Origin of the sequence: Haemophilus sp. HMSC71H05, assembly GCF_001838635.1 — a bacterium.
Classification (GTDB): Bacteria; Pseudomonadota; Gammaproteobacteria; order Enterobacterales; family Pasteurellaceae; genus Haemophilus_D; species Haemophilus_D parainfluenzae_R.
Genome location: NZ_KV838026.1, coordinates 1 through 115,343, shown reverse-complemented (window position 1 = coordinate 115,343; position 115,343 = coordinate 1). Strand labels below are relative to the sequence as shown.

General features: G+C 38.3%; 104 protein-coding genes, 1 tRNA gene, 1 pseudogene and 1 riboswitch (1 of these 107 running past the window's edge). Of the genes and pseudogenes, 47 read left to right on the top strand and 59 right to left on the bottom strand.

Going from position 1 to position 115,343, the window contains the following annotated elements; all coding sequences use genetic code 11:
• The 7 genes from rsxG to HMPREF3279_RS01875 form a co-directional block, all read right to left on the bottom strand.
• Positions 1-457, bottom strand: partial view of an electron transport complex subunit RsxG gene (rsxG, locus tag HMPREF3279_RS01905; RefSeq protein ID WP_049384776.1) — the 5' portion only. Its footprint begins 170 nt before the window's first position; the window shows 457 of its 627 coding nt (coding positions 1-457); its start codon is at positions 455-457; its stop codon lies off the left edge, out of view.
• Positions 457-1,539, bottom strand: coding sequence for an electron transport complex subunit RsxD (gene rsxD, locus HMPREF3279_RS01900; RefSeq protein ID WP_070867891.1), 1,083 nt, complete (start codon positions 1,537-1,539; stop codon positions 457-459). Before rsxD ends, rsxG begins: the two co-directional genes overlap by 1 nt.
• A 14-nt stretch (positions 1,540-1,553) precedes the next feature.
• Complete coding sequence (gene rsxC, locus HMPREF3279_RS01895; protein ID WP_070867890.1) at positions 1,554-3,620, bottom strand: electron transport complex subunit RsxC; 2,067 nt, start codon at positions 3,618-3,620, stop codon at positions 1,554-1,556.
• 1 nt (position 3,621) lies between these two features.
• Positions 3,622-4,206, bottom strand: coding sequence for an electron transport complex subunit RsxB (rsxB, locus tag HMPREF3279_RS01890; RefSeq protein WP_049365523.1), 585 nt, complete (start codon positions 4,204-4,206; stop codon positions 3,622-3,624).
• 70 nt (positions 4,207-4,276) lie between these two features.
• The gene (gene rsxA, locus HMPREF3279_RS01885; RefSeq protein ID WP_032804147.1) at positions 4,277-4,855 is read right to left on the bottom strand and encodes an electron transport complex subunit RsxA; all 579 of its coding nucleotides are present in this window, start codon (positions 4,853-4,855) and stop codon (positions 4,277-4,279) included.
• Positions 4,856-4,957: 102 nt separating this feature from the next.
• Positions 4,958-7,111, bottom strand: a complete 2,154-nt coding sequence (yccS, locus tag HMPREF3279_RS01880; protein WP_070867889.1) for a YccS family putative transporter — start codon at positions 7,109-7,111, stop codon at positions 4,958-4,960.
• Positions 7,112-7,209: 98 nt separating this feature from the next.
• Positions 7,210-7,866 carry a curli polymerization inhibitor CsgI-related protein gene (locus HMPREF3279_RS01875; protein ID WP_049373465.1) on the bottom strand — a complete coding sequence of 219 codons (657 nt, stop codon included), beginning with the start codon at positions 7,864-7,866 and terminating at the stop codon, positions 7,210-7,212.
• A gap of 121 nt (positions 7,867-7,987) precedes the next feature.
• Between HMPREF3279_RS01875 and HMPREF3279_RS01870 the strand changes: the two genes are divergently transcribed.
• The 5 genes from HMPREF3279_RS01870 to cspD all read left to right on the top strand — a co-directional run bounded on the left by HMPREF3279_RS01870 (position 7,988) and on the right by cspD (position 9,899).
• Entirely contained in the window at positions 7,988-8,257 is a 270-nt protein-coding gene (locus HMPREF3279_RS01870; protein WP_083327146.1) for an acylphosphatase, read from the top strand.
• 70 nt (positions 8,258-8,327) lie between these two features.
• Positions 8,328-8,648, top strand: coding sequence for a YqcC family protein (locus HMPREF3279_RS10210; protein ID WP_005696046.1), 321 nt, complete (start codon positions 8,328-8,330; stop codon positions 8,646-8,648).
• Positions 8,649-9,365 carry a tRNA pseudouridine(65) synthase TruC gene (gene truC / locus HMPREF3279_RS10140; protein WP_070867887.1) on the top strand — a complete coding sequence of 239 codons (717 nt, stop codon included), beginning with the start codon at positions 8,649-8,651 and terminating at the stop codon, positions 9,363-9,365. It abuts the gene before it with no gap.
• A gap of 12 nt (positions 9,366-9,377) precedes the next feature.
• Positions 9,378-9,542, top strand: coding sequence for a YoaH family protein (locus HMPREF3279_RS10135; RefSeq protein WP_070867886.1), 165 nt, complete (start codon positions 9,378-9,380; stop codon positions 9,540-9,542).
• 147 nt (positions 9,543-9,689) lie between these two features.
• Positions 9,690-9,899, top strand: coding sequence for a cold shock domain-containing protein CspD (gene cspD / locus HMPREF3279_RS01850; protein WP_005696050.1), 210 nt, complete (start codon positions 9,690-9,692; stop codon positions 9,897-9,899).
• An 80-nt stretch (positions 9,900-9,979) separates the two neighbouring features.
• Here the strand turns inward: cspD and matP are convergent, their stop codons facing one another.
• On the bottom strand, positions 9,980-10,429 hold the full coding sequence (gene matP, locus HMPREF3279_RS01845; RefSeq protein WP_005696051.1) for a macrodomain Ter protein MatP: 450 nt from the start codon (positions 10,427-10,429) through the stop codon (positions 9,980-9,982).
• Between the two features lie 102 nt (positions 10,430-10,531).
• Between matP and HMPREF3279_RS01840 the strand changes: the two genes are divergently transcribed.
• Positions 10,532-12,334, top strand: coding sequence for an AAA family ATPase (locus HMPREF3279_RS01840; protein WP_070867885.1), 1,803 nt, complete (start codon positions 10,532-10,534; stop codon positions 12,332-12,334).
• A 168-nt stretch (positions 12,335-12,502) separates the two neighbouring features.
• Entirely contained in the window at positions 12,503-13,036 is a 534-nt protein-coding gene (fabA, locus tag HMPREF3279_RS01835; protein ID WP_005698958.1) for a bifunctional 3-hydroxydecanoyl-ACP dehydratase/trans-2-decenoyl-ACP isomerase, read from the top strand.
• 57 nt (positions 13,037-13,093) lie between these two features.
• Here fabA and ybaK read toward each other — a convergent pair whose 3' ends face one another.
• On the bottom strand, positions 13,094-13,573 hold the full coding sequence (gene ybaK / locus HMPREF3279_RS01830) for a Cys-tRNA(Pro) deacylase (RefSeq protein WP_070775366.1): 480 nt from the start codon (positions 13,571-13,573) through the stop codon (positions 13,094-13,096).
• A 76-nt stretch (positions 13,574-13,649) separates the two neighbouring features.
• Between ybaK and HMPREF3279_RS01825 the strand changes: the two genes are divergently transcribed.
• The 3 genes from HMPREF3279_RS01825 (at position 13,650) to HMPREF3279_RS01815 (ending at position 16,349) form a co-directional block, all read left to right on the top strand.
• Entirely contained in the window at positions 13,650-14,603 is a 954-nt protein-coding gene (locus HMPREF3279_RS01825) for an oxidoreductase (RefSeq protein WP_070867884.1), read from the top strand.
• 20 nt (positions 14,604-14,623) lie between these two features.
• Positions 14,624-15,931 (top strand): NCS2 family permease, encoded by a 1,308-nt coding sequence (locus HMPREF3279_RS01820; RefSeq protein WP_070867883.1) that lies wholly within the window; start codon positions 14,624-14,626, stop codon positions 15,929-15,931.
• Positions 15,932-15,992: 61 nt separating this feature from the next.
• Positions 15,993-16,349, top strand: a complete 357-nt coding sequence (locus HMPREF3279_RS01815) for a DsrE/DsrF/TusD sulfur relay family protein (RefSeq protein ID WP_005696059.1) — start codon at positions 15,993-15,995, stop codon at positions 16,347-16,349.
• A 79-nt stretch (positions 16,350-16,428) separates the two neighbouring features.
• On the opposite strand, the gene HMPREF3279_RS01810 is transcribed toward HMPREF3279_RS01815, so the two are convergent.
• The 3 genes from HMPREF3279_RS01810 to HMPREF3279_RS01800 form a co-directional block, all read right to left on the bottom strand.
• The gene (locus HMPREF3279_RS01810; protein ID WP_070867882.1) at positions 16,429-19,524 is read right to left on the bottom strand and encodes a type I restriction endonuclease subunit R; all 3,096 of its coding nucleotides are present in this window, start codon (positions 19,522-19,524) and stop codon (positions 16,429-16,431) included.
• A 104-nt stretch (positions 19,525-19,628) separates the two neighbouring features.
• Positions 19,629-20,768, bottom strand: a complete 1,140-nt coding sequence (locus HMPREF3279_RS01805) for a restriction endonuclease subunit S (protein ID WP_070867881.1) — start codon at positions 20,766-20,768, stop codon at positions 19,629-19,631.
• A gap of 7 nt (positions 20,769-20,775) precedes the next feature.
• A complete protein-coding gene (locus HMPREF3279_RS01800) occupies positions 20,776-22,323 on the bottom strand; it encodes a type I restriction-modification system subunit M (RefSeq protein WP_070867880.1) in 1,548 nt (515 codons plus the stop codon).
• Between the two features lie 138 nt (positions 22,324-22,461).
• Here HMPREF3279_RS01800 and recB point away from each other — a divergent pair, with 138 nt between their 5' ends.
• The 5 genes from recB to HMPREF3279_RS01775 all read left to right on the top strand — a co-directional run bounded on the left by recB (position 22,462) and on the right by HMPREF3279_RS01775 (position 30,093).
• A complete protein-coding gene (gene recB, locus HMPREF3279_RS01795; protein WP_070867879.1) occupies positions 22,462-26,142 on the top strand; it encodes an exodeoxyribonuclease V subunit beta in 3,681 nt (1,226 codons plus the stop codon).
• Positions 26,142-28,076: an exodeoxyribonuclease V subunit alpha gene (gene recD / locus HMPREF3279_RS01790; protein WP_049368773.1), complete on the top strand. Its 1,935-nt coding sequence runs from the start codon at positions 26,142-26,144 to the stop codon at positions 28,074-28,076. The genes recB and recD overlap by 1 nt, the downstream gene beginning before the upstream one ends.
• Before the next feature lie 3 nt (positions 28,077-28,079).
• On the top strand, positions 28,080-28,727 hold the full coding sequence (grxB, locus tag HMPREF3279_RS01785; RefSeq protein ID WP_049368772.1) for a glutaredoxin 2: 648 nt from the start codon (positions 28,080-28,082) through the stop codon (positions 28,725-28,727).
• Between the two features lie 129 nt (positions 28,728-28,856).
• Positions 28,857-29,627: a threonine/serine exporter family protein gene (locus HMPREF3279_RS01780; RefSeq protein WP_049368771.1), complete on the top strand. Its 771-nt coding sequence runs from the start codon at positions 28,857-28,859 to the stop codon at positions 29,625-29,627.
• A gap of 4 nt (positions 29,628-29,631) precedes the next feature.
• Positions 29,632-30,093 carry a threonine/serine exporter family protein gene (locus tag HMPREF3279_RS01775; RefSeq protein WP_049365508.1) on the top strand — a complete coding sequence of 154 codons (462 nt, stop codon included), beginning with the start codon at positions 29,632-29,634 and terminating at the stop codon, positions 30,091-30,093.
• A 49-nt stretch (positions 30,094-30,142) separates the two neighbouring features.
• Here the strand turns inward: HMPREF3279_RS01775 and HMPREF3279_RS01770 are convergent, their stop codons facing one another.
• On the bottom strand, positions 30,143-30,625 hold the full coding sequence (locus tag HMPREF3279_RS01770; RefSeq protein ID WP_049368770.1) for a Dps family protein: 483 nt from the start codon (positions 30,623-30,625) through the stop codon (positions 30,143-30,145).
• A 353-nt stretch (positions 30,626-30,978) separates the two neighbouring features.
• On the opposite strand from HMPREF3279_RS01770, the gene HMPREF3279_RS01765 reads away from it, so the two are divergent.
• From HMPREF3279_RS01765 to cdd, 7 genes are all read left to right on the top strand, one after another.
• A complete protein-coding gene (locus tag HMPREF3279_RS01765) occupies positions 30,979-32,577 on the top strand; it encodes an ABC transporter substrate-binding protein (protein WP_049368769.1) in 1,599 nt (532 codons plus the stop codon).
• Positions 32,578-32,869: 292 nt separating this feature from the next.
• Entirely contained in the window at positions 32,870-33,823 is a 954-nt protein-coding gene (locus HMPREF3279_RS01760) for an ABC transporter permease (RefSeq protein ID WP_014065363.1), read from the top strand.
• Positions 33,823-35,799: a dipeptide/oligopeptide/nickel ABC transporter permease/ATP-binding protein gene (locus HMPREF3279_RS01755; protein WP_070867878.1), complete on the top strand. Its 1,977-nt coding sequence runs from the start codon at positions 33,823-33,825 to the stop codon at positions 35,797-35,799. Before HMPREF3279_RS01760 ends, HMPREF3279_RS01755 begins: the two co-directional genes overlap by 1 nt.
• A gap of 1 nt (position 35,800) precedes the next feature.
• On the top strand, positions 35,801-36,613 hold the full coding sequence (locus tag HMPREF3279_RS01750; protein WP_049358059.1) for an ABC transporter ATP-binding protein: 813 nt from the start codon (positions 35,801-35,803) through the stop codon (positions 36,611-36,613).
• A gap of 139 nt (positions 36,614-36,752) precedes the next feature.
• Positions 36,753-37,139: an SMI1/KNR4 family protein gene (locus tag HMPREF3279_RS01745; protein WP_070867877.1), complete on the top strand. Its 387-nt coding sequence runs from the start codon at positions 36,753-36,755 to the stop codon at positions 37,137-37,139.
• Position 37,140: 1 nt separating this feature from the next.
• Positions 37,141-37,689, top strand: coding sequence for an RNA 2'-phosphotransferase (locus tag HMPREF3279_RS01740; protein WP_070867876.1), 549 nt, complete (start codon positions 37,141-37,143; stop codon positions 37,687-37,689).
• Positions 37,690-37,773: 84 nt separating this feature from the next.
• Entirely contained in the window at positions 37,774-38,649 is an 876-nt protein-coding gene (gene cdd, locus HMPREF3279_RS01735) for a cytidine deaminase (protein ID WP_070867875.1), read from the top strand.
• An 86-nt stretch (positions 38,650-38,735) separates the two neighbouring features.
• Here the strand turns inward: cdd and metE are convergent, their stop codons facing one another.
• The 13 genes from metE to mukF form a co-directional block, all read right to left on the bottom strand.
• A complete protein-coding gene (metE, locus tag HMPREF3279_RS01730; protein WP_070867874.1) occupies positions 38,736-41,009 on the bottom strand; it encodes a 5-methyltetrahydropteroyltriglutamate--homocysteine S-methyltransferase in 2,274 nt (757 codons plus the stop codon).
• 187 nt (positions 41,010-41,196) lie between these two features.
• Positions 41,197-41,457 carry a SemiSWEET family transporter gene (locus HMPREF3279_RS01725; RefSeq protein WP_005699501.1) on the bottom strand — a complete coding sequence of 87 codons (261 nt, stop codon included), beginning with the start codon at positions 41,455-41,457 and terminating at the stop codon, positions 41,197-41,199.
• A 250-nt stretch (positions 41,458-41,707) separates the two neighbouring features.
• Positions 41,708-41,917 carry a TOBE domain-containing protein gene (locus HMPREF3279_RS01720; protein ID WP_005696093.1) on the bottom strand — a complete coding sequence of 70 codons (210 nt, stop codon included), beginning with the start codon at positions 41,915-41,917 and terminating at the stop codon, positions 41,708-41,710.
• Between the two features lie 200 nt (positions 41,918-42,117).
• Positions 42,118-42,447 (bottom strand): TusE/DsrC/DsvC family sulfur relay protein, encoded by a 330-nt coding sequence (locus tag HMPREF3279_RS01715; RefSeq protein WP_070867873.1) that lies wholly within the window; start codon positions 42,445-42,447, stop codon positions 42,118-42,120.
• Between the two features lies 1 nt (position 42,448).
• Positions 42,449-43,378 (bottom strand): tRNA 2-thiocytidine(32) synthetase TtcA, encoded by a 930-nt coding sequence (gene ttcA / locus HMPREF3279_RS01710; RefSeq protein WP_070867872.1) that lies wholly within the window; start codon positions 43,376-43,378, stop codon positions 42,449-42,451.
• A 60-nt stretch (positions 43,379-43,438) separates the two neighbouring features.
• Positions 43,439-43,524, bottom strand: a tRNA-Leu gene (locus HMPREF3279_RS01705).
• A gap of 194 nt (positions 43,525-43,718) precedes the next feature.
• Complete coding sequence (ftnA, locus tag HMPREF3279_RS01700) at positions 43,719-44,219, bottom strand: non-heme ferritin (RefSeq protein WP_005696114.1); 501 nt, start codon at positions 44,217-44,219, stop codon at positions 43,719-43,721.
• A gap of 20 nt (positions 44,220-44,239) precedes the next feature.
• On the bottom strand, positions 44,240-44,725 hold the full coding sequence (gene ftnA / locus HMPREF3279_RS01695; protein ID WP_005696115.1) for a non-heme ferritin: 486 nt from the start codon (positions 44,723-44,725) through the stop codon (positions 44,240-44,242).
• A 771-nt stretch (positions 44,726-45,496) separates the two neighbouring features.
• Positions 45,497-46,918: an exodeoxyribonuclease I gene (gene sbcB, locus HMPREF3279_RS01690; protein ID WP_070867871.1), complete on the bottom strand. Its 1,422-nt coding sequence runs from the start codon at positions 46,916-46,918 to the stop codon at positions 45,497-45,499.
• A 2-nt stretch (positions 46,919-46,920) separates the two neighbouring features.
• Entirely contained in the window at positions 46,921-47,793 is an 873-nt protein-coding gene (locus HMPREF3279_RS01685; protein ID WP_070867870.1) for a DMT family transporter, read from the bottom strand.
• 69 nt (positions 47,794-47,862) lie between these two features.
• Entirely contained in the window at positions 47,863-52,380 is a 4,518-nt protein-coding gene (gene mukB, locus HMPREF3279_RS01680; RefSeq protein WP_070867869.1) for a chromosome partition protein MukB, read from the bottom strand.
• Positions 52,380-53,132 (bottom strand): chromosome partition protein MukE, encoded by a 753-nt coding sequence (gene mukE / locus HMPREF3279_RS01675; RefSeq protein ID WP_070867868.1) that lies wholly within the window; start codon positions 53,130-53,132, stop codon positions 52,380-52,382. Before mukE ends, mukB begins: the two co-directional genes overlap by 1 nt.
• A gap of 46 nt (positions 53,133-53,178) precedes the next feature.
• Positions 53,179-54,513 carry a chromosome partition protein MukF gene (gene mukF / locus HMPREF3279_RS01670; protein ID WP_070867867.1) on the bottom strand — a complete coding sequence of 445 codons (1,335 nt, stop codon included), beginning with the start codon at positions 54,511-54,513 and terminating at the stop codon, positions 53,179-53,181.
• 426 nt (positions 54,514-54,939) lie between these two features.
• Between mukF and HMPREF3279_RS01665 the strand changes: the two genes are divergently transcribed.
• The 4 genes from HMPREF3279_RS01665 to HMPREF3279_RS01650 all read left to right on the top strand — a co-directional run bounded on the left by HMPREF3279_RS01665 (position 54,940) and on the right by HMPREF3279_RS01650 (position 59,919).
• Positions 54,940-56,775: a YadA-like family protein gene (locus HMPREF3279_RS01665; protein WP_070867866.1), complete on the top strand. Its 1,836-nt coding sequence runs from the start codon at positions 54,940-54,942 to the stop codon at positions 56,773-56,775.
• Positions 56,776-57,053: 278 nt separating this feature from the next.
• The gene (locus HMPREF3279_RS01660) at positions 57,054-57,827 is read left to right on the top strand and encodes an FNR family transcription factor (protein WP_049365484.1); all 774 of its coding nucleotides are present in this window, start codon (positions 57,054-57,056) and stop codon (positions 57,825-57,827) included.
• A gap of 136 nt (positions 57,828-57,963) precedes the next feature.
• Complete coding sequence (gene uspE / locus HMPREF3279_RS01655; protein ID WP_005697484.1) at positions 57,964-58,887, top strand: universal stress protein UspE; 924 nt, start codon at positions 57,964-57,966, stop codon at positions 58,885-58,887.
• Between the two features lie 198 nt (positions 58,888-59,085).
• Positions 59,086-59,919 (top strand): DUF4198 domain-containing protein, encoded by an 834-nt coding sequence (locus tag HMPREF3279_RS01650; protein WP_054419576.1) that lies wholly within the window; start codon positions 59,086-59,088, stop codon positions 59,917-59,919.
• A 36-nt stretch (positions 59,920-59,955) separates the two neighbouring features.
• Here the strand turns inward: HMPREF3279_RS01650 and HMPREF3279_RS01645 are convergent, their stop codons facing one another.
• Complete coding sequence (locus tag HMPREF3279_RS01645) at positions 59,956-60,516, bottom strand: LOG family protein (RefSeq protein WP_070867865.1); 561 nt, start codon at positions 60,514-60,516, stop codon at positions 59,956-59,958.
• A 1-nt stretch (position 60,517) separates the two neighbouring features.
• Complete coding sequence (topA, locus tag HMPREF3279_RS01640; RefSeq protein WP_070867864.1) at positions 60,518-63,124, bottom strand: type I DNA topoisomerase; 2,607 nt, start codon at positions 63,122-63,124, stop codon at positions 60,518-60,520.
• Positions 63,125-63,221: 97 nt separating this feature from the next.
• On the opposite strand from topA, the gene HMPREF3279_RS01635 reads away from it, so the two are divergent.
• Entirely contained in the window at positions 63,222-64,121 is a 900-nt protein-coding gene (locus HMPREF3279_RS01635; protein WP_070867863.1) for a LysR family transcriptional regulator, read from the top strand.
• Positions 64,122-64,149: 28 nt separating this feature from the next.
• Here the strand turns inward: HMPREF3279_RS01635 and HMPREF3279_RS01630 are convergent, their stop codons facing one another.
• The 5 genes from HMPREF3279_RS01630 to pepN all read right to left on the bottom strand — a co-directional run bounded on the left by HMPREF3279_RS01630 (position 64,150) and on the right by pepN (position 71,137).
• Complete coding sequence (locus tag HMPREF3279_RS01630; RefSeq protein ID WP_070867862.1) at positions 64,150-64,974, bottom strand: RNase RNM; 825 nt, start codon at positions 64,972-64,974, stop codon at positions 64,150-64,152.
• Positions 64,975-64,982: 8 nt separating this feature from the next.
• Positions 64,983-65,603, bottom strand: a complete 621-nt coding sequence (locus HMPREF3279_RS01625) for a Type 1 glutamine amidotransferase-like domain-containing protein (RefSeq protein ID WP_070867861.1) — start codon at positions 65,601-65,603, stop codon at positions 64,983-64,985.
• A gap of 12 nt (positions 65,604-65,615) precedes the next feature.
• Entirely contained in the window at positions 65,616-66,635 is a 1,020-nt protein-coding gene (pyrD, locus tag HMPREF3279_RS01620) for a quinone-dependent dihydroorotate dehydrogenase (RefSeq protein WP_070867860.1), read from the bottom strand.
• A gap of 131 nt (positions 66,636-66,766) precedes the next feature.
• Positions 66,767-68,377 carry an ABC transporter substrate-binding protein gene (locus HMPREF3279_RS01615; RefSeq protein WP_070867859.1) on the bottom strand — a complete coding sequence of 537 codons (1,611 nt, stop codon included), beginning with the start codon at positions 68,375-68,377 and terminating at the stop codon, positions 66,767-66,769.
• Positions 68,378-68,527: 150 nt separating this feature from the next.
• Positions 68,528-71,137 carry an aminopeptidase N gene (gene pepN / locus HMPREF3279_RS01610; protein ID WP_070867858.1) on the bottom strand — a complete coding sequence of 870 codons (2,610 nt, stop codon included), beginning with the start codon at positions 71,135-71,137 and terminating at the stop codon, positions 68,528-68,530.
• Between the two features lie 161 nt (positions 71,138-71,298).
• On the opposite strand from pepN, the gene purE reads away from it, so the two are divergent.
• The 3 genes from purE to HMPREF3279_RS01595 all read left to right on the top strand — a co-directional run bounded on the left by purE (position 71,299) and on the right by HMPREF3279_RS01595 (position 74,281).
• Positions 71,299-71,793: a 5-(carboxyamino)imidazole ribonucleotide mutase gene (gene purE, locus HMPREF3279_RS01605; RefSeq protein WP_070867857.1), complete on the top strand. Its 495-nt coding sequence runs from the start codon at positions 71,299-71,301 to the stop codon at positions 71,791-71,793.
• Between the two features lie 70 nt (positions 71,794-71,863).
• Positions 71,864-72,952 carry a 5-(carboxyamino)imidazole ribonucleotide synthase gene (gene purK, locus HMPREF3279_RS01600; protein ID WP_070867856.1) on the top strand — a complete coding sequence of 363 codons (1,089 nt, stop codon included), beginning with the start codon at positions 71,864-71,866 and terminating at the stop codon, positions 72,950-72,952.
• 138 nt (positions 72,953-73,090) lie between these two features.
• A complete protein-coding gene (locus HMPREF3279_RS01595) occupies positions 73,091-74,281 on the top strand; it encodes an amino acid aminotransferase (protein WP_070867855.1) in 1,191 nt (396 codons plus the stop codon).
• Between the two features lie 98 nt (positions 74,282-74,379).
• On the opposite strand, the gene HMPREF3279_RS01590 is transcribed toward HMPREF3279_RS01595, so the two are convergent.
• The 5 genes from HMPREF3279_RS01590 to moaA form a co-directional block, all read right to left on the bottom strand.
• Positions 74,380-76,671, bottom strand: a complete 2,292-nt coding sequence (locus HMPREF3279_RS01590; RefSeq protein ID WP_070867854.1) for a YadA family autotransporter adhesin — start codon at positions 76,669-76,671, stop codon at positions 74,380-74,382.
• Positions 76,672-76,921: 250 nt separating this feature from the next.
• Entirely contained in the window at positions 76,922-77,374 is a 453-nt protein-coding gene (gene moaE, locus HMPREF3279_RS01585) for a molybdopterin synthase catalytic subunit MoaE (protein WP_005631888.1), read from the bottom strand.
• Positions 77,375-77,620, bottom strand: a complete 246-nt coding sequence (gene moaD / locus HMPREF3279_RS01580) for a molybdopterin synthase sulfur carrier subunit (protein ID WP_005625813.1) — start codon at positions 77,618-77,620, stop codon at positions 77,375-77,377. It lies immediately after the preceding gene.
• A gap of 1 nt (position 77,621) precedes the next feature.
• Positions 77,622-78,104 (bottom strand): cyclic pyranopterin monophosphate synthase MoaC, encoded by a 483-nt coding sequence (moaC, locus tag HMPREF3279_RS01575; RefSeq protein ID WP_070592470.1) that lies wholly within the window; start codon positions 78,102-78,104, stop codon positions 77,622-77,624.
• Between the two features lie 88 nt (positions 78,105-78,192).
• The gene (gene moaA / locus HMPREF3279_RS01570; protein WP_049355725.1) at positions 78,193-79,206 is read right to left on the bottom strand and encodes a GTP 3',8-cyclase MoaA; all 1,014 of its coding nucleotides are present in this window, start codon (positions 79,204-79,206) and stop codon (positions 78,193-78,195) included.
• Positions 79,195-79,336: riboswitch (molybdenum cofactor riboswitch) on the bottom strand. It overlaps the preceding gene by 12 nt.
• A 157-nt stretch (positions 79,337-79,493) precedes the next feature.
• Between moaA and yvcK the strand changes: the two genes are divergently transcribed.
• Positions 79,494-80,438 carry a gluconeogenesis factor YvcK family protein gene (gene yvcK, locus HMPREF3279_RS01565; RefSeq protein WP_070867853.1) on the top strand — a complete coding sequence of 315 codons (945 nt, stop codon included), beginning with the start codon at positions 79,494-79,496 and terminating at the stop codon, positions 80,436-80,438.
• Between the two features lie 34 nt (positions 80,439-80,472).
• Here yvcK and thiI read toward each other — a convergent pair whose 3' ends face one another.
• Complete coding sequence (gene thiI / locus HMPREF3279_RS01560) at positions 80,473-81,924, bottom strand: tRNA uracil 4-sulfurtransferase ThiI (RefSeq protein WP_070867852.1); 1,452 nt, start codon at positions 81,922-81,924, stop codon at positions 80,473-80,475.
• Between the two features lie 167 nt (positions 81,925-82,091).
• Here thiI and xseB point away from each other — a divergent pair, with 167 nt between their 5' ends.
• The 3 genes from xseB to dxs all read left to right on the top strand — a co-directional run bounded on the left by xseB (position 82,092) and on the right by dxs (position 85,154).
• Entirely contained in the window at positions 82,092-82,334 is a 243-nt protein-coding gene (xseB, locus tag HMPREF3279_RS01555) for an exodeoxyribonuclease VII small subunit (protein WP_005696153.1), read from the top strand.
• A 3-nt stretch (positions 82,335-82,337) separates the two neighbouring features.
• Positions 82,338-83,231 carry a (2E,6E)-farnesyl diphosphate synthase gene (gene ispA / locus HMPREF3279_RS01550; RefSeq protein WP_070867851.1) on the top strand — a complete coding sequence of 298 codons (894 nt, stop codon included), beginning with the start codon at positions 82,338-82,340 and terminating at the stop codon, positions 83,229-83,231.
• A 69-nt stretch (positions 83,232-83,300) separates the two neighbouring features.
• Positions 83,301-85,154: a 1-deoxy-D-xylulose-5-phosphate synthase gene (gene dxs / locus HMPREF3279_RS01545; RefSeq protein WP_070867850.1), complete on the top strand. Its 1,854-nt coding sequence runs from the start codon at positions 83,301-83,303 to the stop codon at positions 85,152-85,154.
• A gap of 242 nt (positions 85,155-85,396) precedes the next feature.
• On the opposite strand, the gene rplT is transcribed toward dxs, so the two are convergent.
• From rplT to thrS, 6 genes are all read right to left on the bottom strand, one after another.
• The gene (gene rplT / locus HMPREF3279_RS01540) at positions 85,397-85,750 is read right to left on the bottom strand and encodes a 50S ribosomal protein L20 (protein WP_005596075.1); all 354 of its coding nucleotides are present in this window, start codon (positions 85,748-85,750) and stop codon (positions 85,397-85,399) included.
• A gap of 66 nt (positions 85,751-85,816) precedes the next feature.
• The gene (gene rpmI / locus HMPREF3279_RS01535) at positions 85,817-86,014 is read right to left on the bottom strand and encodes a 50S ribosomal protein L35 (RefSeq protein ID WP_005596065.1); all 198 of its coding nucleotides are present in this window, start codon (positions 86,012-86,014) and stop codon (positions 85,817-85,819) included.
• Between the two features lie 197 nt (positions 86,015-86,211).
• The gene (gene infC, locus HMPREF3279_RS01530; protein WP_080351268.1) at positions 86,212-86,754 is read right to left on the bottom strand and encodes a translation initiation factor IF-3; all 543 of its coding nucleotides are present in this window, start codon (positions 86,752-86,754) and stop codon (positions 86,212-86,214) included.
• A gap of 145 nt (positions 86,755-86,899) precedes the next feature.
• Positions 86,900-87,718, bottom strand: coding sequence for a D-hexose-6-phosphate mutarotase (locus HMPREF3279_RS01525; RefSeq protein WP_070867849.1), 819 nt, complete (start codon positions 87,716-87,718; stop codon positions 86,900-86,902).
• Positions 87,719-87,789: 71 nt separating this feature from the next.
• Positions 87,790-88,665, bottom strand: a complete 876-nt coding sequence (locus tag HMPREF3279_RS01520) for a hypothetical protein (protein ID WP_070867848.1) — start codon at positions 88,663-88,665, stop codon at positions 87,790-87,792.
• 97 nt (positions 88,666-88,762) lie between these two features.
• Positions 88,763-90,694, bottom strand: a complete 1,932-nt coding sequence (thrS, locus tag HMPREF3279_RS01515; protein WP_049373418.1) for a threonine--tRNA ligase — start codon at positions 90,692-90,694, stop codon at positions 88,763-88,765.
• A gap of 260 nt (positions 90,695-90,954) precedes the next feature.
• Here thrS and HMPREF3279_RS01510 point away from each other — a divergent pair, with 260 nt between their 5' ends.
• From HMPREF3279_RS01510 to trpA, 9 genes are all read left to right on the top strand, one after another.
• On the top strand, positions 90,955-91,536 hold the full coding sequence (locus HMPREF3279_RS01510) for an FMN-dependent NADH-azoreductase (protein WP_070867847.1): 582 nt from the start codon (positions 90,955-90,957) through the stop codon (positions 91,534-91,536).
• Between the two features lie 202 nt (positions 91,537-91,738).
• Positions 91,739-93,289 (top strand): anthranilate synthase component I, encoded by a 1,551-nt coding sequence (trpE, locus tag HMPREF3279_RS01505; protein ID WP_070867846.1) that lies wholly within the window; start codon positions 91,739-91,741, stop codon positions 93,287-93,289.
• Between the two features lie 12 nt (positions 93,290-93,301).
• Entirely contained in the window at positions 93,302-93,886 is a 585-nt protein-coding gene (locus HMPREF3279_RS01500) for an aminodeoxychorismate/anthranilate synthase component II (RefSeq protein ID WP_070775849.1), read from the top strand.
• Between the two features lie 9 nt (positions 93,887-93,895).
• Entirely contained in the window at positions 93,896-94,282 is a 387-nt protein-coding gene (locus HMPREF3279_RS01495; protein WP_005629316.1) for a tautomerase family protein, read from the top strand.
• 11 nt (positions 94,283-94,293) lie between these two features.
• A complete protein-coding gene (gene trpD, locus HMPREF3279_RS01490; protein WP_070867845.1) occupies positions 94,294-95,295 on the top strand; it encodes an anthranilate phosphoribosyltransferase in 1,002 nt (333 codons plus the stop codon).
• A 41-nt stretch (positions 95,296-95,336) separates the two neighbouring features.
• Positions 95,337-96,773: a bifunctional indole-3-glycerol-phosphate synthase TrpC/phosphoribosylanthranilate isomerase TrpF gene (gene trpCF, locus HMPREF3279_RS01485; protein ID WP_070867844.1), complete on the top strand. Its 1,437-nt coding sequence runs from the start codon at positions 95,337-95,339 to the stop codon at positions 96,771-96,773.
• Positions 96,774-96,796: 23 nt separating this feature from the next.
• On the top strand, positions 96,797-97,555 hold the full coding sequence (locus tag HMPREF3279_RS01480) for an SDR family oxidoreductase (protein ID WP_070867843.1): 759 nt from the start codon (positions 96,797-96,799) through the stop codon (positions 97,553-97,555).
• Between the two features lie 12 nt (positions 97,556-97,567).
• Positions 97,568-98,764 (top strand): tryptophan synthase subunit beta, encoded by a 1,197-nt coding sequence (gene trpB / locus HMPREF3279_RS01475; protein WP_070867842.1) that lies wholly within the window; start codon positions 97,568-97,570, stop codon positions 98,762-98,764.
• A complete protein-coding gene (trpA, locus tag HMPREF3279_RS01470) occupies positions 98,764-99,570 on the top strand; it encodes a tryptophan synthase subunit alpha (protein WP_070867841.1) in 807 nt (268 codons plus the stop codon). The genes trpB and trpA overlap by 1 nt, the downstream gene beginning before the upstream one ends.
• A gap of 49 nt (positions 99,571-99,619) precedes the next feature.
• On the opposite strand, the gene HMPREF3279_RS01465 is transcribed toward trpA, so the two are convergent.
• The 4 genes from HMPREF3279_RS01465 to rplM all read right to left on the bottom strand — a co-directional run bounded on the left by HMPREF3279_RS01465 (position 99,620) and on the right by rplM (position 101,772).
• On the bottom strand, positions 99,620-100,066 hold the full coding sequence (locus HMPREF3279_RS01465) for a ClpXP protease specificity-enhancing factor (protein WP_070867840.1): 447 nt from the start codon (positions 100,064-100,066) through the stop codon (positions 99,620-99,622).
• Positions 100,066-100,704, bottom strand: coding sequence for a stringent starvation protein SspA (sspA, locus tag HMPREF3279_RS01460; protein WP_005696172.1), 639 nt, complete (start codon positions 100,702-100,704; stop codon positions 100,066-100,068). Before sspA ends, HMPREF3279_RS01465 begins: the two co-directional genes overlap by 1 nt.
• Before the next feature lie 230 nt (positions 100,705-100,934).
• A complete protein-coding gene (gene rpsI, locus HMPREF3279_RS01455; protein ID WP_005696173.1) occupies positions 100,935-101,327 on the bottom strand; it encodes a 30S ribosomal protein S9 in 393 nt (130 codons plus the stop codon).
• A gap of 16 nt (positions 101,328-101,343) precedes the next feature.
• Positions 101,344-101,772: a 50S ribosomal protein L13 gene (gene rplM, locus HMPREF3279_RS01450; protein ID WP_005628896.1), complete on the bottom strand. Its 429-nt coding sequence runs from the start codon at positions 101,770-101,772 to the stop codon at positions 101,344-101,346.
• A 329-nt stretch (positions 101,773-102,101) separates the two neighbouring features.
• On the opposite strand from rplM, the gene metF reads away from it, so the two are divergent.
• Positions 102,102-102,992: a methylenetetrahydrofolate reductase gene (metF, locus tag HMPREF3279_RS01445; RefSeq protein WP_005697527.1), complete on the top strand. Its 891-nt coding sequence runs from the start codon at positions 102,102-102,104 to the stop codon at positions 102,990-102,992.
• A 42-nt stretch (positions 102,993-103,034) separates the two neighbouring features.
• Here the strand turns inward: metF and HMPREF3279_RS01440 are convergent, their stop codons facing one another.
• The 4 genes from HMPREF3279_RS01440 to pheS all read right to left on the bottom strand — a co-directional run bounded on the left by HMPREF3279_RS01440 (position 103,035) and on the right by pheS (position 107,336).
• Entirely contained in the window at positions 103,035-103,520 is a 486-nt protein-coding gene (locus tag HMPREF3279_RS01440; RefSeq protein ID WP_005696176.1) for a C40 family peptidase, read from the bottom strand.
• Between the two features lie 47 nt (positions 103,521-103,567).
• On the bottom strand, positions 103,568-103,867 hold the full coding sequence (locus HMPREF3279_RS01435; protein ID WP_005697518.1) for an integration host factor subunit alpha: 300 nt from the start codon (positions 103,865-103,867) through the stop codon (positions 103,568-103,570).
• 13 nt (positions 103,868-103,880) lie between these two features.
• Complete coding sequence (gene pheT, locus HMPREF3279_RS01430) at positions 103,881-106,271, bottom strand: phenylalanine--tRNA ligase subunit beta (RefSeq protein ID WP_070867839.1); 2,391 nt, start codon at positions 106,269-106,271, stop codon at positions 103,881-103,883.
• Between the two features lie 75 nt (positions 106,272-106,346).
• On the bottom strand, positions 106,347-107,336 hold the full coding sequence (gene pheS / locus HMPREF3279_RS01425; protein WP_070867838.1) for a phenylalanine--tRNA ligase subunit alpha: 990 nt from the start codon (positions 107,334-107,336) through the stop codon (positions 106,347-106,349).
• Positions 107,337-107,535: 199 nt separating this feature from the next.
• Here pheS and HMPREF3279_RS01420 point away from each other — a divergent pair, with 199 nt between their 5' ends.
• Entirely contained in the window at positions 107,536-108,399 is an 864-nt protein-coding gene (locus tag HMPREF3279_RS01420) for a fructosamine kinase family protein (RefSeq protein ID WP_070867837.1), read from the top strand.
• A 65-nt stretch (positions 108,400-108,464) separates the two neighbouring features.
• On the opposite strand, the gene HMPREF3279_RS01415 is transcribed toward HMPREF3279_RS01420, so the two are convergent.
• Positions 108,465-109,322 (bottom strand): OmpA family protein, encoded by an 858-nt coding sequence (locus HMPREF3279_RS01415; RefSeq protein ID WP_049373406.1) that lies wholly within the window; start codon positions 109,320-109,322, stop codon positions 108,465-108,467.
• 213 nt (positions 109,323-109,535) lie between these two features.
• Positions 109,536-110,591, bottom strand: coding sequence for a protease SohB (sohB, locus tag HMPREF3279_RS01410; RefSeq protein WP_070867836.1), 1,056 nt, complete (start codon positions 110,589-110,591; stop codon positions 109,536-109,538).
• A gap of 140 nt (positions 110,592-110,731) precedes the next feature.
• Between sohB and asnS the strand changes: the two genes are divergently transcribed.
• Positions 110,732-112,135: an asparagine--tRNA ligase gene (gene asnS / locus HMPREF3279_RS01405; RefSeq protein WP_049373404.1), complete on the top strand. Its 1,404-nt coding sequence runs from the start codon at positions 110,732-110,734 to the stop codon at positions 112,133-112,135.
• A gap of 128 nt (positions 112,136-112,263) precedes the next feature.
• The gene (gene can, locus HMPREF3279_RS01400; RefSeq protein WP_049366615.1) at positions 112,264-112,956 is read left to right on the top strand and encodes a carbonate dehydratase; all 693 of its coding nucleotides are present in this window, start codon (positions 112,264-112,266) and stop codon (positions 112,954-112,956) included.
• 54 nt (positions 112,957-113,010) lie between these two features.
• Here can and bioD read toward each other — a convergent pair whose 3' ends face one another.
• From bioD to HMPREF3279_RS10130, 4 genes and pseudogenes are all read right to left on the bottom strand, one after another.
• Positions 113,011-113,745 carry a dethiobiotin synthase gene (gene bioD, locus HMPREF3279_RS01395; RefSeq protein ID WP_049373403.1) on the bottom strand — a complete coding sequence of 245 codons (735 nt, stop codon included), beginning with the start codon at positions 113,743-113,745 and terminating at the stop codon, positions 113,011-113,013.
• 102 nt (positions 113,746-113,847) lie between these two features.
• Positions 113,848-114,114, bottom strand: a complete 267-nt coding sequence (locus HMPREF3279_RS01390) for a YcgL domain-containing protein (RefSeq protein WP_049371326.1) — start codon at positions 114,112-114,114, stop codon at positions 113,848-113,850.
• A 69-nt stretch (positions 114,115-114,183) separates the two neighbouring features.
• Complete coding sequence (locus HMPREF3279_RS01385) at positions 114,184-114,729, bottom strand: histone (protein ID WP_070867835.1); 546 nt, start codon at positions 114,727-114,729, stop codon at positions 114,184-114,186.
• A 300-nt stretch (positions 114,730-115,029) separates the two neighbouring features.
• A pseudogene (locus tag HMPREF3279_RS10130) lies at positions 115,030-115,343 on the bottom strand (histone); the annotation flags it as partial.

Below are 115,343 nucleotides of genomic sequence, written 5' to 3'. Positions count from 1 at the left end.
GTACGATAACTTGGTTTGTAAAACTTAAAATCCAGTCAGAAATGCGAAGTTCGATTTTATCGCCTAATCCAGGGGTTTCATGATGTTCGATGACACGCACACCTAAAACTTCACCTTTTGGAGTGATACCTACTAATAAACGGATATTCCCTGAATAACCATCTGGTGCCGTTGTTTCATAAGCATAGGCAGTTGGTACATGATCTTTAATAGCAAAATAGAGTTTTTGAATGCCTTTGAGTTTATCTTGCTCAGGTGTTTCTACGCTTTCAAGCAAGTTATTATTAAAATAATCTTGAGGGATCACTTGGAGTAATAACGCTTTTTGTTGTTCAGCCATGGCTTCATCAATTTTATCTTTTGTCAGCATATAAATGCCTGCAGAAACAGCGGTACATACAAGCGCAATAAAACCTAATAACAAACCAAAACGGGAGGTGACTTTAAAAATACCCATTATTTACTCCCTTTTGCAAAGTGTCCCGCTACGCGAGGACGGGTGTAGTAGTCGATAAGTGGCACACAAATATTACTTAATAAAATCGCAAATGCCACGCCGTCAGGGTAGTTTCCAAAGTAACGAATGAGGTAAACCAATAATCCGACCAAGGAACCAAATACAAGCTTGCCGCGAGGTGTGATAGACGCTGTGACAGGGTCAGTCGCAATAAAGAACGCGCCAAACATCATCGCGCCGCTAAAGAGTTGGCTAATCATACTTAAATGATGATGGCCTGACATCGCAGTGATTGTTGCTAAGGTCACAAAGGTCACGAGCATTGAAACGGGAATTTGCCAGTGAATTTTTTTCTTTAAGATTAATATAATTCCACCAAGCATGAATGCCAGATTAACTTGCCACCAACCTTCAGCAAAGTCAGTCCCGTTTTGTAATAAAATCGGTAATTTTACAAAATCATGAAATACGCTTTCATCGCCTTGATGGAGCTTATAAAAGATCTTCGCACTGTCTAATGGTGTCGCTTGTGTAATGCCATCAATGGAATGGACAAGTTGACTTAAGCTAAAACCGTCAGTGGTTAAGCCAGTGAAAACTAAAGAAATGGAGTCTGCAAATGTTGGAGGTTCATTCAATAATGAAATAGGCGGCATCCAACTTGTCATTTGTAGTGGGAAAGAAATTAATAGCACCACATAACCCACCATAGCTGGATTAAATGGGTTTTGCCCCAAACCACCATAAACATGTTTACCTAGAATAACAGCGGAAAGCGTACCAATTAAAATCACCCAATAAGGCGCATAAGGTGGAATCGCCATCGCTAAAATTAAGGCAGTAAGCACCACACTAAAATCTGAAATATAGACTAGGTTTGGCTTATTGCGTAATTTGGTCACAATAAACTCAAGCAATAATGCGAAAGAAATAGCCAAAGCAGATTGCACCAAAACACCCATTCCAAAATAATAAATCTGTGTGAGCAGGGCAGGCAGCATGGCTGCTATCACCCACAACATAATGCGGGCGGTTAATTTGCCTGAATGGGTATGAGGCGAACTCACCATTTTCTTAAACATAATCTTTTCCTGCGTTATTCTGTTTCTTTGGCTGCTTCAGCGGCGGCTTTTTTTGCTTTAGCTTTTGCTATAGCTGCTGCGATAGCAGCTTTTTTCGGATCAAGTGCGGTTGAATTTTCATCTGTTTTTTCGACCGCACTTTCAGTTGCATTTGTTGCAACTGTTTCACCTTGAGAGGCAGCTTTCTTCGCTTTAGCTCTTGCAATGGCTGCAGCTACAGCAGATTTTTTCGGATCAAGTGCGGTTGAGTTTTCATCCGTTTTTTCGCCCGTGCTTTCAGTTACATTTGTCGTAACCGTTTCACCTTGAGCGGCGGCTTTCTTCGCTTTCGCTCTTGCTAGAGCTGCAGCAACAGCTGCTTTCTTCGCATCTTTTTCATCAGTTTGTGACGATGTTGCATCCGACGCAGTGCTTGTATCTGCTTGTGCTTGTTGTCTAGCAAGACGGCGGGCTTTACGTTGCTCCATGAGTTCATGGTTATCCGGTAAGATTTCCCCTTTCTCAGATACGATAGTTTTCGTTTCTTTATTTGCTGCTGAACCCGCTTGTTTTGCTTTCAAGCGTTCTAACGCTGCTTTAACTGGGTCTTCACCTTTTTGTTTTGCAAGTTCTTCTCGACGAGCTTCTGCCGCACGTTGTGAACGCGCTTTACGTTCTTGCTCTTCACGTTCCATTCGAGCTTGTTTTGCTTCAAAACGGATTTTAGCCTCTTCGGCTTTTTTCGCTTTTTCTTTAATTTCCCAAATTTTGGCTTTTTCTTGTCGGAAATATTGAATAAGCGGAATATGGCTTGGGCAAACATAAGCACACACGCCACATTCAATACAATCTTTTAAGCAATATTCTTCTGATTTTTGGTGATCCTCACTGCGAGCATACCAATAAAGTTGCTGTGGCATTAAATTGACAGGGCAAGCATCAGAACAAGCAGAACAGCGGATACAAGATTGTTCCGGTTCAGGTTCAGGTTCACCATATTCAAAATGATCGGGTGCTAATAAACAGTTAATCAATTTTGTGACGGGTGCGTTGAGATCAGAAAGTTGTAATCCCATCATTGGTCCGCCTGCAAAAACAGGGAAACGTTCGTCATATTGGTAGCCAACTTGCGCTAATAAGTGGTCAACTGGTGTACCTAAGCGAACCCAGTAGTTGCCTTTCTCTGAAATTTTATCACCCGTAAGCGTAACGACACGCTCAATTAAAGGCTCATCATTAATGACTGCTCTTTTCACCGCAAAAGCCGTGCCGACATTATGCATTAATACGCCAATATCGTAAGAACGCCCGCCACTTGGCACTTCCATGCCGGTAAGCAAATAAATCAGTTGTTTGGCTGCACCAGATGGATATTTAGTCGGAATAACGCGCAATTCAATGTCATTTGCACCATGCAGCGATTGTTGAATAGCTTGAATCGCTTCAGGTTTATTGTCTTCAACCGCAATCACCACTTTTTCAGGCCGTAAGATATAACGTAAGATGCGAATCCCTTCGATCATTTCATCCGTGTAATCACGCATTAAGCGGTCATCACAGGTAATATAAGGTTCGCATTCTGCGCCGTTAATAATTAAGAGTTTAACCTTCTTTTCAGCCGATTGGATTTTCGCTGCAGTTGGGAATACCGCACCACCTAAGCCTGCAACCCCTGCTTGATAAATACGATCAATGAGTTGTTCGACAGGTTGTGTAAAAAATTCTTCAAGTGGAAATTGCTCACGCCATTTATCCAAGCCATCCGCTTGAATATGAATCATGTCCTCGGTTAAACCAGAAGGATGGGGTGCAACATGTTTTCCGATAAATTTTACGGTACCAGAAGTTGGCGCGTGAACAGGCAGGGTTCTTAAGCCATCACCTTGTGTTAAAGGTTGGCCTTTAAGCACATAATCGCCTTCTTTAACTAATACATTTCCCGCTGTGCCGGCATGTTGTTTAATCGGCACGTAAAAATTATGAGCAAGTTCTGATTGCTGAATAGGGGATTGGTTTGATTGAGATTTCATTTCAGGAGGATGAATACCACCTTTAAAATCCCAAATTTTGCCGGATTTAAATCTTGTTAATACATCAGCCATATTATTCCGACTCCCCAACCACTAATTTTTTCTCGATTTCTGTGGTGTTTACAACCGGAATGACTAATTTAGGATCAAATTTCCAGTTCCAATTATCAATATCTTTTTTCACTTTAATCATGGAAATACAATCTGTCGGACAAGGTGCCACGCAAAGTTCACAGCCAGTACAGAGATCAGGAATAATAGTATGCATAGCTTTATTTGTACCAATAATGGCATCAACAGGGCAGGCTTGAATGCATTTGGTACAGCCAATACACATATTTTCATCAATAAAGGCAACCATTTCTTCTGGTTCAGCGACATCATCCATTGCAGGCACATCAACGCCCATGATTTCGGCAATTTTTACGACTGTTGGACGACCACCTGGCACGCATTTTGTGATAACGTCACCATTAGCAATTGCTTCAGCATAAGGCTTACAGCCAGGATAGCCGCATTGCCCACATTGGCTTTGCGGTAAGATGGCATCAATTTTTTCGACGATAGGATCAGCTTCAACTTTTAATTTAATCGAAGCAAAGCCTAAAATCGCGCCAAAAATTAAAGCGAGAACGGTTACTGAAATTAAGATAAACATTATTTTTTAGTGTTATTCCAAAATAATCCGAGAAAAATCACTGTCACAGTAATAAACATTAGGAGATAAATCATTTTACTAATCCGGCGAAGCCCATAAAGGCGAGAGACATCAAACCGGCCGTAATTAATGCGATAGACGAGCCACGAAACGTAATAGGGACATCTGCAGCAACAAGGCGTTCACGCAACGCGGCAAATAAAACTAAAACCAGCGCAAAACCTAAAGAGGCGCCAAAACCATAAATGACGGATTCGGTTAAATTGTGTGCCAAATTGACGTTTAATAATGCCACTCCGAGTACGGCACAGTTTGTGGTAATCAGTGGTAAGAAAATCCCTAATAAGCGATAAAGTGATGGACTCGTTTTATTGATTACCATTTCGGTAAATTGAACCACGACGGCAATCACTAAAATGAACACTAATGTGCGCAAGAAGGTGGCATTTAGTGGCATTAAAATATAATTATCGACTAAATAAGAACACAATGAAGCTACGGTTAATACGAACGTCGTAGCAAGCCCCATACCAATTGCTGTTTCAATTTTTTTGGACACACCCATAAATGGACAAAGTCCTAAGAATTTGACCAAAACGAAGTTATTGATTAATGCAGTGCTGATAATAAGTAGAATGTAATGTGTCATTGCGTCTAAATTTATTTTATATAAGTGGCGTATTATCCCTGTTTATCGCCTTGAGAACAATAAAAAATTCGGGGTAGTGCGGTCAGTTTTTCCTTTGTTTTTTTATTTTGCAATCAGTTCTTTCTGACTATGTTGGAAATAGCGATATAACTGAGGTAGCAATTGAGAAATCAAGTTAAGTTGCTGGTATGGCAACGCAAAGACCGCATTGTTTTTGGTTTGCGTTTCATCCCATTGAATTTTTTTTAGGCTTTGTTCAATACTATTTTGGAGCTTTTCAAAGATTTCTGGACGAAGCTTTTCAATATTTTCCAGTGCATATAAAACCTTTTTCGCTACAGGATAAAAGTCTGACAAAAACTCGGTAGTTTGTTGTAATTGCGCCATTTTATTGCGATATGCCCCTAAAGCAGAAATATAGCTCAATAGGGAATAATTCATTTTTAATAAATCAAAACCTTCTTGCAAATAAGCCTGATATTTCTTCGGTTCATTGTTCATATTGGAAAGCGTTGTGCTTAATGCTGCCGCATATTGATGGGCATTACGGCGTGCAATACGGTATTTTAAATTATCGCTTTTACCAAATTGCAGTTGGCTAATAATGTGTAAGAAATATTGTGCATCACTTTGAATCGCTTGACGGCTCACTTTATCGAGCTGTAAATATTTCCAATCCGGCCATAAATAAGAAACGGCAAACCATGCAATAGCTGAACCTAATACGGTATCAATGAGACGAGGGAAGAGCGCTGATTGTGTGTCAAATCCCATTACATCGAAACTGATCAATACTTGCAAGGTAATAAAGAACGTGGAGAAACTGTAATTATTACTACGGAAAAAGAAAAAGAGCGTACTGGTCACCACCATTAAACCAAGCTTCATCTCTAATGTTGGGTTGAGATATGGCAATAAGGAGCCAATAATTACCCCTAAAATCGTGCCAATAATACGCTGGCGTAACCGTACTTTGGTTGCAGAATAGTTCGGCTGACACACAAAGACCGCAGTAAGCAAAATCCAGTAACCCAAATTAAATTGGAAAAATTCAACAATTGCGCAACACAAAAACACCACGATAGACAAACGTACAGCATGGCGGAAAAGTGGTGACTCAAAAGTGAAATTACTTCCAATAACTGAAAGAATATTTTTTAAGCCCGTAATTTGTTCAGTATGGATCTGTGCAGTTTGCTCATTTTCAGTAGTTTCTTGCTCAAGCTGACGTAACTGCCAGTTAATGCTTTGCAGGTTATCAATAAGTGTTTGAAGGGCAAGCAACACATTGTTTTGATTGGTATGTTCTTTACTATAAAGCTCAAGGGATTGAATTGTCCCCATTAATGCTTTTTCTACGCGAATATTATAGTGATAAGGCGTATTTTGACGCAGGCAAGCCGTAATATCGTGACAGGCTTGCGCTTGTAATTCGAGCAAGCGCTGAATACGGAAAATTAAATCGGTATTTTTGAGTTGTTCCGCAATTTGTCGATAATCAAAATGTGTTGAATTTGCACGCTCATGAATGTCTTGCGCAGCAAAATAATAGCGGATCATGCGTTGTGTGCGAGCATGGCGATGTTGCCCACGAATACGATAGAAAAGTGCTGTTCTCGCTTGATTGAAGGCATCCACCACATTGGTGTTTTTCATCGCAAAATTAAGGTGTTTTTTCTCGATTTCATCAATCTCATCAGGATCAAAAAATTCTGATTTTGCATCTAGATAATTGCCTAAGGCACAAAACGCTTTTGCCACACTTTCTTGTACAGGACGATTTGGGAAAAAGAGATAAACAATGATAGTCACAATACTGTAGAGCAAGGTGCCTAATAAAATCATTACAGGATTGATAAACCAACTCGCAGAATTATCTGGTGTATAAGTGAGAGTGGTATAAATGGCTACCACCAGCGTACCAAACGCAATGGTGCGATAACGTTCACCTACGGCGCCAACCATCGTAAATAAAAAGGTGATGATGGTCATCAGCAATACGTATTGAATGGGTTTACCAATATTGAGTTGAACGATGAAGGTTGAAATAGAAAAGGCAATTAATGTGTAAAAAATATTTTTTAATCGTCCGGTAAGACGATTATCTAAATCCACTAAACCGCCTGCAATAATCCCTAAAATCAAGGGCATAGATTGCGTAGAAATATCAAAAAACCAGACGCCGAACGCTGCGATATTCACTGCAATAAAAATAGGTATTGAAGCGATTACTTTTGCATTAAGCCATTGATTCATGTTGATATCCTTGCTTATTATTTTATGACTAAAAAATGGATGATAAAAAAGTGAGCGGGAAGGCTCACTTCTTTATCAAAGTGCGGTTAAAAAAACGATTATTTTTGTTTTTTTGCCCAGTTTAAGAAACGAGTTTGAGTTTCTTTATCGGCTTGTTGGAACCAGTATTGTAATTGTTGTTCAGCAACGTTTTCACCTTGCACTACGACTTTGCCTTTCGCTGCTTTTCCTGATGCTGCAGGCATCATACCTACTGCCGGTGCCGCTAAAGCTGAAACTGCTGCTGGTGCATTAGATGCATTATACTCAGCAAGGTCGTTAACAATATTCGCTGATGGGAATAAACCTTCTTGTTTTAAGGTATCCACTTTAGCATCAATCACATTACCTGATTTAGTTTTAACGGTAATTTGTGGTTGTGCATTAAATTTTTCGCCATCTTCTTGAGAACGAATTTTTTCTGCAGATACGACAACATCATCAGCCGTACCTTTAAAAGTCACAATAACAGGGTTAGACTCAAAAAGTCCTTGGCTAGAACCTGTACCGACGATCTCACCTAAACGTACCACAACCTGTTGTGTTTGGTCAGCTTCAGCATTGAATGATTTTTTTTCTTTTAGAAGGGATTTGCTGGCTTTTTGGCCGTTGATAGCAAGAAACTCAAGGTTTGATGAGGTGGTGACCATGCCGGCTAAGCTGCTCGCACTGACTGCAAGGGCAACAACACCTAAAGCAAACTTACATAATTTCATAATTACTCCTTTTATTTTTTGAATGAAATTAGATGGTTGTAATGCTATGCTAATTTTTAAAAAATGGGAATAGGAAAGTGCGGTTAATTTTTAAAAAGTTTTTGTAACAAAGGAGCAAATCATGGCAAAACGATTTGTCGTATATGGTCGAGTTCAAGGTGTCGGGTTTCGCTATTTTACGTGGAAAGAAGCAGAGAAAATTGGTATTAAAGGCACGGTAAGAAATTGTACAGACGGAAGTGTCGAAATCATTGCGGAAGGCAACAATGACCAACTACAACACTTTTATGATTGGTTAAAAGTCGGGCCAAGAACCGCAACTGTTGAACGGGTCTTAGTCTATAATGTTGAAGATAAACGGTATTCTGACTTTTCGATTATTCACCGCTAAAATTGACCGCACTTTACAGTGTGAATTGATGCTCGTAGAATACGCCGCTTGTTTATAAATAGGAAAAATCATGCGTAATCAAACAAAACTTCATCTTCAACAATTACAACTTGCTATGCAAAAACTTGATTTATGGCAAGCCGTTCCTCCTTCACAAGACGCCTTTTTAAGTGAAGAGCCTTTTGCTATTGATACCATGTCACCAGAAGAATGGTTGCAATGGATTTTTATTCCAAGAATGTTTGCCTTACTTGAAAGTGGCGCTGAGTTACCCTCAAAAATTGCGGTGTCACCTTATTTAGAGGAAGCATTTAAAGAAGCGGAAGAAGATTTCTTAGTTGAATTATTAACGCCGTTACGTGAATTAGAAGCCTTATTACAAAATCAATAAATGTTAGAGATCTTATATCAAGACGAATATCTTGTCGCCGTTAATAAGCCTGCAGGCATGTTGGTACATCGTAGCTGGCTTGATACTCATGAAACGCAATTTGTGATGCAAACCTTGCGCGATCAAATCGGGCAGCATGTTTTTCCTATTCATCGATTAGATCGCCCCACATCAGGTGTTTTGCTGTTTGCTTTAAATAGTGAAATAGCGAATTTAATGTGTCAGCAATTTGAAGAGAAAACGGTGCAAAAATCTTACTTAGCGATTGTGCGAGGGTATTTGCAAGGCGAAGGACAGATTGATTATCCTCTTAAAATCCAATTAGATAAGATTGCAGATAAGTTTGCCCAGGAAGATAAAGCCCCTCAAGAGGCTGTGACGGATTATGAGGGCTTAAACATTGTGGAAATGCCTTATGCAGTAGGACGTTATCAAACAACAAGATACTCTTTAGTGAAGTTAATTCCCAAAACAGGTAGAAAACATCAGTTACGACGTCACATGAAACATATCTTTCATCCTATTTTAGGGGATACGCAATATGGGGATTTGCATCAAAATCGTGTATTGACGGAACATTCAGGCTGTCAGCGTTTATTTTTACATGCAGATACACTTATTTTTGTGCATCCTGTTGATTCAAAAAAAATAGAAATTAAAGCTAATTTAGATGAACAATGGATGAAAGTGATGGAATTATTTAATTGGTCTATTTAACGAGAAGAAATCATGTTAGATATTAATTTAACCCATGAACAACAACAAAAAGCAGTAGAACAAATTCAGGAATTAATGGCACAAGGAATTAGCAGTGGTGAAGCGATTCAAATTGTGGCAAAAGCATTGCGTGAAATTCATCAAAAAGGTGAGAAAGAAGCTCCTGACAGTAAATAAATAAAAATTTTTGTGATCAATGTATCATTTTTAAAGTTTCCTTGTTGCATAAAAAAATAAAATGTTTGAATATATTTCCAATTGAGGTGATAAGGCATGAGTCTTATTGTTTTTAAGTATTAAGGGCGAAGCCTATAGAGGTCTACTATGGAAATTGGTGTAGTAAAATGGTTTAATAACGCAAAAGGATTTGGATTTATTTCTGCAGAAGGCGTGGATACAGACATCTTTGCACATTATTCAGCAATTGAAATGGATGGTTACCGTTCATTGAAAGCGGGACAACGCGTGCAATTTGAAGTGATTCACGGCGACAAAGGATCTCACGCCACAAAAATAATTCCGATTGCGGAATAAGTGAAACGCTAAAACGTTTCAAAATCTTCTCTATTTAGCATAATCAAAGGCCAAGGTTTCTACCTTGGCTTTTTTTCATCTTATTTATTGAGCAAATTTTTCAAACCGGCTTTCATCGCTGTCATTTGGCTTTCATATAATGCTTTGCTTTCACGTTCATCAATCATATAAGTGATGGTTTCAGAAAGTGTCATTTTCATTTTTCTTGAATATTTAGACAAACGAAGCCAAACACCATATTCTAAATCAATAGATTTTTTCTTCGTTGATTGTTTTTCTGCATTAAAAAAGCGTTTACGTCTTGCACGAATCGCCTGATCAAGCTTAATAGGTAAATCAAGAGAAAGGTGATTTTTAATCCATTCCTCAATTTTTTCAGGATAATTCTGACATTCTATTAATTCTTGAACTTTGCTTTCTTCTAAGCTTTTTTCTTCGTAACGGGTAATTTTTTCCCCTTCGCGATGTTTGCGAATAAGATAAATCCATTTCCAGTTTGCTTCTTGGTTTTCTAATTTTTGGTATTTCATCGTTTTATTATGCTTTTTAGTGACGTGGTAACCTCATAAATATACGCGCTTTAAACAAAATTTTCCAGTAGATTTTTATAACGGATTTTCACTCAGTGTGAAGTGTGCGATAATACCGCTAATTTAATTAAAGCGAGATATGTCGTGACTTCAACATCTTCGGAACAAGCCTTAAATTGGCAAGCCTTACAACCAGAATTATCGATTACTGAACTTTCAGCTGAAAAGGCTGATTTTTGGTCATTACAAAAACATGCCACAAAAGCGATTTCGTTATTCTTAAAACAACCTCGTCGTTCTTTGTTAGTTTTAAAAGCCGATGATCAAGCAGAATATGCCGATTTATTAGCAGAACTTATTCGCCAAGAACAGCCAAAAGAGCGGTCAATTTTTGGGGTAAATTATGTGGTTGAGCAGGGAGATTCTTTTTCTTTCCCTCGTATTTATACAGAGCCTGCTCAATCACTTGCGGATAATTTTGCCGCACAAGGTGATGTGCTGAAGGCATTACATGCCGATCAATTTAGCCTTTTTGGTAGTGTGCGTGTTCATCCAAGTTCACAAGATATTTTGCTTACACCAGGTCTAGTCCATCAAGCCAATGGTGGTGTTTTGATTTTAAGTGCAGCAACGATGCTAAGCCAGTTTGATTTATGGCAACGCTTAAAACATATTTTACAAACACAAACTTTTGATTGGTATTCAGCCCATCCATTTAAAACCTTGCCTTGTGATATTCCAAGTTATCCACTTAATTTAAAAGTAGTGATTTTAGGCAACCGCACTGAAATTGCGACCTTAGGTGAGTTAGAAGAAGATCTTTACAGCTTGGCTGATTACGCAGAAATTGAAAGCTATTATTCTGTTGCACAACCGAAAGCACAAGAAAATTGGGCCAATTATGTGTTGGCATTAGCCTCAAAATATGAGCTTGATTTAGATTTAACCGCATTAAATAAACTCTATCAGTTACTGGTGCGTGAGAGTGAAGATCGCTTTTTAATTAACATTTCCCCGTTAAAAACAACAGAAATGCTACTCAATGCTGCGACGTTGTCACAAAAGCAAACCTTAAGTGCGGTTGATTTTGAGCAAGCGTTTAAACAAAAGAACGAACAGCACGGTTTTTTACGTGAACGTACTTATGCGGATATTCTTAACGAGCAAATTTATGTGGAAACCAATGGTGAAATTGTCGGGCAAATTAATGGCTTGTCTGTGATTGAATATCCAGGCACCCCGGTTTGTTTCGGTGAACCTTCTCGTATTAGTTGCTTAGTGCAATTTGGTGATGGTGAAGTTGTGGATGTGGAGCGTAAAAACGAATTAGCGGGCAACCTTCACGGAAAAGGTATGATGATTTCTGAAGCGTGCTTGGCTAGTATCTTAGAGTTGCCATCACAGTTACCATTTTCTGCGTCTTTAGTGTTTGAGCAATCTTATGGTGAAATTGATGGTGACAGTGCATCTCTAGCTATTTTCTCCGTATTAGTCAGCGCGTTATCTGATTTGCCGTTGCCACAAAATATTGCGATTACTGGTACCATCGACCAATTTGGTTTGGTGCATGCAGTAGGTGGAGTGAATGACAAAATTGAAGGCTTTTTCACCATTTGCCAACGTCGTGGTTTAACGGGTAAACAAGGTGTGATTATTCCCGCGACGACAATTCAACAACTAAGCTTATCTGATGAAGTGGTTGAAGCCGTGAAAAATGAGCAGTTCTTTATCTATCAAGTCGAGGATATTTATCAAACAGCCAAGATTCTATTTGACCGCGATTTATTAGAAGAGAAAGAAGAATATGCCAAAGGCAAAGAACCTATTGCACGTTTAATTCAAAATCGAATTGCTTTCCGTTCGGAAACGCCGAAAAAAAACTGGTTAGATTTCTTTAAATCTTAATTTCTTTAAAGCGAACCTTGGGTTCGCTTTTCTTTTATGTGAATTTTACTGACTGATCCGACAAGTTGAGCTAACAAGTGTTCGCTGTTTACATTTCTTATAAATCCCCATAGAATCTGCACTTATTGTTTGTAACCAAGCAAAACTATATATACAAGGAAATAAAAAATGGAAAACACCTGTACACCCAACATCAAAAGCAGCTACACTTATGAAGATTTATTAGCTTCTGGTCGTGGTGAATTATTTGGTAAAGAAGGCCCGCAACTTCCAGCACCAACCATGTTGATGATGGATCGCATTGTAAAAATGACCGAAGACGGCGGTGCGTTTGGTAAAGGGTATATTGAAGCGGAATTAGATATTCATCCGGATTTACCGTTTTTTGGTTGTCACTTTATTGGTGACCCAGTCATGCCAGGCTGCTTAGGTTTAGATGCGATGTGGCAATTAGTGGGTTTCTTCCTTGGCTGGGTAGGCGGTAAAGGTAAAGGTCGTGCATTAGGCGTAGGTGAAGTGAAATTTACTGGACAAATCTTACCAACCGCGAAAAAAGTGGTTTATCGCATCAATATGAAACGCGTAATTAATCGCAAATTAGTAATGGGAATGGCTGACGGTGAAGTGGAAGTAGATGGTCGCGTTATCTACACCGCAACTGATTTAAAAGTTGGTTTATTCCAAGATACATCAAGCTTCTAATTCAAATAAACACAACATCATATAAAAATAGCCCGAGTTAATCGGGCTTTTCTTTTTCTATTCTTCGTCAATAATATCGACAAATTCAGCATTCAGTAATTTGGCTAAATCCTGTGGGGATAATTCAACGCTTAATCCACGTTTCCCGCCTGAAACAAAAATCGTATCAAACTCAAGTGCGGTCGAGTTTATCACTGTTTTTACCCGTTTTTTTTGACCTAATGGGCTAATGCCACCGACTAAATATCCCGTACTTTTTTGTGCGGCATCTTTATCGGCCATTTCAACTTTTTTCACACCAATTGATTTTGCGGCTTTCTTTAAACTCAACATATTTGCCGTGGAAAGCACAAAACACGCCAATTTTTTCTGATCACCATTTTCGGCGACTAAAAGTGTTTTAAAGGATTGGTGCGGATCAAGTCCAAGTTTTTCAGCAGCTTCATCGCCAAAATGCGTATTGTTAGGGTCATGATCGTAAGTATGGAGAGTAAAAGGAATTTTATTTTTCTTTAGTAAATCAATTGCTGGTGTCATCTGATTTCCTTATGTATTTATGCGTCTTTTTTCTGTAGAATGAATCGGTTCAGAACATTTTACAGCGGAGAGAAAAATGGACGCAAGCCTAAATATTGCTATTGCAGCAGAATTTGATCTATGTGAAAAAATTGCCGAAGCACTTGAACAAAGTGAGCTAGATGTAGGCAAAATTTCTATCGTAGAAATTTATCCTTTTGAAGAAGAGCAAGCGGTGCGTTTTCGCAATAAAGCCGTTGCTCAATTAGCCACTGATGAGATTGAGTGGGACAGCGTTAATTATCTTTTCTTCGCAGGCCAAATTGACCAAGCGCCTCTATTAGCTCAAGCTGCAGAAAGTGGCTGTTTGGTGATTGATTTAAAAGGGATTTGCTCTGCATTGTCTGATGTACCCGTCGTAGTTCCTACAATCAATGAAGAAAATCTGACTGAATTAAGACAACGTAACATTGTGAGTCTGCCCGATCCGCAAGTGAGTCAATTAGCCTTATCTCTATTACCAATTATTCAACAAACAAATTTAACTCAAGTCTTTGCAACGTCACTTTTACCGGCTTCTTATACAGATGGTGAGACCGTGAATAAACTTGTTGGACAAACCGCTCGTTTACTGAATGGTATGCCATTAGAAGAAGGTGAACCCCGTTTTGCCTTTGATGTGTTTCCACAACAAGCGGCTAATTTAAATCTGCAATTACAAAAAATCTTCCCGCAGTTAGACAATGTGATTTTCCATCAAATTCAAGTGCCTGTCTTCTACGGCATGGCACAAAAAGTGACCGCACTTTCAGATTATGAATTTGATTTCCAACCACAACAAAGCGAATTGATTGAATTACATGATAGCCTTATTACACCCGTGATTAACGGTGAAAATGAAAATGGTGAAGACAGCGTAAAATTGCATATCAGCCAACAAAGTGCGGTTGAAAATGGCATTGAATTTTGGACGGTTGCTGATGAGCAACGTTTCAATATTGCCTTGTTAGGTGTGAAATTACTTGAGTCGATTTATCAGCAAGGTTATTAATTTAAGTTAAGGGGAAGACAATGCAACAATCTTTACTTGAACGCCTTTTTTCGATTAAAGAAAAGGGCAGTACCACTAAAACCGAAATTATTGCCGGTATCACCACTTTCTTTACCATGGTGTATATCGTGTTTGTAAACCCATCCGTATTAGGTGATGCGGGAATGGATAAACAAGTTGTTTTCGTGACCACTTGTTTAATTGCTGCACTGGGTACCATTGCGATGGGATTATTCAGTAATTTACCTATCGCCCTTGCACCTGCTATGGGGTTAAATGCATTTTTCGCCTACGTGGTAGTCGGCAAGCTCGGTTATTCTTGGGAAGTGGGCATGGGCACCATTTTCTGGGGCTCGATTGGTTTATTTGTTCTCACCCTATTCCAAATCCGTTATTGGTTAATGGCGTCTATTCCGCTTTCACTTCGCGTGGGAATCGGTGCAGGTATCGGCTTTTTTATTGCCTTAATTGGCTTTAAAAATATGGGATTGGTTGTAGCGAATCCCGCGACTTTAGTAGCATTAGGCAATTTGCATGATCCGAAAATTCTTCTTGGCGTATTGGGCTTTTTCATTATTGTGGTGCTAGCGGCACGTAATATTTTCTCTGGTGTTTTGATTTCTATCGCGGTAGTGACTGGTTTAGCGCTTTTAATTGATGACCAAGTTACCTTCCACGGCATTGTTTCTATGCCACCAAGCTTAGGTGCGGTTATTGGGAAAGTAGATATTGCGGGTGCTTTAGACACGGCTTTGCTCGGCATCATTTTCTCATTCTTATTAGTAAACCTATTCGACTCATCAGGCACCTTGTTAGGCGTGACCGATAAAGCAGGTTTCAGCGATGAAAAAGGTCGTTTCCCGAAAATGAAACAAGCCCTTTATGTAGATAGCGTGAGTGCGGTAGTCGGTTCTTATATCGGAACATCCGCTATCAGTACTTATATTGAAAGTGGTGCAGGGGTTTCTGTTGGCGGGAGAACAGGTTTAACAGCAGTAACAGTCGGTGTTTTATTCTTACTTACCATTTTCTTTTCGCCACTGGCTAGTGTCGTACCAGCTTATGCAACCGCAGGGGCATTAGTCTATGTAGGGATTTTAATGGCATCCAGTCTTATTCGTGTACACTGGGATGATTTAACTGAAGCAACGCCTGCTTTTATCACTGCAGCGATGATGCCATTTACTTATTCAATTACTGAAGGTATCGCATTTGGTTTTATTAGCTATTGCGTCATGAAGGCTTGTACAGGTAGAATACTCGAGGTCAATGCCCCAGTGTGGGTGGTGTCTTTATTATTTGTGGCCAAGTTCGTTTGGGTTGGCTGATTTCATAAAGGCGTAATTTATTACGCCTTCATTTTTATAGCATTGCAACAAGGAGTGCGTCATGCAAAATATTCTTTTTATCGTCAATGATTCCACATATAGTGGAGAAAAAACGTTCAACGCTGTTCGTTTCGCCATCAATATGAAGGAAGAGCATAGCAAGGATGTGAATATTAAATTATTCTGCTTTTCTGATGCGATTTTATGCGGTATTGCTGGGCAAAACCCAAATGAAGGTTTCAATATCCAACAACTTATCGATATTTTAGCGGCACAAGGTGCTGAAATTAAATTATGTACCAGCTGCGTAAAAGCACGTGGTTTATTAGATGCTAAATTAATTGACGGTGTGACCCTTGGTACTTTAGATGATGTTTCTGAATGGACATTATGGGCGGATAAAGTTTTAACGTTCTAATTTCTGATAAAACTGACAAAATAAAAAGGTGTAATCAATAGATTGCACCTTTTTAATTCTATATAGTCGGTTTAAGTTTTTAAACCTCGCCACCAATCCCAACAAATTTCTCAACAAAGGCAACAATCTTTTGGAAAATACTTTGTTTTTTCGTGAGATATTGCGGATTAAGCGGACTCATTTTCGGTAGGGCATCATTTAAATCCGTACCTTGTTCACTAGCATATCCGCGTTTTAAGGATACGTTAATATAACGCTTCGCGGCATCAATATTCAGCCCTTCACTGCTAATTAATTCGTCAGCTTCTTTCTGTTGCTCTTTTTGGGCAAATTGGAAGAAAGATTCAATAATACCGGCTTTATCGACAATGCTATCTAAGTCAGTTTGATTGATAAAATCTACGATCAAACTTTCTTTGGCTCGATTACCTAGGCTCGCTCGGATAGTGGTTCGAATTTCATCAATCAGCTCAGCTTTATTTTTCATTTTTTTGTTGTGTTCAAAAATCAATTCCAAGATGTAATCCAGATTGATTTCTTGGGATTTTAATAAATCCACTTCAAACACCACATCGTCCCAATCAATGGTCGATTTTGCTTTTTCCTCGCCATCTTTATGACGACGGAGCCAATCCCGAATATCGTTGTAAGTCGAACGGTAATTCTGAATGCTACGTTCGCTTGGCATATCAATAGGTTGCATTTCAGCAAAAGCCTCATCCGTTAAATAATATTTTTCTTTAAAGGCTTCAACGGCTTTTGCATCGCTGGTATCGAGCGATTGAAATGCTTGTAAAGCAGCGAACTCATCGTAGTTTTGCAGAATATTTTCAACTCGCAAATATTCACCAAATAATTTTACAAAGTCTTTCTTGTCTTTTTCAGTTTGTATTTCATCTGGATCAGGGAAGCGTTCTTGCAATTCAGCAATAACCTCTAAATACCCTCGGCGGGCGACACCTGCATCGGTAAAGCCTTCCATATATTCTTGGTAACTTTTTTCTAATACGATATTGCGCGTATTAGATTTACCGAAAAGGGTAATCGCATCAATGGTATCTTGTTCCAAATCGCGGAAAGTGACGATATTGCCAAAACTTTTTGTGCTGTTGTAAATGCGGTTTGTACGAGAATAAGCTTGAATCAAACCATGGTAACGTAAGTTTTTATCTACAAATAATGTGTTTAAGGTTGGTGCATCAAAACCGGTTAAAAACATCCCAACGACAATCAGTAAATCCACTTCTTTGTTTTTGACGCGTTTGGCGAGATCACGATAGTAGTTTTGGAACGATTTCGCATCCACATCATAATTGGTGGCAAAATAGCCGTTGTAATCATCAATGGCAGATTTTAAAAATTCCTTAGCCGAGGAGGTCATCGCCTCCACTTCAAAACTTTCATCAACAATATCGCCAATCGCATCTTGCTCTTCATTCGCGGCAAACGAAAAGATTGTTGCAATTTTAAGTGGATTTTTGACCGCACTTTGTAACTGTTTAAAAGTTTGATAATAAGCTTTGGCCGCATCCACGCCACTTACTGCAAACATGGCATTAAAGCCATTATTACCGGCATTAAAGCGATGGGTCTTTTGTTTGAAATTATCTAAAATATATTGGGCAATTTGCTCAATACGTTTAGGTTGTAAAAAGGCTTGTTTTTTCTCGAGTTTTGTTAGCTCTTCAAGATTCTTTTCAGTTTCAATGTTTTTAAATTGTGGCCGTACATCATTGTAATCCACTTTAAATTTCAGTACTTTTTCGTCACGAATCGCATCGGTAATAATGTAAGAGTGGAGTTCAACGCCAAAAACACTCGCTGTAGTTTCAGCACCTAATGCATTAGTTGGAAAAATAGGCGTGCCAGTAAAACCAAATTGATAGTATTTTTTAAATTTTCTCGTTAGATTTTTTTGCGCTTCACCAAATTGAGAACGATGGCATTCATCAAAGATAAACACGACCTGTTTATCGTAAATCGGTAATTTATCTTCCGATTTCATCAGGTTGTTGAGTTTTTGAATGGTGGTAACAATGATCTTATTGTCGTCTTTGTCGATATTGCGTTTTAATCCTGCCGTACTTTCCGAACCATTCACGCTATCCGGTGAAAAGCGTTGGTATTCTTTCATGGTTTGATAGTCCAAATCCTTTCTATCTACTACGAAGAATACTTTTTCAATAAAGTCTAATTCCGTTGCAAGGCGTGCGGCTTTAAAGCTGGTGAGCGTTTTGCCTGAGCCTGTAGTGTGCCAAATGTAGCCGCCACTGTCTTTATTGCTCCAATTTTTCGCCTGATATGAACTTTTAATTTTCCATAAAATACGCTCAGTGGCAGCAATTTGATACGGGCGCATAATCAATAGGGTATCGGAAACATCAAACACGCAGTAATTTACCAACACATTGAGCAGGGTATGTTTTTGCAAGAAGGTCGCTGTAAAATCTTTTAAATCTTTAATTAAGGTATTTTTTGCCGTTGCCCAATTCATTGTGAAGTCATAGCTGTTTTTATCGCGTTTGGTGGTGTTGGCAAAATAGCGAGTATCTGTACCATTAGAAATGACAAAAATTTGAATATATTTAAAGAGCGAATTTTCTTTATTGAAACTTTCTTTGCTGTAGCGATGAATTTGATTAAAGGCTTCACGAATGGCCACGCCGCGTTTTTTCAGTTCGATATGCACAAGCGGTAAACCATTGACCAAAATCGTCACATCATAACGATTGTCATAGCTGCCGGTTTGTTCAAATTGATTGATAACTTGTACGGCATTATTGGCAAGATTTTTCTTATCTAGCAGATAAATATTCTGAATTCGCCCATTATCAAACACAAAATCATAAATATAGTCATCATGAATTTTACGGGTTTTCTCAATCAGACTATCGCTCGGTTTATCCAAATATTCCTCTAAAAAACGTCGCCATTCCGCATTAGAGAAAACCACATTGTTCAAGCGCTGTAATTGCGCCCGTAAGTTTTTAACCAACGCATCATGACCATTGAGTCCTTGCAAATACTCATAACCTTGCGCCTGTAAATCACGAATAAATTCACGCTCAAGGCTCCCTTCCGTTTGATAACCGGCATTGGGTTCTTCCACAAATTTATTATATTGATCTAAAACGATAAAATTATTGGATTCAGCGATAGTTTTGTATTTGGTCATGAGTGGTTCCTTAATTCTTTTACTTTTTTAGTTTTTGTAGGGTGAGCTTTAGCCCACGGTTTTATTTATGGTTGTTAATTGGTGGGCTAAAGCCCCCCTACGGGTTACGAGAAATCTAGTAACAATTCTCTGTAATACTCATACCGCTTTTGGCTTTGCTCAATCGCTAAAGGCAAGCCTTCGGTGATGGAATTGGTGAGCGTTTCAAATTTATCTAGGATTGAAACGATGCGTTGTTGTTCCTTTAGTTGAGGAATAGAAATTTTTACTTTTTTCAAATTGTCGTTATATAAACGTTGAATGGTGCCTCCTTCGGCAATTCCCCATTTAGCAATCTTATAGAAATGATATAAATATTTATTAAGAACGAGAGTTTCATCATTATCAATCCAGACTATATTGCTATCTTGAAAATAAGAATTTTCTCCATCAAATATAACTGTTCTACCAATAGTTCCGCTAGCAGATATAAGAATATCTCCTTTTTTAGGATAGCTATATTTTTGTTTATATTCTTGGAAAAGCTCATTTGAAATATAGGCATCAGGCTTTTTCCCAAAAGTTCCAATTTTATAAAAAGGAATATCTCCAGAGCTTGCTGTTTGGTTTTTAAGAATTCTTTTACACATACGAACAGGCCCTACATCACCAAGTTCAATAACCTTGTTCATTCCATCAATATTTAACAATTTCTCCCGATAGTATTCATACTGCTTCTGGCGTAGTGTAAGCTCGCTGGTAAGCTCGCTGGTAAGCGCTGTCAATGCGTCCAAAATTTTTACGATTTTGGTTTGGATGGGGAGTGGGGGGATAGGGATTTCTAATTTTTTTAGCTCGCTAGCGTTTAGCGCTGGAATTCCTGTAAAAGAGCATAAATTATGAATCTCTTTTTGAAAATGGAGCAGCACATGGTAAAGAAAGCGGACATTTAATTCATATTCTGATTTTATTGTTACAGAATAATTAAGATTTCCTCGGAAATATTTACCTTCTTGCCAAGTAATTGAGCCAACGCCAGCACCTCTTGTTGTAATACCAATAGGATCATTTTCAGTGTTCCACACATTAATAAATCCTAAGGGTTCACGTCCACTGTTGATGACAGGGTATATTCCAGGGTTTTGTGCAATAATATTTTTGCTAACTGACTGACCTGTTTTTATATCTGTGACTTTTCCTAAGGGCTTCCACTTCACCTCAGCCCCATCCAATAATTTTTCTAAAAAAGTGCGGTTGTTTTTCATGGTGTTTTTATCCCTCAATCTCCGCCACAATCTTGTCAATTTCTGCACGCAAGCGGTCGATATTAGCAACAGTTTGTTTAATTTCAGCGTTGAGTTTATCGATATCGATCACTTCTCGGGTGTCTTCTTGTTCTACGTAAGAACTCACCGCAAGGTTGTATTCATTGTTAACGATGTCTTCAAAGGACACGGATTTGGCTAAATGCGGTACATCTTCTTTATTGGCAAACAGTTTGAGAATTTGCTCAATATGTTCCGGTTCTAAACTGTTGTTATTGGTGGCGGGTTTAAATAAACCGCTGGCATCAATAAATTGGGTTTGGGTATCAGGTTTATGTTTGGAAAGCACCAAAATATTCACTGCGATACTGGTGCCAAAAAAGAGATTGGGCGCTAAGGCGATCACCGTTTCTACATAGTTATTATCCACCAAATATTGACGAATTTTTTGCTCCGCACCACCGCGATAAAAAATGCCGGGGAAGGACACAATCGCTGCGCGGCCTTTTGCTGAAAGATAACTTAACGCATGCAAAATAAAGGCAAAGTCTGCTTTGGATTTTGGTGCAAGTACGCCGGCTGGGGCAAAGCGTTCATCGTTAATTAGCGTTGGATCGTCAGAGCCAATCCATTTCACGGAGTAAGGCGGGTTAGAAACAATGGCATCAAAGGGTTTATCATCACCAAATTGCGGGCTCATTAAAGTGTTGCCAAGGGCGATATCAAACTTGTCGTAGTTGATGTTATGCAAAAACATATTCATACGGGCAAGGTTGTAAGTGGTGTGATTAATTTCCTGCCCGAAGAATCCCTCTTCAATGATGTGTTCATCAAATTGTTTTTTTGCTTGCAATAATAAAGAACCAGAACCCGCCGCTGGGTCGTAAATTTTATTGACCTTATCTTGTCCATATAAAGCCAGTCGAGCAATCAGCTTGGAAACGCATTGTGGCGTAAAGAACTCACCACCCGATTTACCGGCATTAGCAGCATAGTTGGAAATTAAAAATTCGTAAGCATCACCGAATAAATCAATATGATTATCTTCAAAGTCACCAAAATCTAACTCAGCAACGCCTTTTAATACATCGGCTAGACGGCTATTTTTATCGGCAACGGTATTACCCAAGCGGCTGCTAGTAGTATCAAAATCGGCAAATAAGCCTTTGATATCCTGTTCGGAAGGGTAGCCAGTAGCGGAGTTTTCGATAGCTGTAAAAATGCTTTTTAGGTCTGTATTTAAATTCGGATTAGTATTGGCTGTCGCCACGACATTTTTAAATAGCTGGCTTGGGTAAATAAAATAGCCTTTTGCTTTAATGGTGTCTTCTTTGATCGCTGCAATAATAGGGTCGTCATCATTAAAAGCAGAATAATCAACGCTATCATCTCCACCTTCAATGTAGTTGGCAAAGTTTTCGCTGATAAAACGATAGAAAAGTGTACCCAAAACATACTGTTTAAAATCCCAACCATCGACGGAACCGCGTACATCATTAGCGATTTGCCAAATGCGGCGTTGAAGTTCTGCGCGTTGTTGAATTGCTGCTGCCATAAAATCCTCAGAATATTTTGTATAATTATTAAGTTATAAATGTTCAAAATTATACAGGAAACAAATAATAACTAAATGAATTTCTATGGAAATTCCTCTACAATAAGCACATACTAATGTTTCCAAAAAAAATAAAAAATGAGCCAAAAATCAACCGCACTTAATGCCATTTCGTTACCTTTAAATCAAGTCAATTTAATTGAAGCCTCTGCAGGTACTGGGAAAACCTATACTATCGGCTCGATCTATCTTCGTTTACTTTTACAAGCAGGTGAGAATTGTTTTTCTCGACCGCTAAATGTGGACGAAATTTTGGTGGTAACCTTTACTGAAATGGCGACGGAAGATTTAAAACGTAAAATTCGGGAACGTTTAACGGCGGCGATTTCGATTTTTTCTGAATATTATGAGACAAAAGATAAGGCGATTTTTACAGGGGAACATCAATTTTTAGCGGAATTGTTGCCTTATTTAGAAGATATCCCAACTGCACTTCGTCGCTTAAAGCTAGCTGAACAAAATTTAGATTTAGCCTCCATTTATACCATTCACGGTTTTTGTCGCCGAATGTTAATGCAACATGCTTTTAATTCAGGTGTGCATTTCAATTTAAAACTTCTCAAAGATCAGTCTGATTTACTCAAACAATTTGCAAATGAATTTTGGCGAGAGCATTTTTATTCCCAACCTTTCGAGATTGCTAATTTTATCTCGAAAGAGTTAGGTTCGCCTGATGATGTGCTAAGCATTTTAGAATCTGATTTAAACAAAGATGTATCGGTAGCGACGGACAATCAACAAAGCTTGTCGTTGTCAATTGATGAATTTTTACAGAAAAGTGTGGGAGAGCGATTAAAAGCTGTTGAAGATCTAAAAGTTTTTTGGTTAAAAAATGTAGATGAAATTTCCTCCATTATCATGGAGGAAATAACAAAAGATTATCCAGAAGATCAGCTCAAATCTCTCAGTCGTAGCAGCTACCAAAAAGAACGTCTTAAAACATGGATTGAACAGATTAATGAATGGGCAAATAATCCACTAGACTATGAAATTCATGAAACATTAAGGAAGTATTTTCTACAATCTTCGATTGAGCAAAAATACGAAAAGCCGGCAAAAAATACGAAAAATAAAAAAGCGGCTATACCGTTTTATGCACCGATTTTTGAAGAACTCGAAGAACTGGTTGCAAAACATCAATCAAGTGATTTATTAAAAAAAATCATTCTTTATCACTATCGTCAAGGTATTCAAAAGAAACTTCTTGAATACAAAGCGAATCATCCTGAAAAATCCTTTGATGATTTATTACGCTTATTGAAAGAAGCATTATATGGTGAGGGCGGAGAACAGTTAGCAGAATTAATTCGTTTTCAATATCCTTTTGCCATGATTGACGAGTTCCAAGATACGGATGCGTTGCAGTATCAAATTTTCTCGAAAATTTATCACAATAAAACCGCGTCTGGTAATGTTGGCTTTATGATGATCGGGGACCCAAAACAGGCAATTTATCGCTTCCGTGGTGCCGATATTTTCACTTATCTAAAAGCAGCGGATGAAGCGAGTGAGCGTTTTAACTTAGGTACAAACTACCGTTCTTCTCAACCTTTAGTAGAAGGGGTAAATCGATTATTTGATTTTAAAAATGATCCCTTTATTTATGAAAATATTGAATTTTTAAACGTCGGCGCAGCCAAGAAAAATCTTATTTTTCAGTTAAATAATCAGCCTGAGCCAGCCTTCCGTTTTTACATTAATGATAAAGACGAATCCACCCAGCAAGATTATGCGAAAGCTTGCGCAATATCGATTCAGCAATGGTTAAAAAGTGCGGCTGAAAATCCACTTGTTTTTCCAAATGAAAGCAAAGCGGAAAATCAAACATTGCGAGCAGAAAATATTGCTGTTTTAGTGCGTGGTTATACGGAAGCCGAATTGGTGAAAAAAGAATTGCAAGCACTTGGTATTGCGTCGGTTTACCTTTCTGATAGAGGAAATGTCTTTGAGAGTAACACAGCAAAAGAACTGGCCTTGATTTTGCAAGCCTGTTTGAGTGTGACTGAGCGTCCAATTTTGAATGCGATTGCGACCGCACTTTTCGGCTTAAATGCAGCTGAAATTCACCAAATTCACCATGATGAAATTCAGTGGCAACGTTGGGCTGAAAAATTCGCAGAGTATCAACAAATTTGGCAACGCCAAGGCGTATTGCCGATGTTGCACCATTTACTTTTAGCTGAAAATATCACAGAAAAACTCTTATCTCGGCCTGATGGTGAACGTAAACTGACAGATTTATTACATTTAGCTGAAATTTTACAACAAGCAGCTGCATTAAATGAAAGTGAAGCGGCATTATTGCGTTGGTTTGAAAAGCAAATTCAAGATGAAGGTCGTCAAGAAGCACAAATTCGTTTAGAAAGCGAACGTCAGTTAGTGAAGATTGTGACTATCCATAAATCGAAAGGGTTGGAATATGATTTAGTTTGGTTGCCATTTTTAGGTAATGAAGCAAAAGACCCAACAAAATCAGGCAAGCAGAAGAAACTGTTTAATTTATATTACGACAGTGATGAAGAGAAAACCTTGTGGGACATGCAAGATCAACACTTGGATGATTTGACCCAAGAAGTTTTTGCGGAAGAATTGCGGTTGCTTTATGTGGCATTAACCCGAGCAAAATACCAAATGGCCTTTGTGTTACCAAAAGCCTTTGATAAAAAATGGAATGCTTTATTGTATGTGTTAACACAGGGTGAAATTGGTCGAAAACTCGATTTGCCAGCTAATTGGGATACCCAACCGTTATTAGAAAAGTTTAAACAGCTTTTACCTAATGATGTAGCGATTGAATTAACTGATGTGTTACAAGCCAGTGAAGCACTTACTTTAAATGTTTCTCAAGAAAATTTAAGCGCAGAAATTTTCCAAGGTGAAATTGAACAAGATTGGCGAGTGACGAGCTTTAGTGGCATAGAACAAACACATCAACGCAAAGCTTATTTAAATGAAAGTGCGGTGAAAAAATCGCTCATTTTTGATGATGCGAAAGATTATGATGCATCGATTTTAATAGAAAATATCACTGAAAATCTGACCGCACTTGCTCATGATAACGATGAAATGGTTCTAGATTTCCCAAGGGGAACACAAATCGGTACGTTATTGCATCGTTATTTTGAAAAGGTGCCTTTTGCTCAACTGGCTGAGAAAGAAAACATTGAAAAATTATGTCAGGATTTGAATCTTGCGGAAGAGCAATTTGTAGCAGTTCAACAGTGGTTTGCACAAATACTCAGCACGCCAATTTTGCCAAAGGATGATCTCACCCTTGCTCAGATTAACGAAAAACAATGCTTAAAAGAGTTGGCATTTTATCTCAATATCACAAGCCATTTTGATGTCGCTGGTTTTAATCGAGCGTTAGCAACCTTACATCATTTGCCATCAGAACCGTTACAGTTTGATGATATTCAAGGCATGGTGCGAGGCACAATGGACTTAGTTTTCTGTCATCAAGATAAATATTATTTGCTTGATTACAAATCGAATTTCTTAGGTGAAACATTAAAGGATTACGATCAAACTGCATTGAAAAAAGCCATGTTAGAACATCATTATGATTGGCAATATTTGTTGTATGTTGTGGCATTACACCGCTATTTAAAAACACGTTTACCTCACTACGATTACAACCGAGATTTTGGTGGTGTGGTCTATGCATTTTTACGAGGAATGAATGGTTCGCCACAATCGGGCATCTTTTTTGATAAACCAGATTGGCAATTAATCCAACAATTAGAGGAATTATTTTAATGTTAAGCCTATTAAAATCCTTGCAAGAACAGGGTGTGATTACCCAAGGCGATTATTATTTTGCTCAATTAATTGCGGATAAACAAAAAGATAAAGGCTATACCGAACCCGTCCAAAATTTAGCGATTTTATTAGCCGCACTTTGCAACTGGAGCTATACGCAAGGCAATACTTGTTGTGTGTTAGATCGTTTCTTAGAACGTAATTTATTCGGTTTGGCTTATCGTCATACTGAAACGGATTTTTTGTCGCTTATCAATGAAAAAATCGGTTCGCTTCCGGTATCAAAATGGCAATCAGCCTTAGCGGGGCATATTGCTTTTACACAAGATCCTGAAAATCAGATTGCGCCTCTCGCATTTCAATTTGGGGCGATTTATTTCTACCGAGCTTGGCAAGATGAGTTCCGCGTTGCGCAATATATTAAAAACGCCTTGAAAAATGACCGCATTTTATCGGTAGAGCCGCAACAAATTCGGGCATTATTAGATCGTTATTTCTCTCAACAACAAGCACAAATTGATTGGCAAAAAGTAGCTGTCGCAACGGCGGTAAAAAGTCCATTCTCAGTGATTACGGGCGGACCAGGAACAGGGAAAACCACGACAGTTACTCGATTATTATGTGTATTACAGGAATTATTTGGTGGCAAACTTCACATTAAATTGGTTGCGCCAACGGGGAAAGCGGCGGCTCGTTTAACGGAATCCATCGAAAACGCTTTGGCAAAAATGCCGATTTCAAATGAGTTACGTGCATCGATTCCGAAAACCGCAGAAACGTTGCATCGTTTACTAGGCGTTCGACCTTTTACCGATAGCGTGAAATATCATGCACATAATCCACTGCAAATTGATGTGCTAGTGGTGGATGAAACTTCGATGATTGATTTGCCGATGATGGCGAAACTGGTGCAAGCGTTGAAACCCGAAACGCGTTTGATTTTATTAGGTGACCAAGCCCAATTAGCTTCAGTAGAAGCGGGGGCGGTATTAGGCGAAATTGCACAATTTTTAACGCAAGATTATAGCCCTGCTCAAGCCGATTATATCCATGCAACAACAGGCTATACCGTTCCAACTTCAGATGAACATAGTCCGTTGCGTGATGCCATTTGCCATTTAACCTTTAGTCGTCGTTTCCGAGATGATTCGGGTATTAAACAACTTGCTGAGCAAATTCAACAAGGAAAGGGCGAGGGCAGTGTGGCAACCTTTGCGGAATATCCACAAGAGTTGCATTTCCATCATTTTGATGAAGAGCAAGACGTTAAAGAATCTGTTCGCCAAGTGGTGAAAAGTGCGGTTGAAAATTACCGTGTTTATTTAACCCAACTTCAAACTTATTTTGCTCAGAAGAAAGATCTCAATGCAAAATTTATAGATGAAAAGGGCAATGAGAAAACTTATGCAGAAGCGATTTTAGACCGTTTTAATTCCGTTCAATTTTTGACCGCACTTCGTGCTTCAGCATTAGGTGTAGAAGAGTTAAATCGTGAAATTGCTTTAGCATTACGAGCAGAGAAATTACTTTGGTTCCGCCAAGAGGACGATTGGTATATTGGTAAACCAATTATGATTACGGAAAATGATCATAATGTGAAACTGTATAACGGTGATATTGGCTTGTGTTTAGCTAAAGGCAAAGTGTGGTTTGGTAATCGAGAAGTTTCTACCAGTCGTATTCCCGCTCACGAACCTGCATTTATGATGACGATTCATAAATCCCAAGGTTCGGAGTTTGAACATACCGTCATAGTGTTACCAACAGAACCTAATCCAGTGCTTTCACGAGAGCTGGTATTTACCGGTGTTACCCGTGCGAAAAATCAACTTTCCGTATTTGCCAATGAAAAAATCTGGCAAAGTGCGGTCAGAAATACGGTAAAAAGACAAAGTGGATTAGGAAAGTTATTACAGGAAAAAGAGGAGTAAAAAATGAAATTATATGTTTACGATCATTGCCCGTTTTGTGTACGTGCCCGCATGATTTTCGGTTTAAAAAATCTGCCGGTAGAACTTGTGGTGCTCGCGAATGATGATGAAGCAACACCGATTGGTTTAGTGGGCAAAAAGGTTGTGCCAATTCTTGTTAAAGAAGATGGTACTGCGATGCCAGAAAGTTTGGATATCGTGCATTATGTTGATAAACATTTTGGTGAAAAAATCTTATCTGAAGACGTTCGTCCTGAAATTGAAGCATGGTTAAAAGAAGTTGGCAGTTATTATGGTCATCTTACGACCGCACGCTTTACGCAAATCGGTTTAGCTGAATTTGAAACCCAAAGTGCGGTCGATTATTTCACTAAAAAGAAAACGGAATTTATTGGGGGTTTTGCTGAAAATATCGCGAAGACCGAAACCTATCTTGCTCGCTTAAAAGGTGATTTAGAGAAATTAGCGGTATTAATTCAATCTGAAAATGCATTAAACGGAAAACTTTCTCTTGAAGATATTATCGTCTTCCCGGTATTACGAAATCTGACTTGTGTGAAAGGAATCGAATTTCCACCAGCGGTTTTAGCTTATGTTAAGAATATGGCTAAGTTAAGTCATGTGCCGTTGTATTTTGGTAAAGCTATTTAATCTCTGTTAAGTCATAGGCCCTGGAAATACTGAAGTTTTGACTTGGATCATAGGTGCGGTCATTTTTTCAGTATTTTTTATTCATCGATCTATAATCTCTAACGTTTACTTTAATAAGAGCGCAGAGATATGGATCAGGAATACCAACGAGCGGTTACCCGTATTTGTGTGGAAACCGCTTTGTTATTGTTACAGCATGGCGCAGAAAGTGCTGTCGTCGTACAAATGGCACAGCGATTAGGTGTAGCTTTAGGCATTGAAAGCGTGGAGTGTGCGTTAACGGCAAATGCCGTCTTGTTGACCACGCTTTCTAAGCAGCATTGTATTACCACCGTGCGGAAAAATGTCGATAAAGGCATTAATATGCAAATCGTTACGGATGTTCAGCACATTGTGGTTGCCGTAGAGCATCACTTGTATGATTTGTCCATGGCTCAAAAGAAACTGGATAAATTAAAACCACTAAAATATAACCGTTATTTGGTGGTGTTTATGATTGGTTTATCTTGTGCCTCTTTTGCTCATCTTTCTGGCGGAGATATGACAATTTGTGCAATCACCTTTATTGCCTCTGCCATTGCCATGTTTGTTCGACAAGAAATTTCTAAACGTCATTACAATCCACTCATCGTCTTTGCCATTACCGCATTTGTTGCCTCACTGATTTCCGGTGTCAGTTTAAAATATAGTTTAGGCAATGATCCTCATATCGCATTAGCTTCTAGCGTTTTATTACTTGTCCCAGGATTCCCATTAATTAATTCTCTTGCAGATATTTTAAAAGGGTATGTCAATATGGGAATAGGACGATGGACCATCGCTACGGTTCTCACCTTTGGTGCTTGTTTAGGTATCGTTTTTGCATTAGATCTTTTAAATATTGTTTCGTGGGTGGGGTAATAGGATGTTTTTACTGAATTTACTCGACGATATGCTTTTTGCAGCCATTCCTGCAGTAGGATTTGCCCTAGTATTTAATGTTCCGCCTAAAGCCTTAAAGTATTGTGCTATTTTAGGCGCGCTTGGGCATGTCACGAGAACGTTATTATTACACTTTGGAGTACCGATTGTTTTTGCCACTTTTTTTGCCACTTGTGTGATTGGTTTTATTGGTGTGCATTTATCTCATCGCTATTTAGCCCATCCAAAAGTCTTTACCGTTGCGGCAATTATTCCAATGATTCCGGGTGTTCATGCTTATAAAGCGATGATTGCTATCGTACAAATTCATCATTATGGCTTTTCCGATACATTATTTGAGCAAATGATCAGCTCTTTTATCAACACCAGCTTTATTTTGGGTGCCCTTGTTTTGGGCCTCGCCTTACCTGGATTATTGTTCTATCGACAAAAGCCTGTAGTATAGAAAATAAAAAGCCGACATCAGTCGGCTTTCGTATTTAATCAATATTTAATTAAGCATAGCAAGTTTGGCAAGCGGCTTGGAACATCCAAACAAGTTTTTCTTGCTCTTTGATGTAGTCGCTCATTTGAGACGCTGTACCTTCATCATCAGACTCGCCCGCTAATTCAAGAATTTCACGTTGTTGCTCAAGTAATACTTTTAATCCTTCTAATGTGCCTTTTAAGCAAGATTGTGCATCACTTACTCCTAACTCTTCTTTAATACGTGAGTCTTTGAAGTATTGTGAATAACCGTTATGTGGTGTGTAACCTAAAGTTAAGATACGTTCTGCGACCTCATCAACTTTTTCTACTAAATCTGTGTAGATTTCTTCAAATTTTGCGTGTAATTCAAAAAAGTTTACGCCTTTGATGTTCCAGTGGTAACCACGCACGTTAGTATAGAAGACTTGATAGGTTGCTAATAATTCGTTTAATTTTGCTGCTAATTTTTCAGATGCTTTTTTATCTAAACCGATTGATGTTTTTGACATAGTATTTTCCTCTTTATTGTTGATTAAAATGTTGTTCCCTTGCTTGGGAAGTGCGGTCATTATAAGCATCGTTTTTTCTGATGGCTATTTCATATTATCTAGTGATTCAATAGTTAAAATCTATTTATAATAAATTATACATAGTTAAAAACTTTTAATTCAAGTTACAAAAAACTCTGTGAAGTAGATCACACATTCAATATTTCCCCTTTGACAGAATGAATCGAAGATGATTATGATTGATGCAAATCATTTTATTCTAAGATTTGATTGCTTTACTTCATTTTCGAATGAAATGTTTGGCTAGGTTTAAAAAACCAAAATATGATTTTATTACTCATCAGGAGTTTAGTATGACAAAGCATTTTTCCTTTGAAACAAATGAATCTCGTCGTCATTTTATGAAGCTTATGGCTGGCGTGGGGGCAGGTATTGCATTTAGTGGCACATTAGGCACATTTGCACCAAAAGCCTTTGCTGCAGACATTAAAGGTAAAACCATTGAAGCTGGGATTGCTTATCCACTTTCTACTGGTTTTGACCCAATGACATCAAGCGGTGCTTCACCTTATGCCGCAAACTTGCATATTTTTGAAGGTTTGGTGGATTTGCATCCTGCAACTCGTGAACCTTATCTTGCCTTAGCAGGAAAAGAGCCAGAACAAGTTGATGAAAAAACATGGCGTATAACCTTACGTGAAGGCGCAACTTTCCATGACGGCGCACCTGTTACCACTGAAGACGTTGTGTATTCCTTCAATCGTATTATGGATCCAGCCAATAAATCACTATTTGTGATGTTTATTGATTTCGTTGAAAGTGTGAAAGCGGTAGACGATAAAGTCGTGGAATTTAAATTGAAATATCCATTTGCTTTATTCGCTAACCGCTTAACTTGTGTGAAAATTGTACCGAAACATGTGATCGACAAAGTCGGTCAATCTGCATTTGATGCGCACCCAGTTGGTTCTGGTCCATTCAAATTTGTTTCAGCTGTGAAAGATGACAAAATCGTCTTTGAAGCTTATGAACCTTACAATGGTAAATATCCAGCACAAGTTGAAAAAATGTCTTGGTTATTGCTTTCTGATGCCGCAGCTCGTGTAACTGCACAAGAGTCCAAACGTACTCAAGCAATGGAAAGCGTGCCTTATTTAGACATTAGTCGCTTGAAAAACAAAAAACAACAAGTGCAATCCGTTCAATCTTTCGGCTTGCTATTCTTAATGTTTAACTGCGAAAAAGCGCCGTTTAACAATCCAAAAGTACGTCAAGCATTACACTATGGTTTGAACACTGAAAAACTTGTTGATATTGTATTTGATGGTAATGCGGAAGCTGCAACATCATACTTACAAACCACTCACCCAGATTATATTAAGGCATCAACTCAATATCCTTATGATCCGGAAAAAGCCGCGGCATTATTGAAAGAAGCTGGTGTGACAGAGCTTAAATTTGAATTGCTCGCAACCGACCACGATTGGGTGAAAGAATCTGCACCATTAATTTTAGAGTCTTGGAACAAGATTCCTGGTGTGAAAGTGACTTTACAACATTTACAATCAGGTGCGTTATACAGTAACAACGTAGACCCAGGTGTGTATGAAGTAGCAATCGCGCCGGGTGACCCATCTGTGTTTGGTAACGACTTAGACTTGCTTTTAAGCTGGTGGTATCGTGGTGATGTATGGCCGAAACGTCGTTTCCGTTGGAGCAACACCCCTGAGTTTGCGAAAGTGACTGAATTACTCAATGCAGCAGTGAGAGCAAAAGATCACGCTGAAGCGAAAAAATCATGGGAAGAAGCGATTAACATTATTGCGGCTGAAGTACCACTTTATCCGATTGTTCATCGTAAACTCCCTTCCGCATGGGATGATAGCAGTCTTGAAGGTTATCAACCATTGGCAACAACTGGTTTATCCTTCCTCGGTGTGGGCCGCAAATAAAAGCACTTTTTAATGTTTGGGCTGTTGAGCAATCAACAGCCTTTTTTCTTTCCTTTTTAACATAAAAGTGAGGTCATTTTTTCCTCTGTTTTTCAATCATTTTTTCTCTCTATTTCATTTCAAAAAAATCTTTGTGAAGCCGATCACAGATTTGAACTTTGCCCTAGGCACTTGGATTGACAGGGTATAGTGCGGACATTATGATTTGTATAAATCATTTTGTTTTTTAATTTGATTATTTCACTTCATTTTTAATTTAATGAATTTCTCAAAATAGAATAGGAGAGGTCAGATGGAAATGATACTTCGATTATTGTTACGCCGATTGATGGCTTTGCCAGTCATGATACTAGGTGTAACAGCACTCGTCTTTGTGGTGCTTCAATTCACACCAGGTGATCCTGCAACGGTAGCATTAGGCGAAAGTGCTAGTGAAGCGGCAAAACAACTTTACCGCGAATCACATGGCTTAAATGATCCACTCTTTGTTCAATATTTTCGCTTCTTAGGTAATTTACTTGTATTGGATTTTGGTGTGACGATGCCACCAGAATTACCCATCAGTAGCATGCTAGCGAAATCTTTCCCAATCACGTTACAGCTTACTCTAATTGGTGTGGTGTTTGCGGCGGTAGTGTCTTTCTCATTAGGTGTGCTTGCAGCGCTTTATCGTGATAGCTGGGTAGACCAAGTGATTCGTTTAATCTCTGTTGCAGCGGTTGCGACACCATCATTCTGGTTAGGTATCTTACTTATTCAATGGTTCTCTTTGGAATTAGATTGGTTACCTTCTGGTGGTTTTGTGCCATTCAGCGAAAGCCCAATGGGGTATATCAATTCCATGATTTTGCCATCTCTTGCACTTGCGGTGCCGGTATGTGCGTCATTAATTCGTGTTGTGCGTACAACCATGGTAGAAGAAATGGATAAAGATTATGTGAGAACGGCGATTGGTAACGGTGTGCCTTATGCAACTGTTATTCGTCACAACGTATTACGTAATGCCTTAATTACACCTGTGACTGTATTAGGCTTACGTGTAGGTTACTTACTTGGTGGTGCGGTAGTTATCGAACAAATCTTTGACTTACCAGGCATGGGTAAATTGATCTTTAACGGCATCGTCAACCATGACTTGCACTTAGTACAAGGTGTGGTACTAACAATCGCCTTTACCTTCGTTTTAGTGAATATTATCGTTGATATTCTCTATGTGTTGATTAACCCTAAAATTCGGAGTCTATAATGTTTCGTCAAGGTTTAGCAGATCGATTAGCTGCAAGCGGTGCGAGATTCCGAGCACTTTCCACCGCATCAAAAATTTCATTATTATTCTTAGTTTTCGTTGCTTTAGTGGCGGTGTTTGCCCCTTGGGTCGCAACACATGATCCATTAGAAGTGATCGCACGTATGCGTGCTCCAAGTGCGGAATATTGGTTTGGGACTGATCGACTTGGTCGTGATATTTTCTCTCGTATTGTTTACGGTGCGCAAACATCCTTATTTATCGGTTTAGGTGCGGTAGCTTGTGCCATTATTTTCGGTAGTATTTTAGGTGCAACGGCAGCGACATCTGAGAAATGGGGCAATGAAATTATCATGCGCTTAATGGATATTTTAATGGCCTTCCCAGGTATCGCATTAGCGGCAGTGTTATTAGCAACCTTTGGTAACTCTGTACCGGTCATTATCATCACCATTGCCGTGGTTTATACTCCGCAACTTGCTCGAGTGGTTCGTGCGAACGTGGTATCACAATGGGATGAAGACTATGTGCGTGCTGAACGCGTTATTGGTGGTAGCCGTACTTATATTCTTCTTAAACACGTTGTACGCAATACCGCTGCACCGGTTTTAGTCTTCGCAACCGTAATGGTGGCAGATGCTATCGTATTCGAAGCCTCACTTTCTTTCTTAGGCGCAGGTGTACAACCACCACATCCTTCATGGGGTAACATCCTTTCTGAAGGTCGTAACATCGTATTAAATGGTGCATGGTGGGCGACAACCTTTGCGGGTGTGATGATTCTTTTAACTGTATTAGCCTTAAATATTTTGGCAGAAGGACTTACCGATGCCTTGGTTAACCCACGCTTGAAAGGCGGTAAAAAACCAGAAGGTAAATCGGATGAACGTCTCTCTACCGACGTACAAGAAGCACTTGCTGAAGGTCTTGCATTAAAACGTTACTTACTCAAATTACATGAAAAAGAAATCACCCGTACGAATCGTATGCAATTAAATCCAAATGCAAAACCGATTTTACAAGTGAAAAACTTATCTATTCGTTTCCCAAATCGTTATGGTGAAATTCCATTGGTTGATAACATCAGCTTCACCGTAAATGAAGGGGAAACCATGGGGTTAGTAGGTGAGTCTGGTTGTGGTAAATCCATTACGGCATTCTCCATCATGGGCTTGTTACCAAAAACAGCCAAAATCACTGGGGAAGTGCTTTTCACCGACCGCAGTGGCAAACAACACAGTTTACTTAACGCTAACAATCTAAGTGAATTGCGTGGTTCTGAAATTGCGATGATTTACCAAGACTCTTTAAGTGCATTAAACCCTTCAATGCGTATCAAAGATCAAATGGCACAGCTCATCAAACGTGGCAGCCACCATACCGCAGAAAAATTGCTGGAATGGGTACATCTTGATCCTGAAAAAGTGTTGAATCGTTATCCTCACGAACTTTCTGGTGGCCAACGTCAACGTGTGGTGATTGCAATGGCATTAACTCGTGAACCGAAATTATTAATCGCCGATGAACCAACAACCGCATTAGACGTCACCGTTCAAGCTGAAGTAGTGAAGTTATTGAATGAATTACGTGAAAAACTAGGGTTTGCAATGGTGTTTGTCAGCCACGATTTAGCATTAGTTGCTCAATTAGCTCACCACATTACGGTAATGTATGCGGGACAAGTGGTCGAAATGGCACCAACATCCTTATTGCTTGCTAATCCAACTCATGAATATACACGTGGCTTATTGGGCTCTGTACTTTCAACCGAAGTGCGTGCGAAACGTTTATATCAAATTCCGGGCAGCGTACCATCACCTTACGATTTTGCTACAGGTGACCGTTTTGCAAGTCGTTCATTGCGACCAGATGCAAATCCGGAACAAAAATTGGTATTAACCGCTGTAGAAGGCGAGCCGTCTCACTTGTGGGCTTCTCATTTAGCTAAGCCTGTAACGGAAGCGAAAGGAGCATAATATGAGCAGTAGCATTAGAGTTATTAAAGAACAAAACATCATCGATTTAGAAAATATCGTGGTGCAATTTCCTTCTCGCGACGGTTCCTTGTTTGGACGTAAAAAATTCACTGCGGTGAACAATGTGAGTCTTGGCATCAAAGCAGGGGAAACCATTGGTTTAGTTGGGGAATCTGGCTGCGGAAAATCTACCTTAGCCAACGTAATCATTGGACTGCTTAAACCGACATCTGGTTTAGTGAAATTCAACGGTTTACAAATGCAATATGGCAGCTCAGAAGCAAGAAAACAATTCGGTCGCCAAGTGTCGGTGATTTTCCAAGACCCAGCAACCGCACTGAATCCTCGTATGAAAGTGTTGGATATTTTGCGTGACCCAATGGATATTCACAATGTGTTACAACCCCATGAACGGGAGAAACGCGTGTATGACTTACTTTCTCGCGTCGGCTTACCACGTTCTGCGGCACAAGTTGAACCAACTCGTTTATCGGGCGGGCAAAAACAACGTGTGGCAATTGCACGTGCTTTAGCGCTGAATCCAAAACTGATTGTGGCAGATGAGCCGACTTCTGCATTAGACGTATCCGTTCGTGCTCAAGTGTTAAACTTATTGGCGGATTTGAAAAAAGAACTCAATCTTGCCATGGTGTTTATCTCTCACGATATCCAAACCGTACGCCAAGTATCTGATCGCATTGTCGTGATGTACGGCGGTCAAATTTTGGAAACGGGTAGCACTGAAGATATTTTCAACCACCCAACAGTGGATTACACAAGAAAATTACTTGGAGTGGCTCCATCATTATTATAAAACGAGTAAATAAAATATCTTAATTTATGACCGCACTTTTAAAGTGCGGTTATTTTTTTATGATTTTTCTTGCATAGACTTGAAAACTTAGATAAAAGATTACTTATCTTTACAGATGAATTGTAATTGTGGAGCCATTATGCAAACTAAATTTAATTTATATCCCAAAGAACAATTACCTGAAAACTTTAAGTTTCCTCAGTCTTATATTGATTTATCGAGTAATATGGAAAAGATAAATGAATTGGAATATTTTCCTTGGTGGTTTGAAGATCCTGATTATGAGAATTCAGAGATAGAGGACAGTGTTTATCTTTATAGCAAAGCAATAGAAAAACTGACAGGTGTAGCTGATTTAATATCATTCGCTAGAGACGGTGATTGGGCAGCTTGTTTCAAATTGACGGATTACTCTGGAAATCCGAGAGTTTATGTTCATGATCTTGGTAATAAAGACAATAAATATGAATGTAAGGATTTTGATGAGTGGTTAGCGGAAGAAATCAAAAGTGCAAAAGAGTATTAAAATGGACTATTTAAATTTAAGTAAAGAGGTTTCCTATGCACTTCGTCATGCCCCATGGGAATATGAACTAGAATTGGATTCTGAAGGTTGGGTTTCTGTCGAACAATTAATTTCATCATTTAGAAATAGTGATGAAAAATGGAATACGTTAACCGAAGACGATTTAGTTAAAATGATCGACTTATCGGAAAAGAAAAGGCATGAGATTAAAAATGGAAAAATAAGAGCTTTCTACGGGCATTCAATTCCAATGAAAATTTCTAAAGAAATTGGTTATCCACCAAAGTATTTATACCATGGGACAAGTATAAATTATTTAGATGATATTAAATTAAATGGATTGAAGCCGATGTCTCGTCAATATGTACATTTATCTGAGGATGTTGAGACCGCAACATTGGTTGGAAATAGAAAAAAAGGGGAGACAATTCTTCTAAAAATTGATACAGAATTAGCTCAATCTAAGGGTATCAAATTTTATATTGGTAATGAAAAAGTCTGGTTATCAGATTACATTTCGCCTGAGTTTATAAAAATAATTAATGATTAAGCATATTTGCATTATGTGATCATTTTTGCGGTGAAGTTTCACCAAATAGCGTAGAATGGGCATATAAAAATAAGGAGATTTAACATGCAACAAAAAATTCAACAAGCATTAGCCGATTCACCACTTTCAAATGCAATTCTTTCTGCATTAGAAGAACAAGAATGGAAAGGTTTTTTACCGGCTGAAAAAGTGCGGTCAATTTGTGATGAATTTAAGCTTACGCCTGTTCAATTAGGCTTGGCACTTTTGCCTGTAGCAGCTTGTTATAGCCATACACCCATTTCAGCATTTCATGTTGGCGCGATTGCGATTGGTGAAAGTGGTAATTTTTACTTCGGGGCGAATCAAGAATTTCAGGGGAGTAGCATGGCTCAAACCATCCATGCTGAACAAAGTGCGATTAGCCATGCATGGTTACGCAATGAACCTCGCATCACGGATATCGTGGTGAATTACACGCCTTGCGGTCACTGCCGTCAATTTATGAATGAGCTTTATCAAGCGGATGATTTGAAAATCCATTTGCCACATAGCCAAAATAATCCACTTCCTCAATATTTACCTGATAGCTTTGGCCCGAAAGATTTAGGTGTTGATTTGCTTCTATTAAACAAAGAAGAACAAGGTTTCACATTAACGACGGAAGATGAAGTGGCAAATAAAGCGATTTTAGGGGCAAACCGAGCACATTCACCTTATTCTAAAAGCCCTCACGGTGTCGGCATTTTATTTAAAAATGGTGAAATGATTTGTGGTCGATATGCAGAAAATGCGGCATTTAATCCAAGCTTACCCGCTATGCAAACAGCGATTAATTTTGCTTATTTAAATCAACTGGATGTATCGAAAATTGAGCGTGTAGTATTTGCAGAGAAACCATTGCGTTTAAGTCATCGTAAGATGGCAGAGCAGTTATTAAAGAGTCTCTGCAAGGTGAAATTGGAATATATTAGCCTGTAAGTGCGGTCAAAAATGAATTAGTTTTTGAACTAAAAGAAAAGGCGAACAGAGATAATTTCTCATGTTCGCCTTTCTTTTTACTGATTTTATGCTAATTCAGCACGTAATTTTTTCGTGACATCAACCATCACTTTTAATGCTGCAATCGTTTCTGGCCAACCGCGCGTTTTTAAACCACAGTCTGGATTTACCCATAAACGTTCTTTCGGTACCACTTGTAATGCTTTGCGAAGAAGATGTTCAATTTCTTCTGCTGCAGGTACTCGAGGGCTATGAATATCATATACACCCGGGCCAATATCATTCGGGTATTTGAAATCACCAAATGCGGTGAGTAATTCCATGTCAGAACGCGAGGTTTCGATAGTAATGACATCCGCATCTAAGGCCGCAATAGCCGGTAGAATATCGTTAAATTCGGAATAACACATGTGCGTATGAATTTGGGTATCATCTTGGCAACCCATTGAGCTTAAACGGAAGGCTTCGCCCGCCCATTTCAAATAAGCATCCCAATCTGCACGTTTTAACGGTAAACCTTCACGAATAGCCGGCTCATCAATTTGAATCACTTTGATGCCTGCTTTTTCTAAATCTAATACTTCATCAGAAAGCGCTACTGCAATTTGTTTACAGACCGTTTCACGAGAAATATCGTTACGCACGAAAGACCATTGTAAGATCGTGACCGGACCAGTCAGCATGCCTTTCATCACTTTATTTGTTAGGCTTTGGGCATATTCTGACCAACGTACCGTCATTGGTTCTGGACGAGTAACATCACCGTAAATCACAGGCGGTTTCACACAACGTGAACCATAACTTTGTACCCAACCGAATTTTGTGAAAGCAAAACCATCGAGTAATTCGCCGAAATATTCCACCATGTCGTTACGTTCTGCTTCGCCATGTACCAATACATCCAAGTCTAATTTTTCTTGCTCACGTACAACAAATTCAATTTCTTTTTTCATTGCAGCTTCGTAATCCGCTAAGCTAAGTTCGCCTTTTTTGAAGGCGGCACGTGCATGACGAATGGCTGTTGTTTGTGGGAAAGAACCAATATTCGTCGTTGGCAGAAGTGGTAAATTTAACCACGCATTTTGTAATTTAATGCGTTCCGCAAATGGCGATTTACGTTGGTCAGCATTTTTTGGTAGATTTGCTAATCGTTCTGCGACACAAGTGCGGTGAATTTCACCCGAGTTTTTACGTGTGTCCGCAGCAGTTTGAGAAGCATTTAATTCTGCTTGAACCGCTTCACGGCCTTGCTCTAGTGCAGTCTTAATAACACGTAATTCTTGAATTTTTTGTAGCGTGAAAGCCAACCATTGATAAAGCTCAGGCTTATTGGCTTGTAGTTGCGTTTCAACTTCTAAATCATAAGGTGTATGAAGGAGAGAGCAGCTTGGCGCAATCCATAAACGATCACCCAATTTTGCTTTTAATGGTTCAACCACATCTAACACTTGATTTAAGTTTGCACGCCAAATATTACGAGCATCAATGATACCCACAGATAAGATTTTGTCGTAATCTGCAAAGGCTGCAAGTTGTTCTGGTGCACGTACTAAATCAATATGTAAACCGGCTACTGGTAAGGCTTTTAACAAATCAACATGTTCTGCCACAGAACCAAAATAAGTCGCAAGCAATAATTTCGCTTTCACTTGTTCAGCAAACGTAGCGTAAACCGCTTTATAAGCGGCAATCCATTCTGTCGGTAAATCTAAGGTGAGAGCGGGTTCATCAATTTGAATATATTCTACGCCTTCTGCAGCTAACGCATTTAAAATTTCAACATAAACTGGTACGAGTTTTGCTAATAAATCAAAGCGATTAAATGCCGCACCTTTTTCTTTACCTAACCAAAGGAAAGTGAGTGGCCCAACAATTGTTGGTTTAACTTGATACCCAAGTGCTTTAGCTTCACGGATTTGTGTCACATAATGTTCGGGATTGGCTTTAAATTGTGTCTCTTTATGGAATTCTGGTACAAGATAGTGATAGTTGGTATCGAACCATTTTGTCATTTCAATCGCAAATTGTGTTTTGTTACCACGCGCCAATTGGAAATATTGATCGAGCGTTAAGTTTTGGCTATTGAAACCAAAGCGTGCAGGAATCGCACCTGTTGCCACTTGTAAATCTAAAATATGATCGTAAAGTGTGAAATCAGACACCGCGACAAAATCAGCATTTGCCTTGGCTTGGTGTTGCCAGTTTAGTTCACGTAATCTTTTTGCGATATCTAATAAATCCGCTTCTGCAATTTCGCCACGCCAATAACGCTCTTGAGCAAATTTAAGTTCACGTTTTGCGCCTACACGCGGAAATCCTGCTAAATGAAATGTTGTCATAATGAATCCTTCTATTGTTTTGTTTGGTTTAGACGTCTAAACGTCTGTTCATTTATAGAATGCAATAGAATTTAGAATTAGACAATCTCATAATTTTCAGGTTTTAAATGAATTAAATTAATAAATAAAAAAGCCGCACTTTAAAATTTCTAAAAGTGCGGTCTTTTTTGTATGAGGTTTTATAGTGTTATAAGGCAGTGACGAAAGTAATTAAGCCTAAAATCACACCTGGTGCATTGGCTAATGAAATAGGTAGATCTCGTTTTTCTTTTAGTAAGCCGTAAGCCACCCATAAACTACAGTTAATCATCGTGGCAAAAGGTTGTAACCAACCACCTTTTTGACCAGATAAATTTAGACCAATTTGTTGCAAGTAAGACACATACATACAAACTGAAGTAAATGTTGCGACATAGCCTAAAATAGTAATAAAACGTTGGTTTGTCATTTGCTCTCCTAAGTTTAACAGAATAATCCGAAATTAGATTATTAACTAAAAATTGATAATATTTGAATATTATGCAAAATAATTAATTAAAAGTCAACAAAAAGCAAAATAGAGCAAAGATCGTTTCATTTTAGTTAAGGATAAAATTCATTTTATCAGGAGAGGAATAAAGAGATTAGAGAGAAAAAAGACAAAAAATAACCGCACTTTAAAGCGCGGTTATATAGAATTCTGAACAGTTCAGTTGAGATTATTCAACACCAACCATTACAGAAGTTGCTTTGATAATCGCATATGCTTCTTTACCAACAGCTAAACCTAATTCTTTTACTGCATCGATAGAGATGGTAGAAGAAATAATGTTACCGTTACCGATATCAATGTGTACGATAGCATTCACAGAACCAGTTTCGATTGATTTTACAGTACCTTTAAGTTGGTTTCTTGCACTAATTTTCATTTAGCATTTCCTTATGTTTAAGTTAAAAAAGAGTGGGTATTATATAGATAAATATATAAATTGAAAATACTACTTAATAGGTGATAACCCTTTTAAGATTTGCTCAGCATTTTCTTTGCTTAACGCATAATCGTAATTAATCCATTTAGCTAGAATTTAAGTAAAAAAATAACCGCACTTTATCGCGCGGTTACATTATTCTATAAGCATTTAGCTGGTTTTGGCAGACCAGCCAATTTAGTTGCTTGCTTAGCTGGTCCGTCAGGGAAGAGTCGTTGCAAATAGCGGCTATTACCTTTATCGGCACCTAACTTTTCTGACATGGCTTTTACCAGCATGCGAATCGCAGGGGAGGTGTTATATTCTTGATAGAAACCACGCACAAAATGAATCACTTCCCAGTGAGCGTCGGTCAGTTCCACACCTTCTAGCTGAGCGATGTGTTTTGCCACCTCTTCATTCCAATCAGCAATATTAAGTAAATAGCCAGAGGCATCGGTTTCGATTTGTTTTCCTTGTACGGTAATCATATTAATTCACTTCTTTAAAGCTGATCATTTCATTATCGGAATAGTCAGACGCATCTTCATCATCAAATTTCATTGGTTCGATACGCTCTTCATCAAATGCGGTATCTCCTTCAATACCATAAAGTGCTTGACCGTGCTTAATACCTTTGAAATCGAAGAGTTTTGGGTCACATAAGTGTGACAACGTAATGTTTTGCATCGCACTAAACATGGTTTCTAAACGTCCAGGATATTGACGGTCCCAAGTATTCAGCATTTCTTTCACTACTTGACGTTGTAAATTAGGTTGAGAACCACATAAATTACAAGGGATAATTGGGAATTCTTTGGCTACGGCATACTTTTCAATATCTTTTTCTTTACAATAAGCCAATGGACGAATCACAATTTGCTTGCCGTCATCTGAAATTAATTTTGGTGGCATCGATTTTAATTTTCCACCGTAGAACATATTCAGAAACAGAGTAGCCAACATATCATCACGATGGTGTCCAAGTGCAATTTTTGTTGCGCCAAGTTCGGTTGCTGTTCGATATAAAATACCACGGCGTAGGCGAGAGCAGAGAGAGCACGTTGTTTTGCCTTCTGGGATTTTCTCTTTTACGATGCTATAAGTATTTTCTTCAACAATTTTATAATCCACACCAATACTTTGCAGATATTCAGGTAAAACATGCTCAGGAAAACCAGGCTGTTTTTGGTCTAAATTAACGGCAACGATATCAAATTTAATCGGTGCACTTTGTTGTAAATTCAACAAAATATCGAGAAGCGTATAGCTGTCTTTGCCACCAGAAAGACAAACCATCACTTTATCACCATCTTCAATCATGCCAAAATCAGTAATTGCATTGCCAACATTACGGCGAAGACGTTTTTGCAATTTATTGAAATTATAAGTCTGTTTTTTATCTTGGTTTTGTTCTGTCATATTGATTAACTTATAGCTAATAAAAAAGCCCTGAATCAACTTCAGAGCTTATAAATTCTGTGGTGCCTAGGGTCGGACTCGAACCGACACGGTTATTCACCGGCGGATTTTGAATCCGCTGCGTCTACCAATTTCGCCACCCAGGCATTTGGGTTGTTCTGAATTATACGTTTATCTTACTTTGTTGCAAGTAAAATTTCATTAAAAACGTGTGGTTGTTTTAAATTTCATCAACTTGTATTCAAAGATAAAAGGGAAGTTTAAAATAATTTGATACGTTGTCACAAATCATAGATAAAATAAAAGCTTAGTATTTCTACTAAGCTTTATGATTATCTAATTAAGCGGTTTGACCTGCAAGATTACCTAAATCTTTATCAATTAAGAATAAACCTTTGCCATCTTCGCCAAGAAGATTTAATTTGTCTAAAATACCGCTGAATAATTTCTCTTCTTCGTGTTGTTCTGCAACATACCATTGTAAGAAATTGAACGCAGAGTAATCTTTTTCTTCAAAAGTTTTACCCACTAATTCATTGATTTTACTTGTGATCAATTTTTCGTGTTCATAAGTTAATTCAATGATTTCTTTTAATGATTTGTACTCATGCGCAGGTGCTTCAATTGCAGTGATTACCGCTAATGCACCAGTTTCATTTAAATAAGTGAATAATTTACGCATGTGTTGCATTTCTTCTGCAGCGTGAGCTGATAAGAATTTAGCCGCACCTTCAAAACCGTTTTGTTCGCACCATGCGCTCATTTGTAAGTAAAGGTTTGAAGAGTAGAACTCAAGGTTCATTTGATCATTTAATAATTTGATTACGTTTGATGATAACATTTTGTATTCTCCTTTTAAAATTATAATGTTGCTAAGTCACGATCGATAAAGTAAAGCGAACGACCGTCTTCACCCACCAAGTTAAATTTATCAATAATGCTATTGAATAATTTTTCTTCTTCGTGTTGTTCTGCAACGTACCATTGTAAGAAGTTAAAAGTAGAATAGTCTTTGTTTGCAAATGTTACTTCAACTAATTCATTAATTTTAGAAGTAATGAATTTTTCGTGTTCAAGTGTGGTTTCAAACACTTCTTTAAGTGATTTGTAGTCATTTTTAGGTGCATCAATTTTACCTAAAAGTGGCATACCACTTGTTTCACTTACATATTGGAATAATTTTTGCATATGTTCTAATTCTTCATCAGCATGACGAAGTAAAAATGCTGCAGCACCTTCGTAACCGTGTTTGCTACACCAAGAACTCATTTGTAAATAAACATTAGAAGAGTAGAACTCTAAATTGATTTGTTCATTTAACTTATCTGCGATTGCTTTATTAAGCATAACCAACTCCTTTCCTTATTAAGTAGAGATTAAAAATAAAAACAAGACTGCTTAACTTGTTATCGGTGTGCATTCTAATCTCACAAATGAGAATAGTCAAGTATTTTTTTAAAATTATTTCCATAAGTAACTAATAACAAAAGAGAAATCAATGTTAATTATTCTCATTTAGGTGGTATATGTAAAATAAATTCTCATTATCAGATCAAGAATAATGAAATCTGCAGAATTGATGTACGCAATTGTATTCAGAATTCACATAGCGTTATCTACAAATTTCATACTAATTCTAATTATTCCATTTCAAAGACATCCATTTATTTCTTTTATATCCACAACCCAAAATCACCTTATGTTGAACCAATGCATGAAAGTAGGATAGTTATCCATTTTTATTTGTGACATATTTATATATGTTATTTAACATAATATACATTATGCGAAATTAATTACAAGGTTAGTGAAAGCTACGTATTAATAAAATCACAAAGTTATGCACAGGTCACGAATACTGCTCAAGCAATGTGGAATCTGGATTAGCAATACCTTGTAACAAGGTTAAATAATGATTTATACACTCTAAAATTGTTATGTAAGGAAAAAATAAAGATGTTTATATGTGTCAAAATAATGACAACGCTACGTGAATTCTGCGTTATTTTATGAGGTGAATATCATTAGATTTAAAAAAGAAAAACGTAAATCTCAGAGATTAAGATTTACGTTTTTAATGAATGGCATTTGTGTGACTATGTCACGATATGTATAAGGTTAAGATAACAGTTTTGCACCATATTCATAAACCTGTTGTAGTAAATTCAGTTTGGTTGGATTATCCGAATATTCCTCTGCTAATCGTTGTAAACTTTCTTCAAATTTAACCGCACTTTGTTCTAATTTACGTTGGCGATATTTTTGCCATTTGATTTGTTCTGCACGATTTAGAGTTTTGTAGAAATGTCTTGCTCGATAATGGAACAACAGTTCAGGAATTCGTTTATCTTCAAATGCTAAACCATGTCCAGCTAATTTTTCAGCTGGTAAATCACGTAAAATAGCCATATTGTTTTTATCGGCATTGCTAAAGAAGCCGTTATAAAGCTCCGTTTCTACATTATCACTCGGCTCAAATTCGCGCTCTTCTGAGAAAATTTCAATAACTTTCTCGCGTATATCTAAGGATTGACGCAATTTTGCTAAATTATCTAAGCATTGTTGTCTGTCTATCCCTAAACGAGCCGCATTTTCCGGCAGTAACGTTTTTGCAGGCGCCAAAATTGGGCATTTATTTATATGAACCAATTTCAATGGAACTGATGAAACTCCCCTTTCTTCTAGCTCGCTTTTCTTGGTATATAAATCTTGTCGCAAATCAACCGCACTTTTACTGAGCAAATTATCAATATCACCTGATAAATCACAGACGATTACGGCATTTTGATTAGTTGGATGCCATGCTAATGGTGCTACCCAAGCACAATTACCACGATAATTCCCTAGCATGCCCGAAACGTGCACTAATGGTGTCATTTCAGCGGTGTCGATCAGTTTCTCAATTTCCTTTTTACCTCTATGCTCAAAGAAGAATTGAAATAATTTAGGCTGCTTTTCTTTGATTAATTTAGCCATGGCGATGGTTGCATAAACATCCGCCATCGCATCATGGGCATTTTCATGCTCAATGCCATTTGCTTTGGTTAGCTTTTCTAAGCGAAAGCTTGGCATGCCATCATCGTCATAGGCCCAATTAATTCCCTCAGGACGCAAAGCATAACAGGCGCGCACTAAATCCAGTAAATCCCAACGAGAATTGCCATTTTTCCAGCTATATTCATAGGGATCAATGAAATTGCGGTAAAAGGTATAACGAGTCATTTCATCGTCATAGCGAATGTTGTTGTACCCCATCACACAGGTATTGGGTTGTGAAAACTCAGCTAGAATTTTTGCAGCAAATTCAGGTTCCGGAATCCCCTTTTCATTACATTCTTGTGGCGTGATTCTTGTAACCATTACAGCTTCTGGGGCGGGCAAATAATCATTGGTTTGCTTGCAATACAACATAATAGGCTCACCAATGATATTGAAATTTGCATCGGTACGAATACCGGCAAATTGAGCAGGACGATCACTTGCTGGATTGATACCAAAGCTTTCGTAATCGTAGATAAAAAAACTAAAATCTGTTGCCATAATTAAGCCAAAATTTTATCTAAATAATATAAACAGAAAATTGCTGAAAGGCTGACAAGAACACCAAACCAGTTCATTTTGCTGATTTTTTCTTTAAAGAAAAATGCGCCGGTGATGGTGCCTAAACAAATAACACCAATATTCATTCCCGCAAAAACTAAGGTCGGATTTTGTCCAAAACTTTGGTGCGCTTTAATGTAAAACAGGATATTGAAGAAATTCAGCACACCTAAAATGATTCCTCCAATAAAGCTTGGTACAGTCCATTGAGTGCGTTTTAGGAATAAATATAGGAACATGACACAAGCGGCTAATGAGAAAGCGATGAATAATGTGGTTGGGAATGCTCCCCCGCTTTTGGCTACTTGTTTGAATAAAATATCAATGGTGCCATAACCAAACCAGACACCAATTAAGCCTAAAATCCCTTTAAAAGGGACCGCACTTTTTTCATTCGATTTGTTCAAAATACAGAATAAGCCGATGAATGCCAAAATAATGCCAACAATTTTGGGCTGACTTAATGTTTCATGGAAGATAATAAAAGAGGCAACAATCGGTAGAAATAACGATAAGCGTTGTGCTGCATCTGAACGCACGATGCCCGCAAATTCAACCGCTTTAGACATAATGATAAATACGGTTGGTAATAAAATACCTAACGCTAGGAAAATAGGTGTGCTATCACTTTGTGCTAGATATTCAGTAAATTCTAATCCTTTGAAATCAGGTTTGAGTAAGAAATAGCTTAATGAAATGGCGACAATATAGTTAAACGCAATGGCTTGTTCAATAATGATGTTTTTCTTGCGCGCAACTTTGAGTAATACCGATACGGCAACACTACATAGAATGGCTAAAATAAGGTTATGCATAATTCGTCCTAAATTCTCATAAAAATAACAATGAAAAAAGCGGCCAATTACTTTGACCGCTTTAAAAAATTACTCTATTGCGCCAAAGCCACGCAAACCAACCACATGAACTTGTTCTTGGTTGCCGGCGATTTTACGCACCAGTTTATAGGTTGTCCCTTTTTCAGGGCTGATATTCTCTGGCGCAGCAATGAGTAATTGCATATCCAAACGTTCGCAAAGTTCGAACAAGGTGGAAATGGATTTACCATCCAAACGCGCTGCTTCATCCAAGAATAGTAAGCGGCACGGTACGATGTCTTTGCCGCGAATACGGCGGCTTTCCTCTTCCCAGCTTTGTACAACCATTAATAAGATAGACATACCTGTACCGATCGCTTCACCGGTCGATAATGCACCACTTTCAGCACGTAACCAACCATCAGCCCCACGGAAAACTTCAACCTCTAGTTCGAGGTAATTACGGTAATCCAATAATTCTTCACCGATAGTTTGTGCTGTGCGTTGCCCCATATCAATATGCGGGTTAATGCGTTGATAAAGTTTCGCAATGGCTTCAGAGAAGGTAATACGATTATCACTGAATAAATCTTGATATTCTTCCTGTTTACCTGATAGCGCATCAAGTAACATCGCATGTGTATCGCGAATATTGACCACTAAACGTACCGATTTTACCTGACCGAAGGCAATGTTTTGTAGACCTTGGTTCAACATACGAATACGGTTTTGCTCACGTTGAATGGTTTTACGCATAATATTCGCCACACTTTCAGAACTGATCGCCAATTTTTTCTCACGGCCAGTCAATTCTTCTGTTAAGCGATTAAGCTCAATTTCCATTTGCTCAATTGCATCAATCGGATCATCCGTTTTAATAATATCCTGACGAATACGTTCACGAAGATGTTGATACACAGCAATGAAGAAACGAACTTTATTTTCCGGTTTACGGCTGTCTTCAGAAATACGCAATGCATCGCGGAGATATTCATTATCAGCCACCGCTGTACGTAATGCACCTAAGGCTTTATCCGACATTGAACGTAAATCATCAGCAGATAAATAAGCTAACTCACGACGATTGAGTCGTTTTTCCACATCGGAATTACGAGATAAACGGAGAACCACGCACCAGCTGACTTTCGCAGCCACAACTAATTCACGTTGCGTTTTGTAATCACGTTCTGCTTTGCGAATACGTTTATTTAAGTTCTCCGCTTCACTTTCAATAAGTGTTAATTGTTTTTCGACATAAGAACGACGTTGACGGCTGGTTGAAAGTTGTTGATACAACTCATCACGGCGATTTCTTGCACGTTCCTCTGCCCCTTCATCAGCACGCACGCCCAATTCACCAATCTCAGCAATTAATTCTTTTAACAATTGATTTTTACTGTCATAAGAACTTTGCAATTGAATAAATACTTGGTTGTATTGTGCAAATTGACTTTGTTTTTGACGCAATTGTTCACGTTGAGTATCACGCTGTGTTTGTAATTGTTCCAAGCGTTGACGAAGTTGCTCATTAAGCTCTGATGTTTCTGCTTGACCTGCATCTTCATAACTAAAGTGATTTTTACGTTGCACCACATCCGCTAAAGCAAATACACGTTGTTGTACTTGTTTTTGACGTTCAACGGCTTGAGTTAAATCAGCTTTTAAGCGCTCATAGTTTTCTGGGTCACTTTGTAAGGTATTGGCAATCGGCTCTAATTGTGACAACGCAACGCCATGTTGACGAATAAAGCTTTCATCTTGTTCTGCAATGTCTAATTGTTCACGGCATTCTTCAATGCGATCAAGTAATTCTTCATCAGCAAGTAAGTTAAGCTGTGGCATTAACTTATTCAACAATTGCATTTTTTCTTTGGCATTATCCAATTTAATGCGAATTTGTTGTTCACTGCTTGAGAATTGATTGAGCTCACGATCAATTTCATTGCGTTCTTGATTAATTTCCGCCATCACCTCTTCTGGGTTTGGTTGGAACGCAAGCGCTAGATGTAAGCCAACAAATTGACTAAAGTGTTCGTGTAAACGTTGACATTTTTGTACATCAAAGGCAATTTGTGCGTATTCTTCCGCAATTTCATCACGTTTAGCTTGTAATTCTTCTAAATGTTTTTCACGTGCAGCACGGCCGAATAATGGAATTTGCGGGAATTTTGAATAACGCAATTCACGATCAGACACTTGCACCACAACGCCCATTTCAAGCTCTTGAGCTGAAAGTACGCTGTCATCAAAGGCATTTGGATCACCTTCGATTAAATATAAATCGTCTGGACAGTCTTCTAAATTGGCTAATTGTTCACGTACCGTGTTGAGATCACGCACAACAATAGCATGACGAGCAGGGCCATAAAGAGCCGAGAAATAAGGTGCATCTTCAATTGGAACATCATCATATAATTCAGAAAGCAACACACCGCCAAAACGTTCTGCAAGCACATTTAAGCGAGCGTCTTCAGAACCATCTGGTTGGCTTAGACGAGAAATTTGCTCGTCTAATTGTTGACGTTGTTTTTCTAAATTGTCACGTTGAATAGTCAGTTCACGTTCTTTCACCAATTGTGATTGCATAAAATGCATCACATCTTGGCTATGTTCAAAGGTTTCACCACTTTGCTCTTGTAAGCGTTCTAAAGCGGCTTGAGCAGTTAACCAAGCCGGTGCTTTACGAGCATTTTCTTCGTAAAGTGCGGTCAAACTTTCACGTTTTTGACGCAAGGTTGAACGGTTTTCTACTTGCTCTGAAAGTTCTTCATTCAAACTTTCAATGAGTTCTTCTTGTTCTGCGTGGTATGCTTCAAGTTCATCAGCGGTTTCTAAAGATAAATCAGCACGTTGATTAAAATCAGACAATAATTTAACCGCACTTTGTTGTTGAGCATAGCGCTGCTCTAATTCATGTAATTTTGCGCGTAATTGAGGAGTTTGTTGTGCCTGAATTTTTTGTGTTGGATATTCACGCAATAATTCTTTAGCACTTTCCCAAGCACTTGAACGTGGCATATCGCCAGCAATTTTGCATACCAACTGATAGGCTTTATCAAATTGTGATTTAGCCGCTTCAGAAATTGACATCTTATGCTCTAACTCAAGCACTTGCTCGGTAAGACTTTCTGCATGGGCCGCAAATTCCGCATGGTAATCTTCCGCATTTTTCACGCTTAAATCCGCTAAACCACATAAGGTTTTCGCTTTTTCAAGCGCGGCAATCGCTTGTTGATATTGCAATGCACGGGTTTGTTGAGCATCTAATGCTTGTTGATAATCCGCAAGTTGCGCACGTACTTGGTCAATTTCAAGTTCAGTTTGCTCAAATTGTGCTTGGCTTTCTTCAAGCTGTTCGGTTGCAGTTTCCACAACCATTTTTTGTTCTTCTAATTTTTCTGTAAGCTCAGCTACGTCTTCTTGATAGCGCGATACTTTTTCTTGATGGCGTAATGCATTTAACACCAAGTTCAAGTGGTCAACCGCACTTTGGTGATCTACCTCTAAAGTCCGTTCATTTTCTGCTAATTCTGCCGCTTCACGGCTTAAATCAATTAGGCGATGTTGTGATAACTCTTGCTCAGCTTTTGCTTTATACCAATCACGACGGAAACCTAGAGCCGCTTCGATATTGCCACGGCGTTCATTGGCATTACGCATATAATCTGATGCCACATAATTCGTAGTTTCAGTGATTAAATGTTTAAATAAATCACGGTCAGATTGGGTAACTTTGATTGCCTCAAGGGTCATGCGGTTTTCACGTAATGCGCTTTCCATATCTTGGAAGGCTTTACGGACACCAAGGTTTTCCGGCAATAAATAATCACGTAAAGAACGGGTAATGGCGCTGGAAATACCACCGTATAAAGAAGCTTCGATTAATTTATAGAATTTGCTACGGTCTGAGGCACTACGTAAGCGTTTTGGAATAATACCTAAATCAAACATCATGCCGTGATAATCGGTGATGGAATGATATTGTTTAAATTGCGCACCAAGATTTTCAATTTTGTCTTTTAATTCATTTAAATTGAGTACGCGCGCTTGACGTTCTCCAACTGTTTCAGTGAAAAGTGCGGTCGGATTTAAGGATAATTCTACCCCTTGAATCGAGAAGGTTTTTAAATCCACTTTTTTATCTCGACCAGCAATTTGTTGCAGACGCACCCCCACGAGAATTCGTTGATGACGGGAATTGATGGTATCTAATACTGCATAACACACACCTGGACGTAATTTACCGTGCAAACCTTTATCACGAGAGCCACCTGTTGAGCCTGCTTCTGTGGTATTACGGAAATGCAACAAGGTTAAGTCTGGAATTAATGCTGTGACAAAACCCGCCATAGTTGTAGATTTACCGGCACCATTACCACCTGAAAGTGTGGTCACCAATTCATCTAAATCAAAGGTACGGGCAAAGAAACCATTCCAGTTAATTAAGGTGAGTGAACGGAATTTACCCCGTTCTACCCCATTGTGTTTGTTTAATACAGGAGCAATAAATTCTTCTTCAACCTGTTCGGTTGATTGCTCAGGTTCGTCTTGATAGATTTCGTTTTCAAGTTCTAATACATCAGACATTATTCTTGTTCTCCTGCATCATCAAATTCTTCATCAATTTCGACCGCACTTTCTTCATCATCAAGGTCATCAGCATTGCTTGCTACCTTGGCTTGTTTTTCCAATTCGAGAGATTGCGGTGTTGCGGCTTCCCCATCACGAATTAAGCGAGCTTGCGCTTCTAGTGGATCATCACCAGAACGCACTTCGGCCCCAAAACGGAAGACTGATTCAGAAATAGTAAATTTACCGCTATGCTGTTCACCCACGGTATGAATCATGCCTAAACGGCGTAAACGACCGATCGCTGCACGCACTTTTTCAGCTAATTTTTGTTTATCCAAATCCGAGCCGCTGGAACGTTGATTGACGGCTTTCAGCAACTTGCCTTCATCCGCTAAGTTGAGTAATTCGTCATAGACTTCTTGTGTACTGAAGATACCTTGCTGCGCCAAACGTTCTGGGCTTAAATACAAATAGCAAAGCACTTTTCCTACCAACATTTCTAATTCGGAAAGCACTGAACGGGCAATTAAGGTCGTCGCTTTCGGACGTAAATAGAAAAAGCCTTCTGGTGCACGAATTAATTCCACGTTGTAACGACGATAAAAACCATCCAACTCATTTTGGAAATCCATTAAAAAAGCATGATTATCTAATTGATCCGTGCTGATATGGCGACCTGAACGCAATAAGCTGTCCACTGTCGGGAAAATAGGGTTAGCAATGGCATTTGCCAATTTTGGGGAAATTACATCTTGAATATCTGTCATGGTTAATTTCTCATTTTATGAATTCGTTTTTAGGTAAGCCACGAAATTAATACTTATCAATCACATGCGCTTGTACTTCTGCGCCGTAATCATTAATTTCCTGCCATTGTGGATAAATACCGGCTAAATCATCATTTGCCATACCTAAACGCACTGCTTGATCCACAATAATACGTGCTACATCAAAATGACGTGAAAGCGGATAAGCTTCTAATTGTTCTTTTAAGACCAAACTTAAATCAATTGGACGATTATTTTCACGATATTGAATTAATAAGCCTTGCATATGCTCTACGATTTGATCATGTAAATCGGCCAAAGATTCATATTGCAATTCTTCAGGTAATTCACCCAATGCATCATCTTCACGTAATACCATTTCTTCATCACGCAAATCGACTAAACGTTCCGCTTGAGCAGTCCACAAGAACCAAGGATGATCGAAATAACTGTGAATAGAGTTACGTAAGCGTTGTGAGAATACGCGGTTTTTATCCATATCAATGGCGGTACGGATAAATTTATGCACGTGACGGTCATAACCAATCCATAAATCAATGGCTTGTTGTCCCCAGCTAATAATGCGGTCGAGCTTGGATTGCAAATCAGTAATTAATTGTTCAATAAAGTAGAGCTCATCATGGCCTATCACACAATCTTGAATACGTAATAATTGTGCCTGTAACTTATCACCTGCTGCATTTAAGGTGTCTTGTAACTCACGTAAATTGCCTGAGGTTTCATCTAATAAACGTTCACAGCTAGAAATTGCTGCCTGCCAATCTTTGGTAAGTAAATTCGCAATTTCTTCCTTAATGCTTTGCTGATTTTCATCCATCACACGTTGTGATAAATCAATGCTATCGAAAATCTCTGCTACTGAGTATTTTAATGGTGCAAATACATTACGACGCCAAAAGTGCTCATTCTCCCCTTTTGCTACACCTTCTTCTGCCGCATCGGATGCACGCTGAATTTCATCAGCCACAATAGAGAGCTGTACAGAAAGACGCAATGCAGAAAATTCACGCTGACGAATATAATAATCTGATACGCCAACACCTAATGGGGTGAGACGATAAATGGAAAGGCCTTCGGTAAATTCACTGCTGAAACGGTTAAGAAAACGCTGTTTCACCAATTCATTGATAGCATTATTGGCACGGGTGGCAATCGCATCCGTTGATTGGTCAAAAGCATTGGCTGTATGGCGGAAAATATCCACTAAATCGGCTTCTAGCATCTCACCGTCCAAACGTTCGTTGTTATAGATGGCGATTGCCAGCAAAAACACCAAGCGCTCTGTCGGCAGATTTAACGAAAATTCCCGATCTTTCGCCCATGAGACGAGTTCAGGAATAGTTTGTGAGGTTTCGATCATTCGGTTACAAAAGCTTAAAATTGAATAAAAAATTTCTGAGATTATACAGGATTTTTTCTCAATCTTGAAAATCTTCTTGCAAATTGACCGCACTTTTTAAATTTAAAATATCCTTAACTTAAATAAGGAAATATATTTTCTAATAATCGAACAATATTCAGACAGAATTTACAATTCTTTACAAAATAACCATGCTCATTTACTTTTCTATACAAAAAAACCTATCTATAATCGTTGCCTAGGTACGCAATCGTTTACTGAATAGAGAAAAATGACATTTGCAATCTCTAATAAGACATTACAAATCATATAGTTAATCCATTCTTCAATGCGTCCTATTATAGTATTTATGTATATTTACACTGCTCTAATGAAATTCTTTTATCACATTTATGTAATTAAAGAAGAAACTCAAGCGAGGACATTATGAAAAATTTTAAATTTAATGCTATCACGGCATTAATTATTGGGGTGAATTTTGCTGTAGCGAATGCTGCTGATGGAAACATTCTGAATATCACGACACAAGACGCTGTTAATGCAAACAAAACAATAGAAGCGACTAACGTTAAAGGTCCTGGACATACAGCTATTGGTCAGCAAAACCAAATCTATTCTATTCCTGCTGCTGAAGCTGAAGAAAGCCAAGGTTCAAGTTCTGCCATCGGTAATCAAAATGTGGTGAAAGGTGAACAAGCAAATGCGATTGGTGATGGGAATGATGCATATGGTCATTTTACCCAAAGTGTTGGTGATGATAACAAAGTTTATGCCGATCATTCTCTTGGATATGGTGCACATAATAAAGTAGGAGCTCAGCGTGTAATCGGCACACCAGAAAAAGATGTTGTTGTGGATAAAAACACAAATAAAGCAAGCGTATTTGGTTTAAATAATGAAGTCGTTGGCAAAAACGTTTTTGTTGCTGGTAATGATAATAAAATTACAGACACATCAACTTCAAATGCAACTGTAATTGGCTTCGGTGCAACTGCAAGCTCAGCTAATGCAACTGCAATTGGTACTGCTGCTAGTGCATTAGCAAACGAAACTGTTGCAATTGGTCAAGCAGCAAAAGCAAGTGGTCAAAATAGTAATGCTTATGGTTCACAAGCAAATGCTAGTGGTACAAGCTCATTGGCTGTAGGTACTGGTTCTGTAGCCTCTGGCGATTCAGCTGTAGCGATTGGTAACGATTCAACTGTTACAGGCGGCTCTGCTGTTGCTATTGGTGCATCAGCAACATCTACAGGTAAATGGTCTACTGCACTAGGCGATTCAGCTAATGCTAAAGGCGAAAAAAGCGTAGCCTTATCCAAAGACTCTTATGCAAAAGATGATAACTCTGTTGCCTTAGGCTCTGGCACTATTACACGTTCAGCAACACAAGAAAATACTGCAACAGTTAACGGTATTACATATAGTGGTTTTGCAGGTAACACGCCTGTAGCTGTTGTTTCTGTTGGTTCAGACAAAACTGAAACTTACACCCCACCAGATCACTCAACCCCAGGACGTACAGTAACCATTACGCCACATACACGCCAAATTATTAATGTAGGTGCAGGTGAAATTTCTGCTACTTCTACCGACGCTATCAACGGTTCTCAACTTTATATGATTGCAGACCAAGTCGGTAAAAACAAAACGCATATTGATAATATTCGTATGCGTACATCTGACGTAAAAGTAAAAGCTGGTGATAACATCGATGTAGAAGAAACTCACGATGATGCTAACCAAGTTAAAACTTATACTGTTAGTACCAAAAAAGACATCAAAGCAAATTCTTATACCATTAATAATTCCAATATCAAAATTGATCAAAATGGAATTAATGCAGGTAACAAAAAAGTTATCAACGTTGCAAATGGTGAAAATGATAACGATGCGGTTAATGTTTCACAATTAAATAAAGTGAAACATGATGTGGCTAACAATACTAAAAATATTGCTACCAACACTCAAAACATCGCTAACAATACTAAAGCAATTAATACTTTAAATAAGAAAGTTAATGATGTTGACCGTAAATCTCGCGCAGGCATTGCAGGCGTTGCAGCTATCGCTTCTGCTCCATCTGCACGTAAAGATGGTAAGAGCATGGTATCAACCGGCGTAGCTCATCACCGTGGTGAAAGTGCAATTGCAATTAAAGCATCTCGTAACTCTGATAACGGTCACTGGTCAACCAACGTGAACGGTGCTGCAGATACTCGCGGTCAATTTACTGTGGGGGCGGGTGTTGGTTACGAATGGTAATCTGACTTAAACTTTAAAACAAAGAGCCACAAAATCGTGGCTCTTTTTTATACGCTAAAATAATGAAAAATTTGACCGCACTTATTGCAATATATATCGCCAAACAAATGCACTGACCAAAATAATCAACATGATAATAATTTGTATTAAACGTTTTTTGGTTAATTTTTCTGCTGCCATACCTATTTACTCGTAGATAACTTCTTAAATTGACTATTTAGTGGTAGAATAATTGCGTTAGATCAATTTTACACTATATTTATCGATTTGAGGAACTAATGAAGAATTTCGTTTCAGAAACCAAATCAGGGCGCAGAGTTCAATCTGGTGGTTGTGCGATTCATTGCCAGGATTGCAGCATTAGTCAACTTTGTATTCCTTTCACATTGAACGAACATGAGCTTGATCAGCTTGATAATATCATCGAGCGTAAAAAGCCTATACAAAAATCTCAAGTCCTTTTTAAAGCGGGCGACACGCTTAATTCTATTTATGCGATTCGTTCCGGTACCATTAAAACTTATACTATTAGTGAAGCGGGCGAAGAACAAATTACCTCTTTTCACTTACCGGGTGATTTAGTCGGTTTCGATGCGATCACCAATATGCAACACCCAAGTTTTGCTCAAGCATTGGAAACCGCTATGGTATGTGAAATTCCCTTTGATATCTTAGATGATTTATCTGGCAAAATGCCTAAGCTTCGTCAGCAAATTATGCGTTTAATGAGTAGTGAAATCAAAAGCGATCAAGAAATGATTTTATTACTGTCTAAAATGAATGCTGAAGAACGTTTAGCCGCATTCATCCATAACCTATCTAAACGCTATTCAGCTCGAGGTTTCTCAGCGAAAGAATTCCGTTTAACCATGACTCGCAGCGATATTGGTAATTACCTCGGCCTAACTGTTGAGACGATCAGTCGTTTACTCGGTCGTTTCCAAAAATTAGGTGTACTCTCTGTGCAAGGTAAATACATTACTATTAATGATATTAATGCTTTGATTGATTTAACAGGTGTACATAAAACCAAAATCCAGTTAGTGGAATAGATAAAAAGCGTGAGTTTTCACGCTTTTTTAGTATTTGAGACAAAAAACTTGTACAAAATCACTTTTTTTATAATAGGTTCTTGTCATCACTTAAAATCTTTTCTATCCTATTGATATCTCATATCTTGGAGGCTTTATGAAATTTAATAATATTCTTGTTGTACTTAACCCTGATAACGAAAAACAATATGCGCTCGCTCGTGCCGTTCGTCTTGTTAAAGAACAACAAAATGAAACAAAAGTAAAAATCACTACTCTGTTGAGTGTCTATGACCTATCTTATGAAATGTCTGCGCTTCTTTCCTCAGAAGAACGTAGTCAAATGCATAAAACAGCCATTGAACAACAACGTCAAGCTGTGCAATTTTATTTAGATAAATATGCAGATCCAGAAATTGAATTTGAATCTCACATTGTATGGAGCAGTAATGAAGCGGATGCAATTCGTGAAGAAGTTGAAAAGAATCAATACGACCTCGTTGTGAAATACACTAAAGATGAAGAAAGTTTCACTTCATTGATTTTCACACCGGTAGATTGGCAATTGTTACGTAAATGTCCAATCCCTGTATTGATGGTACGTGATGGTGACTGGAAACACCAACGCCGTATTTTAGTTGCTGTTAATGTGTCGGGTGAGCAAGAATATCAAGATGAATTCAATCAAGAATTAGTTTCAACAGGTATGAATTTAGCGGAAAACTTAAACCGTGGTAACGTACATTTAGTGGCAGCCTACCCTGTTGCGCCAATTAATATGGCGATTGATTTACCTGAATTTAATACTTCAGGTTATGAAAATGGCATTCGTGGTCAACACCTTATCAATATGAAAGCCTTACGTCAAAAATTTGGTATTGATGAAGATCATACCCATGTACGCGAAGGTTTCCCTGAAGAGGTGATTCCTGAAGTGGCGAAAGAAATTGAAGCTGAATTAGTGATTTTAGGCACAGTGGGAAGAACGGGTTTATCTGCAGCGTTACTAGGTAATACAGCTGAACATGTAATTAGTAAATTAAGCTGCAATTTATTAGCTATTAAACCATCTAAAAAATAAGCCTATTTAGCTTTTTATTTAAAACAAGTGCGGTCAGAAAAACAATCGTTTTATTGACTGCACTTTTTTGTTAAAAAAATGTGAAGTTCCTCACAGAATCAACTTTTTTCATTCGTCTCATCATTTCTTTTTCGTTATACTCCTCCGCCCTATCGAAGACTTTCTATAAATTGATTTATTGATTAAAAAGGAAAGACAATGAAAAAAACATTAATTGCAGCACTACTTGGCTTCTCTGCGCTCGCGCAAGCACATGAAGTTTGGGTTGCAACACCAGCACAACTTGCTTCTAATAGCGTTTTAAAAGCTGATTTAGCTTATGGTGACTACCCCTACGTTGAAAAAATTCCTGAAAAACGTCTTGCTATTTTTCCACCGATGGAACTCATCAATCAAGATGGTGAAATGCAAACATTAGTACAAAAAGGTGAAAACTACCAATATCAATCAGAAAAACCGTTAAAAGACGGTTCATATTGGGTAACAGCGACTTATAAACCAACTTTCTGGTCACAAAATAATGAAGGTTGGAAAATGGATAACTTACAAGGCACACCAAATGCATTCTATTGCGAACAAACTCAAATGTTTGGTAAAGCCTTTACTGTAGTGGGCAAAAAACCATTAAATGCAGATATGGCAATGACACGCCTCGGCTTACCACTTGAAATCGTGCCACTTAAAGATCCGAAAACAATTAAAGCAGGTGAAGCTTTCCCTGTTCAGATTTTCTATAAAGACCAACCACTTGCAGGCGAAACGATTATCGCAACCTCTGATACATTTGTTGTAAAAGATATGGAAGCGGCAACATCTCACCGTGAGCCGCAAGCCTTTTCTGGTAAAACAGACAAAGAAGGTAAAGTTAACTTTATTCCATTAATTGAAGGCGTTTGGAAACTTAAAGTGATTCATAAAGAACCATTTGAAGATCAAAAAGTTTGTCAACATTCAGCGAATTACGCGACGTTAATTCTCCCTGTTGGTAAAGCTAGAGCTAAACTCCCACCAAAACCAGAACATCATCATTAATCATAAAAAAGTGCGGTCAAATTTAACCGCACTTTTTTAATATGTTCTTAACGCTGGAGGTTGGTAATGTTCAATAAAGGTTTCGATTTCTTGAAGATTATTTGAGAATAAAATCTTCTCAAAATCACCTTGAGTAAAGAAGCCTTCTTTCACCATATGGCTAAAAAAGGACTTTAATGAATCAAAATACCCCTTTTCATTAAATAGAATACAAGGATTGTTATTTTTTCCAATTCGCGCCCAAGAAATCACTTCAGTAATTTCTTCTAAAGTGCCAGGTCCGCCAGGCAAAGCAATATAAGCATCGCCAAGCTCAATCATTTTATTTTTTCGCTCAGACATGCTTTCAACAATTACGGTCTTAGTTAAATTAGGATGTGAAACTTCTCTGTCTTGTAAAAATTGAGGGATAATGCCAATTACTTTACCTTGATGAGCAAGTACAGTATCTGCAACTACGCCCATTAATCCCAATTTTCCGCCACCATAAACTAAAGTATGTTGACCATCTGCAATCCATTTTCCTAATTTTTTTGCGGCAGCCTGATAAGTAGAATCATTACCCAAACTCGCACCGCAATAAACCGTGATGTTCATCCTACTTTTTCCGTTCTACCCATTTTCCATCAATATAATCCACAATCCATTTTGTGGCTTTGCCATTCTTTTCAGATGTCACATATTGATGTTTTTCTTTACGGCTAAAGCGGATAATGGCTTCATTACCCTCAGAATCTTTTTGTGGTGCATCTGCTAAATAACGTAATTTTTCCGGTAAACGATCACGATAAAGCGCTAATTCAGCCACTTTTGCCGGTCGAGTTTCACGTGATTTAGGGAAGTTATGTGCTGACATAAACACGCCACTTGCCCCATCTCGTAATACAAAATACGCATCAGATTTTTCACATTTCAATTCAGGGAAATGAACCGGTTCTTCTTTTGGCGGTGCAACCTCGCCGTTTTTCAAAATCTTACGGGTGTTATCACAGTTGGTACAGCCCATATATTTACCAAAACGACCGAGTTTCAAGTGCATATCCGCACCACACTTGTCACATTCTACAATCGGGCCGTCATAGCCTTTAATTTTGAATTGGCCTTGTTCAACCAAATAACCATCACAATTCGGATTGTTACCACAAATATGTAATTTACGATGTGGGTCAATGATGTAGCTATCCATCGCGGTACCGCATTTCGGACAACGTTTACGATCCATTAAGGCTTTGGTCTCAGAAGCCTCATCCAATACATTGAGTAATTCTGCTTCTGGAATGAGATTAATCGTCGTTTTACAACGCTCTTTTGGTGGTAATGCATAACCTGAACAACCAAGGAAGACACCTGTACTTGCTGTGCGAATCGCCATTTTGCGGCCACAAGTTGGGCAATCAATATCGGTGAGCACAAGGCTATTCGGCTTCATTCCACCTTCTAACTCATCTAATTCAGCCGTAGAAAGTTGGGTAGAAAAATCTTTGAAGAATTGATTTAACTCAGCCTTCCAATTTTTCTCACCAGATGCAATTTGATCTAGTACGTTTTCCATGTTGGCGGTGAAATCGTAGCTCATCAAATCAGTAAAAGATTGATTTAAGCGATCAGTAACAATTTCGCCCATTTTCTCGGCATAGAAACGGCGATTTTCAATGCGAACATAACCACGTTCTTGAATAGTCGAAATAATTGCTGCATAAGTCGAAGGACGACCAATACCACGCTTCTCCAATTCTTTAACCAATGCTGCTTCAGTAAAACGAGCAGGCGGTTTAGTGAAGTGTTGGCTTGGCGAAACTGTTTTTAGTGCTAATGTTTCGTTTAAACTCACAGCCGGTAAAATTTGGTCTTCTGGGTTTTTACCTAATTGTGGCAAGACTTTTGTCCAACCATCAAAACGTAAAATACGGCCTTTGGCTTTCAACTCATAATCGCCAGCCATTACAGTGACTGTTGTACTGTCATATTGTGCAGCCGGCATTTGACAAGCCACAAATTGACGCCAGATTAAATCATATAAACGCACGGCATCTTTATCCATGCCACTTAAATGTTCCGCGAGCATTTTCACATCAGAAGGACGAATCGCTTCGTGTGCTTCTTGTGCATTTTCTTTGCTCGAATAGAAATTCGGTTTAGCTGGCAAATAATCTTTGCCGAAATGGCTTTCGATATAAGAGCGTGCCATATTTAATGCATCTTGACTCAAGTTGGTAGAGTCAGTACGCATATAAGTGATGTAACCAGCTTCGTATAAACGTTGTGCCAACATCATGGTTTTCTTCACCCCAAACCCCAAACGCGTGCTTGCAGTTTGTTGTAAGGTTGAAGTAATAAATGGGGCTCTTGGTTTAGAACCTGTTGGTTTTGTTTCTAAATCTGTGACAACGTAATGTGATTTATTTAAGAAATCGACCGCACTTTGAGCTTCTTTTTCATTTTTCGGCTCAAATTTCTTACCTTTATATTGCACCACATCCAAACGCAAGTCTTCTTTCTTGCTCGTTTGGGTTAGTGCTTCAATTTCCCAAAACTCTTCTGGTTGAAATGCTTTGATTTCACGTTCACGCTCTACTACCAATTTCACGGCAACAGATTGCACACGTCCAGCTGATAGACCTCGCGCCACTTTCTTCCATAATAATGGCGACACCATAAAGCCCACCACGCGGTCTAAGAAACGACGGGTTTGCTGAGCATTAACCTGGTCCATATTAATGTGAGCAGGATGCTGGAATGCTTTTTCAATCGCTTTCTTAGTAATCTCATTAAATACAACTCGGCTAAAACGACTATCATCGCCACCAATGACTTCACGTAAATGCCACGCGATAGCTTCCCCTTCTCTATCCAAGTCAGTTGCGAGATAAACATGGTCGGATTTTTTAGCAAGGGATTTTAATTCGGCTACCACTTTTTCTTTGCCTGGTAGAATTTGGTAATTGGCTTTCCAATCGTCATAGGGGTCAATTCCCATACGTTTCACTAAGGCCGCACGGTCTTTTTCTGCTTTAATTTTGTTTTTTTCTTCCGCACTTAATCCTTTAGTGGAAACGGGTTTAGCCTTCTCGCCTGTGCTACTCCCTGCAGTAGGCAAATCACAAATATGCCCTACGCTGGATTTCACCACATACTGGCTACCTAAATATTTATTGATGGTTTTCGCTTTGGCCGGCGACTCCACAATCACTAAAGATTTGCTCATTTGCTTACCTAAAATATAACTAGAATTCTGTAAAATTGGCGATATACTGCAAACTTACGCCGATAAAATCAAGCTTTTTTTCAAAAAGGATTTATAAATGGATAAACTCAATGCAATTTCGGTTTTCTGTAAAGTGATCGAAACGCAAAGTTTTACACAAGCCGCAAACCAACAGAATATTTCTGTGGCAATGGCGAGTAAACTAGTTTCACAATTAGAAGAACATTTAAAAACACGATTATTACAACGTACAACACGAAAAATTGTGCCAACTGAAGCCGGTATGCTTTATTACCAACGTTGCCAAGCTATTTTATTAGATTTAAGCGAGGCTGATTCTAGCATTAGTAATATGGCGACAAGCTTACAAGGTAATTTATTAATCTCTGTGCCGCGTGATTTTGGCTTACTTTATATCTCGCCTAACTTATCTAAATTTATTGAGCTTCACCCTAATTTACACGTAGAAATTGAATTTGAAGACAAACGTGTTGATCTCGTTGCGGAAGGCTATGACTTAGCATTACGTATCGGCTATATGCAAGATAGCTCACTTGTTGCGCGTAAAATTAGCAGCTCCTCTATGCATTTCGTTGCTTCGCCAAGTTATTTAGAGTCGCGAGGCACACCGCTTACACCTGATGATTTAGAATATCACCAAGGTTTACTTTATAAATCATCGTTAAATCAAGTGCATTGGCAATCAACAAAAGCCAATCAAATTCAACGTTATAAAATTCAATCTAAAGTGGTTTCCAATAATGGTATGGCGTTGTTAGAAATGACAAAAGCAGGATTGGGCATCAGTAATGCACCGGATTTCTTTGTAAAAGATGCGCTTGCTTCAGGTGAATTAGTTGAAATTTTGTCTGAATATAAACAAAAACCTTTAGATATTTATGTGGTTTACCCAAATCGTCGTCATTTACCAGCTAAAGTTCGCGCATTTATTGAATTTCTAGCGAGTCTCGGTTTGTGTGAGAACAGTCAAATATAAAAAATAAGGGCGGATTGACCGCCCTTTATTATTCAAATAATGTCCAAATCGGTTTTACCTCTTCAGGTAAAAATAAATTCTTTCCTAATTCAATCCATCCGCAAGGAAAATGAAAGTCTGACCCTAAAGAGGCAGCTAAGTCATATTCATTAGCTAAACGCGCAAGGTACTGACGTTGATCTTTAGTTTGTCCACTATCTGCGACTTCCATGCCATCACCACCCCATTGTTTGAAATCAACAATTAATCGACGAATCCATTTTCCTGTCATGTTATAACGCATAGGATGGGCAATGACTGCAACTCCTCCAGCAACATGAATCGTATCAATCGCTGTTGGAATATCCACCCATTCAGCTTTGACAAAACACGATTTTCCACCGCCGAGATAACGCTTAAAGGCTTGTCCATCATTTGAAACCTTTCCAATTTGCACCAAATAACGCGCATAATGGGCACGAGTTACTTCTCCATTAGCTAACGCTTTTGCCCCTTCATAGGCATTGGGGACGCCTACTTTTTCTAATTTATGACCAATTTCAACCGCTCTTTTTTCTCTCAGTGATTTTTGTTCGGCTAAAAGTGCGGTCATTTTGGGATGCGTTTTATCAAAATTTAATCCAACAATATGGATGCCACGACCTTCCCAATTCGTTGAAATTTCTACGCCATTAATTAGCTCAATACCTAATTTATCTGCTTCAAGTTTGGCTTCATCAATGCCCATCACGGTGTCGTGATCACATAAAGCAAGCACATTGACACCTTGCTCATGAGCTCGTTGCACAAGCTCCGTAGGCGTTAAAACACCATCTGAAGCCGTACTATGGCAATGTAAATCATATTTGATCATCGGCTTTCCTATAAATTAGTTTGAATAGTGTAATTATCTTCATTAACAATTACAGCTTGGCTATTTGTTAAAGGGAGTAAATTCAATTTGGGTTGATAGATCTGAACAGTTTTCTTTGAACTCTCTTCAAAAGGAAACTCACCATAATGTGGAACAATTGCAAAATCGACTAAATTTAAAGCTGAATAATTGGTTAAATCGATAGCTATATTTTTGTCATCCATAATTTGATTATACTCGATGTCGCTGGCGGTAATAATAGCACCGGCAGATTCACCAAGATAAAGCATACCTTCATCAATTCGTTTTTTTATATGTGGTAATAAATGCTTTCTTTTCAACTCTTGTAATAGATAAAACGTATTACCACCAGAAATGTAAAGGCTCGGCGTATAATTTAATTTCTCTTTAATGATCTCTTCTGTTTCTTGGGCGATATCCAAAACATCGACTTCAAAACCTAATTTATGAAAAATATCTTTTGCCTCATTAATGTATTCAACATAGCTTTCTACATTACCTGCAGTAGGAATAAATAGCACTTTATGCAATAAAAAATGCTGTTTTAAAAATTGTCTGAAAATATTTTCTACGCCTGCAAAATAAGAGGCTAGAAATAATGTTTTCATATTATTTATCTCTTACTTAATCGCCTGAACCAAGTCTTTAACTAAGCTTGGACCGTGATAAATCAAACCCGAATAAACTTGTAACAATTCTGCTCCCGCTTCAATTTTCTCTTGCGCATTTTGTACACCATCAATACCACCACTACCAATAATCGGGATTTGCCCTTTTAGTTCTTGATGCAATCTTCGAATAATTTCTGTACTTTTCTGCTGTAACGGTTTTCCACTTAAGCCACCTTGTTGTTCAGCATTTTTTAAACCTGCGACGTTGTCACGTGAAATCGTCGTATTAGTCGCAATTACCCCGTCCATTTGATGATGAAGTAAGGTATCTGCAATTTGAACGAGCTCAGCCTCAGATAAATCAGGTGCAATTTTTACTGCAATCGGTACATATTTGTTATATTGCTCAGCTAATACTTTTTGACGCTGTTTTATACTTTGCAATAAATCATCAAAGTAATCACCATACTGTAATTGGCGTAAATCTGGCGTGTTCGGTGATGAAATATTTACCGTGATGTAATCCGCATAGTTATAGGCTTTGTTTAAGCAAAATAAGTAATCATCTTTGCCCTTTTCAAGGGGCGTGATTTTATTTTTGCCAATATTAATCCCAATTACGCCATCAAATTTTGCTTTTTTAACATTCTCGACTACGTAATCAATGCCATAATTATTGAATCCGTTACGGTTAATAATCCCTTCCGCTTCAACTAAACGGAATTGACGAGGCTTAGCATTTCCCTCTTGCGCCAAAGGCGTAACCGTCCCTACTTCAATAAAACCAAATCCCATCGCACCAAATCCATCAATGACTTCGGCATTTTTATCTGCCCCTGCCGCTAATCCAATAGGATTTTTAAACGTGATGCCCATTACTTGCTTAGGCGTACCTTGTGGACAAGCCAAAAGCTGCTTTAATAAAAATTGGCAAGGCGATTTACCCGCGAAGTGCAATGATTTAATCACTAAATCATGAGCAGTTTCAGGGTCAAGGGAAAAGATGGCTTTACGGATCAAAGAATACATACTCGTTTATCTCTCAGGATAGTTCACTGTAAATGGAAAGTGCGGTTGATTTTACCGCACTTTTGTTGAAAAGTTGTGTTGCATTTTAAAATGAAAGCAAAGTATATGCAACGAAAGGTACTTAGATAACTCTACTTGCGAATGTAAAGCTCCTTGGTATAAACATAATCCTGTGGATTATGCATTGGGAATCCACCTACAGCTGGATTAATTACTTTGATCAGCGGTGAATAGAATATCGGGATTAGAGGCGTCTCTTCCGCAATAATCAGCTCTGCTTGACGATATAATTCAGCACGCGTCTTATCATTTAAAGTACTTTGTGCTTCTTTCATGATTTGATCAAATTTCTCATTTTTCCAATGCCCCACATTTTCTGGAGATGTTGAAACTAATGAATTAAGAAATGCTGATGGTTCATTATATTCTGCATCAATTGACATACGTGACAATTGGAAATTTCCCATATTGCGTTCTCCTAAATAGGTTTTCCATTCCATCGTACGTAATTTCACATCTGCACCTAATTGTTTTTTCCATTCTGAAGCTAATGCTAACGCAACTTTTTCATGTGTCGCATATTTATTATAAAAAATCTCGAACTGGAGCGGATGTTTTTCGTTATATCCAGCATCATTTAATAATTTTTTAGCTTGTTTAACTCTATCTGTTAACGGTTGATTTAATTCAGCAATGTTCGGTGCAGTAAAACCATTAACTTCTGGAGGTGTCAATGTCGCTGCAGGTTTACGTAACCCAATAATATGTTCTGCTATTAATGGTCGATCTAACGTAAGATATAGCGCTTTTCGAACCTTTTCGTTATCAAACGGTGGTTTCGCCACATTAAAAGTATAGAATTCAGTCGTTAGTCTAGGCACCACAATTAGCGCATTCGGTGTATTTTTCTGAATGTGCGGAATTTGCTCCACTGGTATCCAGGTTAAATCCAATTCTTTAGCTTGGTAACGTTGATATGCCGAAGACAAACTTTCTTGAAATAGATATTCTGAAGTATTAATGCGCGTATTTTTATTATTCCAATAGACTGGGTTACGTTCTGCTGTAATTTTCTCGTTAATTGTCCATTGTTTTAATTTATAAGCACCATTACTCACGATATTTTGAGGGGTAGTCCATTTATCGCCAAATTGCGCTAATTTATGATGGGGAACAGGAAATGTTGTAGGATATGCGAGTAGCTGTAAGAAGTAAGGTGTGGCTTGGGTTAGTTTGATTTCAAGTTGTTTATCATTAATCGCCTTAATACCCAACGCACTTATAGGCTGTTTACCTTGCATCACATCTTCTGCATTTAAAATATGTGCTTTAGACAAATAACTGGCATTTGGACTACCAAACTTAGGATCAACTGCTCGTTGCCAACCTAGCACGAAATCTTGAGCCGTTACCGGTGTACCATCTGACCATTTTGCATCACGTAATGAAAAAGTATAAATCTTACCATCGTCAGAGACTGTCCATTTCTCTGCCTGCGCTGGCTGTACTTGTCCATTTTCATCTAACCAAATTAATCCTTCAAATAAATCAATCGCAATTTGTGCAGCTGTATTTTCTTGCACCAATTGAGGATCAAGTGACCCGGGATCACTATGTGTATTTTGACGGAAAGTCTGTGTTTCAGAAAGTGTTGTACCAGCAGGCACAGTGGCTGAAAATGCTGTTGTTGAAAAAATGCCAAGCATCATACTGACCAGCACTGATGTTTTGTATGTTTTCATATAAAATCCTTATTAACTAATATGGCGAAATGCCATTAATCATTCTATCAAAGGCAATAAAAGAAAAGATTGATATAGTTAACAAATTTGAAAAAAATACGGAATGTCTTAGACATCCCGTATTGAATTTATGAAGTATCTGTTCAGCAGTTATTGCAAGGCTTTTTCAATTTTCTCAAATAAATCTTTTGAGAGATCTTCAACAGCACTTAATCGTTCTAAGGCACGTTTCATTAACGTTTGACGTTGTGCATCAAAACGAGAGAAACGAATTAATGGCTCAATTAAACGCGCAGCCACTTGTGGATTTGTTTCATTTAAACGAATTAAAACATCCGTTAAGAAACGATAGCCTGAACCACTGATATGATGGAAAGCTTTTAAGTTGTGATTTGCAAAGCTACCCACTAATGAACGTAAACGGTTTGGATTGTTGAAGTTAAAGCTTGGGTGATCCATTAATGCTTGTACAATTTCCAATACGTTTTCATCTGGACGGGTTGCTTGTAAAGCAAACCATTTATCCATAACTAAGCCATCATGTTGCCATTTTTGTTCAAAATCCGCTAACAAAGTATCACGGCAAGGTAACGAGGCTTTAGTTGCCATATTTAATGCCGCCAACGTATCTGTCATATTATTGGCATTGTTATAATGTTTTTGAACGACATTATTACCAAGATTGGTGTAAGCCAAATAACTTAAACAAAGATTACGCATTGCTCGTAAGGCAATATCTTCTTGTGTTACTCGATAATCTTCAAGACGAATATGGGTGTAAATACGCAATAAATCTTCTTTCAAGTATTCTGCAATTTGCACCAACATAAATTCTCTTGCGGCTGCAATGCCATCTGGATCAATCGTTTTAAAGCTTTCTGCAAATTCAATGTCTTTTGGCAAGGTTAGAATTAATGTAGCTAATTCAATATCCTGTTCGTAATTTTCCAATACATGCGCAAGTGCAGTTAAAACATCAGGTGAAATTTCAAAGGCTTCACCTTGTTGGAAATGCGCCACATTACGACGCAATTCTTGGGTAAACAGCATTTGTGCTGCATCCCAACGAGCAAATTGGTTATCAGCGAATTTAAGCAAACCTAATAACTGCTCTGTGGTGTAATCATAATCGAGTTTCACCGGTGCAGAGAAATCACATAATAATGCAGGAATTGGGCGACCATAAATGCCATGGAACTCAAACACTTGGTCTTTTTCTGTTACATTTAATACATCACTTAACAATTCACCGTTATGCTGTAACATTTGTTTAGTACCTTTGGCATCATAAAGTGCAATTTTCAATGGAATATGTAAGTTTACTTTTTCCATTTGGTCCGCTGTTGGTGGCGTAGATTGTGAAACGGTTAAACGATAAGTATGAGTTTGTTCGTCATAGGCATCACTAATCAATAATTCTGGCGTACCTGATTGGCTATACCAACGACGGAATTGTGCTAAATCAACATCATTCGCACGTTCCATTGCAGAAACAAAATCTTCACAGGTTGCGGCTTTACCGTCATTTTCTGCAATATAAAGTTGCATCCCTTTTTGGAAACCTTGTTCACCTAATAAGGTGTGCAACATACGAATCACTTCTGCCCCTTTTTCATATACAGTCACGGTATAGAAGTTATTCATTTCAATGACTTTTTCAGGGCGAATTGGGTGTGACATTGGGCTTGCATCTTCGGCAAATTGTACCGTACGTAAGAATTTCACGTTATTAATGCGATTAACGGCACGAGAGCCTGTATCAGATGAAAATTCTTGATCACGGAAAACTGTTAAACCTTCTTTCAAACTTAATTGGAACCAATCACGGCAAGTCACACGGTTTCCTGTCCAGTTATGGAAATATTCGTGTGCAATCACGCTTTCAATGGCGAGATAATCATCATCGGTTGCTGTTTGTGGATTCGCCAACACAAATTTAGAGTTAAAAATATTCAACCCTTTATTTTCCATGGCCCCCATATTGAAGAAGTCCACGGCAACAATCATGTAAATATCTAAGTCGTATTCTAAATTGAAACGGTCTTCATCCCATTTCATGGATTTTTTCAGACTTTCCATTGCCCAAGAGGCGCGATCAAGATTGCCGCGATCAACATAAAGCTCTAAAGCCACTTCTCGACCACTTTTTGTGGTAAAGGTATCTTGTAACAAATCAAAATCACCAGCTACTAAAGCGAATAAATAGCTTGGTTTCGGGAATGGGTCATTCCATTCAACCCAATGACGACCGTCCTCTAATTCACCACTTGCAATGCGATTACCATTAGAAAGTAAGTAAGGATATTTAGTCTTATCCGCGGTAATTTTGGTTGTATAGCGTGCCAATACATCTGGACGGTCAAGCATATAGGTGATTTGACGGAAACCTTCTGCTTCACATTGTGTACAAATGCCCTCGCCAGATTGATAAAGCCCTTGTAAAGAGGTGTTTTGTGCAGGCTCTAGATTCGTCACAATTTCAAGTTCAAAATTGGCCGCACTTTGATTGGTTAAATCTAACGTTAAACTTTCGTGGTCTTGATGATAATGTTTGAAATCTTCGCCATTAAATTTGATGGAGGCAAATTGGAAACCATGACCATCTAATCGTAGATGGGTTGCTTCGTCGTTTAAACGTTGGAAGGTTGTTTTTGCAGTGACAACGGTATGGTTAGGATCTAATTGAAAATCAAGGAAAATATCCGTAACCGTAAAATCAGGTTGTTTGTAATCTTTTCTATATTTCGCTTTAGCTAACATAATCTGCTCTATTTCTAAGAAAAAAACTCGTATTAGGATAAGATTTTATGACAAAACTTGCAATGGAATTTTCAGTTTTTACCACATGGCAAACGTTTGCTTAAAAGTAGGTAAATATGCTATTCTACGCATCGTTTTTTATCAGATAATTTTTTAAAAATATGTCAAATACCGCACAAATTGCTATTGTTATGGGCTCAAAAAGCGATTGGGCAACCATGCAAGAAGCCACTCAAATTTTAGATGAACTCAATGTGGCATATCATGTTGAAGTCGTTTCCGCACATCGAACCCCCGACAAACTGTTTGAATTTGCCGAAAATGCACAAAAGAATGGTTACAAAGTGATTATTGCGGGTGCAGGTGGTGCAGCTCATTTACCCGGTATGATTGCAGCTAAAACGCTTGTGCCTGTATTGGGCGTCCCAGTTAAAAGTTCTATGTTAAGCGGTGTTGATAGTCTCTATTCTATCGTGCAAATGCCTAAGGGTATTCCTGTTGGTACTTTAGCAATTGGTCCTGCTGGCGCAGCGAATGCGGGATTACTCGCCGCACAAATTCTTGCTGGTTGGGATAATGCATTATTCGCTCGCCTACAAGTATTCCGCGAAAATCAAACTAATGTGGTATTGGATAATCCTGATCCACGTAAATAAAACACTTTTCATTTTGACCGCACTTTTTAAAGTGCGGTTGTTTTTTTAGCTAGATTTGATGAGAAATTTTATGCAAAACTCTACCCTATATCCTACCGTTTATGTGCTTGGTAATGGTCAACTCGGCAGAATGTTACGTTATGCAGGAGCTCCATTAGATATTCATGTCCAGCCGCTTGAATTTAATGCGCCCGTATTTGATTTACCCAAAGATGCCATCATCACCGCGGAAATTGAACGTTGGGAAAAAACACCGTTAACCGAATTATTAGGTCACCATAAAAATTTCGTTAATCAGAATGTTTTTGGCTTATTGGCTGATCGTTTTACCCAAAAATCTTTACTGGATGAACTCAATCTCTCTACCTCACCATGGTGTTTGTTAAAAGATAAAACGCAATGGCCTGAAGTATTTAAAAACGTGGGCGAAAAAGTCGTGGTAAAACGTCGCACAGGTGGTTATGACGGTCGTGGTCAATGGATTATCACTGAAAATAATCAAAGTGATATCACAGACGATTTATTCGGTGAAGTTATCGCAGAAAAATTTATTCCTTTTGATTATGAAGTCTCTATTGTAGGCGCAAGATTTAAAAACGGTGAAAAACGCTTCTACCCAGTGACACATAACCTACAGCAAAATGGCATTTTACGTTACAGTGTGACAGATATTTCATTCCCTCAACAACAAAGCCAACAAATTCAGGCTGAATCTATGCTCGGGAAAATCATGGATAAACTTGAATATGTAGGCGTAATGGCGATGGAATGCTTTGTGGTGGGGGATAAATTATTAATTAATGAACTTGCCCCTCGTGTGCATAACAGTGGACATTGGACGCAACTAGGCTGTGCCATTAGTCAATTTGAATTGCATCTACGTGCTTTATTAGATTTACCTACACCGTCATTACAACCAATTGCACCAAGTGTCATGGTTAATTTAATTGGTACAGAACATAATCCACAATGGTTGAACACGCCTTTCTCTCAGTTACATTGGTATGGTAAGGAAGTTCGTCCAGGTAGAAAATTAGGTCATATCAATATTACGCATCCTGATAAAACGGTCATTATTCAACAGCTCGAAAAACTTCGCCACGAACTCCCTGAAGACTACCAATCTGGTTTAAATTGGGCGATTGATAAATTAAAATAATTGAAAAAACAACCGCACTTTTTGATGAATATCTAAAAACATCAAAGTGCGGTTGATTTTTATTAGGTTCTTCTTGATAAAATCCATCGACTGAAGTATAAAATTACTCATCTCACAACACATACATAAGGAAAAGCTATGTTTGAACATATCAAAGCGGCTCCGGCCGATCCTATCTTAGGCTTAGGCGAAGCATTCAAATCTGAAACCCGTGAAAATAAAATCAATTTAGGTATTGGCGTTTATAAAGATGCACAAGGTACAACGCCAATTATGCGTGCGGTAAAAGAAGCCGAAAAACGCTTATTTGATAACGAAAAAACGAAAAACTATCTGACTATCGATGGTATTGCAGATTATAACGAACGTACAAAAGAACTCCTTTTCGGTAAAGATTCAGAAGTCATTAAAGCGAATCGTGCAAGAACGGTACAAAGCTTAGGCGGTACAGGTGCATTACGTATTGCTGCGGAATTTATTAAACGTCAAACCAAAGCACAAAATGTATGGATTAGTACGCCAACATGGCCAAACCACAATGCCATTTTCAATGCGGTAGGCATGACAATTCGTGAATATCGTTATTATGATGCTGAACGCAAATCCCTTGACTGGGAACATTTACTTGAAGATTTAAGTCAAGCAAATGAAGGCGATGTGGTGCTGTTACACGGTTGCTGCCACAACCCAACCGGTATTGACCCAACCCCTGAACAATGGCAAGAATTAGCCGCACTTTCAGCAAAAAATGGTTGGTTACCACTCTTTGACTTTGCTTATCAAGGTTTAGCCAATGGCTTAGACCAAGATGCTTATGGTTTACGTGCTTTTGCGGCAAATCATAAAGAATTATTAGTGGCGAGTTCATTCTCTAAAAACTTTGGTTTATACAATGAGCGTGTCGGTGCCTTTACCCTTGTGGCTGAAAATGCAGAAATTGCTTCAACCGCTTTAACACAGGTGAAATCAATTATTCGTACCCTCTACTCTAACCCTGCATCTCATGGTGGGGCGACCGTAGCAACGGTGTTAAATGACCCGCAACTTCGTCAAGAATGGGAAAATGAATTAACTGAAATGCGTGAACGTATCAAAAAAATGCGTCATTTATTCGTTCAGTTATTAAAAGAATATGGTGCGGAACAAGATTTCAGCTTTATCATGGAACAAAACGGTATGTTCTCTTTCAGCGGCTTATCACCTGAACAAGTTGACCGCTTAAAAGAAGAATTTGCGATTTACGCTGTTCGTTCTGGTCGTATCAACGTAGCAGGTATCACTGAAGACAATATTCGTTATTTATGTGAAAGCATCGTTAAAGTGCTTTAATCAATAAAATAAAAAGTGCGGTTAAATTTGACCGCACTTTTTTCATCTCAACATAACAAAATAAAAGGCAGATTTTACTCTGCCTTTTTATCAAATAATTACCATTGGTAACCGATGCTTCCACCCCAGTTTACATCACTGCGGGTATTGATACTTGCACCAACTTTAATCGAAATTTTGTTGTTATCAGAATTTCGACCATAACCAACCGCTAATGCATTTTCATTGCGATAACCACCAACACCAACAGAAACTAAGCTTTTACCTGCTTCATTTGGACGTTGTAAGAAAGAAATCGCTGTCGCACCTGCGATACCTGCACGTAAACGACGATCAACGTGATCAATTTTATTGTCTAAACGATTGATGTTGTTATTAATGTTTTTCACTGCATTATCAACATAACGTTTATTTACTGCATCAGTTGGGTCTTTAGGATCAGCCACATTCACAATACGATTATTGTGAACATCCAAGCCACCGTGTGCATGGACTGTACCACCAACGTTGATATCACCGGTTGTTGTGACATTTGTAAATGTTGGCGTATCAGATACCGCAACACTTAACACTTTGCCTTTTTTGTGGGTTAATTTAATGTTTTTACCCGCATCAAGTGTTAACTTATCCATTTTTGTTGCTGTAGATTGAACCGTTTCTTCTGTTACTTCATTTACAACAGTACCTTCAGATGCACTTGCAGTCACGTTAAATCCACGACCCGCCGCATTTTTAATTTCATCTTTAGTTTTTTGTGAAAGATCCACTTTATAATTGGTCACTGTAGTTACAGTTACACCGTCTTTTCCAGTAACTTTGGTTGGTTCGCCCACTGTTACAGTAATTGCATCTGAGCCTGCTTCAACTGATGCTGAAGTGTCTTTTGCATTCACTTTAATTTCTGCTGCATTCTCACCATCTTTTACAACAACTTCGGTATTTTCACCATTCACAAAATTTACTTTGCCATGGGTATTAATACGTGATGTTTCTGTACCATTGTTTTGAATGTTAAAGCCTGCATTGTAATATGCTTGATATAACTGACTACCATTTACCGCATCATTTGAAGTAGCAGTAATTCGACCCGCACCTACATTTTGGATCTGACGAACAAGTGTTCCATCACCGACAGATACTGCGCCTTTTTGAGTTGAAGAAGTACCATTGTAATTAACTGTTGTACCTGTCGCCTTATCGTCAAAAGAAGATAAGGCTTTTGCTGTCTGATCAAAATTATTGTCTGCACTACTTGAATAAGAACCTAATGTTACAGAGTTTTCATGCGTACCTTTTGCTTGTGTACCAATCACAATAGCGCTAACTGCAGAGGCATTACTTGCTTGTCCAACTGCGATAGCATTAATAGCTGAAGACTGGCTATCTTTACCAATAGCAATTGAATTATCTGATGACGCACTCGCATTAGAGCCAGATGCCAATGCATCACTACCGGAGGCCCTTGCTTTAGCACCTAAAGCCATTGAGCTTCCGCCACTAGCCTCTGCGCCATTACCTAATGCTGAAGCCTGAATAGCACTTGCTTTCGCATCGTTACCTACAGCGGTCGAAACGATTGCACTTGCATTAGCTAAGGTACCTAGAGCCGTCGCACTTTGAGCACCAGCATAAGAACGACGTCCTAATGCTGTTGATTCTCGTCCTTCAGTGACTGCAGCTGAACCCACAGCAATAGAATTATCTGCTCTAGCCGATGCGCCTACACCTAATGCTGTTGCGCCCCATGCTGAAGCTGATGCACTATCTCCCAATGCGGATGCACTTTTTGCAAGAGCTTTCGAGTTTCGACCAACAGCGGTTGCTAGAGCACCTGTTGCATTTGCTGTTGCACCAAAGGCTGAAGCCCCTTCACCATCAGCATAAGATGCCACCCCTACAGCAGTTTGGCTATTTCCACCCGCTTTCTCATTAGAAGTTTTAGCCATTAAGCCAATAGCAATTGCGTTTGCACCTTTACCACTATAGGCTCTATTACCAATCGTCACGCCATATTGAGAATTACCATCAGCTTTATCACCTAAAGTTACTGACCAACGTCCTGTATTTGTAGTATTACCACCAATTACTACGCTCTCAGTTATTTCAGATTTAGCTTTATTACCTAAAACAACAGAATTTCCTGTTGTACCAGTTCCACCAAGAGCGCTCGCACCAATACCACCAACGATATTTCCCTGATCATTTGATACCACATTGGTTTCAGCCATTGCGGTTGTGCTTACACCCGCTAAAACTGCAGCTCCAATAATTACATTTAATGCTTTACGTTTGTCTATTTGAGATGATTTACCCACAGATTTGCTTAGTTCTGAAACAGCAATCCAGCATTGGTTTACTGTATTCCAGATAATTTTAAAAACATGATTCATAATTAATTTCCTATTGTATATAGTTATATTCAAGTACAAATAACCCTGAACAATACCGCACAAGTATAATACAATATTTATTACAATGAATACTAAATTTACATTATTTTACATATCATTCAATAAAACAGTATTTCTCATTGAAAAATAAAGAAATTTACAAATCATCACATAATATACCAAAATGCAGTTACACTTTTTTACAGGAATAAAAAATGGCCATAAAAATGACCATGTTTTTTATATTGAATTACCACTTCTCTAACGCTTCTTTATCGCTCTCTCTTGCTTCAATCCAACGTTCGCCTTGATTGGTTTGTTCTTTTTTCCAGAACGGGGCTTTGGATTTTAAGAAGTCCATAATAAATTCATTAGCGTGGTAGGCGTCACCTCGGTGAGCAGAGCTGATGCCGACTAAAACAATTTCATCGCCAGTATGCAAAAGTCCCACGCGATGAATTACAGATACTCGCTGAATATCCCAACGAGCTTTCGCCTGTTCTACAATTTCACGTAAGGCTTTTTCTGTCATGGCGGGATAATGTTCTAAGTATAAGCTGGATACCTCATCGCCTAAATTAAGATCGCGTACTTTGCCCACAAAAATAACTGTTGCGCCAACCGAATGTTGCTCAGAAAGCCATTGGTAAACGGCATTTTGATCAAAAGGTTGTTCTTGCACTGAAATTTGAATATCCGTCATTTAGCCCCCTGTTACTGGTGGGAAAAACGCAATTTCATCGCCATTTTTGACCGCACTTTCTAATGGCATCAAAGTTTGATTGATAGCGACTAAAAGCTTGCCTTTTTCTAACGCTAACGCCCATCTATCACCTTTTTGAGCAAGATGTTCACGCACCGCTTCCGCTGTTGCAAAATCGCCTTCAAGCTGAATTGAATCTTCCCCAATTAATTCACGAGTTTGAGCAAAAAATAAAACATTTAACATCTTATTTTTCCTCCGCAATAAAATGACCAGATTTTCCACCGCGCTTTTCTAACAGGCGAACGTGCTCGATCACCATGTCTTTTTGTACGGCTTTACACATATCGTAAATGGTTAAAGCTGCTACACTCGCCGCCGTTAATGCTTCCATTTCTACGCCGGTTTTTCCGGTTAATTTGCAAAGCGATTGAATGCGAACTTGATTAGTTTCAAGTAACGGTTCTAAATTCACTTCTACTTTAGAAAGTAATAAGGGATGGCAAAGCGGGATAAGTTCCCAAGTACGTTTTGCAGCTTGAATACCTGCAATACGTGCTGTAGCAAATACATCACCTTTGTGATGTTTGCCTTCCACGATCATGGAAAGGGTTTCTTTTGACATAGTAACAATGGCTTCAGCACGAGCTTCACGAACGGTCTCTGCCTTTGCAGAAACATCCACCATATTGGCTTCGCCTTGAGAATTGATATGCGTAAATGTAGTCATAATAAAATAAAGTGCGGTTAAAATATTGAATGTTTTACATGTGTGACAAAAGCAAAATAAGTGAATAGCAAAATTCACCTATTTTCTTTTAGCCACCGATAGAGGCTAAATGATTTCTTACGCCACTATCACCGATATGCAAATAATGATGTTCACGCTTACCTTGCAATGCAGAAAAAATACGTGCTTGCAAAATATCTTGCTGTTCATGGGATTGCAATAAATCACGTAATTCAATGCCTTCTTCACCGAATAAACAGAGATGAAGTTTGCCCTTCGCTGACACTCTGAGACGATTACAGCTTGCGCAGAAATTCTTCTCATAAGGCATAATTAAGCCAATTTCGCCTGCATAATCAGGATGCGTGAATACTTTCGCAGGACCATCAGTATGGGATTTGTGTTGTAATTGCCAACCGTTTTGCAGCAATTTATCCGCTAATACTTGTCCTGAAAGATGGAATTTATCAAAGAAACTATCCATTTCGCCCGTTTGCATGAGTTCGATAAAGCGCATTTGAATTGGGCGATCTTTCACCCAAACAAGGAATTGTTCAAACTCTTTGTCATTCAAATTTTTCATCAAAACTGAATTGACTTTAACTTTGTTGTAGCCCACTTCAAATGCACGATCGATACCACGCATCACGTCATCAAATTTATTGATGCCTGTAATTTGATGGAACATTTTCGGATCTAAGCTATCAACACTGACGTTAATAGACGTAATCCCTGCTTTCTTCCAATCAGCCACATCTTTTGCCATGCGATAGCCATTTGTCGTGACGGCTAATTGACGGATTCCATCAATATTAGCAATGCTTTCAGCAATAGAAATAAAATCTTTGCGTAAAGTCGGTTCTCCACCCGTTAAACGGATTTTCTCTGTGCCCATTTCAGCAAATGCTTGAGCAAGATGGGTAATTTCTTTTAAAGTTAAGAAACTTGGTTTGTTAGCTTCAGGTTGATAACCATCAGGTAAACAATAGGTACAACGAAAGTTACACTGATCGGTAATCGACAGTCGTAGATAGTAATATTGGCGTTGGAAAGGATCGACTAAGCGAGACTCTCCTACGTTTTTAATAGGAATGGATTGCATTTTACACCTTTCTAAATATGGAGAGGATAAACCGTTTCCAGCGTATCCCTGAATAACGTACCGCGTTATTGGCTTGCCACCATATTTCTTGTGAAACTTAGGCTAAACAAGCTCGGAGTTATGCGTTAAAAATAAATTGTGTTGGTATTGTAATAAAAGCAAGCGGTTAATAGCAATAATTTGGTAGAATAACCCGACTATATTGATAAAAATAACAGCATTAACTTATATAAAAAAATATATAACATTATTTTTTATAATTATTTATAGGTAAAAAAGGAAGAAGAATGTCTGATTTATCTCGTCACAGCCGTCATGAACATTTAGACGAAATCAAACATATTGTTGCCATTGGTGGTGGTCATGGATTAGGGCGTGTATTATCGGCGCTTAGTTTTATGAAAGAGCGTTTAACCGGTATTGTCACCACCACAGATAACGGCGGTTCAACGGGTCGCATTCGCCAAGAACGAGGTGGTATTGCATGGGGCGATCTACGTAATTGCTTAAACCAAATCATCATTGAGCCAAGCACGGCATCTGCATTATTTGAATACCGCTTTACTGGCGAAGGTGAACTTTCTGGCCATAATTTAGGCAATTTAATGCTCAAAGCCTTAGAAGATATGCATATTCGCCCTATTGAAGCCATTAACTTAATTCGTGAATTACTCAAAGTAAAATCTCACATTATTCCCATGTCAGAAGAACCTGTTCATCTTGCCGCGAGTTTAGGTTCTGGCTCCAGTATTGTAGGTGAAGTAAGCATTGATAATTTAACAGAATTACCCCAATCACTTTTCTTAGTGCCCATGGTTAAGGCGGCACAAGAAGCCATCCAAGCATTGGAGCAAGCGGAAGTCATTTTGCTTGGACCTGGAAGTTTCATGACGAGCATTATGCCGCCACTATTGCTACCTGAATTAGCGACTGCCCTTCGTAACAGCAAAGCGAAAGTGATTTTTATAGATAATTTAGGAATGGAAATTGGCGCCGCCTCTCAGCTTTCCTTGTCTGATCGCATTCAGAAAATTCATGAAATTGTTGGCGAACCCGTCATTGATGGTGTCATTACCCCTTATCGTGAAAAAAGTGCGGTAGATTTGTCAGCCATTTCTTCTGTTAAAATCTTAGCTAAACGTTTAAATGCAGATGATGTCAGCTATCGTCACGATCGGACATTACTTGCTAAAGCTATCGATGAATTAGTGGGTGAATTAGATTACGAATAAAAAAACCGCACGTTAAAGTGCGGTCATTTTTTGCTTATTTTTTCCCGAATACTCTCACATTCGTGAAACCATTTTCTTTTAAATAAAGCGCTTGCAGTTTACTCATCACGCCTCGTTCACAGTAAAGCACATAGTTTTTACTTTGATCTAATGAACCGAATTGTGAAGATAATTTATAAAACGGCAATTGCATCACTTGATGCTCATCTGATTCAAATGGATTTTCATCTGTCTCTTCAGGGCTACGAATATCTAAAATAATATCGTTTTCACCAAGCACTGAAATGGTATCCACTTCTACCACTTCTTTCTCTGTTTCTTCTGCAATTTGGCGAATATCTAAATATTGTGCATTTTCAACCGCACTTTCCAATACGCCAAAATCAAAATGATTTTCTTCTTCAAGAATTTTTTCACGTACTGCTTTAATCGTTGGATTTTTAGAAATCACCCCACAGAATTCCGGCATTGATTTAGCAATATCATCGGTACCGATCTCTTTCGCCATTGCGATAATTTGTTCTTTATCATGAGTAATAAGTGGACGTAATACTAATGCATCTGCAGCTTCATCAATTAAACGCAAATTGGTTAAAGTTTGGCTCGAAACTTGTCCGAGTGCTTCGCCGGTAACGATAGCTTGAATATCAAAACGTTGTGCAACTTTACTTGCAGCACGCACCATCATTCGTTTTAACACGACGCCCATTTGGCCGTTATCGACTTTCTCTAAAATCTCGCCCACTACGCCTTCAAAAGGAATGGCAATAAAGCGGACTTTATGAGATGAGCTATAGCGATTCCAAATATGGTAAGCCATTTGTTTCACGCCAATTTCATGGGCTGCACCACCTAAATTGAAGAAACAATAATGCACACGTGAACCACGGCGAATGAGCATATAACTGGATACGCCTGAGTCAAAGCCACCTGAAATCAATGAAAGCACATCTTCTTGCGTCCCAATTGGATAACCTCCTAAGCCAACATGACGAGCTCTTACCAGCATCATTTTGTCATCTTCAATATCAATACGCACCGTCACATCAGGATTTTTTAAGCGTACTTTTGCACTTTCAATATGCTGATTTAAACCACCACCGATATAACGTTCTGCTTCAATGGAACTGAAATCATGTTTCCCTTTACGTTTTACGCGTACACAAAAGGTTTTGTTTTCTAGTTGAGCAGCGACATCCGCTAAGGTCAACTCAAAGATATGATGTAAATCGGTAAACGGTTTTTCTTCCACTTCTAAAAAATGATGAATCCCCGGAATGCGTTGTAAAAGCGCAATCAACTCTTTACGATTGGCTTCATTTTTTGACCGCACTTCGATGTAATCCCAATGACGAACAACCGCTGTTTCTTCATCATATTTCTGTAAAATATTACGTATATTTGAGGTCAAAATTTTCGCGAAACGCTTACGCACGGTTTCGCTTTTAATCATAATTTCAGGAAAAAGTTTAACGATAAATTTCATAATAATCTGTGAATAATAAAAAATGGCCGTATTGTACGCTAAATTCCAGATCCCACAAAGTTCAAATTCTCACGAAAAACTGACCGCACTTTGAAATAAGTTTTTAACATCCCTATAAAAATCAAGTACAATACGGAGCAATTTATTCATCTGAAAAGGATAATTTAATGGCGCGTAAACCAGCAAATGCTGAACCTGATTTTGAAACAACACTTGCACAATTGGAAACGATTGTGACAAAACTTGAAAGCGGTGAATTACCATTGGAAGATGCACTGAAAGAATTTGAAAACGGTATTAAATTGGCTCAACTTGGTCAAGAACGCTTACAACAAGCAGAACAACGTATTCAAATTTTGTTACAAAAAAGCGAAACCGCTCCATTAAGTGATTATCAAGGGGACGAGTAATCCATGAGTTATCAATTCGGCACTGAACTTAAACAAGTTCAAGATCGTATTAATCAGTTTTTAGCCAATCAATTTGAAGAAATTGACTCTTATAATGCCCCTTTGCGTGATGCCATGAAATATGGCTTATTACTAGGCGGCAAACGTGTTCGCCCTTTCCTTGTCTATGCAACGGGAGAAATGCTGGGCGCAGAAATGCCCGCTTTAGATTACGCCGCCGCAGCCATTGAATCTATCCATGCTTATTCTTTAATCCATGATGATTTGCCTGCCATGGACAACGATGAACTTCGTCGTGGTCAACCAACATGTCATATTGCTTTTGATGAAGCGACGGCTATTTTAGCTGGCGATGCATTACAAACTTTTGCCTTTGAAATTCTTACTGAAGCCCCTTCTCTTTCTGCGGAACAAAAATTGCAATTAGTGAAAGTATTGGCTCAAGCATCTGGCGTACAAGGCATGTGTTTAGGGCAAAGTTTAGATTTAATTTCTGAGCATAAACAAGTTAATTTAGACGAATTAGAACTTATTCATCGCAATAAAACTGGTGCATTGCTAACGGCCGCATTAAAAATGGGTTTTATTTGCTCTCCTCACTTTGAAAACAAAGAATTAGGGCAACAACTAGAACGTTATTCACAAGCTATTGGTTTAGCTTTCCAAGTACAAGATGACATTTTAGATATTGAAGGTGACAGTGCGGAAATCGGTAAACCGGTGGGATCTGATTTAGATTTAGATAAAAGCACTTATCCAAAGCTGTTAGGATTAGAGGGCGCGAAACAAAAAGCACAAGAACTCTATCAAACCGCCTTACATGAATTAGACAATTTACCTTTTGATACCACTGCATTACGTGCATTAGCTGAATTTATTGTCAATCGTAAAAGTTAATGGTGACAGCACTGACTTTGATTTTTCAAAGTGCGGTCACTTTTTTCACATTTTAGGACTAACGAATATATGAACAACTATCCTCTTTTATCCTTAATTAATTCGCCGGAAGATTTGCGTCTTTTGAATAAAGATCAGCTTCCGCAACTTTGTCAGGAGTTACGGAGTTATCTGTTGGAATCCGTTAGTCAAACCAGTGGTCATTTAGCATCTGGTCTTGGTACCGTTGAATTAACGGTTGCACTGCACTACATTTTTAAAACCCCTTTTGATCAATTAATTTGGGATGTCGGCCATCAAGCTTACCCACACAAAATTTTGACGGGTCGTCGTGATCAAATGTCCACCATTCGCCAAAAAGGCGGTATTCATCCTTTCCCTTGGCGTGAAGAAAGTGAGTTTGATGTATTAAGTGTTGGACACTCTTCCACTTCAATCAGTGCAGGACTGGGTATTGCTGTTGCCGCAGAACGTGAAAATGCGGGTCGTAAAACCGTTTGTGTGATTGGTGACGGTGCAATCACTGCAGGGATGGCATTTGAAGCCTTAAACCATGCGGGTTCTTTGCATACTGATATGTTGGTCATTTTAAATGACAATGAAATGTCGATTTCTGAAAATGTCGGTGCATTAAATAACCACCTTGCACGTATATTCTCTGGTTCATTATATTCAACGGTTCGTGACGGCAGTAAAAAAATCTTAGATAAAGTACCGACTGTTAAAAACTTTATGAAGAAAACTGAAGAGCACATGAAAGGTGTGATGTTCTCGCCAGAAAGTACGCTCTTTGAAGAACTCGGTTTTAACTATATTGGACCTATTGATGGGCATAATATTGACGAATTAATTGCTACCTTAAGCAATATGCGCGATCTCAAAGGGCCGCAATTCTTACACATTAAAACCAAAAAAGGGAAAGGTTACGAGCCTGCAGAAAAAGACCCGATCGGTTTCCATGGCGTACCAAAATTTGACCCAACAAGCGGCCAACTTCCTAAATCAAATGCCAAACCAACCTATTCAAAAATCTTTGGTGATTGGTTATGTGAAATGGCAGAACAAGACGATAAATTAGTGGGCATCACACCTGCAATGCGTGAAGGTTCTGGCATGGTTGAATTTTCAGAACGATTCCCACAACAATATTTTGATGTAGCCATCGCTGAGCAACATGCTGTTACCTTTGCAGCCGGTCTTGCAATTGGCGGTTATAAACCTGTTGTGGCCATTTATTCTACCTTCTTACAACGTGCTTATGATCAGCTTATTCACGATGTTGCTATTCAAAACTTACCTGTTCTCTTTGCCATCGATCGTGCAGGTATCGTAGGTGCTGATGGTCAAACTCACCAAGGTGCGTTTGATTTAAGTTTTATGCGCTGCATTCCGAATATAATCATTATGACACCAAGTGATGAAAATGAATGCCGCCAAATGCTTTATACCGGTTATAAATGTGGTAAACCTGCTGCGGTACGTTATCCGCGTGGAAATGCAATCGGCGTAGAATTAACCCCACTTGCTGAATTAGAAATTGGTCGTTCAAAAATGGTTCATCAAGGTGAAAAAATCGCGATTCTGAATTTTGGTACTCTCTTACCAGCTGCTTTATCTGTGGCAGAAAAACTCAATGCGACTGTTGTCGATATGCGCTTTGTGAAACCAATTGATGAAGCTCGTATTCTAGAAGTGGCAAATACCCATGATGTCATTGTGACATTAGAAGAAAATGCAATTCAAGGTGGTGCAGGTTCTGCTGTTTCAGAAGTGCTAAATTCTCATGGAAAAACAAGCTCACTTTTACAACTAGGTTTACCTGATATCTTTATTCCGCAAGGCACACAACAAGAAGCGCTTGCTGAAATTAAATTAGATGAAAAAGGGATTGAAGAGCAAATTATTACCTTTATAAAGGGCTAAATTCGTTCATTTTGGTTTAATTTTGATATTTTTTAAATATTTTTTCAAAAATATCGAACTATTTCAAAAACACACAGTCTGATACATTGCTAGTGCACTGCATATTGCAGTTATCTTTTTGAAGTTTCTTATAATTAAGACCTCCCCGCTATTCAAGTTTTGAGTAGCGGTTTTTTCTTTTTTGGAGGTAATAAAAAAGGACGCTTTTCAGCGTCCTAATTTTTGAATCTAAACTTTAAAAATTAAAGTGCAGATTTTGCTTTTTCAACTAATGCAGCGAACGCTACTTTGTCGAATACAGCGATATCAGCAAGGATCTTACGGTCGATTTCAACAGACGCTTTTTTCAAGCCGTTGATAAATTTGCTGTAAGATAAACCATTTTGACGAGCCGCAGCGTTGATACGTGCAATCCATAATTGACGGAATTGACGTTTACGTTGACGACGGTCACGATATGCGTATTGACCAGCTTTGATCACCGCTTGGAAAGCAACGCGATACACGCGTGAACGTGCACCATAATAACCTTTAGCAGCCTTAAGAACTTTCTTATGGCGTGCTCTTGCAATAACACCACGTTTTACACGAGCCATTATTTAATCTCCTATGTAATATTTTTAACTAATTTAACTAATCGTACGTTTTGCTTAAATAACGGCTTATGCGTATGGTAAGCAAGCTACTACTAAAACTTGGTCTGCTTTCGCAACCATTGATTTATGACGTAAATGACGTTTACGTTTAGTTGTCTTTTTAGTCAAAATATGACGTAAGTGAGATTGTTTACGTTTGAAACCGCCAGAAGCTGTTTTTTTGAAACGCTTAGCAGCACCACGTACTGTTTTAATTTTAGGCATTGTTAAAATAACTCCGCATTTTAAGTTAAACACATAATTAGGCGAATCCGAAGATTACTTGTAGGCACTAATTATTCCAATATGGCAAATTGAATTGCCTTCTCCAAAAGCAATTAGGCTGCGTAGTTTGCCCAATGTGCAGTTGTATTCTCACCGAAGTGAAAATTCGATTATCTAGATTAGATCTAAATAAAAAATTATTTTTTCTTAGGTGCTAACACCATTACCGCTTGGCGACCTTCTAATTTACCCGGTGCAGATTCCACAACAGAAATATCAGCTAAGTCATTTTTAACGCGTTCTAACACGTCTAAACCGATATCTTGGTGAGCCATTTCACGACCACGGAAACGTACGGTAATTTTCGCTTTATCACCATCTTCTAAGAAACGAATTAAGCTACGTAATTTAACTTGGTAGTCACCTTCATCAGTACCTGGACGGAATTTAATTTCCTTCACTTGTACAACTTTTTGTTTTTTCTTCTGTTCTTTTGCGGTTTTGCTCTTTTCATAGAGGAACTTGCCGTAGTTCATAATACGACAAACCGGTGGTTCGGCATTCGGACTGATCTCAACTAAATCAAGCGCTGCTTGTTCTGCCATATCTAAGGCTTGTTGAATCGATACAATCCCCGCTTGTTCACCATCTTGGTCAATCAAACGAACTTCTTTTACTCGAATTTCATCGTTAATGCGATTCGGGCGGTTAGCTGCCGGAGCTTTTTTTACGGTTTTGATAATGTTATTCCTTCTATTTATTTAAGATAAAACCCACTGCATTTAAAACAGAAGATTTCTTCAATCATTTGCTATAAAAACAAACAAAAAACGGGCAAAATTTTATAGTATTTGCCACGTTTATGCAACAAGGATTTCTATTCCTTTAAATATCAACTGGTAAAGCACTAATTTCAGCAGAAATACTTTCACCAAATTGAAGTAATTTTTCTAATCTTGCAGTTTCAATACACACCATATTTCGATATCCATCTGCTTTCATTGCACTTGGTGTTTTTTCCCAAGGATTCCATAGCACAATTGAATCTGCGTGATGATGGGTAATTTGAATACGTCGATTAAATGCCTTATCCACCAAGAATGTTTTATCTTCCTCTAACGCATAAATACAATCGACGCCTTGTTCAATTTTACGAGTTGAAGGAACATCTGTATGTTTACCTTGTAATGAGTCATAACAACGGCTTGGTAAATTTTGGACTTCAATTTGTGAAATATCACCAATATTAAAATAACTGTGTAATGCCGCTTGAGCAGGCTCTTGCCCTAAATGCGTTAAAGTCATTGTGCATTTATCGGTAAATTCCATTTTCATTTGGGCTTCAATCACACCATATTCAGAAAAGAGCGAAAATTCTAACCGCACTTCATTCGCTTGCAGATCATAATCACTTAATTGCCACAAACGTAAACGCGCTGTACCGTGTGAAGGTTGTTTAACGCCACCAAACCAAGGGTAACAAAGCGGTACACCACCACGAATTGCAACGCCTTGTGTGAAAGGTTCAATCTCACTTAACCAAAAGACATCCTGCTCTGCCCCTTTAGGTCGCCAATTTAATAGCTGTGCCCCTTGTAATGCAATTCGAGCAGAACCCACTGGGTGATTTAAAGTTAAAACAAGGATTTCATTGATACGTTCTAAAGTTAATTCTGGTGTTAATTGTTGTATTTGAGCTGTCATATTCGCCTCCTTGTGATAAGGCTATTATATAGAAGAAAGATGAATTTGGGTTTGTTAATACACTTTTACTTTTATTTTAAAGAAGGTCTAGTAAACTCTTGTTCTAACTGTATGGACTCTGCTAGATTTCTCTTACTAATTTTTCTAATTATTTCAGATACTAAAAACTGTGATTTAATTGCTATATTTACCAATTCTTGTTTACTAAGATTCTGAGGCTTATATCTTGAATCAACATATTTAGGTAATGAATAATATATTTCAAAAAAATCATCATTTTCATCTATTATCTTGTAGGAAATTAGATTTTCTTTAATCATCTTCCTACAATGCCCTAAGGATTTTATATAGTTAGCGTCACAACCTAAGTACATTAAACTAGATTTAGCAGCTAACTCTACCGAAAGTAGTGATGATTGAATTGCATTAGCAAGATTAATATTCTCCGATAAAGCAAATGCTGCAGACATAGTTGAAGACAAAATCATTTCTAACCAATACACCAGGATTTCATTAGATTCTTTTTCTTTAAGAATATCATCTATGCCAAAGGCTATATCATATAAATCGCAAATGGAAAATACCGCTTTTTTATATTGTTCAAAATAGACATTATGCATTAATGCTAACTCAGAAGGATCAATATCAACAAAATCAAATAGGTTAATCCCTGCCATTCCATAGATAACCGGTATTCTAGTTATATATATTTGATCTCTAAAAGCAATACCACCAATTAACAAATTAGGAATACTAAATTTTTGTCGAGGATAAAGTTTCTGATATATATCTTCCACTTGTTTATAGAAACTGGATATATCTCCTTGAATCTTATTTAAACGCATCCACTCTAATGTGGTCTGGAAAGGTCTCTGATGAATTAAAACATTTTGAGAAATTAATTGATCATCAATTTTTCGAATATCATCTATGGAAATTACTGTCATTTCTAATTATCAATCCTATGATAAAAATTACTACTCGCAATTTTATAAAATATAAAAAAATCGGCACACTTTTTAGTGTACCGATTTTATAGATTAATTACTCTTCACCCAACAATTTCAACTCACGTTGTCTAACTTGGGATTTTAAGATTTCAGCAAACTCTTCAATGGTGAAAGTACCTAAATCGGCACCTTTACGGGTACGTACTGCCACTTTGCCTTCAGCGATTTCTTTATCACCGCAAACTAGCATATAAGGTACGCGACGTAAGGTGTGTTCGCGGATCTTAAAGCCAACTTTTTCATTACGTAAATCTGCTTTAACGCGTAATCCCGCATCAGAAAGTTGTTTCACCACTTTCTGAACGTAGTCTGCTTGGCTATCTGTAATGTTCATCACAATCGCTTGAACTGGTGCTAACCATGCAGGGAAGAAACCCGCATATTCTTCGGTAATAATACCGATGAAACGTTCAATCGAACCTAAAATCGCACGGTGAATCATAACCGGTGTACGACGATCATTGTCTTCTGCCACATAAGACGCATTTAGACGACCTGGTAATGCAAAGTCTAATTGGATAGTACCACATTGCCATTCACGATCTAAGCAGTCACGTAATGCAAACTCAATTTTTGGACCATAGAATGCACCTTCACCTTCTTGAATTTCATATTCAAGACCGTTATGTGCTAATGCTGCCGCAAGACCCGCTTCTGCGCGATCCCACATATCATCTGCACCGATACGTTTTTCAGGACGAGTAGATAATTTCACCTGAATATTTTGGAAACCGAAAGTGCTGTAAATGTCGTAAACCATTTTGATACAGCTAGTTACTTCGCTTTCAATTTGGTCTTCAGTACAGAAAATGTGTGCATCATCTTGAGTGAATCCACGAACACGCATTAAACCGTGTAAAGAACCCGATGGTTCGTTACGGTGGCAAGAACCAAATTCCGCCATGCGGATCGGTAAATCACGGTAAGATTTTAAACCTTGGTTAAAGATTTGAACGTGTCCTGGGCAGTTCATTGGTTTAATCGCATATTCACGGTTTTCTGATTGTGTAGTAAACATCAAATCGCCGTAGTTTTGCCAGTGACCTGTTTTTTCCCATAACACACGGTCCATCATAAACGGACCTTTCACTTCTTGATAATCGTATTCTTTTAATTTTGTACGTACGAAGGTTTCCAATTCACGGAAAATTGTCCAACCATCGTTATGCCAGAACACCATACCCGGTGCTTCTTCTTGCATATGATATAAATCTAACGCTTTACCGATTTTACGGTGGTCACGTTTTGCCGCTTCTTCTAAGCGAGTTAAGTATTCCGCTAATTGTTTTTTATCAGCCCAAGCCGTACCATAGATACGTTGTAACATTTTATTTTTACTATCACCACGCCAGTACGCACCTGCAACTTTCATTAATTTGAAGTGTTGACAGAAACGCATATTCGGCACATGTGGCCCACGACACATATCAATGTATTCTTCGTGATGATAAAGCGCAGGCGTTGCGGTACGTTCGATGTTTTCATCTAAAATAGCCATTTTGTATGGCTCACCGCGTTTTTCAAAAGTATCTCTTGCTTCTTGCCAGCTTACCGGAGTTTTGATGACGTCATAATTGGTTTTCGCCAATTCAAGCATACGTTTTTCGATAGCATCAATGTCTTCTTGCGTTAAAGAACGGTCTAAATCCACGTCATAATAGAAGCCATTTTCAATCGTTGGACCGATTGCCATTTTGACATCTGGGAATAATTGTTTGATTGCGTGACCTAGCAAGTGTGCGCAAGAGTGACGAATAATTTCTAAACCGTCTTCATCTTTTGCCGTAATAATTTCAAGGTTGGCATCTTCATTGATGATGTCACAGGCATCACGACGTTCACCGTTTACACGGCCAGCGATGGTTGCTTTGGCAAGACCGGCTCCGATATCTTGAGCCACTTCTAACACAGAAACTGGACGATCAAATTCACGTTTAGAACCGTCCGGTAAAGTAATAATAGGCATAATTTTTCCTTATACAGTGGTCGCCCATACGAAAGGCAACATGCAAATAATGATTAAAAACAAACCGCACTTTCATTCACTCCCACTATCGAGCAAACCAAGTGCGACGGAGAATTTTAGCACTTTCCACCACACTTGTTAATATCTCGCTGAATTCTTTCCAATGAGTAAACAATGATTTTCCTGATAGTTACTTTATCTATTCAAAATTTCCGATAAAATGACCGCACTTTTGATAGACACAAATTAAAGGAAACTCTATGAACGTATTAGTATTAAAATCAAGCATCCTTGCAGATAACTCTCAAAGCAATAAATTAGCCGATTACACCATTGAAAAATTAAAAGGTCACAACATTGTAGTACGCGATTTGGCAGCGCAACCCCTTCCCCATTTTGGTGCAACGGCAGCAACTGCGGTACGTGGTGAACCTAAAACAGCAGAAGAAAATGCACTTTTAGCCTTATCTGATGAATTAGTGGCTGAATTAAAAGCAGCGGATATCATCGTAATTGGTGCACCAATGTATAACTTAGGCATCCCAACACAACTTAAATCTTATTTTGATTTTATCGCTCGCCCTCGTGTAACTTTCCAATACACCGCAAATGGCCCTGAAGGTTTACTTCAAGGCAAAAAAGCGATTGTATTAGCGAGCTTTGGTGGCATGTATGATGAAAACAACAATGTGACAAATTACTTAAAAGCGATTTTAGGTTTTGTTGGCATTACCGATGTTCAGTTTGCTTATGCAAAAGGTATCGGATTAGGCGCTGAGGCAATTGAAAACGCACAACGTTCAGCAAGAAATAAAATTGATGAGATCGTTGCTGCTCTCTAATCGCTGAATCAGCTCCCTCTATTAAGCCATTTTGAGATATGCCTCGAAATGGCTTTTTTCTAATCAACTTCCTCTATTTTTAATATCTTTGGTTAAAAATTAAAAAAATATTGTAAAATCACGCCAATTTTTTGATTATTTTCTTGACTTATGCATTATGTACTAGTTTAATAGTGCAAAAGTTCAGAATACAGGATTGATTATGAAAAATACCCCTTTTATTGCGGTGACCTCTCAACCGGTTCCCTATTATGCCGACACCACCGCAATTTTTAATACGCTTTGCCAACAGAACTCAAATTCTCTTCTCCTCGACTCTGCTGAAATCGGCAGTAAAAATAGCTTACAGAGCCTTATTCTAATTAATGCTGCCGTTAAAATTACTTGTTTAGGCAATCAAGTGACTTTTAGAGCACTAAATGCGAACGGAAAACAAGTGTTAAATGAAATTCATCCAGTGTTAAGCCAACTCGGTACCGTAAGTGCGGTCAATTTTGATAATGAATTTTCTGTGCAATTTGCACCGCTCGATAATCAATTAGATGAAGACAGTAAATTACAAGCCGCGACAATCTTCGATGGTCTTCGTGTAATTTCTAGCCATTATCAACATAGTAGCACACCAGTCTTTTTGGGTGGTTTATTTGCTTATGATTTGGTGGCAAATTTTATTCCAATGCAAGGTGTTGAATTAAAAGATGATGGTATTCGCTGCCCAGATTACAGTTTCTATCTCGCCGAAAACTTAATTACCATCGATCATCAAAGCCAACAAGCCACATTAAAAAGCTTCTGTTTTAGTCAAGAAGAACAAGTAGAAGTCGCGAAAACGGCACTTTCTATTGCACAAAAATTAAAAAATATTGATGGCGTACTTTCAATTAAAGCAGCAAGTGATGAGGTTAGCACCAACTTTGAAGATCCTGAATTTACAGGTATCGTTAAAGCGTTAAAACATCACATTAATATTGGTGATGTGTTCCAAATCGTACCATCCCGCCGTTTTTCATTAGCTTGCCCGAATACTCTTGCGAGCTACGCACAATTAAAACTTAACAATCCAAGCCCTTATATGTTCTACATGAACGATGAGGAGTTCATTTTATTCGGTGCCTCACCTGAAAGTGCATTGAAATATGCACCGGACAATCGCCAATTAGAAATTTATCCAATTGCAGGTTCTCGCCCGCGTGGTTTTGATGCACATGGTAATATTGATCCAGAATTAGATGCACGTTTGGAATTAGAATTACGCCTTGATCATAAAGAGCAAGCTGAACATTTAATGTTGGTAGATTTAGCGCGTAATGACATTGCTCGCGTGTGCCAAAGCGGTACACGTAAAGTCGCCGAATTAATGCAAGTGGATCGCTATTCGCACATCATGCATTTAGTTTCTCGCGTAGTGGGTAAATTACGTCCTGAACTTGATGCCTTACATGCTTATCAAGCTTGTATGAATATGGGTACCTTAACTGGCGCACCTAAAATTAAAGCGATGCAGTTAATTTATCAATTTGAACAGCAAAAACGCCACAGCTATGGCGGTGCGGTTGGCTATCTTACATCTGACGGTCGTTTTGATACTTGTATTGTGATTCGTTCTGCTTTTGTTCAAAATGGCATTGCGCATATTCAAGCAGGCTGTGGCGAAGTATTGGATTCAGATCCACAAATGGAAGCGGATGAAACTCGCCATAAAGCGGCTGCAGTGCTTAAAGCAATTAAACAAATCAATACCCAAGCAAAATAAGGACGATAAATTATGGCTAATATTCTCTTTTTAGATAATTTTGATTCATTCACGTATAACTTAGTGGATCAATTCCGTGTGCTTGGGCATAACGTAAAAATTTATCGTAATGACACCAATTTAGAACAAGTGGTACAAGAAGCATTAAATACACCCGATACGATTCTTGCACTCTCTCCAGGACCAGGTACTCCGGCAGAAGCAGGCATCTTACTTCCACTCATTGAACGTTTAAAAAATGATGTGCCCATTATCGGGATTTGCTTAGGTCATCAAGCGCTTATCCAAGCCTTTGGTGGAGAGGTTGTACATGCAGGTGAAGTATTACATGGTAAAGTATCGCGCATTCAACACGATAACCAAGCCATGTTCAAAGATATTGCCAACCCAATGCCAGTGGCACGTTATCACTCTTTAATGGGCAAAAATCTGCCTGAAGAATTTATTGTCAATGCCGATTACAATGGTATCGTAATGGCAATTCGTCATAAAACCTTGCCAATTTGTGCTTTCCAATTCCATCCAGAAAGTATTCTCACTGTACAAGGTTCGAAATTATTACAACAATCTGTGGAATGGTTATTAAACAGAGATTAAGGAAGAAAAATGATTACCGTATATGGATTAAAAGAAGTGCTTGCACCTCGTCGTCAAGATATTGCTGAAGTAATTTATAACTGTTTAAACCTTGGTTTAGACATCCCTCGCGGAAAGCATGCGATTCGTTTTTTATGTTTAGATAAAGAAGATTTTCTTTATCCTATCGATCGTAACGATGATTACACCGTTATTGAAATTAACCTAATGCAAGGTCGTATGGAAGGTACAAAAAAACGTTTAATCAAAATGCTCTTCAGCGAACTAGAATACAAAATTGGGATTAAATCTCACAACGTTGAAATTACGATTAAAGAACAACCAGCACACTGCTGGGGCTTCCGTGGTATGACAGGCGATGAAGCACGCGATTTAGATTACGATATTTACGTATAAGGGACGAGATTATGCAAACGGCTCAATTATTAGAACAACTTTACAACGGAAAAACACTTAACAAAGAAGAAAGTGCGGTCATTTTTAATGCCATTATGCAAGGCGAACTCAATAATGAACAAATCGCTGCCATGCTGATTGCGTTAAAAGTACGTGGTGCCACTATTGATGAATTAAGTGGTGCGGTATCGGCCTCCTTGCAAAATGCCAAATCATTCCCTCGTCCAAACTACCCTTTTGCTGATATCGTGGGTACTGGCGGTGATGGTCAAAACACGATTAATATCTCTACGGCGAGTGCGATTGTTGCAGCCTCTATGGGTGCCAAAGTAGCCAAACACGGTAACCGCAGTGTATCAAGCAAATCAGGTGCCAGTGATGTATTAACTGCTCTCGGGGTGAATGTCAACGTCACGCCAGAACAAGCTCGTCAAGCACTTGATGATATTGGGGTATGTTTCTTATTTGCTCAACAATATCACAGTGGGTTTAAACATGTTGCCCCTGTTCGTGCGGCATTAAAAACACGTACGCTTTTTAATATTTTAGGTCCATTAATCAATCCAGCTCGCCCAACTTATCATTTGCTTGGCGTGTATGCCCCTGAATTAGTAAAAACCTATGCAGAAACTGCTGTTGCATTAGGTCATCAACATACTTTTGTTGTGCATGGTGCAGGTCTTGATGAAGTCGCTGTACACGGTGAAACTCAAGTGGCTGAAATTAAAAACGGCAAAATTGACTACTTCACCTTAACACCTGAAGATTTTGGTTTAAAAACACAATCTTTAGAAAGTTTACGTGGTGGCGAACCGCAAGAAAATGCCCAATATCTGACCGCACTTTTGCAAGGTAAAGGTAAAGCTGAACACGCTAATGCGGTAGCGGCGAATGTGGCATTATTGTTGAAATTATTTGGTCATGATGACTTAAAACAAAATGTTCAAAATGTATTGGCTCATCTTGCATCAGGCAAAGCGTTTTATACATTACAACATTTAACAAGATATTAAGATAAAGGCTGATTTGATAAGCCACAATAAGAAGAAATATTATGATCATGCAAGATTTCACCAAACCAATTGACTCTGCGACGGTACTGCAAAAAATCGTCTTAGACAAAGCACAATGGGTTAAAGCAAAGGAAGCTGAATTTCCGCTTTCACAATTTAAAGAAAACATTCAAAAATCTGACCGCTCTTTCTATGATGCGTTGGCTAAAGGCACACATCAAAAGCCCGCTTATATTTTGGAATGTAAGAAAGCGTCCCCTTCTAAAGGATTAATTCGTAATGAATTTAATTTAGATGAAATCGCCAATGTGTATAAGCATTACGCATCAGCTGTTTCAGTGCTAACGGATGAGAAATACTTCCAAGGTAAATTTGACTATTTGCCGCAAGTACGTGACGTTGTCTCACAACCTGTATTGTGCAAAGATTTTATGATCAGCGAATATCAGGTTTATCTCGCGCGCCACTATCAAGCTGATGCTATTTTATTGATGCTTTCAGTGGTGAATGATGAAACCTATCGCGTACTAGCTGATCTGGCGCATTCTCTCGGCATGGGTGTATTGACTGAAACCAGCAACGAAGAAGAGTTTGAGCGTGCCCTTGCATTAGGTGCAAAAATTATCGGCGTCAACAATCGTAATCTTCACGATCTCACTGTTGATTTAAACCGCGTGGTAGAACTCACACAAAAATATGCCGATCGTATTCCTGCTGATGCACGTATTATCAGCGAATCTGGGATTTATAATCACAGCCAAATTCGTGATTTGCAAAAGGTGGCACATGGCTTTTTAATCGGCAGTAGCCTAATGGGCAGCGCAGATTTAAATAATGCTGTGCGTGAAGTGATTTTTGGAGAAAATAAAGTATGCGGCTTAACTCGCACACAAGATGTCAAAGAGGTTTACGCAAACGGAGCATTATACGGCGGCTTAATTTTCGTCGAACATTCAAAACGCTGTGTGAGCCTACGTCAAGCCCAAGAATTACTGACAGCATCACCACTTCGTTTTGTTGGCGTGTTCCAGAATCAAGAAATTGATTTTATTGTAAAAATCGCTAAACAATTGCAGCTTTATGCCGTTCAGCTACACGGTTCAGAAACCGCTGAATTTATTACTGCACTTCGTCACCAACTGCCTGAGAAAACTCAAATTTGGAAAGCTATTTCAGTAGATACTGAAGCACAAAGTGCGGTTGATTTTACGGATGATTTAAATATCACTCGCTATATTTTCGATAGCCAATCTGCTAATCAACAAGGTGGCACAGGAAAAACCTTTAATTGGTCACTCATTCCTGAAAACTTGAAACACAAAATTATTTTGGCTGGTGGCATTTCACCTGACAATATTGAACAAGCCATTAAGCAAGGTTGCTTAGGGGTTGATCTCAATTCTGGTGTAGAAACTGCCGCTGGCGTGAAAGATAGCGAAAAAGTGCGGTCAGTTTTTAAGACGATTTTGTCAAATTAATCTGATTGCTAAGGGTAAGTATTATGCAAAGAACAGCGTTAGTAACTGGCGCAACTGCCGGATTTGGTGCGGCAATTTGTCGCACACTCATTGAAAATGGCTATCGTGTAATTGGTACGGGACGCCGTGTAGCTCGTTTGGAACAATTACAACAAGAATTAGGTGATAACTTCCATTTTCTTGCCTTTGATATTTCAGATCGCCAAGCAACAGAAGATGCGTTCCATTCTCTTCCCGCTAGTTGGCAATCCATTGATTTATTGGTGAATAATGCAGGATTAGCATTAGGCTTAGAAAGTGCAGATAAAGCGAATTTAGACGATTGGATGCAAATGATTGATACCAATATTAAAGGACTCGTCACTATCACACGTCTTGTGTTACCACAAATGGTAGAACGTAATTCAGGCCATATTATTAATTTAGGCTCAATTGCTGGCACCTATCCTTATCCAGGTGGCAATATATACGGTGGCACTAAAGCTTTTATCAAACAATTTAGTTTAAATCTTCGAGCCGATCTTGCAGGCACACAAATTCGCGTGACCAATGTTGAACCCGGCCTTTGTGGTGGAACTGAATTTTCGAATGTTCGCTTTAAAGGTGATGATGCCCGAGCAGAAAAACTCTATGAAAATGTGGAATATGTCAGTCCACAAGATATTGCTAATATTGTTCTATGGCTCAATCAACAACCTGAACATGTCAATATTAATCGCATTGAAGTGATGCCAACTGCTCAAACCTTTGCACCACTTAATGTCGCAAGAATTCAAAAATAACAAGGAAATATTATGTCAGAAACCCTTTTAAATCCTTATTTCGGTGAATTTGGCGGAATGTATGTACCGGAGATTCTCGTACCGGTACTACAACAGCTAGAAAAAGCCTTTGTTGAAGCAAAAGACGATCCTGAATTCCAACGTGAATTTCAAGATTTACTTAAAAATTATGCGGGCAGACCGACCGCACTTACCCTTTGCCGTAATTTAACCAAAGGCACTAAAGCAAAAATTTATTTAAAACGTGAAGATTTACTTCACGGTGGTGCCCATAAAACCAACCAAGTGTTAGGTCAAATTTTATTGGCAAAACGCATGGGTAAAACACGCATTATCGCGGAAACCGGTGCGGGCCAACATGGTGTTGCGACAGCCCTTGCTTGTGCAATGTTAGATATGCCTTGCCGTGTTTATATGGGGGCAAAAGACGTAGAACGTCAATCACCAAACGTATTCCGTATGCGTTTAATGGGTGCGGAAGTGATTCCTGTACAAAAAGGTTCTTGCTCATTAAAAGATGCATGCTGTGAAGCGATGCGTGATTGGTCAGCTAATTATGAAAATACCCATTATTTATTGGGTACGGCGGCAGGCCCTCATCCATTCCCAACCATTGTACGAGAATTCCAAAAAATGATTGGTGAAGAAACCAAACGTCAAATCTTAGAAAAAGAAGGTCGCTTACCGGATGCTGTTATTGCAGCAGTCGGTGGTGGTTCGAATGCCATTGGTATGTTTACCGATTTTATTGATGAAAAAGGTGTGCGCTTAATTGGTGTAGAACCCGCTGGTCACGGCATTGAAAGTGGTGAACATGGTGCACCATTAGGCCATGCAAAAGTTGGTATTTATTTCGGTATGAAATCACCTTTAATGCAAACTGAAGATGGTCAAGTAGAAGAATCCTACTCTATTTCTGCTGGATTAGACTTCCCTTCTGTAGGGCCTCAACATGCTTACTTACAAAGCATTGGTCGTGCAGAATACCCAAGTATTACAGATGATGAAGCATTAAACGCTTTCCAAGCATTAGCAAAACATGAAGGGATTATTCCTGCATTGGAAAGTTCGCATGCATTAGCATACGCATTAAAAATGATTCATCAAGAACCGAATAAAGAACAAATTTTAGTGGTGAATCTCTCTGGTCGTGGTGATAAAGATATTTTCACCGTTGATAAAGTTTTAAAAGAAAAAGGAATGCAATAATGAGCCGTTTTGAAACTAAATTTGCAGAACTTGCAGCGAAAAAAGAAGGGGCGTTTGTACCTTTCGTGACATTATGCGATCCAACATTTGATCGCTCTTTTGAGATTATTTGTACTTTAGTTGAAAATGGCGCAGATGCGTTGGAATTAGGCTTTCCATTTTCTGATCCGCTATTAGACGGTCCCGTTATCCAGGCGGCTAATAACCGTGCGCTCAATGCGGGCCATAGCACTGAAGACAGCTTTAAATTACTCGCTAAAGTACGGTCAAAATATCCAGAAATTCCGATTAGTTTACTCCTTTGTGCAAATTTAATTTTTGCAAAAGGATTAGATAATTTCTATCAACGCTGTGCAGAAGTCGGCGTGGATGCAGTTTTAGTGGCAGATATTCCATTATTGGCAAAAGAAGACTATGTTCAAGCTGCTAAAAAACATGGCATTCAACCTGTCTTTATTTGCCCACCAAATGCTGATGTAAAAACAGTACAAGGCGTTGCTGAAAACAGCGAAGGCTATACCTATTTAGTTTCTCGTGCAGGTGTAACAAGTGCAGAGAATCAAGCTCATGCCGCAAACTTAGATACACTTGTAGAACAACTTAAAACCCACAAGGCTCCAGCAATTCTACAAGGTTTTGGTATTGCTCAACCTGCTCAAGTGAAAGAAGCCCTTCAACTGGGTGCTGCAGGCGCAATTTCAGGCTCTGCAACCGTAAAAATCATTGAGCGAAATTTAGATAATCAGGCTCAATGCTTATCTGAACTTGCCGAGTTTGTTCGCAATATGAAAGCAGCAACAAAATAATAAATAAAAAAGTGCGGTTAAAATTAACCGCACTTTTATTTTTCTTTCATTAATCCACGATTCGTAAATGAGATGCTGATTTCTGTGGTTTCTTTTCCGTCTTAGGCTTATCTACCGCTTCTGCAAAGCTTAATGGCTGTTCTGATGTTGGCTCACGATTTAATTCATCGTAAATTTCTTCTGGCTCAAACATCACGCCATCACCATTTTCACGTGCATAAATAGCTAAAGCTGCGCCCATAGGAATATATAACTCACGAGCCACACCTTTGAAACGTGCATTAAACTGAATAAAGTCATTTGTTAATTGCAAATTCCCCGTCGCACCAGCAGAAAGATTTAAAACGATTTGCCCATCTTTCACGTATTCCACAGGCACATTGGTACCATAATAATTGGCATCCACCACTAAATATGGGGTGAAATCGTTATCCACTAGCCAATCATAATAGGCTCTTAGTAAATAAGGACGTTTTGGAGAAGGTGTATGAGCCATTATTTATCATCCATTAAATTTTTAGGTGCAGCTTCACCTACAGATTGCAAGAATGAATCACGGCTAAACACACGATCCATATAGCCTTTGATTGCTTTGCTTCCTGTACCGCTGAATTCAACGCCCATATTACGTAGTTTCCATAATAATGGTGCAACATAGCAATCAACCAAGCCAAACTCTTCGCTCATAAAATAAGGAGTTTGTTGGAAGATAACCGATACCGCTAGCAATTCTTCTTTTAACTGTTTTAATGCCTCTTCACGTTCAACTTCCGTACCTTTTTCAGCAATTTCTAATGTTGGATACCAATCTTGTTCGATACGTAACATTAAAAGACGGCTTTTCGCACGAGAAACGGGATAAACTGGCATAAGTGGAGGATGTGGAAAACGCTCATCAAGATATTCCATAATAATGCGTGAGCTGAATAATACTAAATCACGATCCACCAATGTTGGTAATGTGCCGTAAGGATTTAATTCCATTAAATCTTCTGATAATGCTTGCAAATCAACTTCTTCGTTTTCGTAAGCGACACCTTTTTCAGCTAAGACAATTTTTACCTGATGGCAGTAAATGTCATTTTTATTTGAAAAAAGAGTCATTACTGAACGTTTACTTGATGCATTGGACATTTATTCCTCCGAAGATCCAAAATAATCTATATACTTCTACTAAAAGTGGGCGATTATTTTAACATAACCGAGATCAAAATTGCCAATATTTTCTTGTTTTTATTTTAAAATCAATCAATTACAAATACACAACAAGAAATCAAAGCATGGTAATTTTTAATTAATTTATTTTTTACAGACATAAAAAAAGCAGAGATTGCTCTCTGCTTTCTTGAAACGATAATAAAAAATTAACGTTTGGAGTATTGTGGACGACGACGTGCTTTGTGTAAACCAACTTTTTTACGTTCAACGCGACGTGCGTCACGAGTAACGAAGCCAGCTGCACGAAGAGCAGGACGTAAAGTCTCATCATATTCCATTAATGCACGAGTGATACCGTGACGGATTGCACCCGCTTGACCAGAAATACCACCACCTTTAACAGTGATGTATAGGTCTAATTTATCAGTTAATTCCACTAATTCTAACGGTTGACGTACGATCATACGAGCTGTTTCGCGACCGAAATATACGTCTAATTCACGTTGGTTGATAGTGATTTTACCACTGCCCGGTTTGATAAATACACGAGCTGAAGAGCTTTTGCGGCGACCAGTGCCGTAGTTTTGATTCTCTGCCATTTCCTAAACCTCGTGATTAAATGTCTAATACTTGTGGTTGTTGTGCTGCGTGTTGGTGTTCTGCACCCGCATACACTTTTAATTTACGGAACATTGCACGGCCTAATGGACCTTTTGGCAACATACCTTTAACCGCAATTTCAATCACCGCTTCAGGACGGCGAGCGATCATTTCTTTGAAAGTCGCTTGTTTGATACCACCTACATAGCCAGTGTGCCAGTAGTAAAGTTTATCTGTTTCTTTACGACCAGTTACTGCCACTTTGTCTGCGTTGATAACGATGATATAATCACCAGTATCTACGTGTGGAGTGTACTCAGCCTTGTGTTTACCACGAAGACGGCGTGCTAATTCAGTAGCTAAACGACCTAAAGTTTTACCTGTCGCATCTACCACATACCAGTCACGTTTTACTGTTTCCGGTTTTGCTACAAAAGTTTTCATTAATTAATTACCAAAATATAAGTTTGATACCCAGTGTTCCATATTGTTTGAAACACAACCATTAATCTTAATCTCCACCCCTTCGAGTGTGATCTCGATAAAATAATGCACGGTGGGAATCCGTGCATTTACAGGGTCGGCGTATTATACCTATTTTTAGAAAAAATGCTAACTTTTTGTGCAAATAAATTGATTTTCTTTTAAAATACAACGCGTAATAAATAATCATTAATTTCATTCATCATTTTGATGAAATCATTGAAATTGACGCATATTAGTTCTTATCTTATGATAAGCGCATTCTAATAAAAAATGTAAGAAGGCATGCTATGAGCTACGCAAACGAAATTAATACATTAAATCAACATCTTGCTGATACTAACAAAAAAATCAATGTCTCCTTTGAATTCTTTCCGCCTAAAAATGAAAAAATGGAAAGCATGCTTTGGGATTCCATCCATCGTTTAAAAGTATTAAATCCTAAATTTGTTTCCGTCACCTATGGCGCAAACTCTGGCGAGCGTGATCGTACACATAGCATCGTGAAAGCCATTAAAGCAGAAACAGGTATAGAAGCTGCACCACATTTAACGGGTATTGATGCCACACCTGAAGAATTAAAAGAAATTGCAAAAGATTATTGGGATAGCGGTATTCGTCGCATTGTGGCTTTACGCGGTGATGAGCCAAAAGGCTATGCTAAAAAACCTTTCTATGCGGCTGATTTAGTAGAACTACTCCGCTCCGTAGCTGATTTTGATATCTCAGTTGCAGCATATCCTGAGGTTCACCCTGAAGCAAAATCAGCACAAGCAGATTTAATCAATTTGAAACGTAAAATTGATGCGGGCGCTAATCACGTCATTACTCAATTCTTCTTTGATATTGATAGTTATCTTCGCTTCCGTGATCGCTGTGCATCCATTGGTATTGAGGCTGAAATTGTTCCGGGTATTCTACCTGTCACTAACTTCAAACAACTGCAAAAAATGGCATCATTTACGAATGTAAAAATTCCAGCATGGCTGGCTAAGGCATATGAAGGATTAGATGATGATCCTACTACTCGTAATCTCGTCGCGGCAAGTGTGGCAATGGATATGGTAAAAATCCTTTCTCGTGAAGGTGTGAATGACTTCCACTTCTACACGTTAAATCGTAGTGAACTTACTTATGCAATTTGTCATACATTAGGTATTCGTCCTACAACAAATCCATAAAGAAAAAGTGCGGTTAAAATTAACCGCACTTTTTTATTTCCACTATACTCGTCTAACTTGCCAAAAAGCTTTTTTCCAATAAGGACTATTCATCGAAGAATAAATCACGCCACCTTTAGTTGAAGCGTGTAAAAATTTATCTTCTTTCACATAAATCCCCACATGATAGCCATTTGGTCCGCGTCCCGTTTTAAAGAAAATTAAATCGCCTGTTTGGATATCTTCTTTACGAACAAGTTTTCCGTAACCCGCTTGATCTTTCGTAGTTCGAGGAAGGTTGATATTAAAACGATCAATAAAGGTTTTTTGCACAAAACCAGAACAATCAATACCACCACGAGACTGCCCACCTAACACATAAGGTGTACCCGCCCATTCGTATTGTTGTTCACTTAACATGGCAATCGCTATAATCGGATCTCCAATCTGACCTTTATAGTTCATGGCATATTCTTCACGAACACCACTTGAACAAGCAAAAAGCAAAAAACTTCCTGCGACTAAAAAAGCACATTTAATCTTATTCATGTTCAATCCTGACAAAAGTGCGGTCAAAAACGACCGCACTTTTCTTACTATTGTTTTGGCTTGGTATTTTCCACGCGAGCACGTAATTTTTGCCCTGGCTTGAATGCCACTACACGGCGCGCAGAAACAGGAATACTTTCTCCTGTTTTTGGATTACGCCCTGGACGGGAAGCTTTATTACGAAGTTCAAAATTACCAAAACCGGATAATTTCACTTCACCACCAGATTCTAACGATAAACGAATTTCCTCAAAAAAGTCTTCAACTAATGCTTTAGCTTCCGCTTTTTGTAATTGATACTTATCTAATAAGTATTCAGTAATATCAATTTTTGTAATCGTTGCCATGTTAGTCTCCTGTTTAGTCTCTAAGCTCCGCATTAAAGCGTTGTTTAACTTCGTTTAATACAGCAGAGATTACCGCATTAATCTCATCATCTTCAAGCGTTTTTTCATTATCTTGAATGGTTAAACTAATTGCTAAGCTCTTATGTCCGCTAGCAACGCCAATGCCTTGATATACGTCGAATAAATTGACTTGTGTTAATTTTTCTCCGCCGGCTTGTTTACATGCATCAATAATATCTCCTGCAGGGATATTATCTGCAACAACTAAAGCTAAGTCACGACGGTTCGCAGGGAATTTTGAAATCTCCTTGGCTTGAACCACACGACGATTTGCAATGGCATCCCATAAAATTTCAAAAACAACCGCTTTGCCATTTAATCCTAGTTTTTGAGCAATAAGTGGATGAATAGTTCCAATAAAACCAATTTCTTTTCCATCTAATTCAATTGCAGCAGATTGACCTGGGTGCAAGGCACTGTATGCTTTTGCCACGAATTTAACTCGATTACCCACTTCGGTAAGAGAAAGAATACTTTCTAAATCACCTTTAAGATCAAAGAAATCAACCGTTTCTGCTTTACCTGTCCAACATTCTGATTTTGCTGTACCGGTAATCACACCTGCAAGAACAAATTCTTGGCGCACACCAAATTCTGCATTGGCATCAGGAACAAAACGTAATCCCGTTTCAAATAAACGCACGCGGTTTTGTTGACGATTTTGGTTGTATAGTACTGCACCGAGTAATCCACTTAACAATGAAACGCGCATTGCTGACATTTCAACTGAAATTGGATTTGGTAATACAAGTGCTTCAATTTCTGGATGAAGTAAAGTTTGTACTTTTGGATCAACGAAGCTATAAGTAATCGCCTCTTGATAATCTGCATCCACAAGTGCGGTTTTAATTCGGCTTAAATCTAAATCAGACTCTTTATGTTCACGCATACGAAGATGTGCTAATGGTGCATTATTTGGAATGCTGTTATAGCCATAAATACGTGCTACTTCTTCAATGAGATCTTCTTCGATTTCAATATCAAAACGCCAGCTTGCTGAAGTCACGGTCCAAACATCATTAGCATATTTCACCGCAAAACCTAAACGCTCAAAAATCTCAGTCACGGTTTCTGTTTCGATATGATGACCTAATAAGCTATCTAATTTTTCACGACGTAAAGTGACTTCATTGACTTTTGGTAAATATTGCTCACTCACCACTTCACAAATTTCGCCTGCTTCACCACCACAAATTTCAAGTAACAATGCTGTTGCACGTTCCATTGCGTGACGTTGTAGCGTAAAATCTACACCACGTTCAAAACGATGTGAAGAATCTGTGTGTAAACCGTATTGTCTTGCACGTCCCGCAATCGCTAATGGTGCAAAGAATGCCGCTTCTAAAATTACATCTTTTGTTGTTTCAGCATCAACACCGCTAGCTTGACCACCAAAGATACCTGCCATTGCTAATGGACCAGTTTGGTCTGCAATCACTAAAGTATTCGGTTGTAATTTTGCGGTTGTACCATCTAATAAAACAAGTTCTTCGCCGTTATTGGCTAAACGTACTTGAACAGGTTGAGACACTTTTGATGCATCAAAAGCATGCATTGGTTGACCTAATTCAAGTAAAACATAGTTGGTAATATCTACAATAGGATCGATAGAACGAATACCACAACGACGTAATTTTTCTTGTAACCAAATTGGTGATTGCGCTTTAACATTCACATTTTTCACCACGCGCAATAAATAACGAGGGCACGCTTCTGGCGCTTTTAATTCAATTTGAACTTTATCTGAAATCGTTGCAGGTACGGCATCAAAGTGCGGTTGATTAACAACTTGTTTATTAACCACACCAACTTCACGTGCAACACCTGCAATACTTAAACAATCTGCACGGTTTGGCGTTAAGCTGATTTCAATTGCTTTATCATCTAAATCTAAATATTCACGTAGATTTGTACCCACGGGTGCATCTAACGGTAGCTCTATAATACCATCTGCATCCACATCAATGCCTAATTCAGAGAATGAGCAAAGCATCCCTTCTGAAGGTTGGCCACGTAATTTAGTCTTCTTAATTTTAAAATCACCAGGTAATACCGCACCTTCAGTTGCACATGCCACTTTTAAACCTTGACGGCAATTTGGTGCACCACAAACGATATCTAATAAACGGTCGCCACCAATATTTACTTTAGTGACTCGTAATTTGTCTGCATCTGGGTGTTGTTCACATTCAACAACTTCACCTACAACTACTCCAGTAAAGTCGCCTGCTACCTTTTCAACGCCATCAACTTCTAAGCCAAGCATCGTGATTTGATCACATAACTGCTCTGTTGAAATTGATGGATTAACCCATTCTCTCACCCAATTTTCGCTAAATTTCATTATCTCTGTATCCTTTATTGATGAACGTGTTACGTTCTAAATTAATCATTATCGTCAATTTAACCCAACGGTTAATTACTTAAATTGTTTTAAAAAACGTAAGTCGTTTTCAAAGAATGAACGTAAATCTGTGACGTTGTAGCGTAACATGGTTAAACGCTCAACCCCCATGCCTACTGCAAAGCCAGAATATTCATTTGGATCAATACCTACGTTACGTAACACATTAGGATGCACCATACCACAACCTAATACTTCTAACCATTTACCATTTTTACCCATTACATCAACTTCTGCAGAAGGTTCAGTAAATGGGAAATAAGAAGGACGGAAACGAACTTGTAAATCTTCTTCAAAAAATGCACGTAAGAAATCGTGTAATAAACCTTTTAACTCGGTGAAGTTTGCTTTTTTATCTACATAAAGCAATTCAATTTGATGGAACATTGGTGTGTGTGTTTGATCGTAGTCGTTACGATATACTCGACCAGGCGCCATAATACGAATAGGTGGCTGCATTTTTTCCATGGTACGAATTTGTACACCTGAGGTTTGTGTACGAAGTAATAATTCAGGATTAAACCAGAATGTATCGTGATCAGCACGTGCTGGGTGATGTTTAGGGATATTTAATGCATCGAAATTGTAATAATCACTTTCAATTTCGGGACCGGTTTCCACAGAAAAACCTAACTCTGAAAAGAATTCTGTTACGCGATTGATGGTAATGGTCACTGGGTGTAAACCACCAGTTTCTGTTTTACGACCTGGAAGGCTCACATCAATACGTTCTTTCTCTAATTTCGCATTGAGTTCAGCTTGCTCCCATTCTGCTTTTTTAGCATTTAAAAAATCTAACGCAGCTTGTTTCGCTTCATTGATTTTAGCGCCCATTGCGGGACGCTCTTCCGCTGCAACATTACGCAATTCCTGCATAAGTTGGGTAAAATGCCCTTTTTTACCAAAATATTCCACACGAATTTCATCTAATGTGGTTAAACTTTTATTTTCGATTTGTTCAATCGCCGATTTTGCTTTCTCAACAAGATCTTTCAGATGTTGCATAGTTTCCCCTGATTATCTTTTCTAACTAAAATACACCTAATGATAATACTAACTCATTAAAAAATCACGCGTTTATTAGTGAATTGATGTTTCAGAGGAAAAATGACAAAAATTTTTGCTATTTTTTGAGATATATCACAGTAATTTTTAACACTTTCGTTAGAATGAAGAAGAATCGACCATGTCTAGGAGGCGTATTATGTGGAAATCAATTTCTCAAGTCTTAGCTGATCAATTTGGTGCTTACTATAACATCAAAGAAAAAAACAAAGTGCCTGGTGGCGAAGTAAATGAAACTTGGCTCATTACGGATGGAATCCAACCGGTCTTTGTTAAAGTGAATGAACGGTCCTATCGTTCAATGTTTCGTGCAGAAGCTGACCAATTAAACCTACTAGGCAAAACCAATACAATCCGACTTCCGCAAGTGTATGGCATAGGCTGTTCTCAAAACCATAGTTTCTTATTACTAGAAGCGCTTCCTATTACTCAACAAACCAATGCAACGTCACACTTTGCTGAAGAATTAGCAAAACTCCATCAAGTGTCTGGCACTAAAAACTATGGATTAGATTTTGATACTTGGCTTGGTCCTGAGTATCAGCCAAATAAATGGAATGGAAGTTGGGCGAAGTTTTTTGCAGAACAGCGTATTGGATGGCAATTACAACTCTGCAAAGATAAAGGTTTAGACTTTGGTGATATTGATTTAATTATTGAAAAAGTAAAACACAAACTTTCAAAACATAATCCTAAACCTTCTTTGTTACATGGTAACTTATGGATTGAGAATACCGCTATTGTAGGAAATCAAACCTTTACTTATGATCCTGCTTGTTACTGGGGAGATAGAGAATGTGATTTAGCATTCAGTGAGCTTTTCCAACCGTTCTCAGCTGAATTCTATGAAATTTATGACCGCACTTTCCCACTTGATAAAGAAGGTTTTGAAGAAAGAAAACACCTTTATCAGCTCTATTATTTACTAAATTTCAGCCATCGTTTTAATGGAAGTTATATTAGCTTAACCACTAAATTGATTGAAGAACTTCTACTTGAATAATTTCTTAAACATCAGATAAAAAAAGAGCGTAATTTTCATTACGCTCTTTCTATCTTCTCTATCTATTATTTTTGATAAAGAGGTGCTGGACCTTGAGTTCCACCGTTAACTTGACCACCTTCTTGTAATTTTAATACAGAACCAGAAGCAGTGATTTCTACACGACGGTTTGGACGTAAACAGTCTTTCTCAGCTTTACTTGCGTGTTTGTAACCGTTACAAGCTTTAACTTGTGGTACTTTACCGTAACCAACAGCTGTAATTTCAGATGTTACGCCATCTTGAATTAAACGAGCTTTAACACGGTTAGCACGACGTTGAGAAAGATCTAAGTTGTAAGCATCAGAACCTAAGCGGTCAGTATAACCTGCAACTTTAACTTCTTTAGCACCAGTTTCTTTTAATTGTGCAGCAACGTTATCAACAACTTCTTTACCACGTGGAGTTAAAGTATCTTTATCAAAATCGAATAAGAAGTCACCACTTAAAGTAAATGCTGAGTTGCCGTTACAACCATTTGGATACCAGAAGAAGCTTTGAGCATTGTGGTTTTTGTCAAATAATACTTTGTATTGACAAATTTTGTGAACACCATTTTCACGATAGTTGAACACATAATCCCACTCTTCAACACCGTATAAACCTTCAGAGAAGTGTGGACGACCGATTAGGTTATATAATTGGTCTTTGTTCATACCACGTTCGATCATACGAACGTTATCCCAGTTTGGCCATGAACCAAATTGGCTACCATCATGGTTGAAACCAGCTTTATCAATCTTAGGCCATACGAGTTGTGGTACTTGTTGACCATCAACTTCTTTATATTCTGGAGTACCAGCTTCTGTAACTTTGCTTAAGTTACCACAAGCAGCAACTGTCGCTACTGCTACTGCAGATAATAAAATACGAGATAATTTCATTTCTTTACCTTTTTACTGTTAAGGTGCAATCCTTGCAAGAAGAACCTACACAACTAAACTTTATAAATTTTACAAATAAAACTATAAAAAGTTTCATGGCGTATGGTAGTCATAATTCTTTAACTTGTAAATAAAAAAACATTAAAAAATGATTTTTTATGGAACTTTTTTGTAAAGTTGTGTAAAGAGTTGTCAAATAAGTAAATTTTTTTCTTATTGAATAAAATCCTGTCCATTTTTTGTTAAATTTCGATGGATAATTCCCTCAATACTCTCTTCAGCTTGCTTACCTATTTTTTGTAAAAGTGGCTTTTTCACTTTATATTTCACCGCGATCACAGACTTATCTTTCATTTTTTCAAGAATAATATCATCACTGGTTGCTAACTCATCGACTAGTTGAAGCGCTAAGGCTTGTTGACCGAACCAATGCTCACCAGTTGCGACTTTATCCACATCTAAGTGCGGTCGATTTTGAGCCACAAATTGTTTAAATAATTGATGGGTTTCTTCAAGTTCTGCTTGGAATTTCTGTTTTCCTTTTTCAGTATTTTCACCTAATACTGTAACGGTGCGTTTAAATTCTCCTGCTGTCATCACATCAACATCAACATCATGTTTTTTCAATAAACGATGAATATTGGGAATTTGAGCTACAACACCAATAGAACCAATGATCGCAAAAGGTGCGGAAACAATTTTATCTGCCACACAAGCCATCATATACCCACCACTTGCAGCAACCTTATCAACTGCAACCGTTAATTTAACCCCTTTTTGTTTTAAGCGAGCTAACTGCGAGGCGGCCAAACCATAACCATGAACAACACCTCCAGGACTTTCTAAACGTAGTAAGACCTCATCATCGGCTTTTGCTACATTAATAATCGCCGAAATTTCTTCTCGAAGTGCGGTTGTTTCTGATGCAGAAATATCACCTTTAAAATCGAGCACATAAACACAAGGTTTAGGCGTTTCTTTCTCACCATTTTTTAATTTCGCTTTTAACGCCTTTGCCTCTTGCTTTTTCGCTTTCTTCTCCGCTTTTTCTGCTTGTTTAAGTTCTTCTTCTGAAAGCTGGAAATCGCGTAAATGCTTTATTGTTTCCTTAAATTCTTCCGAAAGATCTGTCACGACCAATTCACCATGATGTGTTGCATTACGCTGTTTTGCTGAAATGATCATTGCGACAATAGCAGCAATCACAAGTAAAATCGTTAAAATCTCTAAAATAAAAATGCCATAGCCGGTCAAAATATCAGACCACATAGTTTTCTCCTAAAATAAAGTGAAGGCGTTATTTTACTGTGCAAGCCCGATTTACACTAACTTTTTATGGAAAATTTTGCGATTTAAGGTAAACTAACGCAGTTTTATTGCCTAATTTATAATGAATTACAGAGGTTTATATGTCTAAAGTTGCATCCATTGTCGATGTGTTACAAGGTAAAGTCGCTATTGGCGAAAAAGTTACCGTACGTGGCTGGGTTCGTACCCGTCGTGATTCTAAAGCAGGTCTTTCCTTCCTCGCTGTTTATGACGGCTCTTGCTTTGATCCTATTCAAGTCATCGTCAATAACGATATTGAAAATTATGAAAGTGAAGTATTACGCTTAACAACGGGCTGTTCTGTTATCGTAACCGGCACCATTGTTGAGTCACCTGCTGAAGGTCAAGCTGTTGAACTTCAAGCTGAAAAAGTAGAAGTGACAGGGTTCGTAGAAGATCCTGATACTTATCCAATGGCAGCAAAACGTCACTCAATTGAATACTTACGTGAAGTAGCTCACTTACGTCCTCGTACCAATATTATCGGTGCTGTAGCGCGTGTTCGTCACTGTTTAGCGCAAGCGATTCATCGTTTCTTCCATGAGCAAGGTTTCTATTGGGTGGCTACCCCATTAATTACTGCATCAGATACTGAAGGTGCGGGTGAAATGTTCCGTGTTTCAACGCTTGATTTAGAAAATCTTCCTCGTGGCGAAGATGGTAAAGTTGATTTCAGCCAAGACTTCTTCGGGAAAGAATCATTTTTAACGGTTTCAGGCCAATTAAACGGTGAAACTTATGCCTGTGCGTTAAGCAAAATCTATACTTTTGGTCCAACATTCCGTGCTGAAAATTCAAATACAACTCGCCACCTTGCTGAGTTCTGGATGGTTGAGCCTGAAGTGGCGTTTGCAACGCTTGCTGACAATGCGAAATTAGCAGAAGACATGTTGAAATACGTGTTCCGCGCTGTGCTTGCTGAACGTAAAGATGACTTAAAATTCTTTGAAAAACACGTAGATAAAGATGTGATTACTCGTTTAGAAAACTTCGTAAACTCTGATTTTGCTCAAATCGACTATACCGATGCGATCGACGTGTTATTAAAATCAGGTAAGAAATTCGAATTCCCTGTTTCTTGGGGGATCGATTTATCTTCTGAACATGAACGTTTCTTAGCAGAAGAATATTTCAAATCACCTGTTGTCGTGAAAAACTATCCGAAAGATATCAAAGCCTTCTATATGCGTTTAAATGACGATGGCAAAACTGTAGCTGCAATGGATGTTCTCGCGCCTGGAATTGGTGAAATCATCGGTGGTTCACAACGTGAAGAACGTTTAGACGTATTAGATAAACGTATGGAAGAAATGGGCCTAAATCCTGAAGATTACTGGTGGTATCGTGATCTTCGTAAATATGGTACTGTACCACATTCAGGTTTTGGTCTTGGTTTTGAACGCTTAATTGTTTATGTAACTGGCGTACAAAATATTCGCGATGTGATTCCATTCCCTCGTGCACCAAGAAATGCAAATTTCTAAAAATATTGTTTAAATTGACCGCACTTTCTTTAAAGTGCGGTCATCATTTTAGGCGATAAATTTATCCCCTATTTTATTTATTGTGTTTGAATCAATCTTTCAAATACATCATATTAAGGAAAGTAGAAATGGACAAAATTAAACAACTCTTTGCAAACAACTATAGCTGGGCGCAAAGAATGAAAGAAGAAAATTCCACTTATTTTAAAGAACTTGCCGATCACCAAACACCTCATTATCTTTGGATTGGCTGCTCTGATAGCCGTGTTCCTGCTGAAAAACTCACAAATCTTGAACCGGGCGAATTATTTGTTCATCGTAATGTTGCTAACCAAGTTATTCATACGGATTTTAACTGCCTTTCAGTTGTACAATATGCCGTTGATGTACTCAAAATTGAACATATTATTATTTGCGGTCATACAAATTGTGGTGGTATTAAAGCAGCGATGCAAGATCACGATCTAGGGTTAATCAATAACTGGTTGCTCCATATTCGTGATATTTGGTTTAAACACGGGCATCTATTAGGCAATCTTTCAGCAGAAAAACGTTCAGATATGCTCACTAAATTAAATGTTGCAGAGCAAGTTTATAACCTAGGACGCACATCTATCGTAAAAAGCGCTTGGGAACGTGGACAAAAACTCTCCCTACATGGCTGGGTATATGATGTAAATGATGGATTCTTAGTAGATCAAGGTGTTATTGCAACCAGTCGGGAAACTCTTGAAATCTCTTACCGTAATGCAATTGCTCGCCTATCTAGCCTCGCGGAAGAAGATATCCTGAAAAAAGAACTTCCAGAAAACGAAGAATAAAAAAAGTGCGGTTAAATCTAATGAAATTTAACCGCACTTTTTATTTCAAACTTACTATTTAACTAGCTCTGTTTGCATATACATCAAACGATCAATATTCGTTAAATAATGTCCTAACTCTTGGGATTCTGGCTTATGAATATAAGGGATTTTACCTAGCAAAGGCGCATCAATCTGAGCCTCTAAAATATCTACCACCTCTTTATAATGCCCTAAACAAGGGTTAATTCGATTTGCAATCCAGCCTAATAAAGGAACGCCAAGCTGTTTAATCACTTGAGCTGTCAGCAATGCATGGTTAATACAGCCTTCTTTGATACCAACAACCAACACAACAGGCATTTTATGCTCAACAACCCAATCAGCAAAACTCTTACCTTCTGCCATTGGTGTGAGTAACCCAAATGAACCTTCCACGACAACAGATTGATATTTTTGAACTAATATCGTTAAGGCTTGATTAATCTTACTTAATTTAATGCGTGATTTATCTCGAGTCAGCATCGGCAAGGAATGAGCAAAAGTATAGCTATTTACTTCTTGATAAGATACTGGCTCATTCGTTGCATCCATTAAAGCTAACACGTCTGAATTATTTTCAGCATCATAATCTGTTTGGGATTCATTAGACTGATTTTCGACAGGATAAATCCCCTCTTCACAGCTACAAGCAATCGGCTTATAACCCACAATTCGCACGCCCTTTGCTTGTAATGCCTGAATAATGGCACGACAGGCGGTGGTCTTACCCACGTCAGTATCTGTACCTGCCACAAAGAAACTACTCATTTTTATTCTCCTTTTAAAAGTGCGGTCAATTCTAAAGGAGTTTTTTGAGGAAAATATTGAGATAAAGCAAGATTTGGATATTTTTAGGAAAAAATAAAAGGCTTATTTGATCTCACTCAAACTATTAAACAAGCCATCATCTTGTTTTGGCATTTGAAGATAAAATCCTTGCTGAGTAATTTTCCCCATAACCTCATCTTTATCTGCATGAACAAGCGGTTTACTCCCCCTCAAATTGAAAGGCATAAGAAATTGAGGCTTACCAAAACTCTGCATTAATATATCCGGTACAGCTGAAAAATCATCTCGTTTGGAAATATAAAGATAGCAGCCTGGTTTACGTTTACTTTTATAAATTGCACATAACATTTCATATTGCTCCAAAAAGAAAAAACCTACCAGATAATCTCTGATAGGTTTTATTTTACGAAAGTTTAATTATTTAGTCACAGCTTCTTTTACTTCAGCTGCTTTATTTTCTGCTGCATCTTTTGCTTCAGCCGCTTTATCAGCTGCCGCATCTTTTGTTTCTGAAGCTGAGTTTTTTACTGCTTCCATTTTAGAAGACATCGCATCTTTTGCTTCAGCCATTTTATTTGCTGCAGCATCTTTCATTTCAACTGCTTTATCTGCTGCTGCATCTTTTGCTTCAGAAGCTGCATTTTTTACTTCTTCCATTTTAGAAGACACTGCATCTTTTGCCTCAGCCATTTTATTTGCAGCAGCATCTTTCATTTCAGAAGCTTTATCAACTACTGCTTCTTTTGTTTCAGCCATTTTATTTGCAGCTGAATCTTTTGCGTCAATTGCCGCATTTTTAACATCAGTTGCAACTTCTTTTGCTGCATCTTTAATTTGTGTTGCTGCATTTGCTGTTGCATCTTTTGCTGCTTCAACTTTTTGAGCTGTTTCTTGTTTATCGAAACAACCAGTTACGGCTAAAGATGCACCTAATACTAATGCGGCTAATACTGATTTTTTCATTGTCATTCTCCATTTTATAATTAAGAATTAATCCAAAGCTATCTGCTTTGTGTGATCTAGTTTACGTAAAAAAAACTTAAAATAAAACATCTTCCAAAAAAATTTACATTTCTAAAGATATAGTTTTTTATAATACCTCTCTAAAACAACTATAACCCAATGAAATTAAAAGATTTGTAAAAAAGTTCATTATAAAAATTTTATTTTTTGTAAAGATAAAAAATCACTTTTTTGTATTTTTTTTGAACAATCCCACTCAGTTAATTTGAATAATCCTTAACTATTGCTTTTACTTTTCAGTTACTTTTTTACGGCTGCAGATTGATCTTTTGTTTCAGAATCTACATTTTTTACTTCCTCTGCTTTAGAGCACACAGCATCTTTTGCTTCAGTCATTTTATTTTCCGCAACATGTTTAACATAGTTAGCTGCTGCAACCACAGCATCTTTAACTTGTACTGCCGCGCTTACTGTGGCATCTTTTGCAGCTTCAACTTTAGAAGACATTACATCTTTTGCCTCTGAAAGCGAATCTTTTACTTCAGCAACTTTATCTTCGACAGCTTCTTTTGCTTTTACAGCTTTATCTTCAGCCGCATCTTTCACTTCAGCAG

Excerpts from the sequence above, each read along its gene's own strand:
- HMPREF3279_RS01800 (WP_070867880.1), bottom strand. The coding sequence starts at position 22,323 with ATGGCAGCAGCAATTCAACAACGCGCAGAACTTCAACGCCGCATTTGG.
- ttcA (WP_070867872.1), bottom strand. The coding sequence starts at position 43,378 with ATGACAGAACAAAACCAAGATAAAAAACAGACTTATAATTTCAATAAA.
- mukE (WP_070867868.1), bottom strand. The coding sequence starts at position 53,132 with ATGACAGATATTCAAGATGTAATTTCCCCAAAATTGGCAAATGCCATT.
- HMPREF3279_RS01435 (WP_005697518.1), bottom strand. The coding sequence starts at position 103,867 with ATGGCAACGATTACAAAAATTGATATTACTGAATACTTATTAGATAAG.
- HMPREF3279_RS01740 (WP_070867876.1), top strand. The coding sequence starts at position 37,141 with ATGGACTATTTAAATTTAAGTAAAGAGGTTTCCTATGCACTTCGTCAT.
- HMPREF3279_RS01825 (WP_070867884.1), top strand. The coding sequence starts at position 13,650 with ATGGACGCAAGCCTAAATATTGCTATTGCAGCAGAATTTGATCTATGT.
- bioD (WP_049373403.1), bottom strand. The coding sequence starts at position 113,745 with ATGAGTAGTTTCTTTGTGGCAGGTACAGATACTGACGTGGGTAAGACC.
- moaD (WP_005625813.1), bottom strand. The coding sequence starts at position 77,620 with ATGTTAAATGTTTTATTTTTTGCTCAAACTCGTGAATTAATTGGGGAA.
- asnS (WP_049373404.1), top strand. The coding sequence starts at position 110,732 with ATGTCTAAAGTTGCATCCATTGTCGATGTGTTACAAGGTAAAGTCGCT.
- HMPREF3279_RS01440 (WP_005696176.1), bottom strand. The coding sequence starts at position 103,520 with ATGAATAAGATTAAATGTGCTTTTTTAGTCGCAGGAAGTTTTTTGCTT.
- yvcK (WP_070867853.1), top strand. The coding sequence starts at position 79,494 with ATGTCTGATTTATCTCGTCACAGCCGTCATGAACATTTAGACGAAATC.
- HMPREF3279_RS01765 (WP_049368769.1), top strand. The coding sequence starts at position 30,979 with ATGACAAAGCATTTTTCCTTTGAAACAAATGAATCTCGTCGTCATTTT.
- grxB (WP_049368772.1), top strand. The coding sequence starts at position 28,080 with ATGAAATTATATGTTTACGATCATTGCCCGTTTTGTGTACGTGCCCGC.
- ybaK (WP_070775366.1), bottom strand. The coding sequence starts at position 13,573 with ATGACACCAGCAATTGATTTACTAAAGAAAAATAAAATTCCTTTTACT.
- HMPREF3279_RS01495 (WP_005629316.1), top strand. The coding sequence starts at position 93,896 with ATGATTACCGTATATGGATTAAAAGAAGTGCTTGCACCTCGTCGTCAA.
- HMPREF3279_RS01870 (WP_083327146.1), top strand. The coding sequence starts at position 7,988 with ATGGCAAAACGATTTGTCGTATATGGTCGAGTTCAAGGTGTCGGGTTT.
- HMPREF3279_RS01760 (WP_014065363.1), top strand. The coding sequence starts at position 32,870 with ATGGAAATGATACTTCGATTATTGTTACGCCGATTGATGGCTTTGCCA.
- HMPREF3279_RS01685 (WP_070867870.1), bottom strand. The coding sequence starts at position 47,793 with ATGCATAACCTTATTTTAGCCATTCTATGTAGTGTTGCCGTATCGGTA.
- trpE (WP_070867846.1), top strand. The coding sequence starts at position 91,739 with ATGAAAAATACCCCTTTTATTGCGGTGACCTCTCAACCGGTTCCCTAT.
- truC (WP_070867887.1), top strand. The coding sequence starts at position 8,649 with ATGTTAGAGATCTTATATCAAGACGAATATCTTGTCGCCGTTAATAAG.
- HMPREF3279_RS01750 (WP_049358059.1), top strand. The coding sequence starts at position 35,801 with ATGAGCAGTAGCATTAGAGTTATTAAAGAACAAAACATCATCGATTTA.
- HMPREF3279_RS01520 (WP_070867848.1), bottom strand. The coding sequence starts at position 88,665 with ATGACAGTAATTTCCATAGATGATATTCGAAAAATTGATGATCAATTA.
- thrS (WP_049373418.1), bottom strand. The coding sequence starts at position 90,694 with ATGCCTATTATTACTTTACCGGACGGTTCTAAACGTGAATTTGATCGT.
- moaA (WP_049355725.1), bottom strand. The coding sequence starts at position 79,206 with ATGCAATCCATTCCTATTAAAAACGTAGGAGAGTCTCGCTTAGTCGAT.
- sbcB (WP_070867871.1), bottom strand. The coding sequence starts at position 46,918 with ATGGCAACAGATTTTAGTTTTTTTATCTACGATTACGAAAGCTTTGGT.
- ftnA (WP_005696115.1), bottom strand. The coding sequence starts at position 44,725 with ATGCTTAATAAAGCAATCGCAGATAAGTTAAATGAACAAATCAATTTA.
- HMPREF3279_RS01630 (WP_070867862.1), bottom strand. The coding sequence starts at position 64,974 with ATGATCAAATATGATTTACATTGCCATAGTACGGCTTCAGATGGTGTT.
- trpD (WP_070867845.1), top strand. The coding sequence starts at position 94,294 with ATGCAAACGGCTCAATTATTAGAACAACTTTACAACGGAAAAACACTT.
- sspA (WP_005696172.1), bottom strand. The coding sequence starts at position 100,704 with ATGTCCAATGCATCAAGTAAACGTTCAGTAATGACTCTTTTTTCAAAT.
- cdd (WP_070867875.1), top strand. The coding sequence starts at position 37,774 with ATGCAACAAAAAATTCAACAAGCATTAGCCGATTCACCACTTTCAAAT.
- HMPREF3279_RS01665 (WP_070867866.1), top strand. The coding sequence starts at position 54,940 with ATGAAAAATTTTAAATTTAATGCTATCACGGCATTAATTATTGGGGTG.
- pheT (WP_070867839.1), bottom strand. The coding sequence starts at position 106,271 with ATGAAATTTAGCGAAAATTGGGTGAGAGAATGGGTTAATCCATCAATT.
- xseB (WP_005696153.1), top strand. The coding sequence starts at position 82,092 with ATGGCGCGTAAACCAGCAAATGCTGAACCTGATTTTGAAACAACACTT.
- pepN (WP_070867858.1), bottom strand. The coding sequence starts at position 71,137 with ATGTTAGCTAAAGCGAAATATAGAAAAGATTACAAACAACCTGATTTT.
- mukB (WP_070867869.1), bottom strand. The coding sequence starts at position 52,380 with ATGTCTGATGTATTAGAACTTGAAAACGAAATCTATCAAGACGAACCT.
- rsxA (WP_032804147.1), bottom strand. The coding sequence starts at position 4,855 with ATGACACATTACATTCTACTTATTATCAGCACTGCATTAATCAATAAC.
- HMPREF3279_RS01590 (WP_070867854.1), bottom strand. The coding sequence starts at position 76,671 with ATGAATCATGTTTTTAAAATTATCTGGAATACAGTAAACCAATGCTGG.
- HMPREF3279_RS01635 (WP_070867863.1), top strand. The coding sequence starts at position 63,222 with ATGGATAAACTCAATGCAATTTCGGTTTTCTGTAAAGTGATCGAAACG.
- trpB (WP_070867842.1), top strand. The coding sequence starts at position 97,568 with ATGTCAGAAACCCTTTTAAATCCTTATTTCGGTGAATTTGGCGGAATG.
- rplT (WP_005596075.1), bottom strand. The coding sequence starts at position 85,750 with ATGGCTCGTGTAAAACGTGGTGTTATTGCAAGAGCACGCCATAAGAAA.
- recD (WP_049368773.1), top strand. The coding sequence starts at position 26,142 with ATGTTAAGCCTATTAAAATCCTTGCAAGAACAGGGTGTGATTACCCAA.
- uspE (WP_005697484.1), top strand. The coding sequence starts at position 57,964 with ATGAAATTTAATAATATTCTTGTTGTACTTAACCCTGATAACGAAAAA.
- dxs (WP_070867850.1), top strand. The coding sequence starts at position 83,301 with ATGAACAACTATCCTCTTTTATCCTTAATTAATTCGCCGGAAGATTTG.
- recB (WP_070867879.1), top strand. The coding sequence starts at position 22,462 with ATGAGCCAAAAATCAACCGCACTTAATGCCATTTCGTTACCTTTAAAT.
- metE (WP_070867874.1), bottom strand. The coding sequence starts at position 41,009 with ATGACAACATTTCATTTAGCAGGATTTCCGCGTGTAGGCGCAAAACGT.
- HMPREF3279_RS01810 (WP_070867882.1), bottom strand. The coding sequence starts at position 19,524 with ATGACCAAATACAAAACTATCGCTGAATCCAATAATTTTATCGTTTTA.
- HMPREF3279_RS01595 (WP_070867855.1), top strand. The coding sequence starts at position 73,091 with ATGTTTGAACATATCAAAGCGGCTCCGGCCGATCCTATCTTAGGCTTA.
- HMPREF3279_RS01525 (WP_070867849.1), bottom strand. The coding sequence starts at position 87,718 with ATGACAGCTCAAATACAACAATTAACACCAGAATTAACTTTAGAACGT.
- HMPREF3279_RS01755 (WP_070867878.1), top strand. The coding sequence starts at position 33,823 with ATGTTTCGTCAAGGTTTAGCAGATCGATTAGCTGCAAGCGGTGCGAGA.
- rsxD (WP_070867891.1), bottom strand. The coding sequence starts at position 1,539 with ATGTTTAAGAAAATGGTGAGTTCGCCTCATACCCATTCAGGCAAATTA.
- moaE (WP_005631888.1), bottom strand. The coding sequence starts at position 77,374 with ATGACGGATATTCAAATTTCAGTGCAAGAACAACCTTTTGATCAAAAT.
- HMPREF3279_RS01715 (WP_070867873.1), bottom strand. The coding sequence starts at position 42,447 with ATGATTACCGTACAAGGAAAACAAATCGAAACCGATGCCTCTGGCTAT.
- ispA (WP_070867851.1), top strand. The coding sequence starts at position 82,338 with ATGAGTTATCAATTCGGCACTGAACTTAAACAAGTTCAAGATCGTATT.
- rpsI (WP_005696173.1), bottom strand. The coding sequence starts at position 101,327 with ATGGCAGAGAATCAAAACTACGGCACTGGTCGCCGCAAAAGCTCTTCA.
- HMPREF3279_RS01805 (WP_070867881.1), bottom strand. The coding sequence starts at position 20,768 with ATGAAAAACAACCGCACTTTTTTAGAAAAATTATTGGATGGGGCTGAG.
- HMPREF3279_RS01745 (WP_070867877.1), top strand. The coding sequence starts at position 36,753 with ATGCAAACTAAATTTAATTTATATCCCAAAGAACAATTACCTGAAAAC.
- moaC (WP_070592470.1), bottom strand. The coding sequence starts at position 78,104 with ATGACTACATTTACGCATATCAATTCTCAAGGCGAAGCCAATATGGTG.
- metF (WP_005697527.1), top strand. The coding sequence starts at position 102,102 with ATGAGCTACGCAAACGAAATTAATACATTAAATCAACATCTTGCTGAT.
- HMPREF3279_RS01390 (WP_049371326.1), bottom strand. The coding sequence starts at position 114,114 with ATGTTATGTGCAATTTATAAAAGTAAACGTAAACCAGGCTGCTATCTT.
- rsxB (WP_049365523.1), bottom strand. The coding sequence starts at position 4,206 with ATGTTTATCTTAATTTCAGTAACCGTTCTCGCTTTAATTTTTGGCGCG.
- HMPREF3279_RS01775 (WP_049365508.1), top strand. The coding sequence starts at position 29,632 with ATGTTTTTACTGAATTTACTCGACGATATGCTTTTTGCAGCCATTCCT.
- HMPREF3279_RS01625 (WP_070867861.1), bottom strand. The coding sequence starts at position 65,603 with ATGAAAACATTATTTCTAGCCTCTTATTTTGCAGGCGTAGAAAATATT.
- HMPREF3279_RS01650 (WP_054419576.1), top strand. The coding sequence starts at position 59,086 with ATGAAAAAAACATTAATTGCAGCACTACTTGGCTTCTCTGCGCTCGCG.
- HMPREF3279_RS01420 (WP_070867837.1), top strand. The coding sequence starts at position 107,536 with ATGTGGAAATCAATTTCTCAAGTCTTAGCTGATCAATTTGGTGCTTAC.
- HMPREF3279_RS01770 (WP_049368770.1), bottom strand. The coding sequence starts at position 30,625 with ATGTCAAAAACATCAATCGGTTTAGATAAAAAAGCATCTGAAAAATTA.
- HMPREF3279_RS01815 (WP_005696059.1), top strand. The coding sequence starts at position 15,993 with ATGCAAAATATTCTTTTTATCGTCAATGATTCCACATATAGTGGAGAA.
- topA (WP_070867864.1), bottom strand. The coding sequence starts at position 63,124 with ATGAGCAAATCTTTAGTGATTGTGGAGTCGCCGGCCAAAGCGAAAACC.
- purE (WP_070867857.1), top strand. The coding sequence starts at position 71,299 with ATGTCAAATACCGCACAAATTGCTATTGTTATGGGCTCAAAAAGCGAT.
- HMPREF3279_RS01875 (WP_049373465.1), bottom strand. The coding sequence starts at position 7,866 with ATGAAATTATGTAAGTTTGCTTTAGGTGTTGTTGCCCTTGCAGTCAGT.
- HMPREF3279_RS01780 (WP_049368771.1), top strand. The coding sequence starts at position 28,857 with ATGGATCAGGAATACCAACGAGCGGTTACCCGTATTTGTGTGGAAACC.
- HMPREF3279_RS01385 (WP_070867835.1), bottom strand. The coding sequence starts at position 114,729 with ATGAAAAAATCAGTATTAGCCGCATTAGTATTAGGTGCATCTTTAGCC.
- rsxC (WP_070867890.1), bottom strand. The coding sequence starts at position 3,620 with ATGGCTGATGTATTAACAAGATTTAAATCCGGCAAAATTTGGGATTTT.
- pyrD (WP_070867860.1), bottom strand. The coding sequence starts at position 66,635 with ATGTATTCTTTGATCCGTAAAGCCATCTTTTCCCTTGACCCTGAAACT.
- HMPREF3279_RS01615 (WP_070867859.1), bottom strand. The coding sequence starts at position 68,377 with ATGAAAACATACAAAACATCAGTGCTGGTCAGTATGATGCTTGGCATT.
- rpmI (WP_005596065.1), bottom strand. The coding sequence starts at position 86,014 with ATGCCTAAAATTAAAACAGTACGTGGTGCTGCTAAGCGTTTCAAAAAA.
- ftnA (WP_005696114.1), bottom strand. The coding sequence starts at position 44,219 with ATGTTATCATCAAACGTAATCAAATTATTAAATGATCAAATGAACCTT.
- HMPREF3279_RS01720 (WP_005696093.1), bottom strand. The coding sequence starts at position 41,917 with ATGAAAATTAGTGCAAGAAACCAACTTAAAGGTACTGTAAAATCAATC.
- matP (WP_005696051.1), bottom strand. The coding sequence starts at position 10,429 with ATGAAATACCAAAAATTAGAAAACCAAGAAGCAAACTGGAAATGGATT.
- HMPREF3279_RS01645 (WP_070867865.1), bottom strand. The coding sequence starts at position 60,516 with ATGAACATCACGGTTTATTGCGGTGCGAGTTTGGGTAATGATTCTACT.
- fabA (WP_005698958.1), top strand. The coding sequence starts at position 12,503 with ATGGAAAACACCTGTACACCCAACATCAAAAGCAGCTACACTTATGAA.
- HMPREF3279_RS01725 (WP_005699501.1), bottom strand. The coding sequence starts at position 41,457 with ATGACAAACCAACGTTTTATTACTATTTTAGGCTATGTCGCAACATTT.
- cspD (WP_005696050.1), top strand. The coding sequence starts at position 9,690 with ATGGAAATTGGTGTAGTAAAATGGTTTAATAACGCAAAAGGATTTGGA.
- thiI (WP_070867852.1), bottom strand. The coding sequence starts at position 81,924 with ATGAAATTTATCGTTAAACTTTTTCCTGAAATTATGATTAAAAGCGAA.
- trpA (WP_070867841.1), top strand. The coding sequence starts at position 98,764 with ATGAGCCGTTTTGAAACTAAATTTGCAGAACTTGCAGCGAAAAAAGAA.
- trpCF (WP_070867844.1), top strand. The coding sequence starts at position 95,337 with ATGATCATGCAAGATTTCACCAAACCAATTGACTCTGCGACGGTACTG.
- pheS (WP_070867838.1), bottom strand. The coding sequence starts at position 107,336 with ATGCAACATCTGAAAGATCTTGTTGAGAAAGCAAAATCGGCGATTGAA.
- purK (WP_070867856.1), top strand. The coding sequence starts at position 71,864 with ATGCAAAACTCTACCCTATATCCTACCGTTTATGTGCTTGGTAATGGT.
- HMPREF3279_RS01660 (WP_049365484.1), top strand. The coding sequence starts at position 57,054 with ATGAAGAATTTCGTTTCAGAAACCAAATCAGGGCGCAGAGTTCAATCT.
- rplM (WP_005628896.1), bottom strand. The coding sequence starts at position 101,772 with ATGAAAACTTTTGTAGCAAAACCGGAAACAGTAAAACGTGACTGGTAT.
- HMPREF3279_RS01820 (WP_070867883.1), top strand. The coding sequence starts at position 14,624 with ATGCAACAATCTTTACTTGAACGCCTTTTTTCGATTAAAGAAAAGGGC.
- sohB (WP_070867836.1), bottom strand. The coding sequence starts at position 110,591 with ATGTGGTCTGATATTTTGACCGGCTATGGCATTTTTATTTTAGAGATT.
- HMPREF3279_RS01510 (WP_070867847.1), top strand. The coding sequence starts at position 90,955 with ATGAACGTATTAGTATTAAAATCAAGCATCCTTGCAGATAACTCTCAA.
- HMPREF3279_RS01480 (WP_070867843.1), top strand. The coding sequence starts at position 96,797 with ATGCAAAGAACAGCGTTAGTAACTGGCGCAACTGCCGGATTTGGTGCG.
- HMPREF3279_RS10135 (WP_070867886.1), top strand. The coding sequence starts at position 9,378 with ATGTTAGATATTAATTTAACCCATGAACAACAACAAAAAGCAGTAGAA.
- HMPREF3279_RS01415 (WP_049373406.1), bottom strand. The coding sequence starts at position 109,322 with ATGAAATTATCTCGTATTTTATTATCTGCAGTAGCAGTAGCGACAGTT.
- can (WP_049366615.1), top strand. The coding sequence starts at position 112,264 with ATGGACAAAATTAAACAACTCTTTGCAAACAACTATAGCTGGGCGCAA.
- HMPREF3279_RS10210 (WP_005696046.1), top strand. The coding sequence starts at position 8,328 with ATGCGTAATCAAACAAAACTTCATCTTCAACAATTACAACTTGCTATG.
- HMPREF3279_RS01465 (WP_070867840.1), bottom strand. The coding sequence starts at position 100,066 with ATGGCTCATACACCTTCTCCAAAACGTCCTTATTTACTAAGAGCCTAT.
- yccS (WP_070867889.1), bottom strand. The coding sequence starts at position 7,111 with ATGAATCAATGGCTTAATGCAAAAGTAATCGCTTCAATACCTATTTTT.
- mukF (WP_070867867.1), bottom strand. The coding sequence starts at position 54,513 with ATGATCGAAACCTCACAAACTATTCCTGAACTCGTCTCATGGGCGAAA.
- HMPREF3279_RS01500 (WP_070775849.1), top strand. The coding sequence starts at position 93,302 with ATGGCTAATATTCTCTTTTTAGATAATTTTGATTCATTCACGTATAAC.